The 115,343-nt window shown below is 43.5% G+C and carries 127 protein-coding genes and 1 other annotated feature (1 of these 128 running past the window's edge); of the genes, 14 read left to right on the top strand and 113 right to left on the bottom strand.

Annotated features, from left to right (window positions below):
- Window positions 1-1,148 carry the 3' portion of an FAD-dependent oxidoreductase gene (locus AB4111_RS04230; RefSeq protein ID WP_442030601.1) on the top strand. The gene continues 1,129 nt to the left of window position 1, outside the view, so the window shows 1,148 of its 2,277 coding nt (coding positions 1,130-2,277); its start codon lies beyond the left edge, outside the window; it ends in the stop codon at window positions 1,146-1,148.
- Between the two features lie 173 nt (window positions 1,149-1,321).
- Here AB4111_RS04230 and bglB read toward each other — a convergent pair whose 3' ends face one another.
- From bglB to AB4111_RS04390, 32 genes are all read right to left on the bottom strand, one after another.
- Window positions 1,322-2,392 (bottom strand): beta-galactosidase BglB, encoded by a 1,071-nt coding sequence (bglB, locus tag AB4111_RS04235; RefSeq protein ID WP_442030602.1) that lies wholly within the window; start codon window positions 2,390-2,392, stop codon window positions 1,322-1,324.
- Between the two features lie 34 nt (window positions 2,393-2,426).
- Window positions 2,427-4,982, bottom strand: a complete 2,556-nt coding sequence (locus tag AB4111_RS04240; RefSeq protein ID WP_442030603.1) for a hypothetical protein — start codon at window positions 4,980-4,982, stop codon at window positions 2,427-2,429.
- Window positions 4,983-4,987: 5 nt separating this feature from the next.
- Window positions 4,988-5,806, bottom strand: coding sequence for a carbohydrate ABC transporter permease (locus tag AB4111_RS04245; RefSeq protein WP_442031573.1), 819 nt, complete (start codon window positions 5,804-5,806; stop codon window positions 4,988-4,990).
- A 5-nt stretch (window positions 5,807-5,811) separates the two neighbouring features.
- Window positions 5,812-6,717 carry a carbohydrate ABC transporter permease gene (locus AB4111_RS04250; RefSeq protein ID WP_253434207.1) on the bottom strand — a complete coding sequence of 302 codons (906 nt, stop codon included), beginning with the start codon at window positions 6,715-6,717 and terminating at the stop codon, window positions 5,812-5,814.
- Window positions 6,718-6,806: 89 nt separating this feature from the next.
- Window positions 6,807-8,078, bottom strand: a complete 1,272-nt coding sequence (locus AB4111_RS04255) for an ABC transporter substrate-binding protein (RefSeq protein WP_442030604.1) — start codon at window positions 8,076-8,078, stop codon at window positions 6,807-6,809.
- A gap of 22 nt (window positions 8,079-8,100) precedes the next feature.
- Complete coding sequence (locus AB4111_RS04260; protein WP_339241878.1) at window positions 8,101-8,982, bottom strand: AraC family transcriptional regulator; 882 nt, start codon at window positions 8,980-8,982, stop codon at window positions 8,101-8,103.
- A 304-nt stretch (window positions 8,983-9,286) separates the two neighbouring features.
- Entirely contained in the window at window positions 9,287-10,087 is an 801-nt protein-coding gene (locus AB4111_RS04265) for a phosphotransferase (protein WP_442030605.1), read from the bottom strand.
- A 17-nt stretch (window positions 10,088-10,104) separates the two neighbouring features.
- Window positions 10,105-10,380 carry a hypothetical protein gene (locus AB4111_RS04270; protein WP_442030606.1) on the bottom strand — a complete coding sequence of 92 codons (276 nt, stop codon included), beginning with the start codon at window positions 10,378-10,380 and terminating at the stop codon, window positions 10,105-10,107.
- A 177-nt stretch (window positions 10,381-10,557) separates the two neighbouring features.
- Window positions 10,558-11,097 (bottom strand): GNAT family N-acetyltransferase, encoded by a 540-nt coding sequence (locus AB4111_RS04275; protein WP_442030607.1) that lies wholly within the window; start codon window positions 11,095-11,097, stop codon window positions 10,558-10,560.
- A gap of 214 nt (window positions 11,098-11,311) precedes the next feature.
- Window positions 11,312-12,499, bottom strand: a complete 1,188-nt coding sequence (locus AB4111_RS04280; protein WP_442030608.1) for a glycoside hydrolase family 5 protein — start codon at window positions 12,497-12,499, stop codon at window positions 11,312-11,314.
- A gap of 207 nt (window positions 12,500-12,706) precedes the next feature.
- Entirely contained in the window at window positions 12,707-13,123 is a 417-nt protein-coding gene (locus AB4111_RS04285; RefSeq protein WP_442030609.1) for a hypothetical protein, read from the bottom strand.
- 26 nt (window positions 13,124-13,149) lie between these two features.
- Window positions 13,150-14,178, bottom strand: coding sequence for an alpha/beta fold hydrolase (locus AB4111_RS04290; protein WP_442030610.1), 1,029 nt, complete (start codon window positions 14,176-14,178; stop codon window positions 13,150-13,152).
- Between the two features lie 49 nt (window positions 14,179-14,227).
- A complete protein-coding gene (locus AB4111_RS04295; protein ID WP_442030611.1) occupies window positions 14,228-14,866 on the bottom strand; it encodes a hypothetical protein in 639 nt (212 codons plus the stop codon).
- Entirely contained in the window at window positions 14,863-15,408 is a 546-nt protein-coding gene (locus AB4111_RS04300; protein ID WP_442030612.1) for a GNAT family N-acetyltransferase, read from the bottom strand. The genes AB4111_RS04295 and AB4111_RS04300 overlap by 4 nt, the downstream gene beginning before the upstream one ends.
- A 32-nt stretch (window positions 15,409-15,440) precedes the next feature.
- Window positions 15,441-15,908 carry an NUDIX domain-containing protein gene (locus tag AB4111_RS04305; RefSeq protein WP_442030613.1) on the bottom strand — a complete coding sequence of 156 codons (468 nt, stop codon included), beginning with the start codon at window positions 15,906-15,908 and terminating at the stop codon, window positions 15,441-15,443.
- A 381-nt stretch (window positions 15,909-16,289) separates the two neighbouring features.
- On the bottom strand, window positions 16,290-16,733 hold the full coding sequence (locus AB4111_RS04310; RefSeq protein ID WP_442030614.1) for a GNAT family N-acetyltransferase: 444 nt from the start codon (window positions 16,731-16,733) through the stop codon (window positions 16,290-16,292).
- A 59-nt stretch (window positions 16,734-16,792) separates the two neighbouring features.
- The gene (locus tag AB4111_RS04315; protein ID WP_442030615.1) at window positions 16,793-17,251 is read right to left on the bottom strand and encodes a GNAT family N-acetyltransferase; all 459 of its coding nucleotides are present in this window, start codon (window positions 17,249-17,251) and stop codon (window positions 16,793-16,795) included.
- Window positions 17,248-17,829, bottom strand: coding sequence for a hypothetical protein (locus AB4111_RS04320; protein WP_442030616.1), 582 nt, complete (start codon window positions 17,827-17,829; stop codon window positions 17,248-17,250). Before AB4111_RS04320 ends, AB4111_RS04315 begins: the two co-directional genes overlap by 4 nt.
- The gene (locus tag AB4111_RS04325; RefSeq protein WP_442030617.1) at window positions 17,826-18,368 is read right to left on the bottom strand and encodes a GNAT family N-acetyltransferase; all 543 of its coding nucleotides are present in this window, start codon (window positions 18,366-18,368) and stop codon (window positions 17,826-17,828) included. Before AB4111_RS04325 ends, AB4111_RS04320 begins: the two co-directional genes overlap by 4 nt.
- Window positions 18,369-18,370: 2 nt before the next feature.
- Window positions 18,371-18,871 carry a GNAT family N-acetyltransferase gene (locus AB4111_RS04330; protein ID WP_442030618.1) on the bottom strand — a complete coding sequence of 167 codons (501 nt, stop codon included), beginning with the start codon at window positions 18,869-18,871 and terminating at the stop codon, window positions 18,371-18,373.
- Between the two features lie 25 nt (window positions 18,872-18,896).
- On the bottom strand, window positions 18,897-19,253 hold the full coding sequence (locus AB4111_RS04335; RefSeq protein ID WP_442031574.1) for an NIPSNAP family protein: 357 nt from the start codon (window positions 19,251-19,253) through the stop codon (window positions 18,897-18,899).
- A 495-nt stretch (window positions 19,254-19,748) separates the two neighbouring features.
- On the bottom strand, window positions 19,749-20,216 hold the full coding sequence (locus tag AB4111_RS04340) for a DUF2691 family protein (protein ID WP_442030619.1): 468 nt from the start codon (window positions 20,214-20,216) through the stop codon (window positions 19,749-19,751).
- A 50-nt stretch (window positions 20,217-20,266) separates the two neighbouring features.
- Window positions 20,267-20,797, bottom strand: a complete 531-nt coding sequence (locus tag AB4111_RS04345; RefSeq protein WP_442030620.1) for an AAA family ATPase — start codon at window positions 20,795-20,797, stop codon at window positions 20,267-20,269.
- Window positions 20,798-20,809: 12 nt separating this feature from the next.
- The gene (locus AB4111_RS04350; RefSeq protein ID WP_442031575.1) at window positions 20,810-21,295 is read right to left on the bottom strand and encodes a GNAT family N-acetyltransferase; all 486 of its coding nucleotides are present in this window, start codon (window positions 21,293-21,295) and stop codon (window positions 20,810-20,812) included.
- Between the two features lie 74 nt (window positions 21,296-21,369).
- Window positions 21,370-21,606, bottom strand: coding sequence for a DUF952 domain-containing protein (locus AB4111_RS04355; protein ID WP_442031576.1), 237 nt, complete (start codon window positions 21,604-21,606; stop codon window positions 21,370-21,372).
- Window positions 21,528-21,824, bottom strand: a complete 297-nt coding sequence (locus AB4111_RS04360; protein ID WP_442030621.1) for a hypothetical protein — start codon at window positions 21,822-21,824, stop codon at window positions 21,528-21,530. Before AB4111_RS04360 ends, AB4111_RS04355 begins: the two co-directional genes overlap by 79 nt.
- Before the next feature lie 188 nt (window positions 21,825-22,012).
- Window positions 22,013-23,077, bottom strand: a complete 1,065-nt coding sequence (locus tag AB4111_RS04365) for a polysaccharide deacetylase family protein (protein WP_442030622.1) — start codon at window positions 23,075-23,077, stop codon at window positions 22,013-22,015.
- A 219-nt stretch (window positions 23,078-23,296) separates the two neighbouring features.
- On the bottom strand, window positions 23,297-24,352 hold the full coding sequence (locus AB4111_RS04370) for an ABC transporter substrate-binding protein (protein WP_442030623.1): 1,056 nt from the start codon (window positions 24,350-24,352) through the stop codon (window positions 23,297-23,299).
- Window positions 24,353-24,458: 106 nt separating this feature from the next.
- A complete protein-coding gene (yjfF, locus tag AB4111_RS04375; protein WP_253434138.1) occupies window positions 24,459-25,433 on the bottom strand; it encodes a galactofuranose ABC transporter, permease protein YjfF in 975 nt (324 codons plus the stop codon).
- Complete coding sequence (locus tag AB4111_RS04380; RefSeq protein ID WP_442030624.1) at window positions 25,423-26,466, bottom strand: ABC transporter permease; 1,044 nt, start codon at window positions 26,464-26,466, stop codon at window positions 25,423-25,425. The genes yjfF and AB4111_RS04380 overlap by 11 nt, the downstream gene beginning before the upstream one ends.
- Before the next feature lie 4 nt (window positions 26,467-26,470).
- On the bottom strand, window positions 26,471-27,982 hold the full coding sequence (locus AB4111_RS04385; RefSeq protein WP_442030625.1) for a sugar ABC transporter ATP-binding protein: 1,512 nt from the start codon (window positions 27,980-27,982) through the stop codon (window positions 26,471-26,473).
- Between the two features lie 85 nt (window positions 27,983-28,067).
- Window positions 28,068-29,090 (bottom strand): substrate-binding domain-containing protein, encoded by a 1,023-nt coding sequence (locus tag AB4111_RS04390; RefSeq protein WP_442030626.1) that lies wholly within the window; start codon window positions 29,088-29,090, stop codon window positions 28,068-28,070.
- Between the two features lie 242 nt (window positions 29,091-29,332).
- On the opposite strand from AB4111_RS04390, the gene AB4111_RS04395 reads away from it, so the two are divergent.
- Genes AB4111_RS04395 through AB4111_RS04405 form a run of 3 tightly spaced genes read left to right on the top strand, consistent with a single transcriptional unit; the run spans window position 29,333 to window position 33,697 of the window.
- Complete coding sequence (locus AB4111_RS04395) at window positions 29,333-31,144, top strand: cache domain-containing sensor histidine kinase (protein ID WP_442030627.1); 1,812 nt, start codon at window positions 29,333-29,335, stop codon at window positions 31,142-31,144.
- A complete protein-coding gene (locus tag AB4111_RS04400) occupies window positions 31,141-32,739 on the top strand; it encodes a response regulator (RefSeq protein WP_442030628.1) in 1,599 nt (532 codons plus the stop codon). Before AB4111_RS04395 ends, AB4111_RS04400 begins: the two co-directional genes overlap by 4 nt.
- Window positions 32,732-33,697 (top strand): sugar ABC transporter substrate-binding protein, encoded by a 966-nt coding sequence (locus AB4111_RS04405; RefSeq protein WP_442030629.1) that lies wholly within the window; start codon window positions 32,732-32,734, stop codon window positions 33,695-33,697. Before AB4111_RS04400 ends, AB4111_RS04405 begins: the two co-directional genes overlap by 8 nt.
- Window positions 33,698-34,154: 457 nt before the next feature.
- Here the strand turns inward: AB4111_RS04405 and AB4111_RS04410 are convergent, their stop codons facing one another.
- From AB4111_RS04410 to AB4111_RS04590, 37 genes are all read right to left on the bottom strand, one after another.
- Complete coding sequence (locus tag AB4111_RS04410) at window positions 34,155-34,679, bottom strand: GNAT family N-acetyltransferase (protein WP_124114168.1); 525 nt, start codon at window positions 34,677-34,679, stop codon at window positions 34,155-34,157.
- 37 nt (window positions 34,680-34,716) lie between these two features.
- Window positions 34,717-35,040, bottom strand: a complete 324-nt coding sequence (locus tag AB4111_RS04415; RefSeq protein WP_442030630.1) for a hypothetical protein — start codon at window positions 35,038-35,040, stop codon at window positions 34,717-34,719.
- Window positions 35,041-35,084: 44 nt separating this feature from the next.
- Entirely contained in the window at window positions 35,085-35,531 is a 447-nt protein-coding gene (locus tag AB4111_RS04420; RefSeq protein ID WP_442030631.1) for a GNAT family N-acetyltransferase, read from the bottom strand.
- A 181-nt stretch (window positions 35,532-35,712) separates the two neighbouring features.
- On the bottom strand, window positions 35,713-36,651 hold the full coding sequence (locus AB4111_RS04425; RefSeq protein ID WP_442030632.1) for a hypothetical protein: 939 nt from the start codon (window positions 36,649-36,651) through the stop codon (window positions 35,713-35,715).
- A gap of 90 nt (window positions 36,652-36,741) precedes the next feature.
- Entirely contained in the window at window positions 36,742-37,566 is an 825-nt protein-coding gene (locus AB4111_RS04430) for a methyltransferase domain-containing protein (protein WP_442030633.1), read from the bottom strand.
- Window positions 37,567-37,612: 46 nt separating this feature from the next.
- Window positions 37,613-38,389 carry a class I SAM-dependent methyltransferase gene (locus AB4111_RS04435; protein WP_442030634.1) on the bottom strand — a complete coding sequence of 259 codons (777 nt, stop codon included), beginning with the start codon at window positions 38,387-38,389 and terminating at the stop codon, window positions 37,613-37,615.
- Between the two features lie 129 nt (window positions 38,390-38,518).
- Window positions 38,519-39,100, bottom strand: coding sequence for an HAD-IA family hydrolase (locus tag AB4111_RS04440; RefSeq protein ID WP_442030635.1), 582 nt, complete (start codon window positions 39,098-39,100; stop codon window positions 38,519-38,521).
- Between the two features lie 48 nt (window positions 39,101-39,148).
- Entirely contained in the window at window positions 39,149-40,084 is a 936-nt protein-coding gene (locus AB4111_RS04445) for an acetamidase/formamidase family protein (protein ID WP_442030636.1), read from the bottom strand.
- Window positions 40,085-40,169: 85 nt separating this feature from the next.
- Window positions 40,170-40,649 carry a DinB family protein gene (locus AB4111_RS04450; RefSeq protein WP_442030637.1) on the bottom strand — a complete coding sequence of 160 codons (480 nt, stop codon included), beginning with the start codon at window positions 40,647-40,649 and terminating at the stop codon, window positions 40,170-40,172.
- Between the two features lie 35 nt (window positions 40,650-40,684).
- On the bottom strand, window positions 40,685-41,482 hold the full coding sequence (locus AB4111_RS04455) for an aminoglycoside N(3)-acetyltransferase (protein WP_442030638.1): 798 nt from the start codon (window positions 41,480-41,482) through the stop codon (window positions 40,685-40,687).
- Window positions 41,483-41,537: 55 nt separating this feature from the next.
- A complete protein-coding gene (locus tag AB4111_RS04460; protein WP_442030639.1) occupies window positions 41,538-42,077 on the bottom strand; it encodes a phosphotransferase-like protein in 540 nt (179 codons plus the stop codon).
- Between the two features lie 207 nt (window positions 42,078-42,284).
- Complete coding sequence (locus AB4111_RS04465) at window positions 42,285-42,614, bottom strand: hypothetical protein (RefSeq protein ID WP_442030640.1); 330 nt, start codon at window positions 42,612-42,614, stop codon at window positions 42,285-42,287.
- Between the two features lie 30 nt (window positions 42,615-42,644).
- Window positions 42,645-43,301, bottom strand: coding sequence for a DUF4367 domain-containing protein (locus AB4111_RS04470; RefSeq protein ID WP_442030641.1), 657 nt, complete (start codon window positions 43,299-43,301; stop codon window positions 42,645-42,647).
- A 54-nt stretch (window positions 43,302-43,355) separates the two neighbouring features.
- On the bottom strand, window positions 43,356-43,895 hold the full coding sequence (locus AB4111_RS04475) for a helicase (protein WP_442030642.1): 540 nt from the start codon (window positions 43,893-43,895) through the stop codon (window positions 43,356-43,358).
- A gap of 52 nt (window positions 43,896-43,947) precedes the next feature.
- On the bottom strand, window positions 43,948-44,343 hold the full coding sequence (locus AB4111_RS04480; protein WP_442030643.1) for a VOC family protein: 396 nt from the start codon (window positions 44,341-44,343) through the stop codon (window positions 43,948-43,950).
- A gap of 34 nt (window positions 44,344-44,377) precedes the next feature.
- The gene (locus tag AB4111_RS04485; protein ID WP_442030644.1) at window positions 44,378-44,905 is read right to left on the bottom strand and encodes a YfiT family bacillithiol transferase; all 528 of its coding nucleotides are present in this window, start codon (window positions 44,903-44,905) and stop codon (window positions 44,378-44,380) included.
- A 294-nt stretch (window positions 44,906-45,199) separates the two neighbouring features.
- Window positions 45,200-45,601, bottom strand: a complete 402-nt coding sequence (locus AB4111_RS04490; protein ID WP_442030645.1) for an NUDIX hydrolase — start codon at window positions 45,599-45,601, stop codon at window positions 45,200-45,202.
- A 121-nt stretch (window positions 45,602-45,722) separates the two neighbouring features.
- Window positions 45,723-46,124 carry a GNAT family N-acetyltransferase gene (locus AB4111_RS04495; RefSeq protein WP_442030646.1) on the bottom strand — a complete coding sequence of 134 codons (402 nt, stop codon included), beginning with the start codon at window positions 46,122-46,124 and terminating at the stop codon, window positions 45,723-45,725.
- A gap of 165 nt (window positions 46,125-46,289) precedes the next feature.
- Complete coding sequence (locus AB4111_RS04500) at window positions 46,290-46,787, bottom strand: hypothetical protein (RefSeq protein ID WP_442030647.1); 498 nt, start codon at window positions 46,785-46,787, stop codon at window positions 46,290-46,292.
- 141 nt (window positions 46,788-46,928) lie between these two features.
- Window positions 46,929-47,504 (bottom strand): dihydrofolate reductase family protein, encoded by a 576-nt coding sequence (locus AB4111_RS04505; RefSeq protein WP_442030648.1) that lies wholly within the window; start codon window positions 47,502-47,504, stop codon window positions 46,929-46,931.
- Window positions 47,505-47,734: 230 nt separating this feature from the next.
- Window positions 47,735-48,526 carry an HAD family hydrolase gene (locus AB4111_RS04510; RefSeq protein WP_442030649.1) on the bottom strand — a complete coding sequence of 264 codons (792 nt, stop codon included), beginning with the start codon at window positions 48,524-48,526 and terminating at the stop codon, window positions 47,735-47,737.
- A 189-nt stretch (window positions 48,527-48,715) separates the two neighbouring features.
- Window positions 48,716-49,423, bottom strand: coding sequence for an HAD family hydrolase (locus AB4111_RS04515; RefSeq protein WP_442030650.1), 708 nt, complete (start codon window positions 49,421-49,423; stop codon window positions 48,716-48,718).
- A gap of 181 nt (window positions 49,424-49,604) precedes the next feature.
- Window positions 49,605-50,147, bottom strand: coding sequence for a GrpB family protein (locus tag AB4111_RS04520; protein WP_442030651.1), 543 nt, complete (start codon window positions 50,145-50,147; stop codon window positions 49,605-49,607).
- 295 nt (window positions 50,148-50,442) lie between these two features.
- Complete coding sequence (locus AB4111_RS04525) at window positions 50,443-51,000, bottom strand: AAA family ATPase (RefSeq protein ID WP_442031577.1); 558 nt, start codon at window positions 50,998-51,000, stop codon at window positions 50,443-50,445.
- A gap of 77 nt (window positions 51,001-51,077) precedes the next feature.
- Entirely contained in the window at window positions 51,078-51,710 is a 633-nt protein-coding gene (locus AB4111_RS04530) for a hypothetical protein (RefSeq protein WP_442030652.1), read from the bottom strand.
- A gap of 194 nt (window positions 51,711-51,904) precedes the next feature.
- Entirely contained in the window at window positions 51,905-52,672 is a 768-nt protein-coding gene (locus tag AB4111_RS04535; protein ID WP_442030653.1) for a nucleotidyltransferase domain-containing protein, read from the bottom strand.
- A 57-nt stretch (window positions 52,673-52,729) separates the two neighbouring features.
- Entirely contained in the window at window positions 52,730-53,356 is a 627-nt protein-coding gene (locus tag AB4111_RS04540) for a Type 1 glutamine amidotransferase-like domain-containing protein (RefSeq protein ID WP_442030654.1), read from the bottom strand.
- A gap of 166 nt (window positions 53,357-53,522) precedes the next feature.
- On the bottom strand, window positions 53,523-53,882 hold the full coding sequence (locus tag AB4111_RS04545; protein ID WP_442030655.1) for a hypothetical protein: 360 nt from the start codon (window positions 53,880-53,882) through the stop codon (window positions 53,523-53,525).
- A 491-nt stretch (window positions 53,883-54,373) separates the two neighbouring features.
- Window positions 54,374-54,751: a hypothetical protein gene (locus AB4111_RS04550; protein WP_442030656.1), complete on the bottom strand. Its 378-nt coding sequence runs from the start codon at window positions 54,749-54,751 to the stop codon at window positions 54,374-54,376.
- Window positions 54,752-54,920: 169 nt separating this feature from the next.
- Window positions 54,921-55,418 (bottom strand): DUF6933 domain-containing protein, encoded by a 498-nt coding sequence (locus tag AB4111_RS04555; RefSeq protein ID WP_315936244.1) that lies wholly within the window; start codon window positions 55,416-55,418, stop codon window positions 54,921-54,923.
- A 141-nt stretch (window positions 55,419-55,559) separates the two neighbouring features.
- Window positions 55,560-56,009 (bottom strand): hypothetical protein, encoded by a 450-nt coding sequence (locus tag AB4111_RS04560; RefSeq protein WP_442030657.1) that lies wholly within the window; start codon window positions 56,007-56,009, stop codon window positions 55,560-55,562.
- A 352-nt stretch (window positions 56,010-56,361) separates the two neighbouring features.
- Entirely contained in the window at window positions 56,362-57,405 is a 1,044-nt protein-coding gene (locus tag AB4111_RS04565) for a serine hydrolase domain-containing protein (protein ID WP_442030658.1), read from the bottom strand.
- A 156-nt stretch (window positions 57,406-57,561) separates the two neighbouring features.
- Window positions 57,562-58,119: a shikimate kinase gene (locus AB4111_RS04570; RefSeq protein ID WP_442031578.1), complete on the bottom strand. Its 558-nt coding sequence runs from the start codon at window positions 58,117-58,119 to the stop codon at window positions 57,562-57,564.
- Between the two features lie 262 nt (window positions 58,120-58,381).
- A complete protein-coding gene (locus tag AB4111_RS04575; RefSeq protein WP_442030659.1) occupies window positions 58,382-58,789 on the bottom strand; it encodes a hypothetical protein in 408 nt (135 codons plus the stop codon).
- Between the two features lie 263 nt (window positions 58,790-59,052).
- On the bottom strand, window positions 59,053-59,475 hold the full coding sequence (locus AB4111_RS04580) for a GNAT family N-acetyltransferase (protein ID WP_442030660.1): 423 nt from the start codon (window positions 59,473-59,475) through the stop codon (window positions 59,053-59,055).
- Window positions 59,476-60,024: 549 nt separating this feature from the next.
- Window positions 60,025-60,465, bottom strand: coding sequence for a hypothetical protein (locus tag AB4111_RS04585; protein ID WP_442030661.1), 441 nt, complete (start codon window positions 60,463-60,465; stop codon window positions 60,025-60,027).
- A 391-nt stretch (window positions 60,466-60,856) separates the two neighbouring features.
- On the bottom strand, window positions 60,857-61,081 hold the full coding sequence (locus AB4111_RS04590) for a helix-turn-helix domain-containing protein (RefSeq protein ID WP_442030662.1): 225 nt from the start codon (window positions 61,079-61,081) through the stop codon (window positions 60,857-60,859).
- Between the two features lie 153 nt (window positions 61,082-61,234).
- Here AB4111_RS04590 and AB4111_RS04595 point away from each other — a divergent pair, with 153 nt between their 5' ends.
- Window positions 61,235-61,528: a hypothetical protein gene (locus tag AB4111_RS04595; protein ID WP_442030663.1), complete on the top strand. Its 294-nt coding sequence runs from the start codon at window positions 61,235-61,237 to the stop codon at window positions 61,526-61,528.
- A 258-nt stretch (window positions 61,529-61,786) separates the two neighbouring features.
- Here the strand turns inward: AB4111_RS04595 and AB4111_RS04600 are convergent, their stop codons facing one another.
- The 6 genes from AB4111_RS04600 to AB4111_RS04625 form a co-directional block, all read right to left on the bottom strand.
- The gene (locus AB4111_RS04600) at window positions 61,787-62,395 is read right to left on the bottom strand and encodes a hypothetical protein (protein WP_442030664.1); all 609 of its coding nucleotides are present in this window, start codon (window positions 62,393-62,395) and stop codon (window positions 61,787-61,789) included.
- Window positions 62,396-63,094: 699 nt separating this feature from the next.
- On the bottom strand, window positions 63,095-63,685 hold the full coding sequence (locus AB4111_RS04605; protein ID WP_442030665.1) for a histidine phosphatase family protein: 591 nt from the start codon (window positions 63,683-63,685) through the stop codon (window positions 63,095-63,097).
- Between the two features lie 253 nt (window positions 63,686-63,938).
- Window positions 63,939-64,439: a DUF2716 domain-containing protein gene (locus AB4111_RS04610; protein ID WP_442030666.1), complete on the bottom strand. Its 501-nt coding sequence runs from the start codon at window positions 64,437-64,439 to the stop codon at window positions 63,939-63,941.
- A gap of 162 nt (window positions 64,440-64,601) precedes the next feature.
- Window positions 64,602-65,150: a hypothetical protein gene (locus AB4111_RS04615; RefSeq protein ID WP_442030667.1), complete on the bottom strand. Its 549-nt coding sequence runs from the start codon at window positions 65,148-65,150 to the stop codon at window positions 64,602-64,604.
- A gap of 432 nt (window positions 65,151-65,582) precedes the next feature.
- On the bottom strand, window positions 65,583-66,812 hold the full coding sequence (locus AB4111_RS04620; protein ID WP_442030668.1) for a DUF5677 domain-containing protein: 1,230 nt from the start codon (window positions 66,810-66,812) through the stop codon (window positions 65,583-65,585).
- Window positions 66,813-66,994: 182 nt separating this feature from the next.
- Entirely contained in the window at window positions 66,995-67,198 is a 204-nt protein-coding gene (locus AB4111_RS04625) for a helix-turn-helix domain-containing protein (RefSeq protein WP_211085345.1), read from the bottom strand.
- 171 nt (window positions 67,199-67,369) lie between these two features.
- Between AB4111_RS04625 and AB4111_RS04630 the strand changes: the two genes are divergently transcribed.
- Window positions 67,370-67,657 (top strand): hypothetical protein, encoded by a 288-nt coding sequence (locus AB4111_RS04630; RefSeq protein WP_244988569.1) that lies wholly within the window; start codon window positions 67,370-67,372, stop codon window positions 67,655-67,657.
- Window positions 67,658-67,908: 251 nt separating this feature from the next.
- On the opposite strand, the gene AB4111_RS04635 is transcribed toward AB4111_RS04630, so the two are convergent.
- From AB4111_RS04635 to AB4111_RS04665, 7 genes are all read right to left on the bottom strand, one after another.
- Window positions 67,909-68,058: a hypothetical protein gene (locus tag AB4111_RS04635; RefSeq protein ID WP_442030669.1), complete on the bottom strand. Its 150-nt coding sequence runs from the start codon at window positions 68,056-68,058 to the stop codon at window positions 67,909-67,911.
- A 377-nt stretch (window positions 68,059-68,435) separates the two neighbouring features.
- Window positions 68,436-69,533, bottom strand: coding sequence for a Gfo/Idh/MocA family protein (locus tag AB4111_RS04640; RefSeq protein WP_442030670.1), 1,098 nt, complete (start codon window positions 69,531-69,533; stop codon window positions 68,436-68,438).
- A 65-nt stretch (window positions 69,534-69,598) separates the two neighbouring features.
- Window positions 69,599-70,771, bottom strand: coding sequence for a Gfo/Idh/MocA family protein (locus AB4111_RS04645; protein WP_076330735.1), 1,173 nt, complete (start codon window positions 70,769-70,771; stop codon window positions 69,599-69,601).
- On the bottom strand, window positions 70,768-71,682 hold the full coding sequence (locus tag AB4111_RS04650; RefSeq protein ID WP_442031579.1) for a sugar phosphate isomerase/epimerase family protein: 915 nt from the start codon (window positions 71,680-71,682) through the stop codon (window positions 70,768-70,770). Before AB4111_RS04650 ends, AB4111_RS04645 begins: the two co-directional genes overlap by 4 nt.
- Window positions 71,683-72,029: 347 nt before the next feature.
- Window positions 72,030-72,527 (bottom strand): metallophosphoesterase family protein, encoded by a 498-nt coding sequence (locus AB4111_RS04655; RefSeq protein WP_442030671.1) that lies wholly within the window; start codon window positions 72,525-72,527, stop codon window positions 72,030-72,032.
- Window positions 72,528-72,563: 36 nt separating this feature from the next.
- Window positions 72,564-72,998 (bottom strand): Rrf2 family transcriptional regulator, encoded by a 435-nt coding sequence (locus AB4111_RS04660; RefSeq protein ID WP_149846528.1) that lies wholly within the window; start codon window positions 72,996-72,998, stop codon window positions 72,564-72,566.
- Window positions 72,999-73,040: 42 nt separating this feature from the next.
- Window positions 73,041-73,418 (bottom strand): DivIVA domain-containing protein, encoded by a 378-nt coding sequence (locus AB4111_RS04665; RefSeq protein ID WP_253434023.1) that lies wholly within the window; start codon window positions 73,416-73,418, stop codon window positions 73,041-73,043.
- 202 nt (window positions 73,419-73,620) lie between these two features.
- Between AB4111_RS04665 and AB4111_RS04670 the strand changes: the two genes are divergently transcribed.
- A complete protein-coding gene (locus AB4111_RS04670) occupies window positions 73,621-74,187 on the top strand; it encodes a TraR/DksA C4-type zinc finger protein (RefSeq protein WP_253434019.1) in 567 nt (188 codons plus the stop codon).
- Between the two features lie 215 nt (window positions 74,188-74,402).
- On the opposite strand, the gene AB4111_RS04675 is transcribed toward AB4111_RS04670, so the two are convergent.
- From AB4111_RS04675 to AB4111_RS04705, 7 genes are all read right to left on the bottom strand, one after another.
- Window positions 74,403-75,101 carry an ArsR/SmtB family transcription factor gene (locus tag AB4111_RS04675; RefSeq protein ID WP_442030672.1) on the bottom strand — a complete coding sequence of 233 codons (699 nt, stop codon included), beginning with the start codon at window positions 75,099-75,101 and terminating at the stop codon, window positions 74,403-74,405.
- 134 nt (window positions 75,102-75,235) lie between these two features.
- Complete coding sequence (locus AB4111_RS04680; protein WP_442030673.1) at window positions 75,236-76,519, bottom strand: MFS transporter; 1,284 nt, start codon at window positions 76,517-76,519, stop codon at window positions 75,236-75,238.
- A 249-nt stretch (window positions 76,520-76,768) separates the two neighbouring features.
- Window positions 76,769-77,044, bottom strand: a complete 276-nt coding sequence (locus tag AB4111_RS04685; protein ID WP_253434011.1) for a barstar family protein — start codon at window positions 77,042-77,044, stop codon at window positions 76,769-76,771.
- A gap of 14 nt (window positions 77,045-77,058) precedes the next feature.
- The gene (locus AB4111_RS04690) at window positions 77,059-77,499 is read right to left on the bottom strand and encodes a ribonuclease (RefSeq protein ID WP_253434009.1); all 441 of its coding nucleotides are present in this window, start codon (window positions 77,497-77,499) and stop codon (window positions 77,059-77,061) included.
- Window positions 77,500-77,763: 264 nt separating this feature from the next.
- Window positions 77,764-78,771, bottom strand: coding sequence for a Gfo/Idh/MocA family protein (locus AB4111_RS04695; RefSeq protein ID WP_442030674.1), 1,008 nt, complete (start codon window positions 78,769-78,771; stop codon window positions 77,764-77,766).
- A gap of 2 nt (window positions 78,772-78,773) precedes the next feature.
- Window positions 78,774-79,148, bottom strand: a complete 375-nt coding sequence (locus AB4111_RS04700) for a helix-turn-helix transcriptional regulator (RefSeq protein WP_036609188.1) — start codon at window positions 79,146-79,148, stop codon at window positions 78,774-78,776.
- Between the two features lie 499 nt (window positions 79,149-79,647).
- Window positions 79,648-80,796: an acyltransferase gene (locus tag AB4111_RS04705; protein WP_442030675.1), complete on the bottom strand. Its 1,149-nt coding sequence runs from the start codon at window positions 80,794-80,796 to the stop codon at window positions 79,648-79,650.
- Window positions 80,797-80,859: 63 nt separating this feature from the next.
- Here AB4111_RS04705 and AB4111_RS04710 point away from each other — a divergent pair, with 63 nt between their 5' ends.
- Complete coding sequence (locus AB4111_RS04710; protein WP_442030676.1) at window positions 80,860-81,261, top strand: YidH family protein; 402 nt, start codon at window positions 80,860-80,862, stop codon at window positions 81,259-81,261.
- 172 nt (window positions 81,262-81,433) lie between these two features.
- Here AB4111_RS04710 and AB4111_RS04715 read toward each other — a convergent pair whose 3' ends face one another.
- The 11 genes from AB4111_RS04715 to AB4111_RS04765 form a co-directional block, all read right to left on the bottom strand.
- A complete protein-coding gene (locus AB4111_RS04715; RefSeq protein ID WP_421888676.1) occupies window positions 81,434-82,036 on the bottom strand; it encodes a general stress protein in 603 nt (200 codons plus the stop codon).
- Between the two features lie 592 nt (window positions 82,037-82,628).
- The gene (gene hrpB / locus AB4111_RS04720; protein WP_442030677.1) at window positions 82,629-85,148 is read right to left on the bottom strand and encodes an ATP-dependent helicase HrpB; all 2,520 of its coding nucleotides are present in this window, start codon (window positions 85,146-85,148) and stop codon (window positions 82,629-82,631) included.
- 139 nt (window positions 85,149-85,287) lie between these two features.
- On the bottom strand, window positions 85,288-86,094 hold the full coding sequence (locus AB4111_RS04725; protein WP_253433993.1) for an SDR family oxidoreductase: 807 nt from the start codon (window positions 86,092-86,094) through the stop codon (window positions 85,288-85,290).
- Between the two features lie 186 nt (window positions 86,095-86,280).
- Complete coding sequence (locus AB4111_RS04730) at window positions 86,281-87,123, bottom strand: hypothetical protein (RefSeq protein WP_442030678.1); 843 nt, start codon at window positions 87,121-87,123, stop codon at window positions 86,281-86,283.
- 10 nt (window positions 87,124-87,133) lie between these two features.
- Window positions 87,134-87,886 carry a vWA domain-containing protein gene (locus AB4111_RS04735; protein ID WP_442030679.1) on the bottom strand — a complete coding sequence of 251 codons (753 nt, stop codon included), beginning with the start codon at window positions 87,884-87,886 and terminating at the stop codon, window positions 87,134-87,136.
- Window positions 87,887-87,914: 28 nt separating this feature from the next.
- Window positions 87,915-89,990: a hypothetical protein gene (locus AB4111_RS04740; protein WP_442030680.1), complete on the bottom strand. Its 2,076-nt coding sequence runs from the start codon at window positions 89,988-89,990 to the stop codon at window positions 87,915-87,917.
- A gap of 158 nt (window positions 89,991-90,148) precedes the next feature.
- The gene (locus AB4111_RS04745; protein WP_017689071.1) at window positions 90,149-90,424 is read right to left on the bottom strand and encodes a WXG100 family type VII secretion target; all 276 of its coding nucleotides are present in this window, start codon (window positions 90,422-90,424) and stop codon (window positions 90,149-90,151) included.
- A 186-nt stretch (window positions 90,425-90,610) separates the two neighbouring features.
- On the bottom strand, window positions 90,611-91,159 hold the full coding sequence (locus AB4111_RS04750; RefSeq protein ID WP_017689072.1) for a WXG100 family type VII secretion target: 549 nt from the start codon (window positions 91,157-91,159) through the stop codon (window positions 90,611-90,613).
- Between the two features lie 6 nt (window positions 91,160-91,165).
- The gene (locus tag AB4111_RS04755; RefSeq protein WP_442030681.1) at window positions 91,166-91,996 is read right to left on the bottom strand and encodes a hypothetical protein; all 831 of its coding nucleotides are present in this window, start codon (window positions 91,994-91,996) and stop codon (window positions 91,166-91,168) included.
- 16 nt (window positions 91,997-92,012) lie between these two features.
- Complete coding sequence (gene essC / locus AB4111_RS04760; RefSeq protein ID WP_442030682.1) at window positions 92,013-96,011, bottom strand: type VII secretion protein EssC; 3,999 nt, start codon at window positions 96,009-96,011, stop codon at window positions 92,013-92,015.
- A gap of 52 nt (window positions 96,012-96,063) precedes the next feature.
- Complete coding sequence (locus tag AB4111_RS04765) at window positions 96,064-96,384, bottom strand: hypothetical protein (protein ID WP_442030683.1); 321 nt, start codon at window positions 96,382-96,384, stop codon at window positions 96,064-96,066.
- Window positions 96,385-96,806: 422 nt separating this feature from the next.
- On the opposite strand from AB4111_RS04765, the gene AB4111_RS04770 reads away from it, so the two are divergent.
- Window positions 96,807-97,046, top strand: coding sequence for a hypothetical protein (locus tag AB4111_RS04770; protein WP_074094612.1), 240 nt, complete (start codon window positions 96,807-96,809; stop codon window positions 97,044-97,046).
- 123 nt (window positions 97,047-97,169) lie between these two features.
- Here the strand turns inward: AB4111_RS04770 and AB4111_RS04775 are convergent, their stop codons facing one another.
- The 6 genes from AB4111_RS04775 to AB4111_RS04800 form a co-directional block, all read right to left on the bottom strand.
- On the bottom strand, window positions 97,170-97,322 hold the full coding sequence (locus AB4111_RS04775; RefSeq protein WP_164783094.1) for a hypothetical protein: 153 nt from the start codon (window positions 97,320-97,322) through the stop codon (window positions 97,170-97,172).
- Between the two features lie 245 nt (window positions 97,323-97,567).
- Window positions 97,568-99,043, bottom strand: coding sequence for an aldehyde dehydrogenase family protein (locus tag AB4111_RS04780; protein WP_442030684.1), 1,476 nt, complete (start codon window positions 99,041-99,043; stop codon window positions 97,568-97,570).
- Between the two features lie 169 nt (window positions 99,044-99,212).
- On the bottom strand, window positions 99,213-99,752 hold the full coding sequence (locus tag AB4111_RS04785) for a GNAT family N-acetyltransferase (RefSeq protein WP_442030685.1): 540 nt from the start codon (window positions 99,750-99,752) through the stop codon (window positions 99,213-99,215).
- A 113-nt stretch (window positions 99,753-99,865) separates the two neighbouring features.
- Window positions 99,866-100,204, bottom strand: coding sequence for a L,D-transpeptidase (locus tag AB4111_RS04790; protein ID WP_442030686.1), 339 nt, complete (start codon window positions 100,202-100,204; stop codon window positions 99,866-99,868).
- 56 nt (window positions 100,205-100,260) lie between these two features.
- Window positions 100,261-101,286 (bottom strand): ribosome small subunit-dependent GTPase A, encoded by a 1,026-nt coding sequence (gene rsgA, locus AB4111_RS04795; protein ID WP_442030687.1) that lies wholly within the window; start codon window positions 101,284-101,286, stop codon window positions 100,261-100,263.
- Between the two features lie 529 nt (window positions 101,287-101,815).
- Window positions 101,816-102,409, bottom strand: a complete 594-nt coding sequence (locus AB4111_RS04800; RefSeq protein ID WP_442031580.1) for a metalloregulator ArsR/SmtB family transcription factor — start codon at window positions 102,407-102,409, stop codon at window positions 101,816-101,818.
- A 178-nt stretch (window positions 102,410-102,587) separates the two neighbouring features.
- On the opposite strand from AB4111_RS04800, the gene AB4111_RS04805 reads away from it, so the two are divergent.
- From AB4111_RS04805 to AB4111_RS04815, 3 genes are all read left to right on the top strand, one after another.
- Window positions 102,588-103,586: a YpdA family putative bacillithiol disulfide reductase gene (locus AB4111_RS04805; RefSeq protein WP_442030688.1), complete on the top strand. Its 999-nt coding sequence runs from the start codon at window positions 102,588-102,590 to the stop codon at window positions 103,584-103,586.
- Between the two features lie 5 nt (window positions 103,587-103,591).
- Window positions 103,592-104,035 carry a DUF441 domain-containing protein gene (locus AB4111_RS04810; RefSeq protein ID WP_017689083.1) on the top strand — a complete coding sequence of 148 codons (444 nt, stop codon included), beginning with the start codon at window positions 103,592-103,594 and terminating at the stop codon, window positions 104,033-104,035.
- A 194-nt stretch (window positions 104,036-104,229) separates the two neighbouring features.
- Window positions 104,230-104,742: a hypothetical protein gene (locus AB4111_RS04815; RefSeq protein WP_036609214.1), complete on the top strand. Its 513-nt coding sequence runs from the start codon at window positions 104,230-104,232 to the stop codon at window positions 104,740-104,742.
- 96 nt (window positions 104,743-104,838) lie between these two features.
- Here AB4111_RS04815 and AB4111_RS04820 read toward each other — a convergent pair whose 3' ends face one another.
- The gene (locus AB4111_RS04820; RefSeq protein WP_253433969.1) at window positions 104,839-105,288 is read right to left on the bottom strand and encodes an NUDIX domain-containing protein; all 450 of its coding nucleotides are present in this window, start codon (window positions 105,286-105,288) and stop codon (window positions 104,839-104,841) included.
- 69 nt (window positions 105,289-105,357) lie between these two features.
- Window positions 105,358-105,663 carry a HesB/YadR/YfhF family protein gene (locus AB4111_RS04825; RefSeq protein ID WP_253433966.1) on the bottom strand — a complete coding sequence of 102 codons (306 nt, stop codon included), beginning with the start codon at window positions 105,661-105,663 and terminating at the stop codon, window positions 105,358-105,360.
- Window positions 105,664-106,148: 485 nt separating this feature from the next.
- Between AB4111_RS04825 and AB4111_RS04830 the strand changes: the two genes are divergently transcribed.
- Window positions 106,149-107,894 (top strand): ABC transporter ATP-binding protein, encoded by a 1,746-nt coding sequence (locus AB4111_RS04830; protein ID WP_442030689.1) that lies wholly within the window; start codon window positions 106,149-106,151, stop codon window positions 107,892-107,894.
- Window positions 107,895-107,906: 12 nt separating this feature from the next.
- Window positions 107,907-109,997 (top strand): ABC transporter ATP-binding protein, encoded by a 2,091-nt coding sequence (locus AB4111_RS04835; RefSeq protein ID WP_442030690.1) that lies wholly within the window; start codon window positions 107,907-107,909, stop codon window positions 109,995-109,997.
- 187 nt (window positions 109,998-110,184) lie between these two features.
- Here AB4111_RS04835 and AB4111_RS04840 read toward each other — a convergent pair whose 3' ends face one another.
- The 5 genes from AB4111_RS04840 to argS all read right to left on the bottom strand — a co-directional run bounded on the left by AB4111_RS04840 (window position 110,185) and on the right by argS (window position 114,947).
- Entirely contained in the window at window positions 110,185-110,811 is a 627-nt protein-coding gene (locus AB4111_RS04840) for a YdcF family protein (protein WP_442030691.1), read from the bottom strand.
- Complete coding sequence (locus AB4111_RS04845; protein ID WP_442030692.1) at window positions 110,808-111,353, bottom strand: hypothetical protein; 546 nt, start codon at window positions 111,351-111,353, stop codon at window positions 110,808-110,810. Before AB4111_RS04845 ends, AB4111_RS04840 begins: the two co-directional genes overlap by 4 nt.
- A 98-nt stretch (window positions 111,354-111,451) precedes the next feature.
- The gene (locus tag AB4111_RS04850; protein WP_442030693.1) at window positions 111,452-112,162 is read right to left on the bottom strand and encodes a hypothetical protein; all 711 of its coding nucleotides are present in this window, start codon (window positions 112,160-112,162) and stop codon (window positions 111,452-111,454) included.
- On the bottom strand, window positions 112,159-113,211 hold the full coding sequence (locus tag AB4111_RS04855; protein ID WP_442030694.1) for an ATP-binding cassette domain-containing protein: 1,053 nt from the start codon (window positions 113,209-113,211) through the stop codon (window positions 112,159-112,161). The genes AB4111_RS04850 and AB4111_RS04855 overlap by 4 nt, the downstream gene beginning before the upstream one ends.
- 5 nt (window positions 113,212-113,216) lie before the next feature.
- A complete protein-coding gene (argS, locus tag AB4111_RS04860; protein WP_442030695.1) occupies window positions 113,217-114,947 on the bottom strand; it encodes an arginine--tRNA ligase in 1,731 nt (576 codons plus the stop codon).
- A gap of 64 nt (window positions 114,948-115,011) precedes the next feature.
- Window positions 115,012-115,303: a binding site (T-box leader), on the bottom strand.
- Window positions 115,304-115,343: the final 40 nt, after the last annotated feature.

A 115,343-nucleotide genomic window follows, 5' to 3' on the forward strand; every position in this document is an offset into this window, starting at 1 on the left:
TCGGCACAACGCGCGTCATGGCAACATGCGCGGTCATCGGCGAAGCCGCGGGTACGGGCGCAGCGCTCTGCGCGGCCATGGGGGTGTCGCCGCGCGAGTTGTACGCGAGGCATCTGGCGACGCTGCAGCAGACGTTGCTGCGGCAGGACGCTTCCATCATCGGGGTGCGTAGCCACGATGAGCTGGATCTGGCCCGGCGTGCCAAGGCTTCAGCCTCCAGCACGCTGAAGGGCATCGCTCTTGAGCAGCCTGGCGAGACGTACCCGCTGGGTACGGATGTTGCCCTGCTGCTGCCTGTGCATCCATTGCTCAGCGGCCTGGAGCTGCTGCTGGATGCTTCCAGCGATACCGCGCTGACGGTAGAGCTGTGGGATACGGGGCGTAAGGAGAATTACGTCCCCCATACGTTACAAGTTACGGCGACCGCTAAAGTTACAACGGGAACCAGGCAGTGGGTGAAGCTTCCGCTTGAATGGCGACCGGAAGAACCGCAGAATGCTTTTATCATTATCCGGGCGAATGAAGACGTCACCCTCTACCATTCCACGGAAGCACACAGCGGGGTACTGCTCTTCTTCAGAACAGAAGAGAACCATGTGTCCAAAAATCTGGAGGATCATGCCACGGATCAACCCGTTGTATTGTGGTCCATGCAGGGGTTGGCGCGTCAGCCATTCTGCTGTCGTACCCTTTCTGAGACGACGGCCTATTCACCAGAAAATACAGTCAACGGTTATCATCGCCCTTACGGCGGGCCACAGCAGTGGATGTCCCAACCGATGCAGTCTGGCAAGCCGGAATGGGTGCAATTGACATGGGAAGAGCCACAAACTTTGGCTGAACTGCACCTGACGTTTAATGATGATGTGAACGAGGATCTGGTTAATCTGCATCACCATCAGACAACATTCCGTGTCATTCCTGAACTGGTGCGTGATTATCGGGTCGAGGTATTGAGTCGGTCTGGGGAATGGCTTGAGATTGTAAGTGCAGCAGAAAACCGTAAAAGGAAAGTCATTCATCGTCTGCATACTCCTGTGCATACACAGGCGCTTAGAGTAAACATTGATGCCACCAATGGCAGCAAGTACGCGGAGTTGATCGAGATTCGCGCCTATGGGGAGTCAACGTTGACAGGTAAGAGTTAATCGCAAAACACATTAAAATAACCCCCTGGGATTCTCATGAATTCCAGGGGGTTATTTTAATGTGTTTAAAGTATAGAATATTCGAAGGATTATAGAACAAAATAGGTGCTCTTTCAAACAAAGGAGGATACAGGAAACGGTATCCCCTATCCTCTGCACATGCCCGCCTTATTTTATTCGGTGGCTGGGACCCGCAATCCCTCAATCAGGATAAACAATGTCAGTGCTTGTCCATAACCCATTGGACTTATAGATATATCTTTATAGAACTGAGCGTCCTGCCCCACAGGAGTTCCGTAGGACACCTGCTGTACAACTCCGTTATCATCAATTTGCTGCAGCACTGCTTCAAGTGCCCTCTTACCGGTATCGCGATAGGACTCATCCAGATATCCGTACCGGATTCCCTTGAGAATACCGTATCCAATCGCTGCCGTTGCGGAGGTTTCTTGGTAAGAGTCCGGATCATCCAGTACAGTGTGCCACATCCCATCCTCACTCTGAAGCTTGCTCAGCGATCTGACTTGAGCGGTAGCTGTATCCAAAAGATAGGCCTTCAGCCCATCTTCAATGGGGATGATATTCAGAAAATCCATAACCCCCGCCGTATACCATGCATTGCCTCTTCCCCAATGAACAGCACCATAGTTATGATTTTCGTTGAAATCCCAGCCGTGATAGAACAGCCCGGTTTGTTTATTATATAGGTATTTAATATGCACAAGGAATTGCCGCTTGGCTTCTTCCACATAGGCTGTTTTCTTAAAATATACCCCAGCCTTGGCCAGAAATAATACCGTCATAAAAAGGGTGTCAATCAGAATCTGGCCATTGTTGGCGTCTCCTGTGATCATATGCTGGAACGCACCATCTCCGGTTCGTAGCAGTTCGTCCATAATCCAGCTGCTCCATTCTTCACAGACACGTTCATATTCCTTGTTTCCGGTTAATTCGCATAGTGATATCAACGTAAGCAGCGGAGCACAGGTATTCACATTTTTTTCTGGTAACCCTTCCATCAGCCTTGCATTGTACCATGATTCGAGAAATTCCAGCGCCTCGGCATCCTTCGTTGCTTCATAGAACTGAAGTAGGCCATAAAGGCCGACACCTTGCGGCCATTCCCATAGGTGGATGTCGATTAGTCCAATGGGAAACTGTTCGTTGATGCTTGTATTTTTCATCGATTTCATGGCATCGGATACCCTGCTTATTTTCTCCAGAAGCACTTCTTGATTCGGCATTATGGCTCTCACTCCCTAGATTTATTGCTCTTCATCAACGATTGATGTCCTGTAACTGCAGCTGTCCCCTTACGCCATATCCGTCATGTACAATTTCCTCTCCTTGAACAAGAAAAGGCTTGTTCATTCCCCACTGAATGGAACCGTATACCGAATCGGTCAGGCTGAGCGTCAGAGCAGTACTGTCGAATTGCGGGCTGGAGGAACGAACTTGGTTTATAAAATGGCTAAATGATCCGAATTGCAGTTCGTTTCCTGCTCTGATGATCCAGGCGTTACGCAATCCAGGAGAAATAAGTTCACGCTCTTTTGTCACCCCATTGGTCTCCATACTCGTCCCGTTGGCAGCATATAGCGCCACATATCCTTTATTCAGACGGGCAAAATACCAGTTCTCATGCTGCGCCCACTCTGTGAAAAAGCTCGCAGGAAAATAAGCATGTGTCCAATCCGAAGTCTGATCTGCCGGAATATCAAACATCATTAGAGCGATCCCCTCATGCTGAACAACGTCAGGCAATATCCCGTTTCCAGCCCAAAAGCAAGGTCGGCCATCTCCATGCTTGTAGATTTCTGCTGGATGATTCACCCATATCTGCGCTTCAGGGGACAGAGACAGATGGTTGACATGCTCCTGATAACCTGGCTTGCCTGGACGAAAGCGAATGATTGAGGAAAGAGCGTACTCCTCTGACCGATGATGATAGAGCTTGGCGTAACCTCCCTTGCCCTGCTCATTGGCGAACACCAATTGCTGATTTTCCCCAAGCAACAGATGCTCCTGATATGCTGCTGGAGGAATGTAATCTGATAAACTCAAAGCAACATTGCTGATTGAATAATTGTTAACATTGCCGATGCCATAACCGATCCAGCACATGGAAGTCGTTCCAGCTGCATAACTACCCAGCAGTTCCTTCTCATAACTGCGGCCAAACGTTGTGGACATGACGCCTTGATGCATCTGAACGGTAATATAATAGAATAGCAGGTCCATTGCCTTTTTCGCTTGCTGCCTGAGCTGCTCATTATGGGCAAATTCATAGATATGCAACAGCCCCACTGCATCAATAGGAATGTATGCACTTGAATTCCATTCTGCCAATCCTTCATCCAAAAAGCGCTCAAACCATAAGCTAAGCCGCTGCTCCGCTTTTTGACGGTGAACTTCACCGGACTCACCACTGTTGCTGAATGTTTCAGTCCCGAACAGTTGTCCGGCTAACAGCTCATTGGTATGGAATAACAGAGCATGGTTCTCACTGAAGAACCACATCACATCATCACCAGGTTCATCAATCCAATATCGATAGCCCAGGATACTTGCTTTTACCCGATCCCAGAACAATTCACTGAACAGACCGCTATTTCGTTCATCTCTCCACAGACGAAACAGCCCCACCAGATAGAAGTCACTGCAATCCTTTCGTTGCTCGATCCCTTCCACACCTTCAAGCAGCATGTTCTCCGCTTCTTGCAGATTGCCATTTGTTTTTAACATGGCGATAGCCGTATGAATGTTACGACTGCCCTTCTCAGCAATACATTGCAGAGCCAGAGATTTGCGTGCTTCAATATCCGCAGCTTGCTGAGCAGCTTCATCATAATCGGTATCGTAGGATTGACAGCCGAACTTCTTCGTCAATGCTACGTTTGAAACTGAAATCGTCAGCGTGAAGTATACGTAATGATGGCCAATTTCATTGGTGTGTGCCAAAACCATATCCGTTTCCTTTTCGGCTATGTGTATTGTCTTGTTTTCGGTGCCATCAAAGAAATTGCCATACTGGATATCAACTTCTCTAACGATGTCCGGTAAGGGAAGCGGCAGCTTGAGCTTAATCTGCTCCCCTCTAAAGAGATCCGAAGGAAAATAAGCCTGTTCAAGGGCTTGTTCTGCGGATTTCACGTTTTCCGCCAAATGAGGAGCAATAGGCAAGGAAATTTCCAATTCCTCGTCTCCCAGGTATTCCACCGCAAAAGCATACATGGTATCCCGCTCAGCGAGATCCTCCCAGCAGGCATAGATCTCATTGATTCCGGCTACAAGTTCAGCTTTGATAACGATTTCCTGCTCCTTGTTACGCATGAGTGGCGCAAAATCCGTTACTACTTCCCCATTCACCCACAATGTCAGACTGCCATAGGTCTTAATCCGCAAAGAGGCGGTATGTGTAGTCGCAGAAATCAGCCTTGTCGCGGCGTAACTGCGCAGATGTGTCGGTACAAACCAAAATCCGGATTGCTCCACCCGTGGATTATTCCAGGGAGAATACAGTGTCCACGGCATCCCGTTTTCTTCTCCAACGAAGCTGTCTCCCGGGCTAGGAAACTCGCTCCATTGGTCAAAAAATCGGTTCACTGGCTGCGTTCTCCTATGTTCTACAAATTCTTTTCTGCATGGATTCTCATGAATGGCAAAACCATCGATAAGCCAATCATTAATATCTCCCTCCATCGTTGTTGGAACAAAGGCAACAGGCTTCGTATATATGCCGCTGATTATCCAATGATTAATGACCTGATGGTGGCCTAATTTCATAGGTTTATAATTCAAGGTATCCGTCCCGTCACGGGTAATATCTGACATTCAACTCATCCTTTCATTCCTGAAGTAATCATACCGCTGACAAAATAACGCTGGAAAACCATAAAAACAATAAGTACCGGAAGCATCGTGATTACGGACATGGCCAGGAGACTGCCCCAATCTACGTTGTATTCACCAATAAAATTAGAGAGCGCAAGCTGAATCGTATATTTTGATGGATCACTAATAGCAATTAACGGCCATACAAAATCATCCCATCTCCACATGAAGGAGAAGATCGCAAGCACGGCCAGAATCGGCTTCGCTATGGGAAGAATAATGCTCCAGTAAATTTTCCATTCACCGGCTCCGTCCATCCGGGCAGCTTCCAGGAGTTCGTCCGGTACGCTTAGCAAGTACTGCCGCATAAGGAACACACCTGTCGGAGTTGCTGCTGGCGGTATAATAATCGCGAGCAGGCTATTATACATCCCAAGTGCACTCAGTACCTTGAATATGGGGATCATAATGACCTCAATCGGAATCATGAGGGTTGAGATAAAAGCGATTAATATGATCGAGCTTCCGCGGAAGCGGTACTTCGCGAGTGCAAAGCCTGCCATGGAGTTGATCAGCAACAGCAGCAGCGTTGAGCTCAAAGTTACGATTGTACTATTCATAAAATACAATCCAAAATTACCTTTTTTGAATGCCTCCTTGAAATGCTCGAAGGTGACTGGCTCCGGCCACAACTTCGGAGGAAAGCTGTACAGATCGCTATTCGTTTTCAGGGCAGAAATTACGACCCACAGAACAGGCAGGAGCCACACCACTGCGGCAACACTTAACATACTGTAAATGACGATTTTGACCATAGGTTTCATTACCATCACGTAGCCCCTCCTTTCGATAGACGGAATTGCAGAGCTGAGAATCCGCCAATGAGGATAAACAGTATCACCGACATGGCGCTGGCTAGCCCAAGCTCCTGCCTGTTAAAGCCAATCTCATAGATATATTGAACAATATACGTGGTTTCCTTGCCCGGCCCACCGCCTGTAAGCGCAAACATAAGTGGGAAGGCCTTGAACGCGTCAATCAGACATAGCATAACAACGAGTAAGCTTGTAGGCTTCAAAAGTGGGAGGGTAATATAGCGAAATACCTTTGTTCCCGTTGCGCCGTCCAAGCGGGCAGCTTCATAATAATCCGTAGGTATGGCCTGCAAGCCTGCGATAAAAATGACCATGAAAAAGCCTGCACGAGACCAAACTGTTGCGATAATCACAGCCGTATTTGCCCAAAAGGGAGAGGTCAGAAAGCCTACAGGTTCCACACCAACCACCGTTAACAGATGATTCAAGATGCCGAATGAATCTCCAAAAATCCACTTCCAGGTCAACCCTACGATAATGTAAGAAATCATGGTCGGCCAGTAAAATACGGCCCTGAAGAACCCCCGCATTCTAATCTCGCGCGCAAGCAGCAACGCAATGCCTAATGCTGCTGCATAGATTAGCGGGACAACAATTGCTGCATAAATCCCCGTTCGTCCGATGGTCGACCAAAATTCCCGATCCCCTATGATTTTGATATAATTCTCCAGCCCGTTGTACTTCATTGGGTTCAATCCATCATAGACATGGAAAGAATAATAGAGACCCAATAAAGAGGGAAATACGATAAACGTTCCAAAGATCAGGAGGTTGGGAAGTATAAACAGATAAGGAGCAATAACGAGCTTCCTGTTCTGTTTTGCCAGCGTATTACGATTTGATCGTTGTCCTTCACTCATCTGCTTGCCCCTTTCTTATGCGTTACTCGAAAGGGAGCTTAACAGGAATCGATAAGCCCCCGTATAAGAATCAAGAAATGGTTTTACGCTTATTGACTGCCAATAGCCTCGTTAATCAGTTTGGCTGTTCGATCCAGTGCTTCCTGCGGAGTTGCCTTGTCTGACAGAACGTCCATAATGTTATTTTTCAAATCCGTTGAGATTTTAGATATAAGCGTTTGCTTAGACCAGTCATTCGCTGCAAGAGGTGAACTGTTCTTCAGTTCATCCGAGAAAATTTCAAACATCTCCTTGCCAAATTCATAATCCAATACGGAGCTGTCCTTCCGTGGACTCATAAACAATGATTCTTGATTATATTTGGAATTCACTTCTTTGGAGGTTAAATATTCAATGAATTCTGCTGCCTCCTGCTCATAACCACTGCCTTTGAAAGCCATGAGAAACTTCCCGCCAGGCACAGATGAACGTTGTGTTCCTTTCGGCATATAGGTGACGCCCCATTCGAAATCGGTGATATCCTTGTAATTGCTAATCATCCAGTTGCCAGCCCAGTGGGTAGCTACCGTCCCGGAACGGAACAGGTTGTTGGGGTTCTCCCCTCCGAGCCATACCGATTCAGGCATAATTCCATCTTGATGAAGTTGCTTGAACATCTCCATCGAACGGATTCCGGCTTCACTGTTAATGGCCGCCGCACTGCCATCCTCTGTTAAGATACTTCCACCATTCTGGTACAAAAGAGTGGACCATCGATGCGGAGTGACATCCCATACCATGCCATATCGTGCTCCACCTTTGTCCATAACCTCTTTTAATGCAGCGATATATTCCTCCCACGTCCATACCTGATCGGGTGAAGTAGGTACCTTGACGCCCGCTTTATCAAATAAGGTTTTGTTATAAATAAGTCCATTCGCTGTGACGTCCATAGGCGCAGCCACCAGCTTGTCATTCATAACATAGTAAGGTTTAAGAGAGTCGATAAATTGATCCTCAAATTGACTGGCATTGTCCACGTAGGGTGTAAGATCAACCGCCTGATTAGCAAATGATCCGGTATCCGTGACCCGGCTCAGAGCAGGTGGCTTTCCACCAGATAACATTGTTTTTAATTTGGTTTGCATGTCCTTGAAACCAACTTCAATCAGATTGATCTTAACTTTGGTATTCGTTTGCTCATAATCTTTAATGATTTCCTTAATGACTTCTCCTTCTTTTCCATCCGAGAACCACAGGAAATCCAGCGTCGCTTGTTTCGAATTAGCATTGTTACCTGTATCTCCGCAAGCAGTCAGTACGATGAGTAACATGACCATTACCAGGCTAGTGATGAGCTTAAACGTTGTTCTTCTTGTCATATCAACATCTCCTTGGAAGGGTTTAATGAATTTTGGCTTCGTTAAGCAATTCATTTTTGCGGAACAACTGTGGTGATACACCCACATATTGTTTAAAAGCCCTGCTAAAATATACAGGTGTGTTAAAACCTAACGTCTCAGATATGGACAAAATCGGTGCATCCGTAGACAGTAATAATTTTTTGGCCTCTGCAACCCTCTTCCGTATTACATAATTGCTTATGGTATATCCCGTTGTCTCTTTGAAAGAATGACAAATATAGTATTTATTCAAATGGAGTGTTTTGGACAGATCATCCAAAGAAACATTCTCCGTGTAGTTCTGGTTTAAATAATGAAGAACCCGGCTTACGCTGGTCTGCTTCTGGGAAGAAAATAAAATAGGATCCGCGGATTGCTCACTGGTCGTTTTCCGGTAAATCCGCAGCAGCAATTGGGTAAGACTTAATTTAATCATTGTTTTGTGTCCTGTATTTCCTGCATCCATCTCCTCCTTGATCCCCTTAAATATACCTGTGATGTGTTCACGCTCCTCCAGGGACCAATGCACCAGCAATCCATTGGGATGTCGGAATATGGACATCAGATTCTCCAATTGACTCACAGCAAGCATGTCCAGTAACAATAATTCCGTAAAATTGACGAAACTTCGCTTGTATACGATTTCTCTTGAAGGATTGATCCGATGGGGCACACCCCCTCTGAATATAAACATATCTCCAGGCAGCGGCTTATATATTCGGTCACCGATTAAAAAGGTCGCGTCTCCTTGGATAAAATAATGAATCTCATACCCATTATGCGTATGAACAGGCCATTCATCCTGAAAATTATCTGCTTCTGATCGCACGTAAACTTCATTTTCCTGCAAAGCAATATTCGTCGGGGTGTGTATGGTTAGCATCAATAAAGATCTCCCTTCCCAGAATATAAATAGCAATATAGTTTAATAATTTACAATGATAGCGCTTTACAATGAATTGTATCACAGTTATTTCAATCTAATCCGAACAATATTGCTGTATTGTTGATCACAATTGTTGAAAATGATTAGAAAGGAATTCATAGGGAACAGACGTAGACAACAAAAAAACCGCTGACAGCCCATAGGCTATCACGCGGTCAATTAGCTAACACATTGAAACATCTTCTAATCTTTTAATAAAACTCATCACCCTCGAAATAACGTCTCTATGATTCGTTACTTTTCAAGCCCAATCATCCCAATGTTTTTTAAGAAAAATAACTTCTTTCTCGTAATGGGACAGATGGCCTTCTTCTACCATTTTGATAAAAGCGACTTCCCCGGCAGCCGCACGATCAGCCAATGTCTTACACATGAAACGGATGCGAGACAACACCCATTGCTTCAAATCCGGCGGTACAGCCACTCCGTATGTGCTCAGGAATAATTCAATGCGTTTCTTCCGAACGGCTGCGTGCACTTCACTGCAATAAGGGATAACCTCCTTACCACTCATCTGAGTTGGCGGTGAGAAATTCGCCAGCGGAACGCAAGTATATAATGTATAGGCAATATCCCACAGGCGCGGACCCGGGCCGACCATATCGAAATCGATAATCCCCTGTGGCACGCCTTCCTTAAATACCACGTTGTATAGTGCAAAATCGTTATGACACACGACCTCATGTTGCTCCGTATCAGAATAGGCATTGCTGGATTGAGCGGCAGGCAAGTACGAAACAGTCGCATCATGATAGGTTCTCAAAAGTCTTGCAACTCCCATTAGTGATTCATCTGACCACATGTACGCTTCAATCTCGGGATAATCATTGCCTGGAACGTGTCCATCAAGATAGGAGAGCATTTCTCTTCCTTCCGCATCAACACCGAGATATCGTGGAGCCTGGTAAAAGCCCTCCTTTTCAAGATGCACCAGCAGCTCCTGAACATAAGGATCAGGTCTGGAACTCCGGCGAACCGTCTCTCCGATTCTGACAACCTGATTCACATTACCTCCTGTTAATATTTCCTCCTGTTCGGCCACTTTCATCCCTCCTAATACTATCTTTCTTGGGTATGGTTGTGATTACGACTCTTCTTATAACTCCCTGGAAATCCCGCGACTAATAGTATAAAACCAACCAAAAACATAAAGTATACGAGTAATCCTGTTGTATTTTCATTCGTCTGAGCGAATGGAGGCACAGTAGTCCCCCCTGAAGCATATCCTGCTTCTACTATAGCGACAGATACTCGTATTGAAATTCTCTCCATCGTCGAAATAAACACACTGCCAAGCATGAGAATTACACCCAAGATTTTGTTGATATTGTTCATTTTATGCCTCCTAATATGATCCGTCCACCATGTTACATCAGCACGATCTACTTCATGTCTTTCGATTCTCCATTCCATATTCCTGCATTTTATATTCAAATGTTTTCCAAATACACTCTCATCATAGCAAATAGCGCCGCCATCACTGACGCCGCTGTTGTAAACTCACTGAATATGTTACGTAGCCACCACATGATGCAGATCCATACGATGTTCGAAAAAAGCCGTTCGTTCCACATGATACAGATCATAGATCTGTTCCTTGGCATTAATGAATTGATATACATCGGGATACACATCATTGGCTAACTTCACATAAGGCAGTTTTTCTACCGCTTTTCTGGATCTTATATTTTGCTTTCGAATTTTCATAAATACCGTTTCAATCGCATGTTCCAGAAACAGTTCAACAAAAAAGGCTGATTTCGCTCTTTGGCTGTATCCATTACCAAAATACGGGGATCCAATCCATGTAGCCAAGAAACCCGTTTGCTGCTCGATATGATACAGATCAATGGTACCAATCGGCTGCCCTGCTCCATTCAAAATCGTTCGGGTGATTACCTTCTTTTGTTCTTCTTCGACCATTAATTGTCTAGTCAGGAATAGGTACTCTTCATACGATTGACATAGATAACGAACGTAAGGAGAAACTGCGGGGTCCACCATCAAACTGTACAATGAATGGCATTCCTGCAAATCACGTTTTTTTAACATTCTGTCTACCACCTAGTCCTTTGAGTTCGCTATATCGAGCAAATTAAGTATATAAAAGGTATTGTGGGATTTGATGAATTCTGTATATGGCTTATGTAAAATGCATTGGGAAATATTGTGGATATCACCTCCCGCAACAAAAAAAAAAAAAAAACGGCATGTCCCTTTTTCAGGAACACGCCGTTTGCTTGCATGGATTAAGCTAGTTCGTCTATTATTGCATACCTTGCATGATCGCATTAATGATGTTTTGTTGAGTCACGGTATTGTTCGAACGGTTAAACAATGCGAATCCATGTTGACCGTTATGCCCGTTATCCCAATAAACAGGAACCATTTTATATTTTTTAGCTTTTGCTGTAACTGCTTTGGCATATGCTGCACGATATACATTGTTGGTTGAATCATACGATGTTTTATCAATTGAACCGAATTCACCAATCACTACAGGATAGCCCTGAGTGACAAATTTATCGTACATGGACTTGAACTGTGATTCCAAGTAATCCTCTTGTCCCCAAGTAGATTTCTTTGCAGGATTCGTAGCCGTTGCACCCCACTGCGTGATATTACCGTTTTCCTCACCTGCGAAATCCCATGGAGAGTAGTAGTGTGCCGAGATCATAATTCTTTTCTGCGAACTAGGAATGGCCGAGGATCTGAAATTATCTGTCGGGAGCACAAAGCCATAATTACCAACGGTGAAGTCAATATTAGTATTCCAACCTGGAATCAGCAACCATCTCGCATTATTGTTACCTCCGGTCTGCCGTACCGTGTCCACAAAAATTTGATTGTATGCGTTCAGATTAGCGTAATACGCCGAATTCGGATTACCATAGTTGCCATCGAACACCTCGTTCATGGATTCGAAAATAAGACGATCATTGTAGTTGCTAAACTTGGTCGCAATCTGCTGCCATACCTTTTTATACTTTTCCTTAATGGCAGTCTGATTGCCACCATTTACGAGCAGCCATCCACCCTGGACGGAATTGTACCCATCGCCATGAATATTGATGATGACATACATACCTTCATTGTACGCATAGTCCACAACTTGCTGAATTCGATTCAACCATGCCGCATTAATTGTATAATTGGGAGCGCTTCCAATGTTATTCAAATAGGAGATGGGAATACGAATAGACTTGAAGCCCGCAGCTTTCACTTTTTGGATCAGCGCCGGAGTCACCGTAGGATTGCCCCAAGCCGTCTCACTCGGTGTGCCATTTACCGCTGCTTCCAGCTGATTGCCCAGATTCCAACCTGCACCCATCTCAGCCACCACTTGCGAAGCGTCTGCTGCTGATGCTTTAGGGCTCCATCCGGTAAAAGCCACGGCAGCCACTAACACAAGCGCCAAGCTGCTGATGCTGAATTTCTTCCATTTTTTGAACATAACCATACCTCCGCTTATTCTATTATTTTTAACAAGCAGTGCAGTTAATCTATTGATTCAGATTGAATGATTCGAGAATTCGCGCCTCCTTTCCTATCGATCAAACAAATGAAAATTTCGTCTGGCACCAACATAATAACACATATATGGAAAATAAATATATATCTTTATTGCTCTTTTTTGACGATTTACTACAAAATAATCCATCTAACCGTTTAATTTAATTGCTTGAATGTGTTCTTGATCAAAATCAATCATCATGATGTGATCGTGCAGGATATTATCTCCGCAAGATATTGTTGCGCCGTAGTCGGCTATACTGTTAAATGTGATATCCACGCGATAGACTTCAATCTCATTAAACCAATTCTTATGTACCTTTTCATGAAGTTCATTTTCATAATATTCTCGAAAGACAGTCTCACAAGTTGAAAACCACTTGATGTAGTCTTCTATTTTAATGACAATTGAATTTAAAGATGTATTTGTGGACACATATATTCGGACGTCATTTAAATCCTCATCCTGTATGTAATGTTTAAAGATTTGCACAGTATTTAAAAGAGTGTAACACCGGTAACTCTCATCACTCTCTTCTTCAAGCTCAATGAATTCACTTAACAATATGATCTTGCTCCTTTCCATGCATCTTAAAATAGCTCAATTAACCAATTTAAGAATTTATCTTTCTCTTCAAACTGTGGGTAATGCGCCGATTCGTTAAATACAACGAAATCTTTGATCGGTGCATCGAGTACTTTGAAATAATCACGTGCTGCATTCGCAGTGGTCATATAATCATATTTACCCATCACAAAATAACTAGGAATCTCCAGATGATCCACAATATCGGGTAAATTTTGATCAAATGCTTCCCTTAGTAAGATGTCTTGCGAACTGAACATCCCTGAATAAAAGCGAATCATATCTAATCCATTGTATTCGGGATTCAAAAGGAATCCTGAGATATAATCTCTATTCTCATTGATAAGTCTGGCAGCGCCGCCGTACTTTTGCAAAAGAATTCTAGGTGTAAGATCATTTCCTTGCTCAATCGACCCACGAACTAGCTCCAGTTTTTCAACATCCGCTTCATTACCTGCTTGTTTCGCTTGTTCTAACGTGTACTCCAAACTCTCCAGTTCGCTCTGAAGCGTATCTCCCATCTGCCCAATGCCAATATACGCGTGAAACTGAGCTGGCGCCTTAGCCGCAGCTTTCATCCCGATGTATGTACCAAATGAATGACCGATTAATATAACCTTTTCTTGATTTAACTCCTTAGATACATAATCCCTTAACGCTAACAAATCATCTACTAATACATCTGTTGTCAGATTCGAATAATCCTCAAAAAAGTGATAGGACTTTCCGCTCCCACGTTGATCATAATGCACTACAGTGAAGTGTTGCTCAAGCTCCTGCTGATACTTCCTAACGTAAGGAATCTCCGAGCATCCCGGCCCCCCATGCACAAAAATCAGGATAGGATTACTCCGGTCAACTCCCCTGATCATGACCTCGTGACCTGCGCCGTTGATTTCGATCTGCTCTAACATGCTGATGCTATTTTCCCCTTTAATTTGGGGTGTCCATGTGGGAAACATCAAAGCAACTATGGTCATTAACATAATACTTAATAAACTGTACTTGAGTGTTTTACGGATTTTTTTGCGCATATAATGCTCCTTAATTACGGGCTTAAACCTATTTGTACTGACACTTTCTCTAGCGTAGCGGATACAACAATTCAACGGGTTCTTTCATTAGTTCTTCTTGGAAGATGTAATTATGATCGGCTCCTATGATACAGAGGATTCGTTTCCCTGGATGAGCTTCAATTGTATTTTTGACTCTTTGAACCATAATCTGATTACGGACCACCCAGCGGAAGTTCTGTGCCTTCGCATTCACCTGATATAACCATTCATATTTTTGTCTGGTTACGCGATCGAACACTTCTGAATTAAAAGGAATCTCGCCAAACCGATACGTCTCCATTTGCTCCGCAAACCAATGATCATCCTGTTGTTCAAGTTCCTGGCGTTCCTCGCTCGAATAACCGTTAAATGGATCAAACGCATTCCACACATCCAGTTCAAACCAATCAATAGGCACAAATGGGATGTCCTGCTCTTCGCACAAAGGAAATACCATATCCCAAAACTCACTGGCCGGTTCTCCCCAGTATCCTCTATCATGTTTGTCCTTCTGATATCTCAACCAACTCTGTGGATGAACTTCACCACAAATGAGATCTGGCTTAAACTCAGTTATCACATTCTTGTAAAGAGAAAGAGAACAATGATATCGCTCCCTGAGTTCTGGATTATGAATGGTGCCAAGTATGCCTACTGTTGTTGTCATGTGCCCAGCTCCTTTATCATGTGTATATCTTTCGGCTCTCTGTCATAAAGTTCCTGATCAAATTCACTAGTAATCTGGCTGCCCTGGCTTCTGTAAAAGGATACTGCTGATCTCGTTTCTGTGGAGGAGATATACAGATACTGTGCGCCACGTTTCTTAGCCTCTTCACCTAATTGGTTTAGAATACGTTTTCCAACGCCTTGTCTTCTGTACCCGCGTGAGACATACATCAAGTCAACTTGTAATTGATTTTGCTCTCTTCCTCTAAGTTGATGTGCAAGCACTCCGAATCCAATTAATCGCTCCTCAGCAAATGCGCCATATGCCATACCCCCTTGTTCAAGTTCGTACACATATCGATTTTGGATCTCCTCCAAAAGCTTCTTATCCCAGTTGGAGCACTCATGATTTTGTTTTAGCTCTACTAATTCGTTCTCTCTCATTTCATAGATGAGATCAATATGTTCCGAACGGTCTATTTCCCCCAACTGGTTGACATCTTCAAGGGTCAAAGTCCTATATGTTATCATGGTCGTTGCCATCTCTCCTTTAGTTTCAGTTCCTACAGCTTAAATCAGCTTATTTTAATTACAGGCAACTCATTCAAATGATTTATTTCGATGGTGTACTTTTCTAACCCATCGTTGTCAAGTCCATCCCATCTATCCGAGAAATGATAAAACATATCTCCGAAGTTCATCCCTTCAGGCAATACGTCCACAAGTTTTACTTCATCAATCTCCGATTCGGGTAAGCTATCAAGCCATTTAACATCAGCATAAGAGACCATACCAAAGCTCCCATTCCATTCATATACTCCATAAGGTGTTAATTCAAAATGCACTGCACCTGTCTCTTCATAGAGTTCTCTACTTGCCGTATGTAAAATGGTTTCCCCAATTTCTTTGTTGCCTCCTGGGATCTCCCAAACTCCTCTTTTCCTATTTTTGATAATGATGAATTTATGGTTATATTTAGCGATTATCACTGCAAATTTGATTAACTCTGGATCAAGTTCATCTAGATCAAACCATTGACTCATGCTTTCCCTCCAATTACATGACTACTCTTTCAAAATATAATGGTTAAACCACTGAAGTGGTAACAAACTATCATCGGATATAATTGTTGTGAATACCGCAACCAATCCTCGCTTTTGGTTAACAAAGATATACTGCGCTCGTCCACCGCCCATACCCATAGCATAAAACGTTTTATTTTCAGCTTCCTCTTCCTTGATGCTTTTCATTATGCGCCAGTGGTAGCTATATAAGGTGTTGGAAGTAAGAGAAGGACTTACACTTCTAGCAATCCAGTCAGCAGAGATGAGTTGTTTCGAATTCCACTCCCCATTCTGAGCTCCATCCTTTTGTTTCTACAAAATCACCCTGCGTTACGTCCAATGCCACGTTAAGTATTCGTCTTATAATCTTTTCTTCAAGAAATATTGAACAATTCCATCAGGATACTCATCAATTAATCCAAAGACTTTATATCCCATCTTCTTGTAGAATTCAGGAGATTGATAGGAGAATGTGCTTGTGTGTGCAAGCTTACATCCTAAATCAGAAGCCATGCTTTCTGCTTGCATGATTAAAGATTTTCCATATCCTTTCTTTCTGTGTTCCACATCTATCCAAAAATTATCAATATATAATGTTTCACAATATGTAGCACAGAAGATCCCACCAACTGCCTTACCTGTCTTGTCCCGTAAAAAAAGATTTATAGTTTGTCCAGGCTTGTTTAATAAACCATTTGTTTCAGAGACATTATAGTTATATAAGTTATTACAAACGGTTTTATAATCTTCTTCATGATCACCAAATACGATTTGTAATTCACCCTCATGATTGAGATTATTCAATGTTTAAGTCACCTCATTTAGAAAATCATCACATGTAATCTTTACAAGATTAGAATTTTTCACCTTATTGCCAACCTGTAGATCACTTCATCATCTGAATTGGTTCTATTCTCACTAATGAAGGACATGCTCCTATACAAGTTCTGTGCTAATTCGTTATCACGTGCAACCGTTAATGAAATAACCTTGCATAACGGATGCTGTTTCGTGATGTAGTCTAGAATGGCTCTTATAGCGCGCTTTCCCATTCCTTTGCCTTGATAGGATTTATCGATTTGAAAACCACCAATCCAATAATTATCCGTACTATCTGGAGTATAACTCAGATAAAAGAAACCCAATACCTTCCCATTGATCTCAAGTACGTAAGGATCAAATGCTTCATCCCACGGTTTTATATAGGCGTAAGCGATCCCCTCAATAACAGATGGAACTAATGAGATTTGGTGTTCATACAAAGATATCTTCAGCGCCTCTTCCCAATTCTCTCGTGTGACTGATTGAATTTTTATATTCACCTCTGTATCTCCTCTTTCGACAAGCTTTGTTTAAAGCTTTGATTAATTCTAAATTTCTTTTCACTCTCACCTAAAATCACTTCCAAATGATGTTCAATCAACTGTATAACTTGTTTTTTATTCTTAATGATCATTGCTGTCTTGTTATTTTCGTTAATCACATCTATCGCTGCACCTATATTATATTGATGGTTCCACTTCACAATCATCTTGCCTAAGTTATTAAATGACTGCTTGTAATTCCACGGCTGCAAGCCCAGTCTGGACAATACAAACCTCTTTATAATTCGATAATCTCTAATGAAAACATTTGGGGCTAATATAAAAATCAAATCCGCTTCCTGGATGGACTTTAATGTCCAATCTTTGCATTGTGCTCCTTCTATGATCCAAGCCCCTGAACTGACAATAGATTGGACGGATTCATCCCTAACATGTTCAGGGTATCTCAGATTTTCGGCGCTTCTGTCCCAGATGAGATTGTCTAATTCATAGGAAGGAATACCGTATTTATCCGATAATTCTTTGGCTAATGTTGATTTCCCACTACCGCAAGATCCAATAATTCGAATTCTCATACATAATCTTTCTTCAACAATGCATAGATGACATTATCAACAAATCGATTTTTCCAAATAAAATTCTCTTTCAATATGCCTTCTGCCCTGAAGCCAATTTTCTCAAGCAAAGTTCTTGATCCCTTGTTCTCTGGCTCTATAAACGCTTCAATTCTGTTTAATTCAAGGTTCTTGAATCCATATTCAACGATTCTCTGAGTGACCTCACTCATATAACCCTGCCGCCAGAACTCCGGTGCTAATTCATACCCCATCACAGCTTTATGATGTTGTTTCATCCAACCATGAAATCCACATGTTCCAATAATTCTATCGTCCGACTTCAAAGCAATTCCCCAGCGGATAACCTGACCGTTTTGGAATCGTTCATTCCATCTTTGTACGAGGTCTTCTGCTTGTTTCATATTCGTAAAAGTTTCTACATCGTAGAATCTTGTAACTTCATCTGAAGAAAAAATATGAAATATGTCTTGGGCATCACTCTCTTTAATCTCTCTTAACAGCAATCTTTTGGTTTCTAGTTCAGGAAAAGGAGTCATATTCAATTCACCTCAATCGAGTACACCGCTACTTTTTTCCCTATGATGTCTACGTCCTTCTCGTGTTTCATGCCATTCTTTTGCGCGACTTTCATAGAACCCACATTGCCATGTTGAATTAACGATATTAATCGTCTCTGTTTCAAGTGATCCATGCCATATTCTTTCCATGCTTGTGCTTGTTCATATCCGTAACCCATACCCCAGTATTGCTCCATAACCCAGTAACCAACTTCAAGCTCATTCGCGCCTTCAATAAGTTGAGGAATCAGTCCAGAGGTTCCAATCAACTTTTGATCCTCTTTATTGAATGCAAGGAACAGCCCCTTATCGTCTTTATTCCAGTTGATGAACTTTTCCAGGCTTTGCATCGTTTCTTCCTTCGTCCAGGGTCCTCCATGTCTTATAAATCTCATCATATTTGGCTCACGTGTCATCTCGAAAAGCAAATCGAAATCATTTTTGGTATATTTCCGAAATATAAGTCGCTCTGTCTCTATCATACTCTCATCTCCTTTTTCTTATATTTCACTTCAAAATTGTTTGTTCGCGATCCACTGTCGAAGTGAAAAATGCTTGCCTAATTTCTTCTCGAAATACTTCTTGATACCGATGTCTTCCGATTTGATCAAAACGCGCTTGAACTCGCTTTACGTGTTCTGTATCTGATTTTATCTTTGTCTCAATCTCTTCGTATTGTTCAGGGGTATCGTATTCCCACATCGCAAAAATCTCGCTGGTTTCATCATCGATGGGTGTGTGCCATCTCCCAATAAGTCTTGATCCATATTTCAATTGGGACGGCAGTAAAATATCATTAAATAGAGCATTAAACTCTTCTACAAAAGAAGTCGCAATAACATAGGTTTTTCTCCTATAAATCATCATCTGTACCTCCTTATGAGTAATAGAAGCAATAGACCTATCTCGTCATAATTCCCGATGTAATTTTCATGTTCAGAACACGTATTTCTCAGATATTCCATTTGGTCATCCCAATAGTAATCGGACAAGGTGAAGTCCCTCCTTCATTAAGATGTAATCGTATTCATAAACATTCAAATATCATTCAGGAAAATGATTAGAGTGTGTCTTCAAGCTCAAGCAATTTTCTAAGGAACATAGGACATCTTATTCGGCCTCCACGTCCTCTTTAAAATTGTAAGGAACCTGAGACATTTTATTCCCCAATATCATCTGACAAAAACGCTACAAAAGGCTATTTATTCAAATATAGCGTGTCTCAGATTCCTTAGTTTTCGGAGAGCGTCTCAAACCCCCGAATAAGACGTGTCAGGTTCGTTAGACAAATTACTTAAGTGTTACTTGCGGCAGCAGGGCGGTCTATCGAACCTTAGCACTTAATTCCAAGCGCCTTTATCACCAGACCGATAGTGTTGTCCTCCTATCATTCTCATCCGTTACATAATTGAGAGATTTAAACCCCTGTCTATTTATATGATTATATAATTCCTCGATTTTTTCCGGGTCTTTGCAATAAACTGTGACGTAGATACTATCAATTACAAGAAGAACCAGCCGACAGTCACTCAACATATAATCTTCATAGGTGATTACATCAGTTATTTTTGCACCTTTTGGAAATGCTTTTAAATTGGAAAATATTAAATAATACTCGTTGTTATCAATAATTTTTTGTAGTTCTTCTCCATTCATGCCCATAACCATATCCGGAAAAAGATCATCTCCTAACGTATCGTCCTCAATGAAATAGGATTCTTCTCCACCAATAAACCAATCGAAATTAGATACTCCTATTGGTTTTAAAATATCCCCAAGAAAGCTACCATAAGTATTTGGAATCTCAAACTGTATGCCTCTGTTCAATTGTTCACCCTCTTATCATTTTTACAGTTCGTAGCATAATAACAAAGCAGTTATCTCACCCGATATTTCTCATTGTTTATAATTTCACTGACGATTTCAGGTAGTTGATCTTCTGTAAAATGATTTGTATACAGCTTGTTATCTACTCTCAACTCCAGATGATTTTCAAACTCATCCAGCAGAATCACACTTCTTTCTTTCATTTGATGTTCTTCTGCTCTTAGACAATCTCTATGAATAATGGTTTGACGATCCACCATCAATACAACATAGATTACGCGAACATGATAGTCTGCCAATTCTGTCATTAATCCATCAACGTCTTCCGGAAAGGAAACATAGTCCAAAACTACATCGTATTTATAATCCAATAAATTTTTCACTAGACTAGATATATTTTTCCACGTTAAGTCGTTTGTATCCTTATCAAGCCAAGGTTTACCTCGTCCTTTAACCGGCAAGTGGCTAACCGCATCTCCAGAGATGTATGCACTTTTATCTAAAGTCTGCACCAGCAACTTGGAAGTTGTAGATTTCCCTACTCCTGGGGGTCCAGATACAATATATAGGTTATTATTCATTTCGTATTCCCCTTACAATATCTTTTGGAAACTTCCAATATCCAGTTTTCTATCAAATTTATATCCGATCTCTTTGAACAGAGCACATTGTTCATAACCATTTCTCTCGAATAATGATTTACTTCTCGTATTCTCCATGCAAATCGTCGCAATTAAGGTATGGAATCCTTGTTCTTTTGCAACTTTCTCAATATAACGAAGTGCTTGTTTGCCCAAGTCTTTTCCCAAAATATCGGGCTTCAAATATATAGTGACTTCTCCACAAATGTCATATGCCTGTTTACTCTTATATTGGGTGATCAGAACATAGCCCATCATTTGATTGTTTTCAAGAATGACGTACGTTTTATACCGCGTATCCTTGTTCATCACAGAGGATTTAATCTGATCCAGGTCTAATTCCTCTGTATGAAACGAAATCGTTGTATTCATTACGTAGTAGTTATAAATACTTCTTATTTCAGGGAGGTGCTGTTCGTTTACTTCTTCAAAGGTCACTGTCGTCAATTAAGATCCATCCTCTTCTGTTCATTTTCTTCAACAAAATCAGCGTCTATTTAAGAAATCTCACATCACCGAATTCCCTCTAAATCAGTAGGTAACAAAAATCTGCCTTCTGTATCAGGCTCAAAATCATATGTATGCAATACGGCATCTAGATTTAACTCACCGTAAATATGAGGATATTCCCTGCCTTCATTATACAGATATTCCCATATAACTTCTGCTCTTATTTTAGGACCTTCTTCAATATGAGTTCTATGATTTCCCTGGTTTCCAGATGGTCGGTAACAATGTGGGTTTGAAATTGTTCATTCTTGAAAGCTTCAACACACTTGGCTGCTTGTTGATACTGCCAGCCTCCATGTTCATCTCCGCGTTTAGCCAAACGATGATATATCGTCTCTTCTGTAGCCGTTAGGCAAAAATGATGAATATCCTGATCGATCCCTCTCATCCCGTTATAGATGTAATGAGAGTTTTCCTCTTTTCCCGAACCAAACGCGCCGTTAATCATAATGATCATTGGATCAATCCACTCCTAATAAACAAATGGTTTCAATACACACCAAATTTTCCCTGTCCACATTTTCATCCATTATAAATGTTTCCCTTCCACTTTTGTATTACAAAATGTCCAAAAACACGATGAAATCCCATTGGGCTTCCAATGGGATTTCATATCTGTACATTTTTCAATTAACCCTGCGATAATTAATTTATTTCCAAGTAATCAATATACACGTCCCATGTCCCGTCATCTGCGGTTACAACCAGCTGAATCTCCTGGTTTCCTGTGCCATGAGTAACATTATTAAGCGTATACACCGCAGGGTTGTTTCCTCCGAAGTAAAAGGTCCCCTTGGTCTGTCCGCCAATCTTCAAATCCACTCTAGCCATATTGGCATTGTTTGAAGCCCCACGAAGTGAAAAATTGTGAGTGCCCGTTGCAAAATACTGCGTGTATTTAACCAAATCATTGTTAGCATAGAGCACTACTCCATTGAAAGGAGAGCTTATATTCCCTGTGTACTGGCCACCTTTGGTCATATTCTCAGCTTCCACTTTTGTTGAAGTACCTGGAGGATTGGTCGTGCCTCCATCAGGCGCGACTGCCCGACCTGTCGCCGGTGAGATCATGCCGGAGCAAAGGCCACGATTCTTCAGATTTTGTGCAATCTGCGGAATCGCCTGAAGTGTCGTCTGGTACTGATCATGCATTAGAATGACATCACCACTTTTCATGGTGTTCACAGCCGCTACAATCTGGGTTGCACTGGCGCCATTCCAGTCTTGGGAATCTACGTTCCACAGCACTTCAGTCAAGCCATTTTGGCTCACAACGGATTTCAAGGTTGCATTAGTCGCACCGTAAGGAGGTCTGAACAATTTAGGTGAACTTCCAGTAATGGACTGAATCGTTTGCTGTGTCCGTGTAATCTCTGACGACATCTGAGAACTGTTTAACGTAGTCATATTCGGATGTGTATAGGAATGATTGCCGATCCACATGCCAGCTGCCACCTGTGCAGTAACCAGAGATTGATTGTTTTGCGCATTTTGTCCAACATTGAACATCGTTGCCCGTAAACCAGCCTGCTTCAATGCGTTAAGCATGTTTGTTGTATTTCCAGATGGGCCATCATCAAACGTCAAGCCTACATAACCATTTGGACAGGCTGCGTCCGCAGCACGAGCATCAGGCACTGCAGGAATGGAGAACAATGTACTGAAGAGTGCGAGAGATATTACCGCTTTTGCCAGCTTTCCTTTGAACATAATATTACCTCCTCATATTTATTCACAGCATAATACCTTACTACACTCCCTCTCTTTATCAACGTTCAACCCTCGAAAAAAAGCGCTTTCAATTAAAGGTAAACCACAGCCTCCTTTTCTCATAGATAAGACTTTAGTTCAAGGTGAGTTTAGTATAAACGATAAGGTTATTTAAAGTAAATTCTATTTTATCCAAAATGTTCTATTTTTTCACGTACTCTAAAATCGTCTATTGTACATCTCCCGTTTAGCACTCTCCTGTGTAAAAATGTCCTCCGGGGGTACCATGCGCTTCGGAAGTGTACGTCCTGCAATAATTTCCTTGGTAGCCTGCATAAGCTGAGGACCAAGCAGCGGGTTACATTCCACGACAGCGTTGATTTTCCCACTCGCCAGAATTTCAAGTGCTTTGCGGGAGCCGTCCACCGAGACAATGATGATGTCCTCACCCGGCTTCAGCCCAGCTTCTTCTATCGCTTGAATGGCGCCAAAAGCCATTTCATCATTATGGGCAAAAAGAACCTGCGGCCTTTCTTCTTCCGGAACCTGAAGGAAACCTTTCATAACTTGTTTCCCGTTGGCCTCCGTAAAATCGGCAGGAGCACTTTGTGAGAAAATGATATCTGTCCTGGTGTCGAAAATGCTTCTAAATCCCTCGCCACGCTGGATGGAAGGCGTAGAACCACTTGTGCCTTGCAGTTCGGCAATTCGTATCGTACCCGGATGATTTCGCATCCGATCCTGAATGTACTTCCCCGCCTTCACACCTTCCTCATAAAAGTCTGATCCAATCGTTGTCACAAAAAGTGAAGTGTCTTGGACATCGACTGACCGGTCTACAATGATTACGGGTATGCCTGCATCCTTGGCCTCCTGAAGTATACTGTCCCAGCCCGATTCCACGACCGGTGCAATGGCAATGACATCCACCTTTTGTCTGATGAACGACCGAACAGCCTCGAACTGTTTCGTCTGAGACTGTTCTGCATTTTTTATCACAAGGGAGATTCCCGATTCAGCCGCAGCAGTGCGAATAGACGTGGAGTTGGCCAGACGCCAGGCACTCTCTCTGCCCAGTTGTGAAAAACCCAGGACAATTGGTTTCGTAGAGGTATCCCTTGCTACCGCTGATTCCATCCATTCCTCAACAGATGGGAGAGTTTCCAAGTTGTTAGACGAGATGGGAGGAGACACAGATTCAGACTCAGGTGTTGTACAACCGACAAGCAGCAGTAGCAGTATGAACAAGCACAACCCGTTCACATGTCTTCTCACTCACGCATCCCCCATCTCCATGTTAGTCTCTGCTGCCACCATGCAGAGCACATCTAGTTATATAATTGTTCGGTATTTGTGTGCAATATCATTTCATTCGATCCACTTAATGCAGTGATTTCGAGGATACTCGCCGCCCGCTAAGAAGTCGTTGGAACAAAATAAAAACAAACAGCATTAGCCCAATCACAATCTTGGTCCACCATGAACTGAGCGTGCCTTCGAAGCTAATTATAGTTTGGATAGCCCCCTGGATCAATACGCCAATAAAGGTTCCCGCCACGTACCCCACACCACCTGTTAACAAGGTACCTCCGATCACAACAGCCGCAATGGTATCGAGTTCAAGACCCATGGCGTGTAATCCATAACCCGATAACATATAGAAGGTGAAGACGACACCGGCAAGCGCGGAGCACAAACCGCTGAACGTGTACACCAGGATTTTGGTACGTGCAACCGGCAATCCCATGAGCAGCGCGGATTGCTCGCTTCCGCCAAGGGCGTAAACGTTGCGCCCGAACCGGGTGTAATGTGCCAGGTAGATCGCGAGCAGTAGAATCACCAGAGCAATAATCACATTAATAGAGACAAAGCTGCCCCCTGGCAGGGAAATTTTCGCCTGTGCTACCTGTGTGTAAAATGGATTCGTAATGGTAATGGTGTCGAGACTGATGACATAACACAGCCCACGCGCCAAAAACATGCCGGCCAGCGTCACGATGAAGGGCTGAATTTTAAAATAGTGGATGATCGCCCCCATAACTGTGCCAAATAACGCACCCATCACAAGCACCATCGGTATAACGATGGCAGGTGACCAGCCCTGCTTCTCCACCAGACTTGCGCTAATAATGGTTGTCAGCGCTATGACTGAACCAACCGACAGGTCGATTCCTCCTGATACAATGACAAAGGTCATGCCAATTGCCGTGATAATCAGAAATGCGTTATCAATGAGAAGATTAAGCAGCACCTGTGTGGAGAAGAATCCCGTGTACCTGAAAGACCCTATGGCAAACATCACGGCCAGCAAGCCGAAAGTGACAAAGACCGGGAGATACTTACGATTAAGAAACATGGCGGTTAACCCCCTGTTCGGCTGGATATTTCCGTTTTTTCCAACGGATCACCATGGAATTGCGGAAGGAATCAGATTGAATCAAACATACGGCTAATACAACGAAGGCTTTGACAACCAACGTAACTTCTGGTGGAACGCCAATCATATAGATCGTCGTTGTTAAGGTTTGAATAATCAGCGCTCCAACGACGGTACCCATGAGATAGAAACGTCCACCATTGAGCGAAGTACCCCCGATCACTACAGCAAGAATGGCATCGAGTTCATACCACAGACCCGCGTTATTTCCATCCGCACTGGATACATTCGAGCTGAGAATAAGCCCAGCAATGCCGGCACACAGACCACAGAAGACATAAACTGTGAGAATAACCGTTTTGGAACGAATACCTGCTAGTCGGCTCGCGCTCGCGTTACTTCCGACCGATTCAATAAACAGTCCCAGTGCCGTTTTTCTCGTCAACAGAGAGGCCACAATCAGGACTGTTAATACGATGAAGATGGAAAAAGGCAATGTTGCTAACGAACCAGCCCCGATATAGGCGTAGTTTGCATTGGATACCGTAATAATCTGTCCACTCGTAATCAATTGTGCAATCCCACGTCCGGCTACCATCAGAATAAGCGTCGCAATAATGGGCTGAATTCGAGCAATCGAAACAAGCGCCCCGTTCCATACGCCCAAGATCAGGGAGAGACCCATCGATAATCCGAGTGCACCCAACACAAGCCCCAAGGAATTCTGGTCTACTCCTCTGCTGATACTCATACAAGCTACGGCACCAGAGATCGCGACAATGGAGCCCACGGACAAATCGATGCCTCCGGTCGCAATGACAAGTGTCATGCCGATCGATACCAGAATCAAAGGCGCTCCAAAATTGAGAATATCAATCAAGCTGCCATACAGATTTCCTTCACGCATAACGAGGGAGAAGAAATCCGGAGAGTACAGCAAATTAAAGATTAAAAGTAAACCAAGCATACATAACGGCCAAAACAAATGATGTTTACGCATCTTGCCCGCCATCTCTTTAACCTCCTGCCATTGCTTTCATAATTTGCTGCTGATGGATCTGTTCCCCGCTGAGTTCTTTCACTTTTTTGCGGTCCCGGAGTACAGCAATCCGTTGGCTGACACGAATCACTTCTTCCAACTCGGACGAAATGAATAGCACGGCCATGCCCTGCTTCGACAGAGAGAGCACCAGCTTCTGTATTTCAGTCTTTGCACCAATATCAATGCCACGCGTAGGTTCATCGAGAATCAACAGATCCGGGTTCATCAGTAGCCACCTGGCAAGCAGCACCTTTTGCTGATTACCGCCGCTCAGATTTTTAATTAAATGCTCCGGGTTTTTCGGATGGATATTTAACAGGTTGATGTACTTTTCGGCGATCTCATCCTGCTTCTTGCGTGAGATCGGTTTGGACCAGCCGCGTGTCGCCTGTAAAGCCAGAATAATGTTCTCCCGGATGGTCAGATCATCGATGATGCCTTCGGTTTTACGGTTCTCGGAGCAAAAGGCAATATTCTGATCAATCGCATGACGCGGCGACTTGACCGTACTTCCTGTACCCACAACGAGCAGCTTGCCTTCGTCCGAACGATCTGCACCAAAGAAGAGGCGAGCGATCTCGGTACGACCAGATCCCAATAGCCCAGCCAAGCCCACGACTTCTCCCTTGCGAATGTCCAGATCGAACGGCTCAATGGCGCCTTTTCGTCCAAGTGCCTTGGCGGTAATTAATAGTTCTCCCGACTCCGCCTGGGCAGCATCCGTTTCCTTCGGAAGCTCCTCTAACACCTCAAGCTCCTTGCCGATCATCTTGAGCACCAGTTCCATGCGTGGAAGTTCTGCGGCTATGTACTCTCCTTCCAATTCCCCATTACGGAGCACCGTTAGACGATCCGACATTTCGTATACCTGATCAAGAAAATGAGTAACAAAAAGAATGGCGAGACCTTCACTCTTTAATTTGTGCATAATTCGAAACAGTTGCTGAACCTCGTTTTTGTCCAGACTGGATGTAGGCTCATCCAGTATGAGCACTTTGGCCGAGATGCTGAGTGCTCTTGCAATCGCAATCAGTTGTTGAATCGCGACCGAGTAATTCTGTAAAGGAGCCTTAACATCAATGGACAGATGTAATCTGTCTCGCAGCAGGTTCTCCGCATCTTGGTTCATTTGCTTCCAATTGATTTTGCCAAATCGCATCGGCTCCCGCCCGATAAAAATATTCTCAGCAACCGTTAAGTTCGGGCAAAGATTAACCTCCTGGTAAACGGTACTGATTCCCGCCTTTTGCGCTTCAAGCGGACCGGAGATCGAAAGATCCCGGTTATCCATGCTTACCGTTCCTTCATCAATGGAATAAACGCCGGTCAGAACTTTAATAAGTGTCGACTTTCCCGCTCCGTTCTCACCCATCAAGGCATGAATCTCGCCCGGAAACAAGCGAAAGCTGACGCTGGACAGCGCTTTAACGCCGGGAAATTGTTTGGTGATGCCTGTCATTTGCAAAATGGGTGCTTGCTCGGCCATATAACCCTCTCCTTTGTTATGGAAAAAAGTCATTTAGCGACAGCCTGGTCGAAAAATGACTTTTCGGTGTTATACGAATCTGCTTTTAATATTCGCGTGTTGGCAATGCTTCTTTGGCTTGCTCCGATGTGAACGTTGTCTCATCCGTTACGATTCGGGGTTCGATCTCTTTCCCGTCCACTACCGCTTGAACCGCTTCCATTAATTGAGGTCCTAACAACGGATTACATTCCACGATAAAGTTGATTTTGCCATCAGCAGCAGCCTGCATCCCATCCTTCACGGCATCAACCGAGATAATGGTGATATCTACGCCTGGTTTCAGTCCTGCCGCTTCAATGGCCTGAATTGCACCAAGTGCCATATCGTCATTATGTGCGTAGAGAACATCGATTTTTTTATGTGCTTTGAGGAAAGCCTGCATGACTTCTTTGCCTTTGGCACGTGTAAAGTCACCCGATTGTGAAGCAATCACTTTAAGCTTTGAATTGGAAGCAATCAATTCCATAAAGCCCTCTTGACGGTCATTCGCCGGTGCGGAGCCTGTAGTGCCCTGCAGCTCAACGATATTGATCTCGTCTTGTGTGTCCTTGTATTGGTCACTAAGCCACTGACCTGCTTTGCGTCCTTCTTCTACGAAGTCGGAGCCAATAAAGGTTTTGTAGAGGGTTTTATCCGGGGAATCCACAGCACGGTCCGTCAAAATTACGGGAATGCCTGCATCCTTCGCTTCCTTCAATACGGTATCCCAACCGGATTCCACAACAGGAGAAAAAGCAATCACCGTCACCTTCTGCTGGATGAAGGATCGCAAAGCTTTAATCTGATTTTCCTGCTTTTGCTGCGCATCCGAAAATTTCAAATCATAGCCTGCTTCTTTGGCTGAATCCTGAATCGACTTGGTATTCGCCGAACGCCAGCCACTCTCTGCACCAACCTGTGAAAAACCAAGTGTAATTGTTTTGGCGCTGGCAGGTGTACCCCCATTGCCATTTGTTGAAGTTTCATTATCGGAGCCTGCTCCTCCATTAGTACTGCTGCATGCCGTGCTAACCAGCATCACCATAGCCAATGTTATGGCAAGTCCCCACTTTTTTTTGGTTCGCATGTTGTGATCCTCCCTTTTTCATTTCACCTTGTGGTGTGATCACATTATAGAACGCTTTCATTTCAAGCTTATATGGAGTATCTTGTTTTTTTAATGTAATAATTTAGCAATTTCAAAAACGGAGATCTAGAACGTGTAATTTCTTTGTTTAATTGTGTAGTATTTAGTGATTCTCTTAAATATCTAAAAATCATGTTATACTAATGGTACATTTTCGATCCCTTCAGATGGAGTGGAATACGTTGAAACTCATTCAGTGGATTGCTTCAAGCCTCAGGCTTAAATTACTCAGCATGTTTATCATCCTCAGTTCAGTACCACTGATCGTGGTTGGATTGATTTCTTACCACAAATCCTATACGGTTGTATCCAATCATAACAAGGCCTCAACACAACTGGTCGCCGACCAGCTTGCCAGGAACATTGATATCTTGTTTGAGGATACGGAACGGCTACTCGAACTGGGCAAGAATCCACAAGTGCTTCAATACCTTTATTCTCAATCAGAGTCCTACCCGGAAGCCAAAGCCATCCTTCAGACCTACAATCTATATCGGGAAACTTACAAGTATGACAAGGTACTTAATATCTCATTCGTGAATTTCTATGGTAAAGGCATAAGTGAACGAAAAGGTGTGTTCAAGCTGGAACGGAATCCGCTGCGTAACCCTTACTTCAAGTATTTGATACAGTATCCGGATGCCATTCTGCGTATCCCTCATTCTGCAGCCTATGCTGAATATAACAGGCTGGATGGATTTGCTTACCCTAAACAGAATGCGCTTTCAATTATAACCACAGTCAAAGAACGAATCACGCACGAGGTCATCGGATTTATAGTAATTGATTTGAATGATTCGTTTATTGATGATTTTTTGACGAGCACCCCCATTAAGGATTCAGGTTTTTTCTACATCAGTGATCAACACGGAAATACTCTTTTCAGGCCGGATGCCACCCCGGCATCCATAACAATGATGGATCAGATCCGATCAATACCCTTACATCTGCAGCATGACAGCTTTATCCTGTCCGCAGGATCCAAGCCGCAATTCGTTGTATACAGCACCTCCAAACAGACCGGATGGAAAATGATCGGGGTAGCTCCTTATCAGGAAATCATTGCAGAGGCCAATAGCATTCGCCAATTGATCATCATCACGGTTTTGTTAAGTGCCTTCTTTGCAATATCATTATATTTTTTCCTGAATAATCGACTGATTCTTCCCATCCGGATTCTGATGAACAAGATGCGTAAAGCTGCAAACGGTTACTTGGAGGCCAAAGTCACACCACACGGCTCGGACGAAATTGCTGATCTGGGCAAAAGCTTCAATGTGATGCTGGATAAGCTCAAAACATTAATCGAAAAGAGTATTCGAGAGAATGAACAGGTGAAAATAGCTGAACTACGTACGCTGCAAGCTCAGATCAACCCTCACTTCCTCTATAACACGTTGGAATCCATTCTATGGATGGCGGAAGCAGAGAAAAAAGAAAATGTAATCAAACTTGTGCAGGCCCTCTCGAAGTTCTTTCGTTTAAGTCTGAACAAAGGATTTGACTGGGTATCCATTCAAACCGAGCTTGAGCATGCGCGAAGTTACTTGGTTATTCAACAGATGAGGTACCACGATATTCTCACCTACGAGATCAGCGTTGACCGTGAGCTTCAGGATTATCCCATTCTGAAAATGACGCTGCAGCCCTTGATTGAAAACGCACTATATCATGGGATCAAGAACAAACGCGGTCAAGGGCGTATATCCATCCACGGATATATTGAGGAAAATAGCATCATTCTCACCGTACAAGACAACGGAATCGGCATGTCTGCGGATCGATTGGCTCAATTACGTGAAGAGCTGGAGAAACCGGCAGGTTCCCGTTCCCCCCAAGATGACGAGCAGGAAGGCGGATTCGGTCTGCTCAATGTACATCACCGGATTCGGCTTTATTTCGGACCAGCTTATGGCGTTGAAATGGAAAGTACGTATATGGAAGGAAGCACATTTATGATTCGTATCCCCAGAAGCAAGGAGGTTAACCGTTGAAAAAAGTCATGATTGTGGATGACGAAATTGGAATTCGGGAGAATATACGCAACTGCATTGATTGGGAAAAGGAAGGTTTTCGCTATTGCGGGGATGCACCCGACGGCGAGCTTGCGTTACCTTTAATTCATGAATGGGCACCGGATATTCTGATTACGGATATTAAAATGCCATTTATGAACGGACTGGAACTGACCTCCATCGTTCGCAATCAGCAACCTGATATCAAAATCATTATCATGAGCGGTCATGATGAATTCAGCTATGCCCAGGAGGCCATCCGACTCGGTGTGACCGAGTACTGTCTAAAGCCCATTAGCGCAGCAGAGCTAATCCAGATGCTTCATAAGGTCAGCAAACAAATGGATGAAGAACAACAACGCATGACAAGCCGAACGATCACCAAGGAAAAACTGCTGGCCGATTTGTGCGGGGGACTCATCGGTACAACCGATGCGATTGAATCAGCCAAACAACTCGCACTTCCTCTCTCAGCCAGGTATTACACCATTGTCATTATCGACGTTCGATTAACAGAGGATTCCCCGGATTCGGAATCCATGATGAAGAAGCTGATTCCCGTACTGGAGGAAACTCGTGATCCCCACGTAGAACTTCTTCCTTATATTCGAAGCCGGACGGAGATCGTGCTTCTGCTCAAGTATAATGACGATGAGAACATATCCGTATATCTGGAGCAGCTTCGCGGGCGGGTTCGTATGGAGCTGGAGCATATGTTCAAATGTAATATTATTCTGGGTATTGGCAGTCAACAAGAGCGGTTGCAAGGCATTCATGTCTCGTATCTGGAAGCGGAGGAGGATAAATATATTACCCGGCTTACCCTTCAGAACAGAGCTTCTCTACGTGAAATTAACCTGGATGAGCAAACGACTCTTTTTCTCGACAGGAATTCGTTTCTTGAATTTCTCAAAATCGGCAGCCCCAATCTGCGTGACCATTTTGTGCAGGAGTTTGCCGCTCCATTACAGTCCTTCGACTGGAAGTCCTCATCGTATGGTTTCTATCTGTTGAATGATCTTACGTTGGAGTCGTTTCGGCTTGCAAATCAGCTGTTCCGCATGAGTGACCATTCGGATGAGAACATTACTTCCCTGCAGCAGACGATCCGGAAGATTACGTGCTGGGAGGATTGCACCCAATATCTGTGTTCCCTGCTTAACCTGTTATGGCAAAGAAGAGCAGCATGCTCCGGAAAATACAGTGATGTCATTGATCAGGTAAAAGCCTATGTATCCCGTGAATACAATAACGAACAGGTCTCGCTGAAAATGATCTCTGCACACGTAAGAATCAGTCCAAGTCATCTAAGCAAGATTTTTAGTCAGGAAACTGGTCAAACGATAACGGAGTATCTAACCCAGATTCGAATCGGTAAAGCCAAAGAGCTGCTGAAAACGACCAGCAACAAAACCTTTGAAATTGCTTACAAAGTCGGTTACAACGATTCTCATTATTTTTCCAATATATTCAAGAAAATAACAGGTTTTACGCCAAGAGAATACCGAACGCAAGGAACCGAGGAATCGCAGGCCAGACCATCAGATATGAGAAAAGAGCCGATGTATGAGTAAAGTCAGATTTGCACTTTTACTTACACTAATACTGTTGTTCCCGATGATCATTTCATCCGGTTCCGCACACATTCATCCACAGCAAATGGTTGCATCACTTCCTGCAACTTCACCTGTAGAGAAATCTGCAGCGAGCAAAGCTTTCGGTATTATTTATCCAATGACGTATCCAACCTATGAGATGATCACGAAGGATGCAACGGAGTATGCAGGGAAACACAATATCACATTAATTGTAAACGCACCTGATGAAGCCAATACCGAACAACAGATCCGTATCATGGAGAATATGATCAAACAGCATGTGGACGGGATAGCTATATCTCCTGTGGATGCTGCTGCACTTACACCCGTTATTGATGCAGCCCAAGCTGCGGGTATTCCTGTCATTACATTTGAATCAGATGTCCCATCCAGTCATCGAATCGCTTATGTGGGCGCTGATAACTATCGCACTGGCCAGCAGTTCGCGATGACGACTACAGGACTTCTGAATAATCAAGGCATGATTCTTGTCGAGAATGGTTTGGAGGAGATGCAAGGTTTGCAGCAGCGGCTTAATGGATTCATTGACTACATCCGCAGTGAAACAGACATCGAAATCTTGGAGGTTCGTTATCATCAAGGGAATGAAGATCGCGCCATGTCCGATATGGAGAACATGATTCAAGCTCACCCTCACTTCAATGCGATTATCGGACTCGATTTTGTTTCCGTCTCTGCTTCTACCCTGATCTGGAAAGCGAAAGGCCTTAACCGGCATTTGATCGCGTTCGGTGACAGCCCGACCAGTGAAAACGGGTTGCTCAACGGTCAATTGTCTGCCGTTATTTCGCAGAATGAGGGAGTCTGGGGTGCCAAAATGATGGAGACCTTGTTACTCGCAAGCGACGGTTTGCCCGTGCAGGAATTTATTGATACGGGGATCATTGTAATCAATCAGGAAGGAAGTAAATAATTAAGGGGATGTCTGCCTGTCATTCAGATGACAAGCGAACATCCCCCCTTTAAATTTTCGTACACGTAGTTATTACATCCGTTCATCAAGTGTTTCTAAAGAAAGATGACCTTTTTCTGAGAGTTGTTCATATCTACCTATTACGCTTAAGCTTCATAATGAGCCGATCCAGAATGAACCCCACTCCGCCCCAAAAAATCAAATGGAACAGGTATATTAACGGCCTGAAAAATGAAGTCGTCTCTGGATTTGTATTTATTTTGGTCAACCAGTCATTCAGCAACGGATTTAAAGGATTCGTTAGATAAATCAGAATATTCTTATCATCGTTCCCTGATAGATTAATGAAACATACGGTTAGCGAGAAAATGACAAACCAAAAAGTCAGCTTTTTCAGTATGTTCAGCATAGCGAGTGGGTAAACCTCCTCTCAAGTATGATGAGCCCTTTTGAGAAGCTATTTCTTCCATTCGTTTTCTAATATGCTCATCTCGATAAGATTCCAGAATGTATCTTCATGTCTTCTCGCATCACGAATAAGTCCTTCTTGTACGAAGCCCGCTTTTTCATAACATCGGATGGCTGAGACATTAAAATCAAATACACCCAGACTAATCCGGTGTAGCTTCTCCTCTTCAAATCCAATTCGAAGTGCCTCATCGATCATTTGCTTTCCATAGCCTTTACCCTGATATGGCTTACCAAGAAGCACCTTACCGATACGTCCTGAACGATTATATCGATCGATACCGCCAAGAGCAATATGGCCCACAATCTCTTGAGTTGATTCATCCATCACTTTATAAATGAACTTATTCGAAGTGTTCTTATCATTCGCACCTTGCAAATAATCCGCTAGCTGTTCCTTGGAAAGTGGATAATGGAACTGCGGGCCAGCCCACTGGAGCAGAAACGCTTCATCTCCACTCCATTCGATTAGTTGATCAAAATCTTCCGGTTCAAAGTATTGGAATGTAATCATGTTGATCTGCCCTTTCTTTTTTATGTCATATCATATCCTATTTCAGTTCTCTTGTATCGTCATAATTATCAGTTTCATCAAAAGCTCTGTTTCTTTTATTCATTTCACGTATGGAGTGCTGAACCCAATTCATTCTAGTCAATAAACAGATCATTCCACCCAAAATACATATCGCGCCTATCCAATAATTCAGTGCAAAATTCACTTGATAATCACTCGGAGTATAACTGCCAGCTGCTGCTGACTGGAATGCTGCATACCCTAACTTGGGAATTACCTCTTCAATCATTTTCGAGATTGTAATAATCACAATGCCTAACATGATAAAGAGTAATGAGAAAATACTCTGTAAATGCTTCAAATCAACCAACCTCCTCTACGATCCGAATCGCGTGTGTTTTGACACTACTTGCATCTTAGAAGACGAACAACTTCGCCATCAATCAGCCCTTCACTTACTCGGTGAAAACCAAACGATTCATACAGCTTCCCGGCAATATCATTTTCCAGCCTGTGTCCAATCATGATGCGTTTGCATTTCAGCGATTCTTGCATCAGATCAATCAACTTCTTAAGGGCTTCTCTTCCATAACCTCTGCCCTGATATTTGGAATCTATCATTAGAGCAAGAAGCCAATAGTTATCCTCATGATCCGCCTTCTCTGAGTACACAGTAAATCCAACCAGATCAGAATCAAAATAGATGGCCATGGGTTGAAAGTCTTCCACTACCTTGGATTCAGCAATCCAATATACAACCGGCGCGGGAAAACTCTTTTTCTGCTCTTCAGATACTTCCAGTTGAGTACATGCATACCAATTATCTACCGAGACACGTTTTAAATGAATCATAGTTTGAATTCCTCCTCTTGATATTTACACAGAGGAATCCCTCGGAACGCTTCCTTGATTCCTCTGTGCTAGACTAAAACACCTCCGGCAATTCCATTTCTTCTACTCAGATTCGTATTGTTTCTCATATCACATCACTCCTTTCACATTGTTGTGCAAACCTCTTACCACTTCAATCACCTCATGCTAAACCTTTGATCTCTGATAGTTCAGGAGTATGTTTGACAAGATCAGCCATTTCACAAGCTGCATTATCTGCTAAAGCCGCTTTAACTGCATCAGTCCCTCTTGTCTTCCAGATCGAATATATCCATTTGGAAAAACCATATGCATTCATGCGGTGACCACGTTCCTGTATCTGCATGAACAATTTCATACTTTCCTCATACCTTTCAATATCCGTTAAAGTACAGGCCAGATTGTTCAACGCAATGTTGATATCTCTCTGTGAATTTCTGGAGACATTAATATCCTCCCAGCTACCGACCACTTCGTCTTTTCTTGAAATGGGCAGTGCTCCAACATTGATGTTATCAATCGAGTCCATCGTTTCGTTCACAAGACCTTGAACTCTGACAACGTCCCCGGCATGATAAAGCCTAGCCAGACGTTGTTTGTTGTATGTAATCCGGGCAAAAAGAATATTGGACCATGTCTCATCTTCTTGTATGAGTTGGTTCATATTTTCAAGCACACTGTCCATTTCGCTGTACCTCTCCAAAACCCAAAGCGAACCACCCAAAGCCCGATGGCTCTCGAATCGAGCACCTCGGTTGGTATCCAGCTTAGGTGCATGATCACAAGCATATTGGTACCAATCAATCCAATGATCAAAATAGTTTCCCAAGGACAATGATAACGCTTGTGTCGAATCCGAAACGATCCAGTGTAAGTGCTCAGGGGCAAGGTTTTCTTTCCCCCATTCGAAGAATGCCCGGTGATTGGCATAAAGCGGTTCCGGCTCTCTTAACAAGGCATAACCATCAGAAACATTCCAGTAGACCCAGCCTCGTTCATGGACAGACAATCTTCTGGATTGTTCGTAGTTTTTCAGTAACTCAATCATACCCCGATGATCCCCTAGAACTACAGTTTCCTGGAAAGCTTGAACGATATTCATTCCCATCCTCCGTCTCTTAGGAAGCTTATTCTGTCATAGACAGTGCCAAAGCACCGAGCAAGTAAACCTTATTTCAAACGTACACAGCTCTTACAGAGGCTTCGTGCCGCAAGCTGTAATGAAATTCATCATGGCATAGGCTTCCGGGGAATGATTTATCGATTCAGAAGCGTGTTGCAGCTGAGCAAATTCCTCTGAACTGATCACACCTTTTTCAGCAAAATGTACAAAGCGATTAAGATTAAACTGCTGCTTAAACCCTTCTTTGCCTAAAAGATCACTATGTTGAAGGACAGAATCAATGTCAACATCGATGTATCCGCTCTCAGAAAGGAGACGCGGCAAACTTCTGCCAATTAAGCGATTACCGCCGTGTTGTGCTACATAGTCCGAAATCTTCATTAATACCGTATGCAAAGCAGGAACATCAGGATTCACTGCTCCAAAAACGCCGTCATCCACATCAATAATAGCAAGACGACCGCCAGGCTTCAGTACACGATATATCTCTTTTGCAGCTTCGTCAGGATTGTTCAAATGAAGAAAGATAAGTCTTGCCACGACAAAATCAAAAGAATCATCAGGCAGATCCATCTGGTAGATGGACGACTCTACAAATTGTAATCGCTTGGAAGGAATATCTTTCAGCCGTTCTTTGGCTTGTGCTTGCAGTGAACGATCAATCTCAAGCGAGGTAAGCTCGCTGTCCGGCAGACTATTCAATAGCTGCTCTGTAATGTACCCTGGTCCGCTTCCGACCTCCAATACACGCATTCCATTTTTCAAACCATACCACTCTAGATTTCGAAATTCTTTGGGCCACCCCATTAATGCCTGCATCTTTAACCGCGCCAACTCCTCTTGAAAACTTAACACCGTCGTTTCAATATTATATGTTGAACGTAGATCACTCATATTTTATTCCTCCTGTTCTGCAATGGAATGATAAAAACGTATATCCTTAGACCTTTTTCTTCCCTAGAAAAAGAGCAACCTTATGTTGTTTCTCTATCGTTCCACCTGCAGCATCAATGGAACCTTTGACTCGCTCCAGAAGTGAATGCCGAACATCATCAGAAAGCTGCTGATGTTTGGAATTGGTATTTATCAGCGCGACATACTCTTCGCTGGAACAGGACTGTATCCAGTTATACTCCTTAACCATAATATCCGCGAACAAGCCGGATCGTTCAGTCATTTCTTTGCGTTCCTGAATGACTTCATCCGGCGAAGGATAGTGCGAATCATCCAGATGAGGGGCTAAAGCTATGTAGTGGGAACGAATTTCATTGTGCAGCTGGTCATAGACTGGTACATGAATTGTCCAGAAAAGTCCAATGCCGCCTCTATTCTCTAGCAATTCCCAAGCCCGGTGGTAACCAACTTCCGGATCAATGAAGTGAAAGGCCGTTCCTGACACAATCAATTGAAGTCGCTTTCCTTCGTTATTCCAGTCCTCAAAGGAAGTATTGATTACTTGAATCGATGGATATGACTTGAATTTGTCTGCGGTGAACTGTGCCAAGTTACTGCCTAATTCAATACAGGTGATGTTTGTATAATCCTTGCTCACCAATCCGCCTGTGGCCTGCCCCGTTCCGCAGCCAACCTCAAGAATGGAATCCTCTTTATTAAGATTCAGATATGTAATAATATCATCAAACATTTCACTCGGATATACGGGTCTATATCGTTCATATTCATGTGTTACGAGATTAAACGTTTCCTTATTTTCCATTTCAGTAGCCCCCATTTCAACCGCGATTATATTCTCCCATTTACATGGACTAAATTTCCCATATTGAATAAACTTCTGCCTGAATCCACTGTAATCCCATTACTCATACATTGCGCTGTATCGCCCGGATTACTGTAGTCGGTGCTCAACTTCATTAACCCAATCTCCTGCTTCGTCAGCCAGTAAAGTCTTCCAACCAAGTAGCTTAGCCGAATGTAAATTTTTCTCTTGATCATCTATAAATAGAACCTCTTCTCCAGCTACCAGGAAGGTTTCGACCCGTTGGTATATCTCAATCTCAGGTTTACATAAACCCACTTGGTTAGAGATGGTTACACTTTTGGTAAATGAGCTTAAACGGCCCAGATTCGGCTCAATCCATTCCTTGCAATGATTGCTGAGTAGATGGATATCGGCGGACTCACTCCATCGCTCAAGGTATTGAGCGGCTGGTAAGGGAACAATTGAATTGGTTAAGATGTCCTTCGCTCGGCTTATTGATAATTCGGGATACATTTCCTTCAACGATTGCCAGAACTCTTCTTCCCTCATCATTCCTGTCCAGAGCTTTCGTTTGATTCCTGCAAAATGTACTTTCAAAGATTCTGCCGATAGGTTGGTTTCCACACTCATATCTTTCCAGCACGTCAACGACATATTACTTAACAAAACCCCTGCGATATCTAAAACGATCTGTGGTCTGCCTTTCATTTTATCGACCCCCAAGTTCATCTAATACAATGTATAACAGGGCTCAAGTTACTTAAAAGCATCATGTGGAAGGACAGCATGCACACCCTTAACGCCATTCACAATTTGGGTGATACGCAGATCAATTACCGCGCTTCCAAGTGCAATCGCTTCCACTCGATCTAGTCCGTACAACTCACCCATCAGATTAAGCATCCCGTCTAATGCTTGAACCGTAGCCTCATTCAGATCTTCATGAAAACCGAAGGTAATCCATCCGGATGGCGTATGTGCACGAGGATTTGTCAGAATCATATCATCAATTACGTTGATGGTGATATCCACAAGTTCCATTGGACATTCAATCGCCTGACAGCTGACTTCACCATCTCCCTGGCGTGCATGACCATCACCAATCGCGAGATAACCTCCGTCTACAGGGATAGGTAAGTATAATTTACTTACCTGCACCAGTTCCTTGCAGTCGATGTTGCCTCCACAATAGCGAGGCGGCCAAGTCGTATGAATTCCTTTTGACTCTGGTGGCATGCCCACGACTCCCATGAACGGAGAGAGAGATACAGTGAAAGTTATTCCGTGTATTTCACAGGTTCCACTCATCGTTTGGCGATCAAGTGTCCAGTTCAGCGACAGTTCTTCAACCTCTGTTAGATGTAACTTCTGGTTCTGCCAGTTCGGATATCCACCAGCGGAAGTAAACCCGTAACTCCCGGGTACGATCTCATTGAAAACAATCTCCAACGTCTGTCCTTGCTTCGCCTCTTCGATATAGATCGGACCGATTAATGCATGACCTCCATCTTTTTCACCTTGTCGATCAAAAGGTTTCATGCGTTCCGAATAACTCACACCCGTTCCCCAACCCGCATCCAGCGTCTGAAAACGAATGGAGTCACCAGATTTCACGCTCAATATGGGAGTTACCTCATTGGTAAATGAACCGATCAGATTTGCCTGAGTTAATTCAATTGTATGAGTACTCACTACAATCCCTCCCTAGTTTGGGATACATATTATATTCAAAGCAAGCAACATGCTGTATTACGTTCCGCCCCCTGCCTGCAATCCTTTACGCTTCAAGGTTGGAAAGATATTTCTTCAACGGTTGCATATGATGCTGGTCATGCCATATAAAATCTTTAAGGTATTGGGGAATATAGAATACGTTCCCCTTGGCGTTCAAATACGTCTGATGAAGCTGTTCTTCCGATAACCCTCGAATTTCATTCATAATTTTATGGCGGTACGTGATAGCCTTATTTACGATTTCGGACGTCTCTGTTCGGTTCCCGTACTCAATAGCTTTTCGATTAAACTCTTCAAAATTGATATGTTTCAACGTAACTTCCTGCTTCAGCGCAATCTTCTCAATCGCTTCCTTGTAAAAATATCGGTCCCATAACATGATATGACTTACTAGTGATTTTATCGTCCATTTCCCTTCTTCCAAGCTGGAATTCCAGCTCTTCTCTTCAAGATGATTCATCGTCTTGGCAAACAACGCCCATTCTTCAAAAGTTTGAAGCAAATCTTCAATCTCTTTGGTCATGATTACATTTCCCCCTTCTTTCTTTTTGAGATGATTCACTGCCCTATATGTTCTCTTCGGTTCCGATTCATCCATCCCAAAGCATAATCAACCATCTCTCTTTGGGGTATCAAATAACTTACAGCTTTCCCTACCATTCCTTCGGTAACGGCGTTAGTCTGGATCTTAAACTCATTAAAAATCAATTCAAAATCATCCGATTCATTGTTAATATCATCGTATGTAGTCCATTGTTCAATTCCATCCAACAGCATTTTTACTCCCCAGACTTTTGGCTTAACAAATGTATTCTGCTGTTTATACTCGGCCAGGTGCAAAGAAGTGTTACTATTTGTAGGTGCACCAAGGAACAGAATATGTCCACTCAAATTATAGATTTTTCCTAACGGTGATTCCTCATTTAATGCATAATGCAAGCTATGATTTTCCGTTATCTGTTTTGCCTCATTCCCCCGGGCAGCAAAAGACATGTGCGGATGTGAGCTTCGTAACACACCATCTTGCTTCCGAAACACCTCAGGAATAATACCCATATACGAGGTTGGTGTTAGATCAGGATAATAAGTGGGCATATTATCTTTGATGAACTCAATCTCCTCTGAAGACAGGTTCGCGTCATGCTCCGAAGGTTCACAAAGATGTTCTGTTTGAGTGGGCATGACAATGGTTCCATTGATTCCAACGGCTTCTTCCAGAGCTAAAATAACACTCACTGGTCCGCCTATAACCTTACCTATTGCTTTGAAAGAAGAATGAACAATTATCGTCATGCCCTCCCTTATCCCCATTGACTTTAAATCATTAACTATACTTTTTCTTGTTTGTAATTCCATTTGTGATTCCTCATTTCACCCGTATCGATGCCACTACAGCTTTGTTGTATCATCTTTACATATTTTTCAATGGTTCTTGATGGGGCTTGAACAGCGCCGCAATAATCCTCTCTGCACATTCTTCCGGTGTGTTCATACTTGTATCAATGGAGTACCTGTAGTTAATGTTTTTGGCCATGATCTGATGCTGCTCATCCGATTGCTCTTCTCTGCGATCCCCACGCTCAATGTTACGCTGACGGCAGATGTCGAGGGGGCAATATAACTCCACAATATCCAGTGGATAGTCTTCAAAAATCTGTTTGACTTGTTCATAATGCGGCGCGAGCTCCGGTCTTTCCACAAGTATTCCATCGATCAGAACATGCTTTCCATGGTCTGAAAATACTTTTGCCGTATGATACATCATTACAATCGCTTCACTCAGATACTTCCAGTAATCCGTCTGAAGATGTTTATCACCGATCGTATTTTCAAAAAGATCATTAGCGACAACATAGAAAAACGGATCATCGTATGATTGCATCGCCTCTACAATTGAAGTTTTACCAGAGCTGGTTACCCCGTTCAAAAATATAATTTTGCCTTTTTCCATGATAGTCATCTTCCTTTGCTTAAGTATAATTTTATAAATGTAATACAGCGTGTACTACGTGTGTTTCATTGATTTTTTAAGCAACATGATCTGGCCAATATGATAGGCATTATGTATACATAGATTGGATACAACTCCCCACCATGGCGCGTTGAAATAGGAGGGGATTGCACGAGTCAATTTATGTTCTTCGCTATCTTCGAGTGCCTAGTTCCAATCACTAAAAACGGTTTTCAGTCTATGTAATGTCTTGTGCCACTCCACATCGTTCAGCTTAGACGGATCTATGTCAAATGTATCCTCATTATTCACTGAATGCTGCCCGTCTACCTGTTCGGCAATATATCTCTCAAGCCACCTCTCATTCCAGAAAATAAGATGATTGACGATCGCCCAAATGGAGTGCTGCTCCTCATTCTTTACATAAGCGGCCTCGGCCGCATTGAGGTCTGTCAAAATATCATGAAGCGGAATAAACCAGCTCTTGTCATGATAACAGGCGTTCAATTGGTCTATGAGAATAGCTTTGTAACTCATCGTTGCACCTCACTCAGATTAAGATAAAATTTATCCGTCCATTGATTTCGCAATCTTCATCACAAGATCTTCTGACATATTTCTGCCATTGATCTCGTATTGAAGTGCCTTCCCATGCACATCCTCTTCGATCCATATCAATTGGGAAGTTTCGTTATTGACAATAAAAAATGCTTGGACGCCACGTATGGCTACTTGCTTAACCGTAGTACCATCATGATCAGGCAACGTGATTCGGCTCTTTGTTGTTCCAAAAATATTAAGTTTATAACCACCGTATTCTTGATACGTGATGCTGATGCCCACAACCCTCTTATTTGGCTTCAAATCTCGTATCACTACATTTCTGCCTGTCCTGTTACTTTCTTCAACCATTTCTTCGATTTCTTGCGGAGTTAGATTATCAAATCCATAAAATACATGAATGGCATCGATATCAGAATTAATCGGAAATTTCGGCTGCCATGGAGAATAAAGTTTCTCCAATTGTTCCAAACCCTCCTCCCATGGAATGGCTGCATAATTGGTCTGTTGCGTGAATTGGTTCTCCGTAGCATCTGCGGTATAAATCGCCTTCCCCTCACCAGGCTTTAAGTCAATGACGATCCGGTCAATCGCACTATCGTTGCGTAAGGATTCAATTTGAATTTTTCCAAGCACATCTCCGCTTTTGTTTTTGATATCCATTGGTCTTTCACTCCTTTTCTTTCAAAATACCTTTCGATCTTCATACAATAGAAGCTAAGCCCTGCAGAAGATAAAGCGATCATGAGGACTCCAAATATGTAGATGGTCCGCAAGATATCCTCGTAACCATAACTTGTCGTTTATTCGTCTGAGATAAAAACCTTTTGGAAAATCAATATCCTCCGTAAGGGCTTCAGATGCTATGGTGATGGAGCCGGACGGAGCTTTCCTCTCCTCTGAAATGTTGGTAGAAACTATCTCGGGCTGATCCAAATATTGCAGTCTTAGATAAGGTCCTAACTCAACCGGACAACATTCCAACCCTAGATCATTTGCCCTTCGAAACAGTTGAAAAGTCGTAGCCCCATCCGAAAACCCAAGTTGTCTGACGGTCAACTCAACCGTTTGCAAGCTTTGCTTTGTATTGGAGACTATAAATCTTTCATCATGTAACAACTGTTCTCCATATTTATTCAATAAAATAGAGTTTTGGTCCAGTTTCTGAATAAGCTGTGGCTTTGTTAAGCCGCCAACGTCTACTATTCTTATTTCAACTGAACAGTCAGGAAATATTTTCTCGTCTTCAATCAACATTCGTATCCCCCTAAACCCTCGGTGATTGATAGCAGCTGACCAAAGTTCCTCATTAGAAATTCAATTCACAATCATGGTGTTCCCACACATCAAATATGTTGCCGTCCAGATCTTCTAACACAAAAAACTTCCCATAGTGTCCCTCATCACTAATATCCCCTACTTTCACATTCTCTGATGTTAAATAGTTATGTAAAGAACCAATGTCATCGGTGAAAAATGTAATGACCCATCTCTTTTTCTGATGTACTTCAAATGTCGCTCGTGTTTCATTATCGCTTTGGATCAAGTCCAAAATTGGACGTTCACCCCTAAATAAACTCAAATATCCTTCGCGTTGGTGGCGAATGTTAAATCCAAAATGTTGTACAAACCAAGCAGCTGACACATCAAGATCTCTGACTGGTATCACGTTGTAGACAATACCCAAAATCCTTCCATTTCCCATATGTTACCTCCATACTTGAGACAAGTATAAGACCCTACCACCTCTGTGATAATATACAAGATTTTATTTGAGCAATATGATGCTGCCCGTGCCAAACAAATCTTTGAATCGCGATATCCAATGAAATTGTACCTAACACTTCTGTTCGGAGTTTTCGTCTAAACTGATCTGGATGTAAACCATACAATAGAACGAGAAATCGCTTGTGCAGTATTTCCATCAGCAAAATTGAATTTTCGATGGGCGTATCCCTATAATCATGTAATGATGCCCATAAATCCTCTCGATACGAGCTTGCCATCGGTTCCTCTTCAGTTAATGCTCTCTTGAACCTGATATAAGCGTTCATGTCATTGTCCGCAAGGTGGTGCACAATCTGTGTGATTGTCCAACCGCCTTCACGATAAGGAGTACAGAGTTGATCATCATTAAGATGTTGTGTAATCTCTTTTAAGGTCTTCGTAATTCCGGGAATTTGACCTATGATGTCAATTCGGTCCTCATTAGAGAAGTTAAGACTTGGCTCAAAGTGTCCTATTGGAAAGCGTATATTTTCATCCAAGGTTGAATACCTCCATTTTCCTACCATAGAACCAAATCATATCCAATATAACCCACAATGTTCCATTTGCGAAGTGTAAAAGCAAAAAAAGGAGCAACCTCGTTTTCGGGCTGCTCCTTATATTAAACTACTCTTATATCTGTATCCTAATAAGAAAGCTAGCGCACTTAAACCTTAGCCACGAAGGTACAACAAATAAAAATCGCCCTAATATTGGGTAGAATGGTGTTGTCCGGAGTATCACCAACCAAGAGAGGAGCGTCTATAAGATAGAGTCTACTATAATGAGTGACCTTATTCTGAAAATTCAATCAAAAATGGATGGCTTTGCTCATCTAATGCATTCTGAATTCTTTCATAGAAATTCCCCCATGTGATCATTTGCCCAGCTTCTTCTAAAGTAAAGTAGCCCACCTCTTCACTTTCATCACTTGTAGTTAAAGCTCCACCAATCGGTTTTCCAGTAAATATATTGTTGCATACGCCGCGCGTTATGTTCTGATACAAACCACAAAATTTAATTAATTCAATGTCAATCCCTGTTTCCTCTTTCACTTCTCGAACTGCTGCCTGCCTAATAGTCTCTCCTTCTTCAACACAACCCTGAGGCATTTCCCAGCCTCTTCGACCTTTCATGAGTAAAATCTCATTATGTTCATTGAGAACGATTACACTTGCAGAAACGATAAATTTCATTTTAGTTCCTCCTATGTTGGTTTATATATCCACTCTTTTTCTAATTGCTATAGCTAAATCCCTAGAAGTGAAAAGTGTTGTTATCTGATGATCCCAACTTCTTTGATAAACTCACAAAATGCTATACCATATCTGAAATAAACATGGCTTTAGTTCCTTTTTCTGGCTTAAATCCAAATAATCCATAGAACTTTTCTGCACTATCATAGGATATAAGCACTTTTGTTTTGATATTAGAATATCGACTAAGCATTTGTTCCATCATTCTCTTTCCAATTCCCAATGATTGGTAATCTTTGTGTACTAACATGTAATGAAAATATACTGTCATCACGCCGTCAGACAATGCATTAATTAAACCAACTAATTTGGTATCATCCCATGCAGTAATAACCGTATGCGAGTTGTTTATTGCTTGTCTAAGATCTTCTGGGAAATCTCCTGATTTCCAGTCCACCGAGTGAAACAGTTCTTGTATTGCTTGTGTATCAATGTCTTTTATTTCTTTGAAAATGATTGTCATTATATTGCTCCTATGCTTGTTGTTTTGATTGGGAGTATTGGACAACGTTTCTATATTCAAGAACCCCGAAGGGGATGTTTGCTGAAACTCTTCTCAAAATCCATCCGCAGCCCCAGGCTCCCAAAAAGCAATGTTTGAATATTATGTTATACGAAGCACTTCGCATCATCGAACTGCATTCAAAATCTCAATGATTAAAATAGCTTCATCTTTATACCCTTCAAGATCATTTAGTTTAATCCATTCAAGTTCATGATCTCTAAATTGATAGAATCTAATGACGACATCTTCTCCTTCAATTGTAGAACTTAAAATCAAAATAAATTCATTTTTAGGGTAGTTTAACTTTAAACTCTCTTTCCAATTCGAAATAAGTTTTATTCCAGTCCTTAAATCCTTTATATGGTAATGATTAATTGAAGCTTCTAAATGCGTTCGATCTTGATAAAGGGTTTCTTCAATAGAATCTATCTCTTTTAAACTTGAAGCATCAATGATGATGCAATTGTCCCATTCACGAAAAGTAGGGTTAAATAAATTCGAATTAATAGATTCAATTGATTCAATTGATTGAGCAAGCTCATTCAATAAATTTCTCATCGCCTTGTTTGTTTTCATATTTCCCTGCTTTCGAACTGTTTCGTATAATGTTCCTGTATTCATGAATATTCATGAACCCCGAGGGAATTGTTTGCCTGATACGACTTCCCCGAAATACCAGTATCATCATTCATTTTTTAACTATCGTTCCGTTAGTTAACCCCTTTGACTGATTGGGTAGTGCAAACCACTCTCCAAGGCGAGTCATCTAACCGTCTGGTAATAGAGACCAATGGCTCCCGACTTGAAAGTTTTATTTTCAATAAGTTTAAGATTGATCTTCTCTTGGAGTCCTTGAAACAATGGCAACCCGCTACCGATCAGGACAGGAGAAACTGTGAGTTTGTACTCATCGATTAGATCAAGACCCATCACGTGGTGCGCAAACCTGGGACTGCCGAGGATAACTATATCCTTGCCTGGCTGCTGTTTGAGGTTCTTAATCTCTTCCTCCACATCTTCTTTCACCAGTCTGGAATTGTCCCATTCGACTTTCTCCAACTTTGTGGAAAATACGATTTTGGCTGTCTTTTCGATCCATTCAGCATGATTCCGTTCATACGGTGAAGCTGATGGGTCTGAAGACACAGATGGCCAGTAACTATGCATCATCTGATAAGTTCCACGTCCCCATAGGACAGTGTCGGCAGTACTCAAAACTTCTTGCGCGTGTTTCTCCAAATCAGCATCGTAGGAAACCCAGCCAATATCCATTTCACCGTTCGGCCCTTCTACAAACCCATCAAGTGAAGCGTGCAGAAATAAAACGAGTTTTCTCATTTTCAGATCTCCTTTGTTAATATGATGTAATGTATTGACTACAAGATACCATGTTTTTTTATTCTTGTACTGATTTCATCTAACATTCCTGCATTCACGAACCAAGCCGACTTAGATAGCTCTTATCTTAGGGGAATAGATGTATATATATATCATTCATCTTCAATATATTTCTGCCAGATCAAGTGCCCAATGGCTTGTAGTGTGAATGTTGTGTTAGATGATGAAACCTAGAGTTTCTTTTTCCCGCACAATCCTTCTAAGATTATTGCTACTCCATCGTTATCATTAGTTTCTGTTATTTCATCTGCAATATCTTTCAATTCAACTACTGCATTCCCCATTGCTATTGAATATGCAGCTGACTTGAACAATCCTACATCATTGTGATCATCACCAAATATAATCAATGAATCCAGTTCTTCATTGTATATATTGCAAAGTCTAGTAATTGCTAACTCTTTCGATGCTTGAAGTGGCATTATTTGAATCAGTTGATTTTTATCCGTAATCAGTATATTTACTTGCTGTCCAAACTTAGAAATAAGTCCTGGAATCTGATGTTTGCCTGAGAGCAATATCTTTGTAGCTTCATATTGTTTTAATTCTCTCAATGATTTAACTATTGGGTTAGACCTTGCATTCATTGTGGTAGTATAGTCATATTGGCGTAAGCCAAACCATTCATCTTTTACTTCCATTGTCATATCGAGTTGCGAATAATGATGTAAGCAATAATCGATGATTTCGGAAGTTAAATCAGATGGAATTGATTCATAAAATTCGGTCATGGATTTATTACATATTGTTTGTGCTCCGTTATAATACACAAACGCTCCAATATCCAACAACTCTTTAGGAAGAAAAAACTTTACAGCTCTAGGAGGGCGTGCTGTTGCAAAGATTATTCTCATCCCGCTCTGATAACAGGAAAGTACGGCTTCAAAGTTTCTTTTAGAGACTTGATTTTTAGAATTTAAAAATGTACCATCCAAATCTAAGACAACTGTAGAATACTTCAATGAAACGCCTCCTCTACATAATTCATCAGGTTTTCATCTAATGTTTGTGCATTCCTGACGTTCAAGCGGCTTAAAAAACTCAAGGGAACGGGTAGATAGACTTAGCCCATTGAATGTATCGCATTATACCGATTTCTTTGAACTTCTTATAAACGATCCAGGGCATATGCAAGCAGTAGAAATGCTGTGTTATACAACGATACTTCCTTCTTCAATTCCACTAATTATATCTCTTACTTCTTTTAGATCTCTGCATATAAAGTCGGGTTCTGCAAAATCTGTTTTAATCTTATTTAACCGATTTAACCAGACTGTCGCTATTCCTAAAATGCCTGCTCCACCAACATCGCTCATTAAGGAATCCCCGATATGTAACACCTCTTTAGGAGACAGATTGTGTCTTTCTAGGGCTTCAATAAATAATTCTGGTCTTGGTTTATATGATTTAACGTCTTCACTTGTAATTATTTCATTTACCTTTATTCCATGATAAGCTATGGCGGCTTTTACATCGGATGTGTCAATATTCGATAATATGTAGACTTCATATCCTTGAAGAGTTTCAAGAAATGGAATTGTATCACTAAATATTTTAGGCTTAATCCAGTGATCGAATTGCTTCTGGATGATCTCATTTACATCACAGGTTGATCTATATTTAGAAATCGTCTCGGATAATGATAGAATCCCGAGTTCGCGCTGGGATTTAAATGTCGCACCATAGCTGTTTTTAAACATATTTGAAAACATCTCCCACCAGTATCTCCCTATATCACTTACTTCGCATTCTTCCATACTATTTTCTTGTATTTCCTTACAGATTAATGGGATGATATCGTCATCCTCATGAACCAGCGTTCCATAAAAGTCCAGAAATATTGCTTTGATACTCATCATCCCGTCTCCTTTAATTAAACTCTCTAAACCTGTTCTGCAATATTGTCGTATAGCGTTCCTGTATTCAACCCCCGAAGGTCTGCCTGATAAGACTTCCTTGAAATACACCTGGAATACCAAGGTTTATTAGCCAATAATAGTCAATAAGTTATTATCCAGTGTTTTTATACCCATGAACTACCTACAAATTCTTTCCACATTCATTAAGTACTTTATTTACAAATTCGGTCTTCCCATCCGTATAAGACTGGCGATTTTCTCTATATTTAATAGCAAGTTCTTTCTTTAGATTGGCATATTCGACTACAAATTCGGGATTGCTTAGTAATGCATCTCTGAAGGAAATATGTCTTAATAACTCTTTGCTCTCTTTATTACAAACATATAGATGATGTTCAGGTTTCTGTATTTCCACTATACTATAGGGAACATTTGCATCTTTCCTTGCAAAAGCTTCTTTGTTCTCAACGCCCAAATTTCCTTCATGATCGTAACCTAAACTTTCTAATCCTTGAATTACATCTGGGAGCAAAGCCATAGAATCAATTACCACATCAATATCTAAAATAGGTTTTGCCGCTAGTCCAGGTACTGCAGTACTACCAACGTGCTCGATTCTAAGTACTAGATCCCCGAGTTTATGTTCTAAGATAGATTTCAGATCAAAAAACATTTCAGGCCATTCATTGTTGTATTCTTCAATAATTATTGACTTTATACGCATCCTTGAGATCCCCCCGCAAAAAACGAATGTTTACGATAATGTTCCTTTGGACCCGAGAGGTTTAAGATAATGCCTTCCTCCAATTTACCAACAATGATTATTTAAATACTACTCATCACTTCACCATCTTTTCGATTTTTTTGCGTTGGTTTCAGATAACGTTGTTGTATTCATGAACTAGAGAGGCTTGAATAATCTTACGATCCATTACGCACCTCATATTGATTTTGATTTTTCTCTTTGAATTCACCCATAACTTCTGCCCGACCGAGGGCAGCCCCATGAATGAGCATGTTTATGTAAATTCAGTCATTTGTTGAATTACTTCCAAATTGATTTTTGGAATCTTTCTTAAAATTATGCTTATAACTTCTTCTGTTTCTTTATTATCTGTGTCAATATGTTCTTGAAAATTAGTATCTTTAAATGCAATTAGAGCCGCGTTTGTTTGCTCCTGATACCAAAAATCAAATTTGTCTCCACGTTTTTCAATTCGTTTTTTGATCGTCTCTTCAGATGCTAAGAGGCAAAAATGAAAAGTATCTCGATCAATACTTCTAAATCCATTTAATATGTAGTTGAAATTTTCGGACTTATAAATGGTCATTGGAACAATAAGATGTTTCTTATACCTATTCATCAATTCTTGAGCGGTCTGTACTACAAGTATTCTCCATAGTGCTATGTCCTGAAAATCATCAGTTCGTTCTTCTTCATAGTAAATCTCTTCTGTTATGATTTTCCTCAACATATATCCAATTTCTTCAGGATCATAAATCATACTATTAGGTATTAGAGGCTGCAGCTTTTGAGAAGTCGATGTCTTGCCGGATCCAAATGACCCATTAATCATAATAATCAAATGATCACTCCTTCTGGTTTAGTTTTACGTTTTGTGGGGAGCACTAGCGACGATGTTTGAACATTTGGTTAGGCAATGTCGTTGCCCTCCATAATTATCTTTACATACTCATCCCAATCCTTACCGTCTGTATTGATTTCTAGTGTTGGCACTCTTGAGATTTGAGCTTGATGTCTTAATACATTTTGGACTTTTAATAATTCATTTACCGACGATCTTACTTCTTCTTCTGTTTTATAGATCCATTCTTCGGGTTGTCTGCTTTTAATTCTTTCTTCTACGACTTCGGGCGAGATTGTGAGCAAAATACACTTGGCGTTTAAAGACTCAAGCTGTTCTTCTATTTTATTTATCTCATCCACATCCGAATCTGCAAATGCAGCTCTATGATTTAAGTGAAATCTCTCCAACACATAAAATAGTCCCCTAGATCCTCTAGATGCAGGACCAAGTTGAATTGCCCAATCGTTTAGTTTCTTTAGCATTTCAACCCGCTCTTTAAGTAACTCAATGTGTTCTTTTAGCGTTAGACTCACATATTCTCCATGTTTATTATTCAAAATTTGAGAATAATGTTCTCCAAGAATAACTACACTTTGTTCTAAGGATTCTTCTTGTGATTGATAACGTTTAATTGCTTTTAACACTGAAGTCTTCCCGGCATTTGAGTATCCCTCAAGTATTACTCCTCTAATATGCATTCGGTTCTCCTTCCACTAGCAATTATTTCGCCTACCGTTCCTGTAATCATAACGTTCAACATTAGTTGAATGGGTTTGATAAAGCGCTCTCAATATATATATAGCAGACCAAGGCTCCGTGAGGAGCCGCTGCTTGAATATTATGTTATACGACGAAATCGCCTCTCAGAGTGACCAATATCGTCAAAATGTTGTTAACCCGAGGAAGCCCTGGAAGCAGCCATTGTATTTAAGGCGTTCTCAAAGTAGCTATATACTTCATCTGCAATTTCCAGAAACTCTTCAACAGATACATCGCTATCCAAGTAACAAGCATACAGATACTCAACTAAAGCGCCGTCAATCGAGCAATAGTTTATTATGGCATCCTTCATCTTAATGATTTCATCTTCCCATATCCCTGTATCTTCTAAAATCAAAGAGTATAATGCACGAATTAATCTCTTAGAGTAACCTTTAATATATCTAGTTTTCAATGAGTGATCACTAACATTAGAAAGTGAACGATGTACACGATCTACTTCCTCCTTGGTATCTGTATTCAAGTCTACAATGAATTCTGGAGAAATTATGATCGGGGGTACTTTTTCACCAATGTCCTCCCCATGTATGCAAACACAAATGATCTTAATCCAAAACCCCCAATCATTCGGTCTACTTAATACATCATCCATCGAGCAAATAATCGTATCCACCTTAGTAACGAATGGATATTCTTCCAAAAGCCTGTCTTTGATATTTGACAATCTTTCGTAATCAATATCTTCGGGATTTGCACATACAATAGTAAAGTCTGCATCTGACTTAAAAGGTTGAGCTGTTCCTTTGGGAATCGAGCCACACATATAAATGCTATGAATCTTACCTTTGAATTCGTAAAGTATACGATCCACATACTTATCAACCAAATCCTTATATTCACTTTGTATTGCAATTCTATTGATAACTTTTTCTAATATCATATAGACTCCTCCTAAAATAAGAACTTCTTCAAGCTACTTTTAATGAATTTACGACTTTCAATGTGCTTGGTTTATTAAGATTGAGATATATTCTTCATCTTTAAGCCTTGTCACCTTACAGTTCTCATTGCATTCAAATTCTACTATTCTCTCTTCAATGGTTTTATTAGTACGATCTTTAAATATGTCCTCTCGATCATAGTGAGGAAAAATAAGCTTATCGGTTACACCTAATGCCTTAAAATCCGTTAAATTCATTGTGTTCATCTGTGGAGTAAAGAAATCGACAATGTTAATATTCGGGCCCAGTAATAACGTTCCTGCACTTACTCCAACGATAATTACATTCTGTGCAGCCAGTGTTCTAATAACTTCATCAGCACCACTTTTCTTCGCGTAATACAATAGTGTAAATGGATTTCCACCATTGATATATATAATATCTCTATGTAACAGAGTTCGCGGATCATCAAATTCTATATCTACAAAATTGATATGCTGAAATCCAATGTCCTTAAACTCTTGTAATGCTCTTTGTGCATATCTATTGGTTTCTTTTCTAGGGGATGCTGTTGTAATAATTGAGACCTTTAATTGAGAAATTTCTCCATCAATAAGCTCCAGAAATTGATTTTTAATATCTTCAGTATAAAAACCACAAGAGGTTAGTAACAATCTACTCATTTTAATCCCCGTCCTTTAATAATAGTGTATCTAAACTGTATATTGGATTAAGCATTCTCCTAATTTCTGCTAACGTCCCTGTATTCAGGACGCGTCGTATGCTGAGTGTCCGGCGCACCTTCTTGAAGTAAATCCAGTTGATAAATATTTTAGGTTTTATATTCAGTCATTTGAGCTTGAGAGTAAGTTTTCCTTTATAGGTATCAAAGCTAACTGTCCCGCTCGTCCATTTTGGAGCAGAGTAATCAAAAATATCTTCTTGGGAAAGATATAAGTCGTGTGGTTCTTCTATCACAACTTCCTTAGTCGTTAACTCAGTTAAGAATAAACCCCAAAGCTTCGTTTGGTAGACACGATACTGTGTAATGCCTTGATCCAGCAGATTAGCTCGGTGTTCAACTATAACTTCTCTATAATGCCCAGGGCCAGGGATATGCAGATGTTCGTAGCTGTATGGATCAAATACTGGAGCAAATGAATGCTTAATCAAAAGAAGAAAAGAAAAAACAATCAAAATAACAAACAAAATTAGCTTTCTTCCTTTGCTTCTATACCCTAACCAAAAAAATAAAATGATGTGTAGCACGATAGGAATTACAAAGTTACTTTTTTTGAATATAGTAATATCATAATTGATGACACATGAAAATAACCAAATTATATCTATAATCACGATTATCAAGATAAATATCTTTCGAAGTTTCAGAAGGGAATTGTTCATGTTTATATATATTCCTTTCGCTTCAGTGCTTTAATGGAGCCTTTTCTGATTTGTTACAAAGTAACCTGGAGGAAATGGGTCGGCATCATACAAAGCTAACTAAATTGATATCGTCGCTGTAAGAACCTCACTGGCTTAAGGGGCAAATGCCCCGAGTCAGAGGACCTTAGAGCTAGTGCAGGATTATCCGGCTGTCCCCACTTCCCCGAATTGCCCCTTCTGCACCGAGAGCCGGATGGAACGATGCGTGAATATGTTGTTATACACAGCACCCTCTTCTACGAACAAGCTATTCGCTATCTGTTTTTTAGCTTTTCCAATAATTCTAACTCCTCTTCCTCTGAAAGTTGTTCTTCCGCTCTTGCTCTCGTCTCATCTATCTTTCGTACTATTAATCCTCTTTTTATAAGCCATTCTTCACCAGGTTTCATGGTAGTTGCTGGATGTGGATATACATCCTCACTTATAATTTTCTCATCAATTATGTAAATGTATCCACATAACTTACCGTTATGAAATCTTGTGCCATTCTCATCAAAAGCAACAATAGATGGTTTGTGCGAAAAGATTCTTGCTATCTCTCGATCTTGGGTTATTGTGCTTCCGACTAGTAATTCATTTAGAAATAATGGCGAGCCATGAAACCAAGGCTTACTGTAGTCCCATTCTTTCATAATTATCACCTTCAATTAAGTTATATGTTTCTTCTTTGTATTGTTCTTTAGTTTCTTCTTGACTTTAGAGTATTGAGTATAGCGTTCCTGTATTCACGACCCGACGTATGTCGAGTGTCCGGCGTATGCCCGCAGCGTGAATATTATGTTATACGGAGTATACTGAGGCTCAGATACTAAGAGCCTCCCTCATAAATTGGTTTGGGAATTTCTTTAGCTTTACTAAAGGAGTGTTATTGTTTATTTTATTTAATTCGATGATATTCATTTCTTGTATTGGTAAATAATCTTCAATCATGAATTCAGTCATTTTAACCATATCTGTCATTGATCCAAGGACGCTTCTATCATACGTTTTGATGAACTTAATACTGTTCGCATTACTAATGTAGTTGTTAATTAAGGATTCAGAGATTCCTTCCGCTTTTAAATTCTCTATAAGTACATTGAGAAATATCTCTTTAAAGTTCTTATAATGCTCCTTCCTTATTCCAAACAAAATAAAGCAATACCTTGTCTTATTATTCATAATAATTAAGTTATTCTTTTTAGCCATTCGAAATACATTGGCATGCCATTTGTAGAGTTCATCCTCTAATTCATTGTTCTGTTCTTCGATAAAAGAGCTAGAATCAAATAGCTTCTTAGTACATGAGATTGTTATCATATATATATCCTTTCACAGTCTATTTCGTCTAACGTTCTTGTATTCATGAACCCGAGAGCCTTAAACGACGGTAGGGATTGGGTCGAAGACCACACTACGTGAATATGTTGTTATATGATGATTCGGGCCACCACGATTGCACTACAAAATTTTCTTGAATCCTAATTCCTTACATATGACAAATGACTTTCCTAATATTGCTACTTTTAATTCTTCATGATCTGATTCGAGTTGTATTATGTTTGGATTAAGATGATTCCTTTCTAGCACTTCCTTGTATGTTTTAATAATTGTCTCTGGTCCTTTGGCCAGCAGTCCCTGTTGTTGGTTTAGGAGCCAATCAAGTGATCCATTCATAAAATGTTGAAATTCAATCCATTTGTCTGTCACTTTTTGATGTTCAATTAATAGTTCTCCAATGACTTTAAAAACTTCATTTGATACCCCTTTGAAATATAATTCATTCGTCGGTTCAAGATATTCGAGTAATAATGGATGATTAGTCTCGAGTTCTATATCTTCAATAAAATCTAAAGTAATTTTATAATCTCTAACTTGTTTAAATTCAACTTCCCATTTTTGAATGATCAAATCGGTAAAATATAGAAAAACATGGAACTCAACAATTAAGTCTTCACCCGTCTCTTTTGTGATGACTGGACGAAGATAAACGTCATCTTCAAATATCGCATTTTGAAACTCCTTTTGAAATATCTGATAAATGGTTCTTCACCAACTTTCCCAAATTGTCGTATAACGTCTTTGTATTCACGAAGCCTTACTGGCTTAAGGGCGTCAGCCCGGATCGTCAGACTTAGCCAGTGCAGGGTTGTCCGGCTGATCCCACTTTCCTGAAATCCCCCTGCCGAACCGAGGGCGTATGACCGATGCGTGAAAATATTGTTAGGCGATTCCGATTTGAGATACCCACACGTTCTTAAATTTACTGAAATATTAAATTAGCGATGTTATTAGTAACTTCGTCTACATTTGTGGTCGAGAGGTTATTCAAAACAATAATACATACTTGTTCATCCAGATACCTGGTTATTCTATTTTTAAAGCCTACAATTCCACCTCCGTGGTAAACACTCTTACTAGCTTTATTATTAAATAGTTCTTCTTTAACAAACCAACCGTACCCATAACCAAATCCATAATCAGTAAACAGACGCTGCATTCCTTTATTTGAAACTAATTGGTTTAAAGATAGTGCAAGTTCCCATTTGTACAAATCTTCTGTGGTCGATAAGAGATCTCCCCCACCTGATGCAATGGACATATCAATAAAATCAGAATTAACAATGCCATTTTTATGATCGAACTCATACCCGGACGCTCTTTGTAATATAATCTCCTTATATTTATCCGGTCCTGAACAATTCATAGATAAAGGGCGGAATATATTCTCTTTCAAAAATTCTTCATAGGACTGCCCTGTTACCATTTCAATTAAGTAAGCCAACAGTAAATAACCAGAATTCGAATATTTAAATTGAGTGCCAGGCTGAAAATCTAACGGGAGTTTCATTATTAACTCTGTACTTATAAGTAACGGAGTATATTCCTTCATTATTTTTTTGAAATCTTGGAGTTGAGTAATATTAGGGATTCCTGATGTATGAGTTAAAAGATGATGGATAGTTACACTTTCACTGTAGGGACAATGAGGAAAGAACTTGGCTAGTCTATCACTCTCGCTAAGTAAACCTCTCTCAAAAAGAATCATAATGGCCATTGAAGTAAATTGTTTGGTTATCGAACCAATACGAAATCTAGTTTCGGTTGTACACTTAATTTGATGTTCTCTATTTGCTATCCCAACTCCAGCATTAAATAATATTCTGTTGTTCTTGGAAACCAGAACAGCACCGCTAAATTCTTCTCTCTGGTATTTATTCTCTAAATAATCATTTATCTCGATTGTTAATTCATTCACCAAATCACCACTTTCGGGAATAATAACGTTTCTTAAGGAAACGATCATCGAGCTTTCACCTAACGTTTTGTGTTCAAGAACTTGCGTAGCAAGTTCTCATATGAATCACTACTCTACCAATCCCCATCATTGGACCAAGACGTAGCCGATGCTTGAATATATTGTCATATAGATGTTGGCGCCTTCTTGACTTACTCACACGTACTATAAATTAAATCCATCTTTAATTAATCTTGCAACTTCATCTGCACTTAAATTTGTATTATTGATTCTCAGATAGTTCTCTCTAGTAATTTCTCCCTCTTTTGAATAGAGTCTATGTTTTTCAATCGTTTTGATTAAGTCCATTTCAGAATGTTCAATATTTCTTTTTGTTGGTTTTTGATCAAGTCTAAACGCCGTTTTATTTCGTTTTAATCTTTCTTCTATATTTGACTCTAATTCAACAAAATAAATTTCTGCTCCTTTCGATTCAAACATGTTACATGTTTGCTTGACGAATTCCCAGTCCTCCTGAAGATCAAACCCCCAAACGTAAGTGAAAATAAGTCCATACTGGTTGCTGCTTGCGAAAGATTCAAAAAGCTCTCTTCTTACGATACTTGATAACCTCCAGGTTTCAGTACCAAAACCAAAAAAGGGATGAAACAGCTCGATCGACATGTGATTGTGAAACAATTTCAATTCCGTTATTTTCGTTAATTCATGACCAACCGTCATCTTCCCGACAGCCTGTGGGCCAAATATCAGTATGAACTTAATAGTAATCACCCCTGTTCTTAATATCTTGCGCCAATTTCTTATAACGTTCTGTATTCACGAGCCCGAGAACCTTAAGGTAACTTCAGCTGCCGACCGCGATGCGGTTAGGTCCGCAGTGTTGTTCGCCTGAACCCCAATTCTCTGAAATCCCTCGGGCGAACAGAGGACCGTCAGGTCCGATGCTTGGATATGATGTTATATGCTGTACCGACTTCTTCAATCCACATCTACATTCTCATTTTCATTGCACTCTACAAAACTGTTATTTTTCTTTATAGTCATTTGCTGCCTCTTTAATTTCTTTATTTTTAGAATTAATCCCCAATTCAATTCCCCAATCTAGCAATTTTGGAATTGCCTCTGAAAGTAGCTCTAACAATCTACGATACTCCCATTCATCGTCAAGACAAATTGCTGTTTTAGCTACATTAGGGAGATGTTCTATTAGCCAATCAGAAGGAATTGTTTTAATCTTTTTCCTCGCTATTTCAATTGGGTGGGTATTTTGTGGCTGGCAAGCCCATTCAATAAGGATCGTGAGTATTTTTATTCCAAGCCCCGTAGGGATACGTTCAATATCTTCTAGTCTAGTTGATATATTGGGAGATATTTGATTAATCTCATAATCTATTTTCAGTTCTTGCCACGATGCCATATCACTATTCATCATCCTTCCCTCCTAATACATTCATCCTCAATTGGAACTTAATTCTCTGGGATTGCATATAACGTTCTCCCATTTACGAACCCTAAAAAGCTAATGCGCGAATGCGCCGGGTCGCTTCGCTATTTAGCCTTGCAGGGTTCGCCTGATTTCATCCATTTCCCAGCTGCATCCGGCGAACCAAGGGACGAATGTCCCACTGCGAAAATGTAATGTTATAAGATGTCCATGGCCTTTGAGTTATCTACACCTTGGTTTTAATATCTATATTAATTTCTTAGAAAGTCAGGCGTTCGCCCCATAAATTTGCCGTTGTCCTTTTCAAATTCATAACCTTCATACAACCCTTGTGCATCCCTTGTTCCAAGAATACCAAATAGATTCCTATATTCTTCGGCTGTTGTAATGCTTTCAATTAATCTCTTGCCTATCCCCTTCCCTCTGTATTCCTCATCAATGAAAACATCGCATAACCAGTAAACGGTCGTGTAATCTGTAACCAATCTAGCTATCCCTATCTGTTTTTCACCCTTATAAACACCAATACATTCTGAGTTTTCAAATGATTTTCTAATTTTCTCTTTTGATCTTCTATTCGCCCAGTAGCTTCTTGACAAGAAGCTACTGATGGTTTCAATATCCAATAATTTTTTGTCATCCGTGATAAGATATTCATCAAATTCTATATGCATGTCCAATTCCCTCTTTCATATGTAATATGGTTTTCCAGGTCTTCCGTCGATTTCTTATAACATTGCGCATTTCTGACGTCCAAACGGCTTAAGGACCGGAGGTTCGTGTGGCCTTGCCACTTAGCCGGTTGACGAAGCAAAAAAGCATTGTTATACGCTGCCCCTTTTACTTCGATCCCACATCCTTATATGTCTTGTGTGTTTTATGTATTTAATATGTCTTTACGTGTTTTATCTTTTGGTTCTATCTTTTGCTCCTATCAAATCCGTTTCCGCATAGGAAAGATCCCCTCATTTACTCTCGTACGCCTTCAGCAGTATTAAATTTGGATTGTGTAGTAACTTCATCCAATTAACGCTAGCTTTATAAGAGGCTCGTGTTCCTCGGACCGGAGATTTGCCGATGGCTTCATTCAGATTCCTGCTCATGTTGGACACCCCTGCCTTAAGCTATGGCTGACTTCTAACCTCAACATTCGGGACTTAATCCTTGATGTAGAATACATGCTGAACGCACAATCAAAATTTAAGAGGATTGTTGTCCTCCCTTTAATTCGCAATAGACAAATATGTATTAATGACATGCACAATACCAAAAAGTACTGTTGGTATAATAGCCAAATAATTTTGAAGCCAAATCTCAGCTAATATAAAATATATTACCGGGAGAACGGCCATCCCCAAAAAAATAATCGAGTTTGCGTTGCCTGTAAAATACAATATCCATAGCCCATAATAAATAATCAACATTATTGCCATACCAATTATATACGGACATCGCATTTCAGATGCTTGTTTTTTTACAACAAATATCAGAAGAAAGAAAAATATCGCCTGACTTCCGTGCTCCAAAACATCTAAAATCAAATGGCTATTTGCATTGTTTCCTGATATATCTGACGCAGGAATTAAAAAATAAAATATATTTGGCATCATTGGCAATAAAAAGATGATCAGACCCTTCCATGAAAAACCAAAATGATAATTCATTTGATCCTCTCTTTCGCATAATCAAAATATTCTTTGGTTTGCACTTTATTATGAATCCGCTTCTCTGGAATTCCAATTGATGACCGGGGAGCATAACTAACGATGTGGTAATTTATTGTTATATGTTACACCTTCTAATATTCCGTTCATCCTGGTTTTCAACTGCTACGTTGTAAATGTATTCTTTCACCTATATTTATGATTTGTTATTAATTCGTTGTATGGTCTAACATTCTTAAGGGGTTGCGTATAACGTTATTGTATTCACGAACCCCAGAGGGATTGTCTGCTGAAATGCCTCTCCGAAATCCATCAGCAGATCAAGGCTCCAAAGGAGCCGTTGCTTGAATATTATGTTATACGACGGAATCACTTCACGAATATACTTTCACTATTTTTCTTCTTCAGGTACATATTCAATTAAATCAGATAATTTGCAGTTAAATGTATCGCATAGTTTGAATAAGGTTTCCAGCTTTGTTGTTTCTATATTCGTTTCCCTATATAACTTGTTGATTGAGTTCCGACTTAAGCCCGATCTCACCATCAATTCGGTTATATCATCTATTCGATGTTTTGCCATGAGTTCTCGTATATTGCACTTGATTATGTTCATCTTTTCCCCTCCATAGTTCTATCTTATCTTCCATATTAGGAATCATCAATGAAAAGCGAATTTTTAACTCTATAAAGTCAAATTACCACCTCGCAATTAACTTTATGAGGTTATATAATAACTCTATAGAGTTAATCGAAGGAGGAATAAGATATGGTTAGTACATTAGAATCGCTAGCAGCACCACTTATAAGAATACGTCTGGAATTACTCTATACTGAGCTTTTGGAGTGTCATGCGGAATACACTCAATTTTCTTCTGAGTCAGAACAATACTTTAAAACACTTCGTGATGCTTTACCCGATCAACTTCAACATACGGTTTTCCTTTACGAAGACGCTCAAATTTCTCTTCAATCCATCTTAGAAAGGAGTATCTACATACAAGGTTTCAAAGATGCTCTACACCTCTTTAGTGAAAGTGAATTGCAAAACTCTAGTATTTAGAGGATCATATGATCCTCTTTTCTATTATATTTAATCCTGTCGTATAACGTTTCCGTGTTCACGAGGTCCTAGCACCCTAAACTGCTCGTCGAACGACTAGTTCGATCAACTGGCCACGACCGCGGTTGGGTGGTAGGATGTGTAGCCTGAATCCACTTCCCTAACTTATCTCCTGGCGATCGAGGCGGCTTGTCCGCCAATGCGGCTTGTCCGCCAATGCGTAAACACCTTGTTATATGATAAGGACGCCTTCCTCGACTACGCTAACTTAGAAAATCGATCTTTTATTAAATCAATAATTAATTTGTGTTTGACTTTACTTGTATATAGTATTGTAAGATTCTGACCATCATTAAAATGAATAAAGTAATTTTCCTTGTCATTTCTGATAGCTAGTTCCCCTATCTTCATCAGCAAATTAAAGTCAATCCAATCATCTTCAAAATGTATTTCCCATTCATATTTCTGATCATCTAAAATAAACGATACTTTAGCATCTTCATTATCAAAATCTACATGGCTGTTTACCTGTTGTATTTGCAATTTACCACCAGTTAAACTTACGAGTTCATTAATGATTTTCGAATAAATCTCTTCGTTCTCAACGCATTCGGTATCAAAGCTCCAAACATCCTTCGACAATCTAACTTCATTGTCATTTTCATCAATAAGATCTGAACCCATCATCGAAAGTAAGAGAGAATAGGGATCGTCTTCGTAAGTTTCTCGATCAAAATGATACAACAACTCTTTAACAACACCATCATCATCAGTTGTGAAAGATATACCAATATCTTTGAGAACCTCTATTTGGTTTTCTAGTGAGATCTTTGTTTCTTTCGATTTCTTACCAAAAAAGTTAAACATCCTTGATCCCCCTTAATATTAGCTAGCGCCCCTTTCATACAACGTTCCTATATTAACGAATCGACGCATGTCGAGTGTCCGGCGTATGCCGGGCCAAGGACGAATGTCCGCATCGTGAATATAATGTTATACGAAGCCATTGAATAGCATTCAAAACCTCAATGACTAAGATAGCTTCTTCTTTGTAGTCTTCAAGATCCTCCAAATTAATCCATTCAGGCTCGTCATTTCTAAGTTGGTAGAATCGAATTACCACATCTTCGCCTGTGATTGTAGAACTTAAAATCAAAATGAATTCTCGTTCAGGGTATTTCAATTTTAAATGCTTTTCCCAATGTGCAATAAGTTTTAGTCCTGTCTTTAGGTTTTCAATATGATAATGATTAATTGACGCTATGAAGAAACCATTTATCCAAATCGAACAGGTCTAGAATAGCTTTAAGCTTATTGGTGGGTTTAAATCTGTTAAGTCAATCAATAAATTTCTCATGGCACTATTGGTTTTCATATTTTTCCTGCTTTCGAAGTGTTTCGTATAACGTTCTGGTATTCACTAAACGCCCAAGCCTTAGATAACTCTTATCTTAGGCTTGGGCGTTTGTTGATTGAGCTTCCTCCATAATTATACATCTGTCAACCAAGGGGCGATAGCCCCGCTGCGTGAATACAATGTTAGATGATTGATTGGCCTTCTTCGGATTAGCTATTCAAATTTTCAACGTTTAAGTGATTAATACAATTATATAGTTCACAATCCCATCTGAATTGGTCTTTATTTAAAATTGTTACCGATGTATTATGGAGATGTTCTTCTGTATCAATGTGCGGAATTAGTTTCTTTAAAGTCAGTCCAATTAGTGCTCCATGACTTATTATCAATATTTTTTTGTCGGGGTGCCTTTCAGAAATGTCCATTAGGCACTTCATTCCTCTTGTGATTATCTCAGCATTTGGTTCTATACCAAGATCTAGTTTGGACCATCCGTATCCCCACTTACTTACTCTATCTTGTTCAGTTGTTCCCTCAATAAGACCGCAGTTCATTTCTCTTAATCGTGGGTCAGTTTTCACTTCAACATTCTTAATCCTTCCTATAATTTCTGCTGTTTCGAATGCTCTAGATAAGTCACTTGAATAAATATAATCCCACTCCTCGTTCTCCATTCTCTTAGATAGTAATTCAGCTTGTCTTCGTCCCTCATCATTTAAAGGTATATCGACTTGTCCCTGTGCCCTGTATTCATAATTCCAATCTGTTACTCCATGCCTTATAAGTCCTATCAATGTCATACTTGTTCCTCTTTCATTTCATTTTATGTTTTTAGGATACTGCCGATCTTTCATCTAACGTTCCTGTATCCACGACGTCCCACCGACTTAAGGCTCCGCCAGGAGCCGGCCGCGATGCGGTTAGTCGGTATGGATGTGTCCGCCTGATTCCACTCCCCTGCCATTCCCCTTCGAGCGGACCGAGGAGCCGGCAAGCTCCGAAGCGTGGATATGATGTTATATGTAGTAGGCCGCTTCGAAGCAACACTCACAATCAAAAGTTTTTATCAACAATTTTTTTTAATAATTTCGGTTTCTTTTGTTCAATACTTTGAATTAGTTCTTCTCCAAATATACTTATCGATTTCTCCCAGGGATGACCCAAAAATCCCCATTTGAATTCTTTCTGTATAAAGAAATAATAATCACCATTCGGAAAAATAGGCACTGGCCATTCTCCAAATTCATCTCTTATGCTCTCTATTCTTGGATTAAAATAGTAACACCGATGCTGCCAATCAAGCGCTAAAACGTACTCATTCTCTTTAGTACATTCAACAAAGATATTTTCCATTTTTTCTTCTAAGTCCTTATATAATTCTTCGTACTTATTATCCTTATATATATCACTAACATCATATTTTATATATGGAGCACTTATCTGTAAGCTAGGCCACTCATTAGGATGAACACTGGGCTTAAATTTCAAATCATTATATATCTTATCCCATATTTCATTTTCTTCTTTTTCATTTATTTCTATCCAATTCTTCATTGGATCTCCCCTTGCTTGTTATTTAATGCTCTAGGCCTATTACATATAACATTCCTGTATTCACGACCCGACATATGTCGAGTGTCCGGCGAATGCCGGACCAAGGGCGTATGCCCGCAGCGTGAATATTATGTTATCAGAAGTTCATGACCTCGTAGCTTATCACTCAAATTCTTTTTTTGTTATTTTTGTTTTAATTGATTCTATTATGAGCTTCTTCCCTTTACGATCCTGTTCGGTTTTAACTTCTCTTTCAAAAATGATATCTAGTTCTTCCATTCCCAATTCACTTAATAAGGTTTTACTCTCCTTCCTTATCTTCTCCCACATTAAGTTATTACTCAATTCATTAGAATCACAGAAAAAATCGGACTTCTGATCTTTGATAGATACTTGTAAAAACTCACTATAACGATTCAGACAATCCAGTTCTTTTTCGTCAAATAAATTGGAGGCCTGCAGCGCAGCCTTTTGATCTCTATAATGCCATTCGAATTCCATTAGCATTTCGTCTCCAACACATCCGTATCCCATAATCTCAATTTGTTTATAGGAAGGTGACGATAAGGTAATCAATGTTTTTATGAGTTCTTCATAGTGATATTGCATGACTTCACTATCATTCATAATGTCCTCCTGCTCTTCATGAATTTCTGATAACGTTCCTGTATTCACGATCCCCGAAGGGGTTGTCTGCTGAAATGCTTCCACAGAATTCATCCAGCAGACCAAGGCTCCAGAGGAGCCGCAGCTTGAATATTATGTTATACGACGGAATCACATCTTCGAGTTAACCAACATCCTCTTATACTCTGTTCTTTCATTGGTCTGTTAGATGTTCCAAAAGATCTCCAGGTTAGCATTCGTGAAATCTACTTGCAAGGGTTTTAAAGAAATTCTTCAATTACATAACGAATTAAATATAAATTCTAATTAGAGCCAAACGGCTCTCTTTTCATTTGATTCTGTCATATAACGTTCTTGTGTTCACGACACCTTTCCCCTTAGATAGCTCTTATCTTAGGGATAAGATGTGTCCGACTAAAATCATCCATATCTTTTCTTCATCAGGCCGGACCGAGAGCAGAATGGGCAAAAGCGTAAAAATGTTGTTGGACGAAGTTTATTGGATCCTCATCGAGTTCACCCAATATTATTGACTCTTTCATAAATTGATTTTTCAAGAATATACTTCTCATCTTCTTCAGTAACAAAATCACTAAATATTTCTGTAATAATATTTTTCATTTTTACTAGACGGTTTCTTATATCTTGTTGCATTTGTTCGTCTGCGTTGATAGCCAGCAGTTGCTCTAACAGAAGTATGCTAATAAATATAGAAAGTATAATTGCATCGTCAGATTTGCCCCGATGGTGAGGATTAAATTTTTCGTTACTTATATAGTGCTTAGAAACTAATATGTTTGGATGAGTGAATCTCGATAGTTTTTCATACAATTTATCAAAGATAAAAATATCCTCTTTATAGGGACTTGCAGTGGCCATTGAATAATTAGAGATATGACCTATATATTGTTGCCCAGTTACTTTATCAACGATAGTCCTCTTATCAAACTTACCATTACTATGAATTAAATACTGGTGGGTTCCTTCTTCCATACCGATTCTTGCTGCCACCAAATCATCTAATCTTTCGGGATAATTTAAAACATATATTATGTTAACATAGTTTTCATAAACCGATCTTAATAGATTGAGTGAATCTTCAATCAGTCCGGCTTTTAATTGAACTTGAATAGATTTAAAGGTCTTAAACGATTTAGTGACACAAAACATAATAAAATCATTATGAGTGAGGTCTATCCCCTTAACTTGGTCATACTTTGCAATGATCATTCCAAACAAGTAGAGTGCAGATTCAAATTCTACCAGTAAACTATTTTGCTCACTATCTGATACAACTTCTTCAAATTGAAGTTCCTCATTCAAATCATAGTACTCTGCCAAGGCACTACGCCATTCACTTAACTCTGCATCAGTTAAATTCCCTTCGTACTCTTTGACTACTAATCTACCAGTCTTTTTATAGGCATAGATAAATGCTGGGTCTGCGTTTATTTCTTCTAATAATTTCACCGTCATGTTTTCAACTTCATATTCATCCATTGGTGATACATATTGATCATAGAAGAAAAGGTCGTCGTCCTTTGGTTCTCTACCATATATCTCAATGAATCTTTTCTCATGTTCCTCCATAGCTGCAATCATATCTGGATCTTTGATAGGTATTGAACGTTTATAAATGCCGTCATCATCTAAAATCCAACTGAAATTTTTATTAATACAACATTTTTTGAATTTCTTTTCACTTCCACATGGACATTCAGCATTTCGTGAGGGTCTTCTTTTCATATTTTCTCTCCTCAATAAATTTCGTCTTACGTTGTTGTATTCAAGACGTCCGACGAAGTCGGATGTGTCTGCTGAAACGCTTCCACAAGACCAAAGCTCTAAAGAAGCTGCAGCTTGAATATTATGTTTTACAGCGGAATCGAATCTTCGAGTTAACCAACATCCTCTTACATTCTATTCTTTCATTGGTCTGTTAGATGTTCCAAAAGATCTCCAGGTTGGCATTCCAATGCCGTACATAATTTATCAATGACTTCTAAAGATACATACTCATTTGTGTTGAGCTTTGCCATCGTTGCCGATGAAATTCCCGTCATTCTTAATAAATCTTGTTTCTTAATCTCCCTGTCAATCAATAATTTTTGGAATGGTTTATAACTTATCATCTGGTACTCCTTTGTATCCAAATTAAATTTTTCTTTAATTATATGAAAATATATTTTTTTAATCAAAAATATCTTTGATATGTCTTGACTATAATTTTCATTATGATAAAATAATATTCAACAAGTTAAACTTTTGTTCGCAAAATAAAATATAATGGATGGTGATCATTTTTGTACAATTCTTTAGAAGTCTTACTTGATTCGTTGATACGTAACCGAATTGAAGCCTTATATAGTGACCTTCTCAAGAACAACACTATTTACAATCAATTCTCTTCTGAGCGAAATCTTTACTTCAAACAGTTACATGAACTTCTACCTCAGGATATGCATAAAACTCTATTTCTTTACGATGATGCAGACCTCTCAGTTCAAACAATTCTAGAACGTGAAATCTACTTACAAGGTTTTAAAGATGCCCTTCAATTACATAATGAATTAAATATAAATTCTAATTGAAAGCCAAACGGCTCTCTTTTCATTTGATTCTATTCTATAACGTTCCTGTATTAATAACTCCAACGGGATTCTCTGCCGATGTACCTCTTGGAAATCCATCCAGCAGACCAAGGCCACAAGGATTCGGTGCTTGGATATTATGTTATACGACTAGAAATCTCTTCTCGAATATACCTTTATTATTCATCTTCTTCAGTTTAAAACAATGACTGCCCTAACACTCATCGTAGGCAGTCATTGTTTTATCGTTTTTAGTTCTTACAACCATTTTTATTGCAAGTAACAATTGCACCAGTACTCATCCAATGATCCGAATGTTCATTGGTATTCGTGCCACATCCAGTAGTTCCACCTTTACTTCCACTGTGCACAATATTTGTTGGAATATGTTTAACCGCCATGAAAATTCACCTCCATTATCATAATTTGATTTCAAATATATTCTAGCACCTACTAAAAAAGAGAACAAGAGTTCCTTTTCAAGATTTTTCTATTTATTAATTCTGTCGTATAACATCATATCTACGAACTTCGTAAATACCTCTCTTTCTAACGAATATCCGAACTACATATAATATAACCCATAATAATCCATCTGCGAAGTCACCAACGTACTCAAAAAAGCAGTCCGAGTAAACTGTCCTATATGTTAGCCATAACTAACACGTAGGATGCAGTTTACACCCGGGCTGCTCTTTCCTCACTCACCAATAGAAGAATTAACGATATTCTTCAGTGATCTGAGTTTGCTCCTTTTGCTCCCCTTAACCTAAAGCCTTTACTTCGTTCCGCTACTCCACACCACGCGCTCGCTCATCGCTTTATGTTGTGCAATCAGGCAGAGTTCTGCCGCTTTGAAGGCATGTTCCTGCGTCATGGCTGTCTCGGTGCGGTCCAGACAATCACGAATGAGTTGGCCAAAGAACGGGTAACCGACCTTGCCTTTTACATTGTAGCGGTACTCCCCTTCATGATTGACCAGATACACCTGATCACCTTCTGGCTCTCTTGCGATGTCGATATACTTGCGCAGCTCGATATAACCGTCCGTTCCCAGAATAACTGTACGTCCATCGCCCCATGTGCCCAGACCATTCGGTGTGAACCAGTCCACTCGGAAGTAACCGGACGCTCCGTTGTCACCAATCAGCGAAGCTTCGCCGAAGTCTTCCAATTCCGGGAACTGTGGGTGATTGAAGTTATGCACACGACTGAACCCTACCTCAGCGTCCGTACATGATGCAAACGTCAGAAATTGTTCGATCTGGTGACTCCCGATATCACAGAGAATGCCGCCATACTGCTCATGCTTGAAGAACCAGTCGGGTCTTCCTCCGGCATTTAAGCGATGCGGACCAGTACCCATAACTTGCACGACTTTGCCGATTGCCCCTTGTTCAATGAGCTGTCCTGCGTAGATCGCACTTTCTACATGCAGTCTTTCACTGTAATACACCATGTACTTTTTACCTGTTCGCTTCACTTCTTCTCGTGCAAGCTTTAATTGCTCCAGCGTGGTAAACGGGGCTTTGTCTGTAAAATAATCCTTGCCTGCGGCCAGAACTCTCATGCCAAGCGGTGCACGATCTGAAGTGATCGCTGCACTCGCCACCAATAACACCTCATCATCTGCAAGCACTTCAGCTTCAGATCCGGCAACTTGAGCCTGTGGGAACTGCTTCTGAAATGCCGCTACCTTCGCCGGGTCTGGATCATATACCCATTTGAGGGTAGCCCCTGCCTCCAACAATCCCCCAACCATGCCGTAGATGTGCCCATGATCCAGCGCAACAGCAGCAATGGTGAACTCACCCGGACCACATACGACCTCTTTTGTGACACTTTTCGGTGCATAGAACATCCCGTCTTTAGCCATGTCATCCCATCCTTATTATAAAATGTTCATTACAATGAATTCGTTTTTCGTCTAATACACTGTCTTCATTTAAACGTCTGACTCAGATCAGCAGGTTGACTGCCACTGAATGCCTTGTCTTTCTTCGTCGTTGATCCAGCAATGCGTTCCTGCAGATGCTCATAGAACAGATCCTCATCGATCGGCAGATCCACCCAATTATCCGTCCATGTAGACAGCAACATCGCATTCGACAATGTTAATCCGTGAATACCATCCTCACCGGGAGCAATAAGTGGTGCGCCTGTACGAATCGCATCCACCCAGTTACGAATCAGACCCGGATGCCCCGTTTCCACACCTGTAATTGGAATCTCGCATTTCCAGCATTCCGGCTGTCCAAAACCTCCGGTAAACCGCTGATTGAATTCCGGCTCAGATTCCCGAAGTCGCCAGAACGTAAGTTTTCCATCTTCGATGACAATTTTACCCCGGTCTCCGTTGACCTCAAATCGGTTCGTACCTGGTGCTTCGCCAGTAGTCGTTACAAAAACACCTGTTGCTCCATTTTCATACTCCACATAAGCGGTTACATCATCTTCCACTTCAATGTTCCGATACTTGCCAAACGAACAGAAAGCACGCATTCGTACCGGCATCATGCCGATGGTCCACTGCCACAGATCCAGTTGGTGCGGGTCTTGGTTAATCAGTACACCGCCACCTTCCCCTGCCCAAGTTGCCCGCCAGCCGCCGGAATCATAGTAACTCTGGGATCGGTACCAGTTCGTAATAATCCAGTTGGTACGCCGTACCTCGCCCAGTTCCCCCGAAGCGATCAAATCTCTTAGTTTAATGTAGAGTGGGTTGGTCCGCTGGTTATACATCATGGAAAAGACTTTACCGCTGGCTGCGGCTGCTTCATTCATCTTGCGTACCTGTTTCGTATATACACCGGCAGGCTTCTCAATCATGACATGCAAGCCATGCTGGAAAGCCTGAATGGCCTGTTCCGGATGATCATAGTGCGGCGTTGCAATAATGACCGCATCAATCGTACCCGAAGCCATCATCTGCTCTGCATCCTGCCAATAGGTGACCGTAGCCGGAAGATGACTCGATACCCAGCTCTCCATTTCTCTTCTTACATCACATACGGCGACCAGCTCTGCACCGGGTACTTCTCCGGCAACCAATGTTCTGGCATGAGCTGCTCCCATGTTTCCAATACCAATCACCGCTACTCGTACGATACTCATGACTGCTCCTCCTCGTCCACACGACACTCAATTTCGGCGAAAACGTCTGCAAAATGCTGTAACATCGCCTTGGATTCCAACGCACCACTAAAGTCCTCTATTCCGTAATATCCGTCATACCCGACGGCACGAAGATCCCGCACCATCTGTACCCAATCGACCATGCCTTCAGTCAGGGGGGTCCATTGACATTTCCAGGCTGTATTCAGAGCCAATCCGCTACTCTTCTCAGTCATATTAGCCGTTTGCGAATCTTTCCCTTTTGCTTCAAACCATCCAGCATTTTTTACATGTACATGAGCCAGATAAGGCCCCAGCAACTCAAGTCCCATCCGATGATTCTCATATCCTTCATGCACCATATTGCCTGGATCGTACAATACACCCACATGCTGCGGGTCGAGCGATTGCACAAGCCGATAGGCCAGCGATGCCGTCGGTGCAATCGTCTGGTGATGTGTCTCTACAATCGCCTTGATGTTGTACTGTTTGGCCAAATCCTGTACTTCACTCAGGTAATCAACGGCTTTACGATACAACTCAGGATAACGGGTCTTGCGATCATATCCAGGAACACCCACACGCATCATAGATGCTTCCAACCCAGCCGCAGCCTGAAACGCCTGCTCGGTGGCAGCTAGATCTCCACAGTTCAGATACGGCACAAGTGCAATGGATTTCCGACCTTGCCCTAACGCTGCTTCACGAAAAACAGGAACCTGTTCCTGCCAACGGTCCGGATCTACCGAGCATCGATTATTTCTCCAATAAGACGGCTCTTCGGACATTGCCTCTTCAGGAATTCCACGAAATCTCCACTCAATACCATCAATCCCCGCTGCTGCCGCAGCCGATGCCAATTCCTCTGCATTCAGATCAGGGGTAGCCACAGTGAATACAGACAGTTTCATCATGCTCCATCTCCTTATGTAAACGTATTCATTTTATGTCGTAAAGGCATTGTATCACTCCACTGAACGTCACCATAGGGGAAAACGCCAACAGATGAATGACAGATAACGAACAGAGCATATTCCCCATTCAGAGATAACTTCTCCAGAGAATGATAAGATTCATATCAAAAAGACATCCCTGGAACAGAATTCAATTCTGTTCAAAGATGCCTTGTACAATAACTATATCAGGTGAAATTCTAAGAAAAGGTTCCTATCCATTATCCAATCGCAACTTCAATAGCAGATTCCGGTTCTGTTTCTGACTTTCGTACTCGTCCAATTTACAATCCGAACAAATTTGACTAATCCCGATCAAAGAACACGTGTTCAGCCTGTATCTTACCTTGCTCTATTGTCATGATACCAAATGAGTATTGCTTCTGAAAACGTTTATCCGTAGGCGACCCCGGATTAAATACCAGCGTGTTGTCAACAGTGTGCATCACCGGGATGTGTGAGTGTCCGTAGATCACAGCATCCACATGCTGGCCTGCAAAGGTATGAATTGCATTCTGCTCCGTACCCTTTGACCCGAGATGACCGTGCACAAGACCCAGACGAAGTCCTTCCACTTCAACAATGCGGGAATACCCCAGTTTTTCAGCGATTTCGGACGGGTCCGTATTACCAGCTACCCCTTCAACAGGCGCATACTCGCTAAGCAATGGATATACGCTCCAATCCGACCAGTCACCCGCATGAAGAATAAGATCGGCACTCGCAAGTACATCAACGAGCCTAGCCGGTAACTTCCGTGATTTACGTGAACAATGCGTGTCGGAGATGACTACAATTTTCATATAACAACCCACCTTTCCTTTACCTCTGACTACAATCTACTCTGACTGCGATGGGACAGCTAACATCTGGGAACTGGAACGTTCCATATCTTCAAGGGTAATGGATGCGAAGAACTGCTCCACCTTGGACTCCGCAACCTGATACAGGTTGGTCAAGAGGCTGTCTATATGCAAGCCCACTTCACAATCCGGGTTACAATTGCCGTGAATCGGAAACAATGGACCTTCGTCCTTCGCAGCCTGATAGATCATGTCTAATGTGATTTCACTTGATGGCTTCGCTAAGTAGAAGCCTCTTGTTCCAGGAGAAGAGTTCACTAATCCTGCCTTTTTCAGCCCGCCCAGTATACGTCTGACGACGACAGGGTTGGTATTCACGCTACCTGCAATATGTGCAGACGTGATTCGTTCAGGCGCGCTGAGTGACAATAACAACAAACAATGCACACTGACCGAAAAATGAGTACTCATGATTAACCACCTTTATTTAATATAATCCTAGTCATGCTGGTTTTATTCAGAGAACAGATCCTTCTCGGGACGTGCCCTGATCTTGAGTTGTCGCACACTATATTCCAGTTGTTTCACAATATCATCCAGCTGTTTGCGATCAATCTTGGTTGGATCTTCCACCGGTTTCGCGGACGACTTGAGATCTCGAATCGTTAACTGCTGTTCTTGCCATTTGTCCATCAGATCTGCAATATTGGCATAAAAACGTTCGTAATCTTTGATGACCAAGTCAAGATAAGCATCTACCTCATCCGGATCATAACCACGAAGTTTATAATTGAATTGTTTTTCATGAATCGATAACGCATCTAGCTGCACTCCCAATTGTTTGAACAATTGTTTCTGTTTATCCAATCTTCGTTTCATATGTTCATCCATATTGACAACCTCCATTATAAGCCAAGCCGTGGTCCCTTTACCCAGTGAAGAACATGCGGCATTTTCTCTCTCTATTTTTTATAACACATAATTCGTCAGATATAAAACGCTACGGCCCTATTCCTCACAAAAATGATTGCTTTTCATGCAATTCGGGTAAAGACTCACTACACCCCACAACGGGAAAAGGAGCGTGTTTTATATGAGTACATTAACCAAAGATCAACACCAAGAACTGAAAAAGGCCCTTTTGGAGCAGCGTGAAAACTTGCAGCGTCATTTTGAATCCAGCATGGAAGACGGTGCTCCGGCTCAGTCGCTGAAAGATTCAACCGGTGAGCTGTCCTCCTATGATAATCATCCGGCAGATGCTGGTACGGAAACATTTGAACGTAGCCGTGATCTGGCGATCGACGATACATTAACAGACGAATTCAATCAAGTGAACGACGCATTGGAACGTATGGAGCAAGGTACATACGGAACCTGTGTAACGTGCGGAAAAGATATTCCCTTCGAACGACTTGAAGCTATCCCATATACCGCCTACTGTATTGATGACACGCCTAATCGGGAGATCAGCAATGATCGGCCCGTAGAAGAAGAAGTGATGACCATGCCCCCGAGTGGTGCTGGCGAAGGAAGACAGCAGAACGCCGGCAAGTTCGACAACGCAGATGCTTGGGAAGCGGTCGAAGAATACGGTACTTCCAATTCACCCGCAACCGCTGCCAAACGTGATGTAAAAGACTATGATGAGAACATGTAATGTGATATTGAACTGAAACGGTTATGCGTCTTCATTGAAATTCATGTTGGAATTAATGCAATACAATGCACAACACACGACCGTTATTCCCTCTTATCACGCATTAAAAAGCCGCCTATGGCGGCTTTTTCTTGTTATCTCCAACATGTCTAGCACATAAGCCTTTTACTTGTATTCAAGTTATAGTTAACACTGAACACATGTATGCCGTCCGTTTATTCTTCTGATTCAAGATCAGATGATGCAGATTCCTGCCGCTTAGAAACAGATCGAGATCGAGACTTTTTCGGAGTTGATTCGCCCGTACCAGACGTAGCTTTCTTTTTCTCTTTTGCATCTGTCTTAGAAGCAGGTATTTTCACTATAGGTTTAGAGAGGGCAGAGAATAACTGAAAGACCTCATCTTCCCCTCGGTGATTCTCTTTCGTTGTATAGGGTTCACAGAGTTTTATAATGTTCTTATATAATTCCTCTACCTCGTCTCGAGTAGCATACAACGTGATGTCCGAGAGAAACATCCGATCTTCGTTTTCCGCCTGATGCATGAACCGCTGACGACTCTGTTCGAACATCTCATTTAATAATTTGAGTGTTTCAGACCGAAACACCTGTTTCAGTGGTGAGTTTTCATTGTCTTCATCTTCATGACGAAGATGGATTTCTCCGGAGTATGGTTCGTAGTATTTTGCGATAATGCCATTAATCTCACGCGTGGAAACGATCGTCAGCAGACCAATTTTCTCCAGCTTTTTTACATGATAGTGCACTTTGGCTGGCACCTCACCCATCTGGTCGGCGATTTCTTTGACAGTGGATGGTCTGCCCTGCCTGTTAAACATATTCATAATCTGTATCCGATACGGATCGGAGTAGATTTTAATTTCTTCAATGGTTGAAAGAACCTTGTGCTCCATTCCTGTATCCTCATTTCCGGGGTACCTGTTGTCCATCAATAACTCTATTATACCGCTGCGTCAGGGCTTCGGTCAAAACGAGTCGGAAATGACTTGATACAGAAAATCGGCCAATGGTCGCTTCTGAATGTACCTCATAGAGCACTCCGAAAACTTTTGCTAAATAACAGCATACCTGCTGACATGGCAAGCATAATACCGAAAACGATAAACAGAACAGGCATGCTCATCCAATCTGCAAGTGCTCCCGAAACCAGGCTTCCAAGTGGTGCGACACTCACGACGAGCATACTCTGAAGAGCATACACTCTGCCTAGCATCTCGGAAGGGGTAACCTCCATCAGATACGTAGCCAGAGGGGTCGTAGCCAGTGGTATACCCATTCCCATCAGAAGACAAAAGACTGCTGCAACAGGCAGTTGAAAGGACGTCATATAAGCCGGGAGTGCCGTCATGGCATAACTGAGACCCAACATAACAACACCGCTGATGACCAGAACACTTTTACGATAATTGGCACCCCTTTGCGCCATCCACACCCCACCAAGCACCATGCCTCCTACCATCAGCCCACTGAGCAGACTTAATCCCCCGGCACCAGCATGCAACGTTTCAATGACATAGGGCGTACGAAGAACATTGAACGGCATCAGGCAGAAATTAACGAAGGCAAACAACATGGAGACGATCAACAATAAGGCATGTTTACGGAGAAAATAAAAAGCTTCCGCCATTTCGGAGAATATACTACGTTTATCGGATGGAACAGAATTCAATTCAGATAATGTTTTATTTTCATTGTTAGCAGAATATTCAGGATATCCAACTCGGCTCATCATTAAAGCACTTAGCGCAAACAAACCCGCATCAATCAGGATCGTCCAGGCAATGCCTATTGAAGCAATGAGTGCACCAGCTACTGCAAGTCCTGCGAGTTCGGCCACTCGGGTTGCGGAAGAAGACATGGCATTACCCGAAAGCAGCATCGATGGGGGAAGCAGTCTCGGCACACTGGACACTTCGGCAGGAATAGTGAAGCACTCCAGCAAAGAATTCAGAATGGTAATGACAAACAGATGCCAGACTTCAAGTTGACCCAATCCAAACAGCAGCGCTGTAATACCTACGAACAACCCCCGGCCGGTATTCGTAATCACGATTACTCTTTTGAGAGACATGCGATCTACTAAAGCCCCGGCGAACAGACCCAGAAAGATACTCGGCAAAAAATTCACTGCCAGCAAAGTACCCATCAGCACTTTTGAACCGGTCAGAATGTACACCATCCAGCTGTATGCAATCGAATCAATGGAATCACCAAATCGGGATACAACTTTACTGAGCATAAACTGCATATAAGGCCTGATTCGTATTAATTCCCCTATACCTTGCTTACCAACGGCTGTGCTATCATTCATGACTTTCCACTCCCTAACGTTAAAATATTTTTCATGTTAATTTTATTTTAACGTAACTTATGCAGAAATCAATACCTTCGTGAAAATAATTTTAACGTTAAGTAAGACTCGTTACTTTTTCTTAATCTCCTTCTAATGTTTTCGCAATCAACACAAGAAATTTATGACACCTCCTAAACCACAAAAAAAGCAGACCACATGTGGTCTGCTCGGCTGGATTGAATGTATTTAAACTGCCTTTATTTGCTGCTACTTCTCAACACGCAATATAAATCCAGGCTGTTCCGCCTGTACCTCCAACATCAAATCGCGTACCCGTCCTGCTTCATTCCCCAGTCGGTCTTCGCTGATTCCGTAGTTGGTCCATTTTAGCTCTAGTGGAAGTTCAATCGTGCCCGTCAAGCAGTCCCACAGAGCGTCGAGATTACCGCCATAAAAATCCGGCAGCTTCAGCTTATCCTTTAATTGCTGATGAAGTTCAGCGCTACTGGCAAAGTCTTCTCCATCCAGAATCACGGTGTTCATGACTGCTCCTTCCTCTATTTCATGCGTGTAAATGATGCATAGTGATCTGTCGTTTTGTAAATGAGTCCATCATTGGAGTACACAATCCGATCCGAATTACGGAAGCCAGAAGTATAGTTAATATCTGCTTCGCGCCATGTACGTCCGCTGGCCGAAGGCAGAAGCCCCTCCCGATTGCCAAATATGTCTCCTCCGATGCTTTTCCCAGGAGCCACTACAGCCAAGTTTCCTTGTGACGCTACCCAGCCGAGTCCTGTGGCCTGTGATTTGGTAATAAAGTTACATGGCAACGTTCCGTTTGCACTCAAATAGTTAGCCACACCGGTAAATGTATTGATGATAGTACATGTTGCAGCAGATGCTTTCTGCTGTGGGGCTGGGGTGAACTGTGAACCTGTGAAGAAAACGAACGTTAACAAGAATGCCAGTAAAGCGGTCGATATCAACTTTTTCATCAATCCGGCCTCCCAATCCTTCAAAGTAGATGAACGTTGTCACGATATACGTACTGTAAGCTGTAACTGTCTAGTTGTACGTTCTGCTAGATTATAGTAAACAAGTCATCTCATGACTATTTATATCACATCAATTTGGTAGAAATATCAAATTAGAATGTTTAAATTGTAAAATATTATAATTATAACATTTTGAGACAGAAAACAGACTCTCATCCCTGAAGATGGAGTCTGTAGTTTCTAGTATGTTTAAAAGGACCTGACCTAATCAATCAACTGTACACGTTGACGCGTTCTAGCTGATTCCAGGCACGCATCAATAACGCGCATGTTTTGAATGGTATTTTCCGGACTGAAAGGTAGGGCTGCTCCATCAAGCACAGCCGTTGCAAACGTCTCCACCTGAAGCACATAGGAATTCGACACCGATACACGCTCCTCACGGCTAACCGAATCTGTGTGTACAATAATCTGAGGTGGAATATCGCTGTTCTCCCAGCCAAACACTTTTGGCAGTTCAATCCGCCCCTCTGTCCCGAGAATCTCCATCTCCGCTCGTCCTGAAGCCCACATGCCACAGTCAAAAGTCAAAGCGACCGAATTCGGAAATTCTACCAGACCCGAAGCCATCATATCCACGCCATCATGCTCCTCCGAGAATAGAGCGTGTACGGTCACCGCTTCCGGTTCCTGACCCAGATACATCCGGGCAGCCGAGATCGGATATACGCCAAGATCAAATAATGATCCGCCACCCATCTCTCGTTTGAACCTCACATTTTCCTTATCATCAGCGGTATTACAGGTAAAGTTGCCATGGATCGCTCTGACGGTGCCAATCTCCCCGCTGGCTATAATCTCTTGCACACGTCTGTGTTTGGGATGATATCGATACATTATCGCTTCTGCAAAAAGAACGCCATGCTGCTCACACGCCTCAATCATTTCTGCCGATTCATCTGCATTCAGGGCAGCTGGTTTCTCACACAACACGTGTTTGCCAGCCTGTGCCGCTTTGATGGTCCATTCTTTGTGCATATGGTTAGGCAAAGGAATATAGACGGCTTCAATGTCCGGATCGGCGATGAGCTCTTCATAACTGCCATACGATCTGGCAATGCCGAGTTCTTCGGCAAGGGATTCCGCCTTTTCTTTGCTGCGGCTGGCAATCGCCAAAACCTCACCGCGTTCGGACTGCTGGATCGCCGGAATGACTGCATTTTTGGCAATGGTTGACGTACCGAGTACCCCCCACTGTAACTGTCTGTTCATGCTCATCTTCCTTTCGTACCGTAATTGTCCTCTTCTGCCTTGTGTAACATGCCGAGACAACGATCCAGATCCGTTTTGACCTGTTTCTTGTATAGCTCAGCCTTCTCCGCACCATCATCCGTGAAATGATATAGAACGATTTCCTGAAAATCGACCTTGGGATCATTGCCCTTCAGCTTCTTCGTGCGATAAAATACCCCCTGCTGTACCAATTCATGCAGTGCCCGATATACCTCGCTCTGGGGTGGAACATAACCGTAGTCTTTGAATTCCTGCTTCATCGCCTCCAGCATTTCGTAACCATATCCCCTGTGCTGTTCAACCATCGTAATTAGATACAGCTTGATAAATGCCCGCTGTGCAATCATAAAAGCCACGTTCATTCCCCTCCTGTCAGGACCTATATATCTAGTATTATAAAACTTATGTTCGGGTTCTGCCATCTTTCTCCGTATTACCTTCCTTTTATCCACCTTCAAAGGAGGCGAGCAAAAAATCGTGTGGATACGCGTTAACCTGATGGAAGCACGGGAAAAGGTTTTCTATTGTGAATTTTTCATGTATTGAAATTTTAATTTATACTCAAAAGTTTGTTTTATTTCAGAAACTCAACGATTCGTTCAATCGAATTTAATCATAAGACTGAGCAAAGGCTGTTACATCTGTACTCCTGAATCCTGTATCCTGCATACACGAATCCTGAGAGACCTGTATTAATGATTTCTGTGTTGCCTTTATTATTGAATCCTGTGTAGCCTGTATTACTGAGTTCTCTGTTGCCTTTATTACTGAATCCTGTATTTCTGTACCGGCATATACCCTGTACAATCGTGTGCAGCTACGAATCTGTTGTGAATTTTTCATATGTTGATGGATTCATTTGTTGTGGACAGTTTTTGGCACGGTTCCCACAATCCATTTCCCCCAGCTTACACGAGAGATGAGCCATGTCAGTACACAGGATAATGCAAGAGCGAGCAACCAGGTAATGATCATGCGAACGACAGGGTTCCAGCCCATCGCAACATAGAACAATTCATCCGGAATATAGCTGTACCGCAGCATCAACATATGCATCAGATAACCGCCATACGATACACCACCAATCCATCCGAGCAATCGTGTAGCCCTGAGATTATGCAGTTTCCCGGCCAACTGGTACATGACCATAATGGAAGCGATCAGAAAGAGTGCCATATCAGGGCGAATCAGACTGACTGTGTAAAATGTAATTTTGATTCCCTCCGGCTTCTGAAACTCCAGCATTAATAAATATGTAAACCGAAGTCCCAGAACGATAAACACCATCCAGTATACCCAGCGTAACCGATGAATCCATTCATTCCAGTGATGCACGGATAACCCCGCTGCTGCACCAAGCACAAAATAAATAAAGAAATAGAGGAAATTGCGGTCGGCATACGTTGTAAAAGCATCTGTCAGTACCGGGATATTCAGCCGTTCCATGAACTTGGCGATGTTTCTTAATTGATCCGCAAGCACAAGATACACCACGCCCGAAATGAGCAGAGCAATCAGACGCCCCTTGGCCTCATATCGGTTATATACATAACGAATTGCACGCAAGAAGAGCGGAAATAACAGATAAAACTGGATCAGCATAATAATGTACCAAAAGTGTGAAGTCGTTTTACCAGTAATCAACTTCAACCCTAGATCGGGGATATCATTCCATCCAAATCCGCTCCAGCCACGCGGTGCAAGTGTAAAATAAATGAGTGACCAAATCAGATAAGGCACGATGACGTCATTTACTCTTTTTCTCATGAACTGACCATAGTGCAGCTTGTCTCCCGTGTTATAAAACAGCACCATACCTGTTATGAATATGAATAAAGGAACTGCAAATTTGGAGAGCATCAGCAGTATAGCCAGTAACACGCCATCCTCCAGTCTCGTTTCCGGGACTATAGAGTAATGTGCGATGGAATGCTGGAGAACCACTGCGGCAAAGGCGATTCCCCTTAAACTCTCTATTTCTGTAATTCGTTCTTTGCGAGGCATACATTCAGCCGTCCTTTCTTGGTTTTGCAATAAAAACAAAGTACAATGAAGCCGTATAACTTAATGAGCGGGGTGATTCACATTTCTAGAACAGACCAAGACGTAACCACTACCGATTCAAAATATGTCCAACAGCACCTGGCTAACGAGCGAACTTTTCTGGCCTGGGTACGCACCGGTATTGCCATGGCAGGCATCGGCTTTCTTGCAGCCGGATTCGGCTTCAATTCCTCGGCGTACGATCGTCTTGCACATATTGCCGCCATTATTAGCGGGATCACATCTCTGTTTGGCGGTATATCCATCATTGTGTATTCGGCAGCAGCCTATCATCGAAAGCGTACACAAATCAATGAACAAACCTTTCAGGCGTCGACCGGATTAATTCGTTTTCTCACGATAATGCTACTGGTGATTGGACTCGCTTTGGCTGTACTGCTCTATGTATTGTTATTCCCTGTCTGACTGCGTAAAAACACCACCCGCCATTATTGACTCAAACATGCAACACAGGGACAAAAGCCGGCATCCCATAAGGAAACCGGCTAATGACCATCTTGGTGGATCATATATGTCATTCCATTTTACAGATATAAAGTCATTAGATTCTATTTCATATCAACCGAATGTGGCAAGATTACAAGAATGTATTGTTACCCAATCGCGCTGCCTTGGTTTGGGCTTCCAATCTGCGTTCTTCCATATCCAGATCCGGTCGTTCAGCAGGTACATCTGTACCATGAACTTGAGCTCTATCCCGATTAAGTTGGCTATTACTGCTAAACACATCGTACACATCAGTGTCTCGGTCGGTAGAGTCTACAAGCAGCAAAATTTTTCCATTCTGTACATACTCCTCATACTGTTTAGCATCCTCTTCCGGAATACCTAGACCTACCAGGCCACCCACCAATCCGCCAGCTCCTGCACCCACAGCTGCACCGGTAAATGCTGCTGCAATGGGGCCTGCGGCCAAAATAGGACCTATGCCGGGTATAGCCAATGCACCGATACCTGCGAGCAGTCCGGCTACGCCACCAAGTACACCACCTGTTGCTGCACCCGCAGCCACACCTTCAGGGGCTTTTGTACCTGTCTCTTCCCGAATCGCCTTCAATTCATCCCGATCTTGCGTAACAACGGAGATCTCGTCTGAAGTGAATCCTTGTGCTTTCAGACCCTCGATAGCCTGCGATGCTTCACGTTCTGTATTAAACACACCTACGATTTTCTTCTGCATAGTGAATTCCTCCTCATCTTATTGAGTGGTTCGCTATGTTATTACCCGCCTAAGTTTCTTTCAAACGCTTGCACGTCAATATAGTATGTGTTGATAGCAATGAATTGCTGGTTATTCAACTATAGCGTGTTTTCAGATTCCTTAGATTGCTGCGGGCGTTTCAAATCACTGAATAAGACGTCACAGATTCATTAGCGCTCCGCTCCATGTTGTTTGGCTCCACGCACGTCCATTTATGCTCCGGCTTTCGGCAGGGTTGAAGTTACGCTCTGAGGCGTGCCTTCAAACCTCTAAAGAAGCAGATTTCACTGAATTTTCATTCCATGCCGGAAGTTTGCCGTAAGCGAACCGAGGCACGCCAAGCGAAAATGACGCAGCAGTCGAAAATGCAAAGTGACGTAGCAAGGGCGTAAAGGCAGTAAAATATGCACTTCAGCGAGTTTGGAGACACGTCCTGGTTAGAGGATAATTCTTGGAAGTAGAGAATGATTCGATCTGTTACAAAACAGACCGTTGTAAAGCGGATTCTAACCCTGATAACGCGCCCTTTGTGAACCTAATCATTGATTTTGAAAAAAACGAAATCATTCATCTATTTCCCCCGTGGTTTGGCCCGATTGGTGGCCACTGCTTCAAGTGGATTATCCGGCCAGTAATGCTTCGGATAACGTCCTTTCAGATCTTTTTTGACGTCAAAGTAGGTCTCACGCCAGAAATTGGCCAAATCTCGTGTGACCTGTACAGGTCGCTGAGCCGGCGATAACAGGTGGATGGTCACTGGGACTCGCCCACCAGCTATACGCGGTGTCTCCTGTTGTCCAAACATCTCCTGTAATCTCACCGCTAGAGCAGGAGCCTCGGGACGGCTGTAGTCCACGGGAATACGCGATCCACTGGGTACCTGTATATGCGTCGGAGCTTCATCGTCCAGTTCTTGTCGTTGCGCCCAGCTCAGACCTCCAAGCAGTACATCTTGCATCGACAATCTCTTGAGGTCGGCTGCCGATCGCATGCCTGTCAGATAAGGGGTAAGATGTTCTGCCAACTCTTCGGTCAGATCATCTTCGATCAGGTCAGGCCACTCAGATAGATGGATATGCAGGAACCGCAGCCTGTCCGCAAGTTGTCTGGACGTTTTGGTCCATGGCAGACAATCCAGCCCCTCCATCCGTATTCCGGCTAACAGTGCTTCAAGCACCTGATCTTCAGGTGGTTGTGTAATACTGCTCTCTTTCATCACAAGGGCTCCAATACGAAGTCTCTTATGTGCTCGCACGCTGCGGGTATTGGAATCCCAGGCCACTTGCACTTCATGGTGCAGCAGGTGCTGACCTGCCTGTAACAATGTCTGCTCCTGCAACGGCGCAGCCAGCAGGATGCGCGCATCTGCGCCCTGGTCGTCTGCCTCGGCTGCGACCAGATACGCTGAACGGCTCAGCGATTCTGTCGCTGCGAGCCGTACGCCGCGGCCGCTGCTCAGCAGATAGCGGCCGTCCTCCCGGCGTTGCCCGATCCGGTCCGGATAGGCGAAGGACAGCAGCAATCCGCAGCTGTCTTCATCCGGCTGCACCGGATCGGCCGCCGGGTCGAGCGCCGAGCGCAGCTGGCGGCTCTCCTGGAGCATGCGCCGCACGGCCGCGCCGTCTGCGACAGCCGCTGCCGCTTGCGGCATACCGCTGCTGTCCGCGGTCAGCAGCGCCTCTACGCGCGGGCGCATGTCCGTGCCCGCGCCTGCACTGCCACTGCTGCGGAGGCCAGCAGGCTCCTGCAGCAGTGCCGCCAGCATGCTGGCGTAGCTGGCCAGCCCAAGCTCCGCCGCGCGGAGCAACATGCTGGCCAGTCGCGGATGCACGCCGAGCGTGTTCATCCACCGCCCGAAGGGCGTGATGCGGCCTGCGTCATCCAGGCCGCCCAGCTGGCGCAGCAGCGCCTGTGCCTGGCCGTAGGCGGCGTCAGGCGGGGTGTCCAGCCATTGCAGCTCTGCTGGGGACTGGACACCCCAGACGGCAAGCTCCAGCGCCAGCGGCGCAAGGTCCGCGGAGGTGATCTCCGGGCGAGCTGCCTCAGGCAGTCCCCCATGAACCTCCTCGCTCCACAGCCGGTAACACACCCCCGGGGCAATTCGCCCCGCACGACCCCGCCGTTGATCGGCTGACGCCTTGGACACCGGCAGGGTGACAAGCCGGCTCATGCCCGTACGCGGCGAGAATGCCGATGCTCGGCTCAGCCCTGCATCCACCACAATCTTCACTCCAGTGAGGGTGAGGCTGGATTCCGCAATCGAGGTGGACAACACCACTTTCCGCCAGCCCTCAGCCGCCGGACGTATAACCTCATCCTGTTGTTCCACGGGCATGCTGCCATAAAGGGAATGCACGTTCACATGTGCAGGCAGCGAAGCATTCCATAACTCCCGTTCTGTACGATGTATCTCTTTTGCGCCAGGAAGAAAAACAAGCACGTCCCCCTCCTGTTCGGCTAACGCCCTCTTCACCATCTGAGCCGTGAACTGTTCCAGTGGCATGGCTGCTGGTCTTGGCACATATCGTGTTTCCACCGGAAACGTACGTCCCGGACAATGAATGGATCTTGTACCTTCGCCAAGCAATGAACAGACAGGATCTGGATCAAGGGTCGCCGACATCACCAGCAATTTCAGATCTGGACGTAACATCGCTCGGGATTCCAATGCCAGAGCCAAACCCAAATCCCCATGTAGGTGACGCTCATGGAATTCATCGAATATAATCATCGCTGTATCCTCAAGACCCTGGTCCTGCTGCAACATCCGGGTCAATACCCCTTCCGTCACAACTTCAATACGCGTCGCCTGACTCACCCGGGTATCCATGCGTACACGATATCCTACAGTCTGACCCGCCTTTTCCCCTAGCGTAGCCGCCAGTCTCGATGCAGCCGAACGCGCAGCCAGCCTTCGAGGTTCCAACATCATGATCTTCCGTCCCGCAACCCATGGCTCGTCCAGCAAAGCCAGCGGTACAACAGTTGTTTTTCCCGCCCCCGGCTCTGCAATTAACACACCTGTATCTTGATCCCGAAATAACTGTCTTAACTCAGGAATAACCTCTTGTATCGGTAACTCTATATGCATATAATCGCTCCTAATGAATGTACCCTATCGCTCTTCAGTATCTCTATTCGAATGTTAGCATTATAACAAAAAAAGCCGTTCCGGAGGAACGACTATCCCAGACACACTTACTTATCTAAAATTAATCCAGAATGCTCACTTAACTGAGCAATGACTCGGCACCATCAATGACGATCTCTGCTCCGGTAATATGTCTGGATTCGGACGATGCTAGGAAACTTACCAGATCGGCAACATGTTCCGGCTGACCCGGCCCGTCCGCAAGCGGCTGTTGTCCTTCCGGGAACTCCATCGGAATAATGATCTGTTGCAGATCATCCGTTTTGACCGTACTTTGATCGATATTCGTCGCAATCGCTCCTGGGCAGATCACGTTCACACGTATCTTGAACTTCGCCAGCTCAAGCGCAGCCATCTTGGCAAAAGCAACCTGCCCTGCCTTGGACGTGCTATAAGCTGACATACCAAAGCTTGAGAAGCGTTGATTACCGTTAATCGAACTCGTAATGATAATACTGCCGCCACCCCGTTTTTTCACGTGAGGCAATGCATATTTAATGGTGAAAAATGTACCGTTCAGGTTGGTTGTAATAATCTGCTGCCAATCTTCAACCTGAATCTCCTCAATGGGTGCCGATACACCGTTAATACCCGCATTGGCAAAAACGATATCCAAACCACCGAATAACTCAACGGTTTCCAGTACAGCCTTTTCCACACGTGCCGGGTCGGAAATGTCTACATCAAACGCTCTTGCCGCACCCGGGTGCTGCGCATTAATCTCTGCTTCCGTTTCCGAGATTCGATCATTCACCAGATCAAACAATGCAACATGTGCACCCTCTTTAGCCAGCTTAACCGCAGTAGCCTTCCCAATACCGGAGCCTGCTCCGGTAATAATCGCAACCTTGCCTTGAAACCGTGACTTGCCGTTATGTTGTGTCATTATCCATTCCACTCCTTCATTTTAGCAATTATGTAAGAATGTACGTTCAAGCTTTCATTAGCCAATTCTTCACAAGATTACCCAAAAAGAGTGTCTTTTAAATCAACACCAACAAGTTTTTTCACGTTTGGACTACAACAAAGTCACCGCATCGTCCGGTTCGATCCACAACTTGCTATCCGGCGTTCACCATTCCAGCTCAATGAAAGCGGCATCATCTTCAAGACCGCCGGTATGTGTAGCATCCAGCAGTACCTGAATGTGTTCATCGGGGACATAGGCCTGAATCGCATCCAAGTCGTTTAATCCATCCGTATATAACTGAAGACGCAGTGAATCGTTTGCGGACCCTTTTGTCTCGTAGATGTGTGGCTTACCACCAACAGAGCCTTCAAGTGTAGACCAACGCTCATTTGTCTTACAGTGAGTCTGAAAGAATTCAGAATCTTCCTGGCCATTACGCCACAAGCGAATACGGGAATCTCCTTGCCACGCAAGCCACACCCGACTTTTGCGACCGCCTCCCGTAAGTTCAATCCGTCCACACACATACATGGCCTGACTGCCCCGACTTCGCTTTTCCATCAACACTTCACGCAGCAGCAAAGGCGAACTTTCCAGTGGCTGTAATTTCTCCAATTGCTGAGATGCAGGAAGGGTTAGATCATGGAGAAGACGCTCCACTCCCTCTTCTGTCGGGTGTTGCGTCGTTTCCAACCAATCCAACAAAGCATTCCCCAGAAAACGCGCTGCAAAATCTCCCAGGTAACTCATGCCTACCCCATCACACAATACAAAATTGCAGATATTTCCTTTCATACGTACCGCAGCAAAGTCCTGTCCGGTATCTCCCTGATGTACCGTCTCAGCCGCTCTGCCATAACCATATCTGCACTTAAATGTGCCCTGATAGCGGGTTAGTGGCTGTTCTCCCGTCTGTACACTCACATAGCGAAAGTTGCCATGCCGCTGCTCGGCATGGCCCCCCTTATCTCCAGCAGACAATGTTGCCAAACGCATTGCTCTCATGATTCCCCTCCTATCTCACAGGCGTAGCAGCGGACATCTGAAACCCGATCGATACCAATTCTGCACAGGTACCTGGCAGCATCATGAGTGCACCGGGTGCAAGCAAATAATCAGCTTCAACAAGCATTTCCCGATAACTTTCGGGCAGAACGGATGACATATTCCGCAGCTTTTCTCCATGCTCATCCTGTAGATTTGTTTCCGAAGAGATTCCCTTCCATCTTCTAGGTTCAGCAATCGGCCCTTCCAGCAGATGATCCGATATAAAAATATTCTCTACCAGCACATTGCCATCAGGCACACTCATGCCCATGATTCTTTTCGCAATGGGCTCGGGATCATCACCTGTGGCTACCCCATCGGTCATGTGGCACACAAGTGGTGCAGGACAATCCTGCATATTCGGAATTTCGGCCTGGAGAATCTTTTCCGCCTGCAGGAAAGCCTTCGCAGAATCCGAGAACCGTTTCGGGGTCAGGTCAGGCAAAGATCCAACTGCAGCGATCTCGTCGATTCCTTTGATACCGTTCAACAAGTCATATACATCATCGCTGTAAGCCAATATGGCTATGCGATAGCGAGGTGTCAGACGATTTCCCTTGGTGGACCGAAATACCATTTGGCGTATCGCGAGAGATAAGGCATCATAGACGACGTCAATCCGCCGCCGATTTTCCAGAACCATATTCATGGAGGCGCTAATATCAATTAAATATATAATGAGTGCAGGTGTACGCTGTGATGCTTGAATTGTGTAGTTCATCTAGGATGAGTCACCTCCGTCGTTCACTTTATAAGTTAGGCAATGTATAACTGGTGTTGCTCAGGAATTTGTTAATGGCACTCATTCTAGCGGCCACTTTGCCGACTCCTTTGAAATAAGCAGCATCGGTATTGTATAGAGTTTTGAAATCACGAGCATACGCTTCCGCATTTTCAATTTTTCTGCCTTTTTGTGCGTTATACGTTTTATTGTAATGAGCAATCAACGTAACCACATTCTGAGCACGCTTTTTCTTGAGCGCGGCTTTCTGAGCAATCTCCTGTTGACGTTTAACTTCAGCTGCCGCTTTACGCTCCGCTTCCTGTCTTGCAAGTTTGGCATCATTCTCTTTTTTCCAGACCAGATAGGCTTCATATTTTGCCTGTTTATCGTACTTCTCCTGCTGTGCTCTCTTGGCAGCTTCTTTCTTCTGCTGTTCCTGCTTCACCAGATAGGCCTCATATTTCGCCTGTTTGTCATACTTGGCCTGTAATGCCTTGCGTTCTTCTTCTTTTTTCTTCGCTTCAGCTTCCTCCTGTTTGGCTTCAGCGAGCTTTTTCTTTTCCTCAGCATCCAGTTTTGCAGCTTCTGCGGCCTTTTGCTTCTCTTGCTCTTCCTGCTGTTTGATCGCAGCTGCCTTTGCAGCTTCAGCCTCTTCCGCAGCCTTGACCTCTGCCAGTCGTGTAGCTTCCTGCTGTTCTTTCTGCTTCACTTCTGCCTGATCGGCAAGTATTTTGACCGTTGGAACACTACCTGCCAGCAATACAATAAGCACAGCGGAAGAAATCATGAACTTCTTGGATCTGTAGAATGGTACAGGTACAGGCTTGTCTGTGTCTTCTTTTGGATTAAGCTTGGCATCCAGTTCCTTGATTGCAGCCTCCACTTCCATCTGCATCGCGCTGTTATGAGGAATGAAATGATACAGCGAACGATACACTTCCAATGCAGCAGCTGGTTTATCTTCGTCCTCCAAGGATCTTGCTTGTAAGAACAGACGGTTCACAACCGCCTCCTGATCGGGAGAGTGCGGCGTTTGGGGAATGTTCCCCGCTTGCGTATTCACTGGTTCACTTACTGGTTCTGAGCTCTTTTTCAGATTCCCATCCGCTTCGGACGGATTGCCAGCTTCTTCTTCCGATGTCGCAGCCGCCGCCGCATTCGCCTGATCCACGTCTACCGCAGCCAATGCAACATACCACTCACCAAATGTCGGACAGCTGCTCAGATCGTGACTTTCCCAAGCTCGAATAAACAGATCGGACAGTCTGGAACCCCAACGCTTCTCTAGGGACTCCCGCATCGCATAATACCGTTCACTCACCGTTTGCATTTCATGCTGGTCAAAATAACTTTCGCCCCACGCTTTCTCTACAATCACAGGGTCCGACCAGCTTAACATTTCAGCAATGATAACAGCTCCGGCAAATCGGTCAGCATATGAACTCCACAAACCGCTGTGCACTGTTCGATGGGCTGCATAACCGGGTGACCCGGCAAGCAGGGCATCCGGACGATCCATCTTGGAACCGTACATCTGCTCGACATCCACAAGTTCTACCGCAGACGTCTTCCCCAAGTTCTCCACTTCGGAAAAAAACGGAATCATTACATTGGGAGCGGACATATCGCAATGAGCCAGTCCACGTTGTTCCATGGCCGAACCCGTCCCAGCAAGCGCTCTGGCCAGCTTCAGGCTCTCCTCAGCCGTCAACTGTCTCTGATCACTGATCACATCGAACCAGGTCTGACCTTGCACCCATGGCATCAACACCGCATATAACAGATCGGGATGTTTTCCAATGAGCGCTCCGTTTCTTTCCGGAGTGAGCACATCACGCTTGCATACCTGCAAACCTGGCAGTTCACTATAAGACTCCATATGCTCAGACTGATATACCATAGCTGGAATACGGAATTTAGGAAAAAATACTTTTAGTGCTTTGGCCCCATGAAGGGAACCATTTCGGGGTAATAACTGATAAACAATCCCCTGCCTTCCGGCTTGGGCATAAGCTAGACCCGGCGCAGCCGGATGCTGCCCAATCGTATAGGCAATGTCGTTAATCACCACTTCATCCCCGGGATTCGGTTGAAAAGACATGCTTATCCCTCTCTCTGTCCTAGTGTCATAGTTGCAGCAAAAACCGGGTGTTGTGACAACGCCCGGTTTTTGCTGTAGTTGTACATCTTCAGCTTGCTACCCGCCAATGATTCAGAGCGAATTCAGACTTCAAATCGGCCTGATCTATGTAAAGCAGATTAACGAGCTTGGTCAGCTGTACGGAATTTGTTAGCAATAGCTGTAAGTTCTGCGCTGATGCTGTTCAGCGTTTGAACGAACGATTGCATTTGTTTGCTAGCTTCTTGGAACTCCTGGAAGAAGCGTTGCTTTGTCATACCTTCCCATTGTCCTTCCATGCTTGTGATGGATTGAGTCAATGTAGATACGATTTGCTGACTTTGCTCACCGCTTTGTTTAAATTGGTTGGAAACCTGATCAAGCTGCTCTGGGGTAACTAAAATACGTCCTGCCATTGGTAAATTCCTCCTTGGTTTGTGCAATTAAATTTTGACTTGTTCAAATTGTACTATACCAGGATCGATCGGACAAAAGCCGAAGGACCTAATCCTATTTACCCCATTTTCAGCCCTTGAAACTTCTCCTAACAGCCTATTTACAAAAAAAGATTCATTTTCTGCTGTTGCTTTTATTCACCTGTTTCAGGAAACCACAGGCTCGGTCCCTCTTCTTCCCCGAAAGGAAGGATCTGTGAATCTCCATGCTACTGGCTCAGGCTGCATGGCCTGAACTAATGTAGCCGGGGAGCCATCAGGCGGAGCGGCATCCTGTACACGATATACGGCCGCCATTGCGGAAAGGGGATCGGATACTACAGCTACAGTTGCAGAATGTGCAGGCATGATTTCTCCTGTACGATTGTTCTGAAGAACATTCAGCATATTGACCGCATTACCATAGGCTGTGTTCACATGACTCAGCACGGAACGATACTCCATGTCTGCCTGCTGGAATAACAATGCTTTGCGTCCCAGCTGTACGCTTAAGTCCATTAATCGACGAAGCGCATCCTCGCCCAGTCGTTTACTGTGATTCCATTCATTCATCACCGCTGCGCGGGATTCAACCTCCCACTCCAGCGAATGAATCGCCTGATCCAACACTGTCATCTTTTGCTGTATTTGCTCCGCTGCATACTGAATCTGCTTGCTCAGTGCCCGAAGCACATCCGGTTCCACACGAATGCGCATTTACCATCACCTTTCCTCTTCCCCTGCAGGCTGTTTAAGCCAGTCCAGCAGCATCTCGTGAAACTGTTCTCTAGTCGTCAGTGCTGCAACTAGCCAATCATCTGAAGCCGCAGTGCTCATACGGAACAACCAGTTGGATACCGCACTTGCTGCAAATGCTGCAGACTGTGACTTCCAGCCGTCTTCATTCCATACGAGCAAACGAAGCTCCCCGTCTGACTCCTTACCCACCAGACAGCGTGCCAGCGCAAGTGAGCCCTCAGGATCACTTGTCTCCTGTGCGAGTTCATCTGCTACAGTCTGTACCTCGCTGTTTTCGAGCTCATTCATGACATCATAAAATTTTTTCTTGGAGCACATTAGTGCCGGTTTCTCCGCAGGAGAATGGCCGCTCCATTTCATCCGCTCTATCAGAACATCAATGGCTTCACGAACACTTCCCAGATCGCTGAGCCGGAATGCGTCCGGTACGTCGTCAACACGGGAAACTTCAACGACCCGCTCATCCGTGCAATGAATATAACTCTCATACGACTTGCCGTTGATCGTGTAGCGAATCCAGCAAGCTCTGTCGGACAATCCGGCAATGGCTACCCTGGAGAAAACGGTCGGTGTCATGATCAGCTCATCGGTTTCCTGATCCCGAATCAGATATCCTTTGTCAAGCAGGGAGGTTTTCACACGCTCCCACTCCATCGCGATATCCTCCGCCATATAGCCGCGAAACGGATCTTCCACACCAAGCAGTCGGTCTGAACCGAGAATACCCGCCAGGAAAAAAAGTTCTTTTGTTTGCAACGTGACTACCTTTTGCTTAGAATCATGAACCGTCAACATTATGAGCCACCTCCCCTCAAACTACAACATGCCATCGGTCACGAATTTCAGAAATCCAATCGGTCATTTTCCAGCTCTCATCACATGGAACTGCACCTTTAACCCTGGAATATTTACGTTTTACATAATAACCTTGACCCGGAGGCAGTACCTTCAGCCCACCTGAGCTACCTCCGGATTCCGAATAAGGTATACGGAAGAACGAGAGATCGTTAGGGTCTAAAGTCCCGAACAGCATTCCGCTCTGGGAGGCCTTCACATCCGTTACCCAGTCAGAACCGAAGGTCGGGAAGTCTGCCGGAACCCCGGATAGAATCACGTGTACACCACGATCCCTTCCTTGACGAACAATCGCTCCCAATTGATCTTTTACATTAAAATCGTTTAGCTGCTTGGACAAGGTGTCCGCATCATCGATAACGAGCACAAGTTCCGGTCCACCGGAAATCTCGCCTCTTTTCAGAACTTCATCGTACAACTGTTGAATCACAGGTGCAAGCTGTTCTTCTCGCGATACATGTCCACGGACATGGGGCAAACTGCTGATTTCCCCCAGTCCACCTGAGCCATAACGCATATCTACTGTGTATATTTGTACATCTTCCGGAGAAGCATGATAAGCCAGTGATAACATCCATGTCAACAAAAATGTCGTTTTGCCGCCTTCCATCGGACTCGTTACCATGAAATGTGGACCTTCACGCAGATTAAGCTGGAATGGTTCCAGATCATCCGTAAGCAGTCCCACAGGGACAGTTATAGATGATGTATCCCAAGCCTGACCATATGATCCTGTCCGAATGAGCAGATCCTTGAGTTTGATCTCTTCCGGAAGCGGAGCAATCTGCGGCGCTTCTTCCCCTGTCCAGCCTTGGCGAATCTCAGCGATCGTACGGCGCAATGCCGATGAACGTTTGCCCTCATCTGCCCCGGAAGAAGGTAATGCCGCCTGGAACATCAACGGAGGTACTTGCCCTTTGACCAGACCTCGTCCTGGCGGAAGTTGGCTTGGTGCCTTGGAAGGTCTTCCCACGGCATAATAATAATCACTTGGATCGGATAATTCAAATGAAACCGCATTGGGAATATTGCTTCTGAATTTTTCAAATACATCGGTTACCCGATTCGCAGTAAGCACAAAAGTGATACCCAGACTTCCGCCTTCACGCAGAATCGTCTCCAGAAGTTCATTTTCTTCCGGATAGGCATTGCGGAATGAAAGATAACCATCGATAACCACCACAACCTGCGGGACAGCCGCGTGAGCTGTCCGGCGGTAGGCCGAAATCGTTTTAACACCCACCTCTGAGATGATATCTTTGCGTTGTGCTGACAGCTTGAGGATATAGCGGAATAACCGTTTGATACGGTCTTCCTCTTCCGCCATCATCACGCCACCAATCTGAGGTAGTGCTGCAAAGTCCTTCATCATGCGGCCCATGTCGATAATGTAACCATGCCAAGGCTCAGTTCTATTGGAACGGGCCAGCGACATAAGCAAGGTCTGAACAAATGTTGTTTTTCCCAGTCCAGGCATGCCGTAAACGACCAGATGGCCTTGATCCACAGGCAATGCGAGCGGTTGTTGGCGCTGATTAGGGAGATCATCCAGCAAACCAACCAGTGGTTTCAGACCCCCGCCATCAAGCAGCAGATCCCGATTCTCTTCTTCCTGCCAGTCCTGAAGACCTTCCCATTCCAGTGTCTCTGGTAAAGGTGGCAACCATGGTCCTGGCAAACGACGGATACCTGCATCCGCTGCAGACTTCGCAACATAATCAATAAATACCTGAAGCTGTTTCGGAACATCTTCACCTTTGAGAACGGCTCTGCGCTCTCCGGTTAACAGAGGCTCCCGCTTACCATTCAGGCGTACTTCCATGACAGGCAGTACCGTCGTTGAATCCTCCTGTTGGTTATACGGTGCACCACTCCAGGCGAATTGCATTTCTTCAAATACTTCGTCACTACCAACCTGGAAATATCCACGACCAGGCTTCGTAATCCAGGCAGCATTTGGAATCTTGATCATGTCCCTACTATCTCCCTCACTCTGTACGCGAAGGCATATCCGGAAGCGCGAATTACTCCATATTTTATCGTCCACAACTCCGGCTGGCTTCTGGGTTGCCAGAATTAGATGAACCCCAAGTGTCCGGCCAATGGCCGCGATACTGATCAATTCATCCATGAACTCCGGCTGATCTCGCTTCAATTGAGCAAACTCGTCAATGATAATAACCAAATGCGGGAGTGGCTGTTCATGTCTGGAACGCAGAATTTTGTAATATTCATCAATATGCTGAAGGTTTCCCGCATCATTTAATATTTTTTGCCTTCTGACCAGTTCGGCGCGAAGTGAGATATTCGCCCGTTCGATCAGATTCCCATCCAGATTGGTGATCGTCCCTACCACATGAGGCAGATCAACAAATGTATTGGACATACCGCCACCTTTATAGTCGATCAGCATGAAGGCCAGATCATGCGGATGGAATTCAGCAGCCAGTGAAGCTACGATGGACTGGATGACTTCACTTTTACCTGAACCGGTTGTACCTGCAATCAGACCATGGGGACCATGACCCTGACGTTCAATTTTGTCATGCAGGTTTATCGCTATTTTTTTGCCGCCAGCTCTTACACCCATTGGTACGGGCAGCGTGTCCGGATATCTCGTCTGCCCCCATCTGGATACCACATCCAGATCTTCCACGCGTGATGTGCTCAGCATATCGAATAACGGAAGCACTTGCGGGATATCTGAAGCAGATGACCGCTTTAACCGGATCGGTGACATATAACGGGAAAGCGCCTCTGCCATCTCCTTCGAGATTACATCAGGCTTGTACGATTGTTGAATAACATCCGCATCTTCCGTTTTTTTGATATACACCCCTTTGCCTTGGGAGGCATCCATAATCAACTGACAATGCATCGGTAGAGATTCCTTACGATTAGCCAGTATGATGGTGCATACATCGATGTCCTGAGCAGATTCCAGCAGCAGTGGAAGTAACGGTTCTTCTTCAATCAATTGCGTATCGGAGAGAATCACAACGTAACACGGCGTTTGTATGCTTTTCTTGTAGCGATCTTCCTTATTGTTACGGCGCCGGTTCAACACGGAAAACAAGCTGTCCGCCAATTGATGCGCACCGCTGTGCCTGTCGGCCATATAGCGTTGTCCTTGGTCTTCATCCCAGATATGGGGCATCCAGCGAAGCCAGTCCCATTCCTTGCTGTCCTTTTCTTCATAGAAAGCAGCAAGCTTCAGTTCATCAGGCGAATGACGTACGGTCAGTTGTGAGATGATGACTCGCAGGGAAGCAAGCACTTCCTCCCGATCACCGACCAGTCCCATAACCTTCGATTGGAACAAAGGCAATGTAATGGAAGCATCCGGTACCGTCTGGAATTCAGCCGCAAGTTCATGGGCCGCTTCAATCAGCTCGTCCTTCTCGTAACCATCAATCCGCGGAACCTGAAGTTTGATACGGAATGGAATCTCTCCCGTACCAATGCGCACCTGAAGGAAATCATCATCCTCTGGTGAACGCTCCCACAAGGAACTGTTCCGGTTCTTCACCACTTGAAGACACACACCCGGATCACCATGAATTTCGTACAGGCTCTTCACTTGCTCCGCCTGAGCTTCTTTCAGTTCTTCCCGGTGTTTGTCCAGTTGGGCAAGATACATTGTTTTTCGTTCTTCCAATTTTATGCGATATGATTTCTTGTTGCTCAGATACACGAAGAATGGAATGGTGTAAGAAGTAAGCATCATCATGACCGTCATCATCTGAAACATCATATAATTGCTGTTGTTCATTTTGCCGGTCATATTGATATATACGTAGAAACCAATGCTGACCATGGTCATCATGATCGGCACAATAATGGATATCATGGAAAACGTAGGTTTGCTCGGTTCTGTTGGAGGCCTGAGTATTTCGAGTCCTTCTTCCTTGAGAACCGGTGTCATTCTTGGAGAACGCTGATATAACACATTCACGAAGAGAAGACCTCCTTTAGTTCGCTCAATAGAATGTATACGTTCAAAAGCCCTATTCGTTGCTGTCCTTTTGAAACAATGAACGTCTTCCATACACAGGCGCTTCTTCCGTAGTCGTTGAAAAAGCCCGTTGGACACGTACGCAACTGCCTTGCCGCAGCCCTGTTTCCATTAACTGCTGTGCGTTCTGCGGAGAGAACCACAGCCCTTCCGGAAACTTGGCTTCAAGGATGTACTGAATGCCGTCTCCCGGTGCCTGTCCGAAAATGCGAACGCCGAGTAATGTCTTCAAATGTTCAATGGTACATTCATCCGGAACATCGATGTCGAACCATTCTCCTTCCTCGCGGCCGGAATACACGGTTAGAATCATCCGAATCCCTCCCATGGTCTCATATGTAAATTGTCCTAATGTCAGATTAAATCAAAAAAAAGAGAATGAATCGTTATATCAACCCTATTTTCTTACATAAACACCCTGTTTGCAATGTACCACCTGTAATTTTGTTACATATGACCCACGTATATATTAAAATATCGTACATTCGACTCAGAACTTTCGTGGCAGTTATGCATTTAAATATTGCGAGGATACGAAACTTTTTATTTCTTGTTCCATTTAAATGGAAATTAAGTTTCGTTTTTCAGGACTTTTATTCCTTCGCTCACAATTGAATTGTGAACACTTTTCAAACATTACCCACCTTTATGTTTTCATAAGCTGATTTTAAGGTAATTTTAAGCATTGGAATTTAATATTACCTGTATGAAATAACAACCGTGAGGTGATTTCAAGTGAGAACCCTAATAACCTTTCAAAACAAATCAATCCCTGTATATTTTAATCAAGAAAACAAACAACCTATGCAGAAGACATTAAGATTGCTTAGCAGTGCTCTTGAGCATAAAATTAGCAACGGTAAACGCGCCATTCAAAAATGTCTGCATTCTTTAATTAGTATTGAGATTGTTAATGGAGAAGCCATTCTCCACAGTCGAAGTGAAAACGACTCCCTTGCTTTATCATTATATTAAATGGAGTCTACCAATTCACATTTATTACAAGACATGAAAAAGGAAGCTGTCGTTACAGACAAGCTTCCTTTTTGAGGTGTATACACGTTAACAGCGGATTGCAATTATGATCAGCCATCACACTCAGTGCAGTTTGCTCAGGACATAGGCGGCATCATGCTCTTCCGCAATCTCGGCTTTACGAATACGAATGACAAACAGCCGAACCAAATTGGCACGTGTATGTTCTTCCTGACAGGTATTCAGTTTCCTCAGAATAAAGCGGTCAATGGACATGAATTTAAAGCCCCTTTGCCATTGGATTTACGGATCGATTCTTCCGTGTATCCATAAATAACCAGATAGCGTCGGCCCCAAACAACTTTTCCGCTCTTATATTAAGCCGTATTTTGCTGTGGTGTATAATTGTGCAAAAGGCCCGTCCCACCAAGCTGGAGACGGACTTTCGCATGATTTGTCGATCTTTTTGCAACCCACTCTAATCATTCAAAAATACCTCTGCTAGTTCACCCTTTTTCGACTTATTTCACTCCCGGATATTCCCGATATTGGTGCTGAATGCTGATCCAGCGAGTACGTGTAAACTTCTCAATTGCCCAATCACCACCGAAACGTCCAATCCCCGAAGCTTTTTCACCGCCAAACATCACATGCGCTTCATCGTTCACAGACTGATCATTTACATGCACCATACCAGATTCAATGCGCTGGGCAACCTGATAGCCTCGATTCAGATCTGTGGTGAATACGGAACCACTAAGTCCATAAGGAGTATCATTCGCCAAACGTACAGCTTCATGCTCATCATGAGCCTTCATGATCACTGCCACTGGGCCAAACAATTCCTGCTGCACGATATCTTGTTCAGGTTTAACATCGGTAAGTACCGTAGGAGACAACACACTGCCTTTACTGTCTCCACCGAGTAATAACCGTGCGCCTTCGGCCTTGGCTTTGTTCACAAGCTCCAGCAATCGTGTTACTTCTTTTTCCCGAATGAGAGGACCCACGAGTGTTTTGGCATCTGCCGGATCACCTGCCTGCACATTCTTCGTTTTGGCAACAAATGAATCGACGAATCTGTCGTAAATATCAGCATGCACAATGATACGATTCAGAGCCATGCAGATCTGCCCCTGATGCAGAAACTTGCCAAAGACCGCGGCTTCGGCAGCACGTTCAATATCCGCATCGTCCAGCACAACCATGGCGTTGTTGCCGCCTAGTTCCAGTGCCGTTTCTTTTAAATGTTCACCCGCCAATTTACCGATCCCCTGTCCAACTTCTGTGGAACCCGTGAATGAAATTACTTTGGGAACCGGATGAGCGACAAAGTAATCCCCAATCTCACTGCCACTTCCAGCAACGACATTTAGCACGCCTTCAGGCAGACCGGCTTGTTCGAACAAATCGGCGATGAGCCAACCTGCCGTAATCGGAGTATCCGATGCCGGTTTAATCACCACACCATTGCCAAGGGCAATCGCTGGAGCTACGGATCGAAGGCATAGATGCAAAGGGAAATTCCATGGCCCGATGACACCGATCACTCCCTTCGGCTCTCGAACCACACGGTTCTCTTTGCCAGGGGTATTGGACGGGATAATCTCACCCTTCATGCGATAAGGAAAAGATGCTGCTTCATCCACAATGCGTTTAGCTGCTGCAAACTCCGCCTCCGATTTGATTCGGGTACTCCCGGATTCTGTGATCAACAGTTGAATGATCTCCTCTTTTCGCTCTGCCATCAGAGATGAAACTTTCCGCAGTACCTCTTCTTTGACAGCAGGTAATGACTTCGCCCACTCAATCGAATTTTTCTGAGCAGACTCATAAGCCTTATCTATGTCTTGCTTATTGGAAGAGCGCCATGTGGCAATAACTTCTCCCGTATAAGGGTTGATATACTCCATTGTTTTCTCACCGGAGCCATCTACCCATTTGCCATTAATATATTGTTTCGTCCATGTTATATGTTCGGTGTCCATTAAAGTCATTTGAATACGCCTCCTGAACAAGATTGAATGTCACACCTGCATAACGGTGTAATACATCATTAACCTTGTTCAGAATTACGCAAACGCGCAGCCTTGAATTAGCTATTCCATTCTTTATGCTTAAGGGAACAATACAACCTACAGTGTCCTATCCCTATCTGCACGTCTTTCATCGATCGGGCAGGCTCTTCTCTCCAAAGAGGCTTAAGTCTTCCCATCCGTAGCCAACTTCGATCAGATCTTGGCCACCAATGCGGATGGACTGTGTCTGGACTGGAGTCCCTCCCATCTTTTCATAGAAGCGACAAGCTGAATTACGCTCCAAAGCCCATATGATCAAACGTTTCATATTGTGGGTCTGCAGATCATTAACGACATGGGTCGCCAGTTGCTGACCTATCCCCATTTGTTGCACTTCCTTCAGCAAATATATAGCGTACAACTCTCCATCATAAGGTAATTTGCCTTCACGCTCCTTACCCCCACAAGCAAATCCGACAATGTTCCCATGATCCTGTTCAGCTACCACCAAGATCTGATCCTTTTCGCCAGAACGAATGGTCTTCTCCCACTGGGACAATCTTGATTCTATAGTCAAATGATCCAAAAAATCGTCGGGCACAATTCCCCGATACGTTGTTTTCCAACTCTCTGTATGTACATGCGCTATTCCTTGCGCATCCCCTTCGCGCGCCGGCCGGATTAACATCGCTATCACTCGCTTTCTCTCGTAACTGCCATAGCTTTACCATATTATATGTTCATCTTTCTGTAATTCCAAATTCATCCACTGAGCTACCTCTTATAAAGTAAAATCCGGCCCTACGGCCGGATCGTTACTCTTGTGCCTACAGATACCTTGGAAGACAGATCCAATACATCCGAGTTATACATGCGTATACAACCATGGGAGACAGACTTGCCAATGGACCAAGGCTCATTGGTTCCATGTATGCCATAATGGGGAGCTGACAGTCCCATCCACAACACGCCAAACGGCCCACCTGGATTGGATTGTTTGTTAATAATCGTGAAATCCCCGTTTGGACTCTGCGTGAGCATCTTGCCGGTGGCCACAGGATAGCCCTTAATCACCTGATTGCCATCCAGAAGATATAACATGTGGTCAGACAGATCTACAATAATCCTGTAATCTGGCATAATGACATCCCTCCTGACCTATCTTATGCAAGGTACCGGATGATGCCCGCCTGATTTCAGGCTTCCTCCCACTCTTTCACACTACGGGAGTGCTTGGGTTTGCGACTACTAGCCGGTTTGCTGGAGGCAGTACGCTTTCTGGATGCCACTTCTTCCTTGCGTTGCTGATATTGCAATTCCTTCTGCATTTTCAGATAATTATTCAGTCTTTTTTCATCTAATGAACCATCCTGTATGGCCTCTTTCACTGCACATCCAGCTTCCCGTGTATGACTGCAATCCAGGAATCTGCACGTGGCTGCAAGTTCTTCAATTTCTCCAAACGCATGTGACAGCCCATCATTCCCCTCATCCCAGAGATTAAGTTCACGCATTCCTGGAGTATCGATCAATACCGCTCCCTGTGGAAGTACAAACATCTCCCGGTGTGTTGTGGTATGTCTCCCACGGCTGTCTCCCTCACGGACGGACTGTGTAAGTTGCACATCCTCTCCCATCATCCAGTTCACCAGCGTAGACTTGCCACTGCCAGAAGATCCTGTGAGCGCAACAGTCAACCCTGGCTGCAAATATCTTTCCAGTAAGGATTTCCCTTGACCCTCCACTGCAGATATCGCAAGCACTTCAACACCTGGAGCGATTCCTTCTACACTTCGGATCTGTTCTTCCACATTGTTACACAGATCACTTTTGCTCAATACAATGACTGGCCTTACGCCACCATTCCAAGCCATCATCACGTATCTTTCGAGTCGTCTAAGGTTGAAATCATGATTAAGTGCAGCCACGATTAACAGTGTATCCACGTTTGCGGCGATTAATTGTTCTTTGGTCACTGGACCTGCCGCCTGTCTAGATACCCTGCTCTGACGAGGCACCAGATGGTGAATAATAGCTTCTTCACCTGCCTGACCTGTAATCGCCACCCAATCTCCAACCGCTGGTACCAAACTGGTCTCCAGACTATCATGACGCATTCGGCCCGAAATTCTCCCCCAGCATTCGCCCTCTTCTGTAATCAAACGTTGCAGATGTCCATGGTCTGCGATAATTCTGGCTGGCTTTCTCTCCTGCTCTTCCATTCCTGTCTCTTGCCACAGTTTCTGCCAATTTGCAGACCAGCCGTACTTTTCAATATGATTATCTAAAATAAAAATTCCTCCCAAAATAGGTTTGTTTACTTCGTTCAAGACCAGTGAACAATCATCTCCGGTTCAGATCAAAACAAAAAAGCCACGAGTAGAAATACACCCGCGGCAATAAGTAGTTAGCCGAATCAAAGATCATCCCTTCTCGTTGATATACCGGATAGCATACTTAACCATCCGCTATAAACAATTCAGGAACACCCTTTTATCGGCAAACAAAAAAGCCACGGGTGCGTCACCCGTGGCTTCATCTGAGCATGACATACTTCACGTTAAAATGGATACTGCTATCCAGCTAACGCAAAATTACATGCTTTGATCCGTCCCGGAGACGCTGTTCATATTCAAATTAACGTATACTGCATTTAAGTTTGTCATAAACAATCGCCTCCCTTGTAGAATTATCCATTATGTTACACAACGCCCTCTGCAGTTGTCAAGCCTGATTTTTATCACATCTAATCTATTTGACCTGATCCCAGCGCGTCCACATTTCCTTCGGATTCAGTTCATAGATCTCCTCTTCCCGATACATGAACTGATGCATGATAAATTCCCGCCGAATGGTGGCGAAATCTTCATGATACTTCTGTATAAATGTATTGATTTCTTTCTCGGTATACTTGCGACCGAATTCAAGCTGCTCAACCAGATGACCAAGTACAATCAGCTTTTTCTTGTATTGAGCCGGAATCTGACGCAGTCGTCCATCTTTGGAGAAAAAATTTCTCATGACCGAGGCTTTCAATGTTTCGTTCACATCACTCATATCCGTAACCTCCTCTCTCTTAAAGATAAAATCAACCGAAGCCTGTGCATTCTCGCGGATAAACGAAGGATTGAGTGTAAAATACACTGTATTTTTCTCCCGTCGTTCCTTAATCAGCGCCGCCTCTCTCAGCCTGGATGCATGATGTGTCACGGTTGGCTGTGACAGATTCAGCCGCTCGGCAAGTGCCTGTCCATGCAGTTCACCCTGTGCCAATAACAGCAGCATGCGAAGCCGGGTCGGGTCAGCCAACGCTTTATGATAAGCCACAATTTTCTCCAGCTGCATCATCGTTCATCTCGCTTTCATTTAGATAAATATCTAATTTGATATTAGTCTTTTCTTCTCTCCGCGTCAACTCCTTTGGAATCATGTATGCTTGTCTGAGTTAAACTCACGCTTGAACTGGCATTGGCTCGTTATTTACGGTAGGATTATATTGCTTGAAATAAGGAGGATTAAGAACATGGAAGATGTCATTATTATCGGCGGAGGCCCATGCGGTCTATCTGCTGCCATTGAATGTGAGCGGCTGGGACTGTCCGCTGTGATCGTTGAGAAATACAATATCGTTCAATCTATTTATCTGTATCCAACCCATATGCAGTTTTTCAGCACAGCCGAGCTGCTTGAGATCGGGAATGTTCCGTTCAGCACACCTAATGATAAACCGTTTCGTTATGAAGCACTTGCCTATTATCGCAGGGTAGCCGAACATTTTGGTCTGCGTGTTCATAACTATGAGGAAGCCCGTGAAATTAAACGCAAGGATGATGGCACGTTTGAGGTACATACGCTCAATCGCCGCGGGGAGGCCATCGTACATGTTGGACGCAATGTAGTTGTAGCTACCGGTTATTTTGACCATCCTAACTATCTGGGCATCCCTGGAGAAGATAAAGATAAAGTAACCCACTACTTCCGGGAAGCCCACCCCTATACCCGTACACGTGTCGCCATTATTGGCGGAAGCAACTCAGCCGTGGACGCGGCCATGGAACTGGTTCGAGTCGGAGCACATATTGATATGGTTTATCGCGGCAGTGGTCTGTCCCAGCATATTAAACCATGGGTACGTCCGTTATTCGAGAGCATGGTGACAAAAGGCCGCATCACGCTGCACCTGGAGTCACGCGTAAATGAGATATTGGATGATTCGATTCGTCTAATACACACGGATGGTTCCACTCGTGAACTGGATAATGACTTTGTTCTGGCAATGACCGGTTTCCGTCCGGATCGACAACTACTCACGTCGGTAGGTGTGGAGATGTCTGATGATATGGATAAACCTCTATATGACGCACAAACGATGGAAAGCAGCGTACCTGGTGTATATGTGGGCGGAGTTATCGCTTCGGGGCGTAATGCCAATGAAGTCTTTATTGAATCCGGACGCTGGCATGGACGGTACATCGCGGAACATATCGTTAGCAGACAACGCGGACAGACTGAAGGGAAATGAAAACCATGGATATGACTTCCCTGCTGTTGCTCGTATTTGCGGCTCTCGGGATTATCAGCAGCAACACACCCGTGACCGTAGCGATGGTATTTCTGTTATTGCTACGCGTCTTGAACCTGAATCAGGCATTTCCATGGCTCGAAAAATACGGACTTACACTGGGCATCATCATTCTGACTATTGGCGTGATGGCACCTCTTGCCAGTGGCAAGATGAGTCTGCAGACCATTGGCGAGTCTTTCCTGCACTGGAAATCACTACTCGCCATTGGTGTAGGATTACTGGTGGCATATCTCGGAGGACGCGGCGCTACGCTGATGGGGACACAGCCAACTATCGTCGCAGGACTGCTGATCGGAACGGTACTTGGGGTTGCCCTGTTCAAGGGTGTGCCTGTAGGGCCATTGATTGCTGCAGGAATATTGTCACTGCTACTGGGCAAATCCTGATGCGGGTTGTGATCGTTGTGACCTGACATGCTCTGCAGATTGGCTGTATTTCCCACCGTTGTGTGATATACTTCTATTCATGCAAATTATGTACACGAGTCTACAGCAGAATAATGCATATTAGAGGTTATGCTGTTGCATGAAGTTATAGATTCACTTTGCAACTATTAATGGCGCAGGAGGATTAAGGAACCATGTCACGTCAGTTTATTACAGAAGCCGTGATGGTGGCCATTTACGGTCAATTGCTAGCGCCGCCCGCGCCTGTTGAATATATTGTTCCTTATACCACCATCCTTGAGCTATATGAATTCCAGACCAGTCCTGATCCCATGATGGATAACCCGGCAGATGATCAGCATGTGAAATCCAAAATCAATGAAATGATTTCTTATTTCGAGGAACCGCTGAATAAGAAAAAAATAGAGCGTGCGTTACTTGTTCCATGGGCCAAAAGCCCCTCCATTTTATTTGGTGACCAAGTATCCATTGCCATTATCAACGCAATAGATACGGCACAGTACGGGGAGTATTTCGATCCGATTGAGACAGAATTACTGCTGACATCTCAGCGCCTGAGTATCCCGATTCTCACCGATCAGGTTGAACTGATCGCACGCATCATTGAGTCCGAATCACCAGTACAGGTATTTGATATTGATGATTTTGATTTTGCGATGGATGATGAACCACTGGATCAGGTATAATTCATGCTCTGAGCACGTGAATCGAATTCTTAAAAAAATGACCTTGTCACCCACTTTACGTGGATGCCAAGGTCATTTTTTGCGTCAACACTTATTTTATTCTGTAATATCCCGCGCTAACAGAATTCGGCTAATCTCATTCAGAGGTGGTAAAGACTCCAGAGCAAAAAACTTAAGACCCGCATCACTATTTACACGCGACTCCACAAGATCATCCTGAATGATCACTGTCCGAAACAGGGCAATGACATAATACTCTTCATCTCCGCTCGAATGCATATGCCGAAGATCAGGCCCCGAATACAGACCTTCCAGAATCATGGTATCAGCAGTCCAACCTGTCTCTTCCCATAACTCCCGATGTGCAGCATCTTCAATGGCTTCCCCAGGGCGCATCTCACCAGCTGGCAACCGCCACTGACCGTGCCCCGCATGCTGAATCAGCAGTAATTCACCTTGTTCGTTCTCAGCCCGCACCGCCGCTTTTACAACAATGTGAGAGCGTTTTGCGATATACTGGGCCAAATCTCGTGCTGGCAGATTCACTGCTTATCCCCTCCTCCTACTCGGAAGCCGGTGGCGACCTGTGATTCATCTATTGCCTAGCAGCATACTTCAAGGATTAGATATTTCAGTATAACGATATTCGATATCCTGACCTTCATCAACGATATCCACATGCAGTTGGTGCCCTTTCAAATACCAATAATCGTGATCTTCCATAAAGAATTGAATTCCCGACACTTCGGTTTGATCCGCAGGATGTCTTGGTTTCTCCACAGCAATACCTAGCGAAAATCCAGGGTGAAGACCTCCGCCAGAGCTATAACGGGCAAAAAATCGAATGCTGTCTCCCTCGTTCAAATTCAGTTCTTCTTTGTACCAGCGAGCAGCTTGATCGGATACATGTATGGTACTCATTTGGTGTCAGCTCCTTCTGTATATATATGTTCCATCATATCTCTACAGGGACTTGAATACAAACCCGAGTGCCCACATAAAGACAAAATTAATTGTGAAAAATGTTTGACAGATTGTAAAAGCCGGTGTTAAGATGCAAACATACGAGGTCTACATTGAATTTATTTCCAAAAAAAGAAAGGGTGATTACGGTGTTTAACAAACATATGATTGTTCAATTCAACACACAATTAAATACCGGAGCACACCCGAAATCATTATTTCGTTCATAAGTCGGCATTACAGGCGGTCTTTCATTAGAACCTCTGTGATGTTTACTCACAATCGAACTTATATATGGTGGCGGCTCTGTTCTCGGAGCCATGCTGCCGTATGATTATATGAAGACATACCGCCTGCGTGCGGTATGTCTTTTTTTGTGGGTACATTTCGGCATACATGAACGGAATCTGCATTTTTCGGACATCGAAAGGAAGGGATAACACTTGTTCTCTGTACTTAAAAACCTGGCCTGGTTCTTCCGGCTGGAACGCAAACGATACCTAACCGGTGTCATCTTGCTTATTCTGGTGGGCATTGCCGAACTGCTGCCTCCTCGTCTTCTTGGCAATGCCATCGACGAGATAGTGCGCGGTTCCATTACCGGCACCTCACTTACGCGTTATATCTTGCTTATTCTAGGAACGGTCATCATTATCTATCTGGTTACATACGTTTGGATGCACAAACTGTTCGGTGGTGCCAATCTGGTGGAGCGGCTACTTCGTTCACGCTTTATGGACCATTTGCTGCGGATGACTCCTCCCTTTTTTGAGAAAAACAGAACGGGAGATCTGATGGCTCGGGCCACCAATGATCTTCGTTCCATTGCCACTACAGCGGGCTTCGGTATGCTGACTTTAACAGACTCTACAGCCTTTCTAGCCACCGTATTGTTCGCTATGGGTTTCCTGGTAAGTTGGAAACTGACCCTGGCGGCAATCCTGCCATTACCTTTTATCGCCATTGCCATGATGATCTATGGTAAAGCTGTACATCAACGTTACACCCTTGCACAGGATGCATTCGGAGATATGAATGACCAGGTGCTGGAATCCATTGCCGGGATCCGTGTCGTGCGTGCTTATGTGCAGGAACGTCTGGACGAGAAACGGTTCGCCGATGTGACCGAAGATGTGTATCGCAAAAACCTGGCTGTTGCCAGAATGGATGCTCTGTTCGAACCCACCATCCGGCTCTTCGTTGGACTCAGTTATGTGATTGCACTTGCCTACGGCATATATCTTGTATTCCACAATGAAATTACCCTGGGTGATCTCGTATCATTCAATATGTACCTGGGGATGATGATCTGGCCTATGTTCGCCATCGGCGAATTGATTAACCTGATGCAGCGCGGTAGCGCTTCACTGGATCGGGTCAACGAGACTTTATCGGTAGAACCTGCTGTACAGGATGTGGAGCAACCTGCTCACGTTACGAATCCGGAAGAAATTGCGATGCATGATGTTACATTCCGTTATCCCAGCTCCACTGTCGACAATCTCAGTCATATCAGCTTTTCGTTGCGACGGGGTCAAACATTGGGTGTTGTGGGTCGGACGGGTAGCGGTAAGTCTACTTTGCTCAAACAACTGCTTCATGAATACCCTGCTGGTTCGGGTACATTAAGCATCTCGGGTCATCCGATTCAGGATATCGCCAAAGATGACTTGCATAGCTGGATCGGTTACGTACCACAAGAACAAGTGCTGTTCTCCAAGTCAGTTCGTCAGAACATTCAATTTGGTAAACCTGGGGCCAGTGATGAAGTCATCATGGAAGCCATTCGTACCGCCGCTTTTGACGGGGATCTGGGAACCTTATCGGATGGACTGGATACACTCGTTGGTGAAAAAGGAATCTCTCTGTCCGGTGGACAGAAACAGCGGGTATCGCTGGCGCGTGCCTTTATTGCTAATCCTGATATTCTAATCCTCGATGATGCTTTATCTGCTGTCGATGCACGTACTGAAGCCAAAATCATTGAAAATATACGCAACAAACGCTCGGGCAAAACCACGCTGATCTCGACTCATCGCCTGTCTGCTATCGAACATGCGGACCGAATCATCGTACTGGAGCACGGGAAAATTACGGAAGAAGGCACTCACCAGGAATTGTTAGCCATGAACGGCTGGTACCGTGAACAGTATGAACGGCAACAGGTCGAGTCCAATCTGTCCACGTAGGAGGTCAATACATTGAAGTCTAATACAGGCAAAAGGCTGCTTGATTACGCCTTGAAAGCCAAAGGAACATTTATCGCCGCATTAATAATGCTTACTATTGGTGTTGCGGCCGAGCTTGCCGGGCCGTTCATCGCCAAATCCATGATCGACAATCACTTGCTCGCGATTGAGCAGCCTTTCTATGAGACGACAGCTTCAGATGAAGCCGCAGTCTACGACGGTAAGAATTACAAACGCGAAGGCTTGTTCGAACCGGATGAAAACAAAGGTTCTGAAGTCCGGGTATTACAAGCCGGCAGAAGTTTTTATTTTGTAAACGAACCGGTCAATGCACCTGACGGGGACCGCACCTATGCGGATGGAACACTCACGGTTACACGTGCAGGTGAAGTGACAGGCCAATATGCGGCAGCCCCCCTGTCCGCTGGTGAACTGTTTGCTTTTTACAAACCGGAGATGCCCAGCATCTATCAATTAATTGTGTACTACATGATCTTCCTCGTGATCTCGGTCATTATGGAGTTTGGTAAAACATTCTGGCTGCAGTCCTCGGCCAACAAGGTTATTCAAAAACTGCGCAACGATGTGTATGCCCACATTCAGCGACTGCCGGTGCACTTTTTTGATAACCTGCCCGCAGGTAAAGTTGTATCCCGGGTCACGAATGATACAGAAGCCGTCAAGGATCTGTTCGTTGCCGTTCTTTCGAACTTTTTCTCAGGAATCATCACGATTACAGGTGTGTATGTCGCACTTTTCCTGCTCGATGTTCGCCTGGGGCTGATCTCATTATTCGTCGTGCCGATGCTCATTACTTGGATTGTGCTCTATCGCAAATTCGCCACTCGCTACAACACGATCATTCGATCACGACTGAGTGAGATCAATGCAATCATTAACGAGTCCATTCAGGGGATGTCCATCATCCGCGTATTCCGCCATCAGAAACAAACCAAACAGGAATTCGAAGATCTGAATGATGACTATATGAAACACCAGAACAAAATGCTTAACCTGAATGCCTTCACCTCACACAACCTGGTTAACGTATTACGGAATATTGCCTTTGCGGTGGTCCTGTGGTACTTCGGTTCCAGTGTGCTGGATGGCACAAGTATTATCTCCCTGGGTGTTCTGTATGCCTTCGTTGATGTTCTGGGCCGTTTGTTCCAGCCAATTACCGGCATGGTGAATCAGCTTGCCAACCTGGACTCCTCCCTCGTATCTGCTGGTCGCGTCTTTGAGCTGATGGATGAAAAAGGAGAACCCGTAACCGATGGCTCCATGCCAAGATACAAAGGGAATGTTGTCTTCGACGATGTATCCTTTGCCTATAAAAAGGATTATGTGCTCAACAATATCTCGTTCAAAGCATCACAAGGTCAGACGGTGGCTCTGGTCGGCCACACCGGTTCGGGTAAAAGCTCAATCATAAACCTGCTGTTCCGGTTCTATGATCCGCAAAAAGGCAAGATCACGATCGATGGTCAGAACGTTAAGGATCTGCCTAAACAGTGGATTCGCGAGCATATGGGGATTGTACTTCAGGACCCGTATCTGTTCACAGGCACCATTGCTTCCAACGTCAGTCTAGGCGATGAGAAGATCTCCCGTGAACGAATTGAACAGGCGCTGCGTGATGTAGGCGCTGAGCGTATACTGGCTCATTTGCCTCAAGGCTTTGACGAACCTGTCATCGAGAAAGGAAGCACATTGTCTGCTGGTCAGCGTCAGTTAATCTCCTTCGCTCGTGCACTCGCATTTGATCCGGCCATCCTCATTCTGGATGAAGCGACTGCCAATATTGATACGGAAACGGAAGCACTCATTCAGAACGCACTTGAAGTCCTCAAAAAAGGACGTACCACCTTCATCATTGCTCACCGTCTCTCCACCATTCGTTCAGCAGATCAGATTCTGGTTCTGCATCGCGGGCGCATCGTTGAGCAGGGTGCACATGATGAACTGATGGAGCTTAAAGGCCGCTATTTTAAGATGTATCAGCTTCAGCAAGGTGCGCAAGCAGCAGCGGTCGCAACGCTTGAGAATCCCTCAGGCGAGACTGTTCGAACATCAGCTTCCTTTGCAGGAGGAAATGCATAATATAGTAAAACAGAAATCTGTTGTGCACATATCATTTTTTGATTTAATTAGTAAAACAGGCAACACAAAAACCGGTCTACACAGCTACCTTAGGGATTGCGGTGTAGATCGGTTTTTTAGTTTTATCAGGAGCCATGTTACTTTGCTGCTTATTTCCTCCAGACAAAAAAACAATCCGCGAGCAACCTCACGGCTGCTGGGGATTGTCAATCCATCCTTTGATCGTATATCCCATGTACATCACAGTCTCCCTTGCGAGAAAAGGAAACTTGCTGCGCCAGGTTCGATAAGCCGTTGTTCGTGTCGGAGAGGGTACGGCATCCATACCCAGCCCGGCAGCCAGCTTCATGGCCCGTTTCATATGCAGCGGATCACTCACAATTGTATAGGTGTGATAACCGGCCTGTTCACCAATTGGAATTGAATTGAACAGATTCTCCTCGGTAATTCTGGATTTGGTCTCTATGCGAATGTCCGCAGGATCTACTCCATGTGCGATAGCATACTTTTGACCAACTTCAGCTTCTGTATGTTCTCCATCACCACTTGATCCACCTGTGAAAAGCAGATTACGAACTGTACCTTGACGGTATAATTCAATCCCGTGTTCGATACGTTCACGAAATACAGGTGAAGGGTTATCCCCCTCCACGGCTGCACCCAAAATGATTGCTGCATCCGATATCCTCGATGAATCCTCATCCGTAAATGCAGATATACGTACTGCGGTAACCACAGTCCATAGGATTCCGACTAATAGTACAGCCAGAGTTATAATTAATATCCAGCGTTTCGTTATCCGTCTGCTTGTCATTCATCCTCTTCCAAAGCCCTTGCTTGCATACTCTCGTTATGCATACGCTCCAGCGTTTGCAGAGCTGCTGCGGATTCGGCATCCAGACCAAGCTCTGCAATCCAGGCACCCGTATATTGCTGAAGACGGATCTCCAACTCCTGTGCACGGTCTTTGAAATCCTCCAATTCCTTAATCATGCGTGATCGTCCTTCCGGACTAAATGTCTCATGAATTCGTTCCTTGAAATAATGATGTACGATACGGTTACGTTGCTGCCATAACTCATTCAATTGGCGAGTCTCTTCCTCAGAGAATGTAAAATGATGGCGTACTTCGTGAATGAGCTGCCCCAGTGAACTGCTCATCTTTCGTTCGTACAGATCTTCCAGGTCTTCTTCAGACACAGCCTTGCCCTGAGACATTTTCATTAATAAAATCAGATTGACCAGCTGCTGTTCAAGCGCCTGCCCGTAGTACACGGCCAATCCGTAATAGGCAAACAATTCCCTGGAGTGTTCGCTGTCCAGCATGTCACCATTCTGGATATCTGTATTTTGCATTGCGAGCGCCTCCTTCAACCGTACGATGTTATCCATTCCATGTCACTCTATCCTAACCAAACCAAGAGCAACATTCAAGTTATCGGAAAGCACGTCTTCTAACCCCGTAGATCTCTTCTCCCAGACAGCCACACATGGATGATTAGTAACGCTAATGCATAGATCACAGTCCACAGCGTAACCGAAACAAAAGAGTTCATCTTGGATTCATCAAATAACATCATCTCACGAACCAGATAAAAGGCTGGTGGAAGAATACGGCCGACCCATTCTAACGATTCAGGCAAACGTTCGCTTAAGGAACCTTGGATAAACGATAGTAATAACACAATAATGAGAGCAGGCATACTGCGACTAAGCAAGGGAATGTACGATTTTTGAAAGAATACACCGATGCCCAATCCCAACAGTGACAGTCCAAGATGTCCTAACCAAGTCATCATCCACTCCTCACTTGTGGGTTGTCTATCGAACATTCCCGCGAACACGGGATATAACACAGTGATTGCAGTGAGCATGAATTGCATGATCCAGGCACAGATGAATTGACTTGTTACAACCTTACGCCTGCTTCCTGCATGAAGGACAAGCAGTTGATACTGCCTCGCAGGTTCGGTATTCATCACCATTACTCCGAGCCAAGCAGCTGCCAGAAATAACAGCATAGCCGTGACACTGTAGCTGTCCGTAATAGGGTTGGGTTTGTAGGAATAGATTAGCAGCATGGAGATGATATAAAAGATAACCGGTGCAAAATATTTCTGTGAGCGAATGTGATGCCTTAACAAATATCGGGTCAGATGGATCATTGCGCTTCTCCCCCCGCATCATCCATGGAAGAGCTTAAGTTCACAGATTCTGTGACACCTCCACGACTCGTATGTACAGCTGGATGTTGACCTTCCAGCAGACTTTCCATATGTAATTGACTTTCCTCCTGTTGCACAGACACCACCGAACCTCCGGATGCCAGAATCATTCTGAGGACATCATCTGTTGATTGTTGAACCACTCTCCAATCCCACACCCAAAATTTTGCGTTCCCTAAGCTCGTATTACGAACTAAAGACAACACTCCCGGTTGTGATTTGAATGGATCGTCAGCCAGATCCACTCCAGTACGGGTCAGACTTCGAATATATACAACTGGTTCGCCAGCTTGCAGTATATCCTCTCGACTCCAGTAGCGGAGCACGCTGCCTTTCTTCAACACAATCACCTGGTCCGCCAAACGTTCAATAAGCAAAGGTTCATGACAAGCTGTAACGATGCATGTTCCTTCACCCTTCCATTCCCCCAATAAGGATACGACTGCCTCTTGAGCTGGAATATCCAAACCTGATAAGGGTTCATCCAGCAACAAAAGACCACCCGGTCCAGGTAAAAGGGCCTGGATCAAATTTACTTTTTGCAATGTGCCCTTGGACAATAGGGGTAACTTCTGATCGATAGCGGTATCCAGATATAGAAGTTCACTAAGTTCTCTAATCCGCCCACGCAGTACTTCGGGGCGAATGCCCCGAATCCGTCCCATCTCCCACAAGTACTCTCCAGATGTAAAGGGTAAACGTGGCAGGCCATCAACTGCATATCTTTCAGAACCCTTTAATATGCGATGAATCGATCCTGTATCGGGTAACAAAATACCTGCCAACATACGTAGCAACGTGCTTTTGCCCGAGCCGTTTCTGCCAACAAGCACAGCACATTCACCCTGTTTCACTTCCAGATTAATTTGATTCAGTACCTGAGCATGACCTAATCGCTTGCTCACTTGTTGAAGCAATATACCTCGGACTGATGAGTCTGGTGTAGCTTGATCCGACTTCTTGAAAATACCACGTGTACTCCATGTCATTGGGATCACATCCGTTCCGGGGCCTGCACACCTAGCAAATGTAAACTGTACGCGAGTCGTTCGGCAGTACGTTCAGCTAATGCAACCCTGAAGGGTCTTACATCAGATGGTGCATCCGCGATCCGTTCGGCGTGATAGAAGCGGTTGAACGCTTGAGCGACGTCTATTGTATATTTGGCAATGACCGAAGGCTCACTCCGATGAATTGCTTTTGCCAGATACTCGGGATATTCACCGAGCAGTTTCAGCAACGCCCAAGCGGTATCTCCGATACTGGATGAAGTGGTCACTGTTTCATTCTCACCATCCGCAAGGCTGGCGTTAGTCAGATGGTTTTCATTTTCTACACGTATCGCTTCTTCTGCCTTGGCAAGCACACTTTGAATCCGGGCATGGGTATATTGCACATAAGGTCCAGTCTCTCCTTCGAAACTCACGGCATCTTCCAATGAGAAGTCCACATCATTTAACCGATTATTGCGCAGATCACCGAAGATAATAGCACCTACACCAACAGCCTCGGCCACCTTCTGAGGGTTCTCCAGATTCGGGTTTTTCTCCTGAATAATCTGCAAAGCACGAGCGACTGCCTCATCCAACACTTCCTGTAAGAAGAGGACTTTACCGCGGCGTGTAGACATTTTCCGTCCCTCAAAACGCATTAATCCAAACGGGATATGTTCACACTTCGCAGACCATTCATGCCCCATCCGGGAGAGAACCGCAAATACCTGCCGGAAATGCAGCTTCTGCTCGCCTCCGACCACGTATAACAACCGATCTGCCTTCATCACCTCATGACGATACACCGCCGTAGCTAAATCCCGTGTAGGATAGATGGTTGTTCCGTCTTTTTTGATAATCAGGCACGGGGGCATGTTCTCGTCCTCCAGACGTACCACGAGTGCTCCATCACTCTCTTCAAGTAAACCTTTCGCCTTAAGTTCTTCAACCACCGCGCCCATCTTGTCATTGTAAAAGCTCTCCCCCAGCGTATGGTCGAACTGTACATTCAGACGTTCATACATCCGGTTGAATTCCTTCATGCTGACTTCCACAAAGAACGCCCATAACCGCTGTGCTTCTTCATCCCCTTGCTCCAGCTTGCGGAACCACTCCCTTGCCTCCATCTCCAGAGAAGGATCGTTCTCTGCCTCATCGTGGAAGCGCACATACAGTTCCAGGGACGTACGGATCGGATCTGCCTGCAATGCTTCATCATTGCCCCACCGTTTGTATGCTGCGATCTGCTTGCCAAACTGGGTTCCCCAGTCTCCCAGATGATTCACACTTACTGAGGTATAACCCGCTTCGTTATACAACCGATACAGTGCTGCACCAATTACAGTAGAACGCAAATGTCCGATACCGAAGGGTTTCGCGATGTTAGGGGAAGACATATCAATCACGACACGCGAACCCTGACCAAGCTGAAGCTTACCGAATGCGGCATCACCCAGTTCTTTTAGCAGATTCGGCGCGAGCTCCTCCCGATTAAAGCGGATATTTACATACGGCCCGGCGGGAGTCGCTTCAATTCCAACTGCCTGCAAGCCAGTTGCGAGCTCGTTCGCAATAACTGCCGGTGCTTTTTTTAATGACTTCGCCAATGCAAAACAAGGGAATGCTGCATCACCCATCTCCGCTTTTGGTGGGACTTCCAGTAATCTCAGAACCTCTTCTTCATTCAATCCTGTTAAAGGCGCAATATCGGCCGCAGCCTGCTTCATCAACATGTCAAACACTCCTTATCCATTCATTATTGGCTGAAAATAAACACAAAAAAGCTCCCGTCTCTACATAAGAGACGAGAGCTGACTTAACAGTTCCCGCGGTACCACTCTAAGTGAACAGCTGCTCTTCATATGCATCAACATGCATACCAGTAGGACCTGTTCCGCTCGATGTGTATAACGGTCGCAAGCCGGGTTACCCTCAGACAGATCTGGCCTATCCCCAATCGGGATACGTACATCTTTTCGGATAACCATCTCACGGGTGCGGTTCACTCAGGTCATGTCATACCGGCTTCCACCTCTCCCGGCTCGCTGTCATGTATGGATCTGGCTACTCTCCCGATCATTGATATTCTTTGTTTCAATTCATTGCCATCATTATACATACCACAGTCA

Origin of the sequence: Paenibacillus sp. 2KB_22, from assembly GCF_052115745.1 — a bacterium.
Taxonomy (GTDB): Bacteria; Bacillota; Bacilli; order Paenibacillales; family Paenibacillaceae; genus Paenibacillus.

Bases quoted from the DNA above. Each gene is read 5' to 3' on its own strand.
- bglB (WP_442030602.1), bottom strand. From the start codon at position 2,392: ATGCCGAATCAAGAAGTGCTTCTGGAGAAAATAAGCAGGGTATCCGAT.
- AB4111_RS04240 (WP_442030603.1), bottom strand. From the start codon at position 4,982: ATGTCAGATATTACCCGTGACGGGACGGATACCTTGAATTATAAACCT.
- AB4111_RS04245 (WP_442031573.1), bottom strand. From the start codon at position 5,806: ATGAAACCTATGGTCAAAATCGTCATTTACAGTATGTTAAGTGTTGCC.
- AB4111_RS04250 (WP_253434207.1), bottom strand. From the start codon at position 6,717: ATGAGTGAAGGACAACGATCAAATCGTAATACGCTGGCAAAACAGAAC.
- AB4111_RS04255 (WP_442030604.1), bottom strand. From the start codon at position 8,078: ATGACAAGAAGAACAACGTTTAAGCTCATCACTAGCCTGGTAATGGTC.
- AB4111_RS04260 (WP_339241878.1), bottom strand. From the start codon at position 8,982: ATGCTAACCATACACACCCCGACGAATATTGCTTTGCAGGAAAATGAA.
- AB4111_RS04270 (WP_442030606.1), bottom strand. From the start codon at position 10,380: ATGAACAATATCAACAAAATCTTGGGTGTAATTCTCATGCTTGGCAGT.
- AB4111_RS04275 (WP_442030607.1), bottom strand. From the start codon at position 11,097: ATGTTAAAAAAACGTGATTTGCAGGAATGCCATTCATTGTACAGTTTG.
- AB4111_RS04280 (WP_442030608.1), bottom strand. From the start codon at position 12,499: ATGTTCAAAAAATGGAAGAAATTCAGCATCAGCAGCTTGGCGCTTGTG.
- AB4111_RS04290 (WP_442030610.1), bottom strand. From the start codon at position 14,178: ATGCGCAAAAAAATCCGTAAAACACTCAAGTACAGTTTATTAAGTATT.
- AB4111_RS04295 (WP_442030611.1), bottom strand. From the start codon at position 14,866: ATGACAACAACAGTAGGCATACTTGGCACCATTCATAATCCAGAACTC.
- AB4111_RS04300 (WP_442030612.1), bottom strand. From the start codon at position 15,408: ATGGCAACGACCATGATAACATATAGGACTTTGACCCTTGAAGATGTC.
- AB4111_RS04305 (WP_442030613.1), bottom strand. From the start codon at position 15,908: ATGAGTCAATGGTTTGATCTAGATGAACTTGATCCAGAGTTAATCAAA.
- AB4111_RS04320 (WP_442030616.1), bottom strand. From the start codon at position 17,829: ATGAGAATTCGAATTATTGGATCTTGCGGTAGTGGGAAATCAACATTA.
- AB4111_RS04325 (WP_442030617.1), bottom strand. From the start codon at position 18,368: ATGACTCCTTTTCCTGAACTAGAAACCAAAAGATTGCTGTTAAGAGAG.
- AB4111_RS04330 (WP_442030618.1), bottom strand. From the start codon at position 18,871: ATGATAGAGACAGAGCGACTTATATTTCGGAAATATACCAAAAATGAT.
- AB4111_RS04335 (WP_442031574.1), bottom strand. From the start codon at position 19,253: ATGATTTATAGGAGAAAAACCTATGTTATTGCGACTTCTTTTGTAGAA.
- AB4111_RS04345 (WP_442030620.1), bottom strand. From the start codon at position 20,797: ATGAATAATAACCTATATATTGTATCTGGACCCCCAGGAGTAGGGAAA.
- AB4111_RS04360 (WP_442030621.1), bottom strand. From the start codon at position 21,824: ATGATCATTATGATTAACGGCGCGTTTGGTTCGGGAAAAGAGGAAAAC.
- AB4111_RS04365 (WP_442030622.1), bottom strand. From the start codon at position 23,077: ATGTTCAAAGGAAAGCTGGCAAAAGCGGTAATATCTCTCGCACTCTTC.
- yjfF (WP_253434138.1), bottom strand. From the start codon at position 25,433: ATGTTTCTTAATCGTAAGTATCTCCCGGTCTTTGTCACTTTCGGCTTG.
- AB4111_RS04380 (WP_442030624.1), bottom strand. From the start codon at position 26,466: ATGGCGGGCAAGATGCGTAAACATCATTTGTTTTGGCCGTTATGTATG.
- AB4111_RS04385 (WP_442030625.1), bottom strand. From the start codon at position 27,982: ATGGCCGAGCAAGCACCCATTTTGCAAATGACAGGCATCACCAAACAA.
- AB4111_RS04390 (WP_442030626.1), bottom strand. From the start codon at position 29,090: ATGCGAACCAAAAAAAAGTGGGGACTTGCCATAACATTGGCTATGGTG.
- AB4111_RS04405 (WP_442030629.1), top strand. From the start codon at position 32,732: ATGAGTAAAGTCAGATTTGCACTTTTACTTACACTAATACTGTTGTTC.
- AB4111_RS04410 (WP_124114168.1), bottom strand. From the start codon at position 34,679: ATGATTACATTCCAATACTTTGAACCGGAAGATTTTGATCAACTAATC.
- AB4111_RS04420 (WP_442030631.1), bottom strand. From the start codon at position 35,531: ATGATTCATTTAAAACGTGTCTCGGTAGATAATTGGTATGCATGTACT.
- AB4111_RS04425 (WP_442030632.1), bottom strand. From the start codon at position 36,651: ATGAATATCGTTCAAGCTTTCCAGGAAACTGTAGTTCTAGGGGATCAT.
- AB4111_RS04430 (WP_442030633.1), bottom strand. From the start codon at position 37,566: ATGAGTGATCTACGTTCAACATATAATATTGAAACGACGGTGTTAAGT.
- AB4111_RS04435 (WP_442030634.1), bottom strand. From the start codon at position 38,389: ATGGAAAATAAGGAAACGTTTAATCTCGTAACACATGAATATGAACGA.
- AB4111_RS04440 (WP_442030635.1), bottom strand. From the start codon at position 39,100: ATGAAAGGCAGACCACAGATCGTTTTAGATATCGCAGGGGTTTTGTTA.
- AB4111_RS04450 (WP_442030637.1), bottom strand. From the start codon at position 40,649: ATGACCAAAGAGATTGAAGATTTGCTTCAAACTTTTGAAGAATGGGCG.
- AB4111_RS04455 (WP_442030638.1), bottom strand. From the start codon at position 41,482: ATGGAATTACAAACAAGAAAAAGTATAGTTAATGATTTAAAGTCAATG.
- AB4111_RS04460 (WP_442030639.1), bottom strand. From the start codon at position 42,077: ATGGAAAAAGGCAAAATTATATTTTTGAACGGGGTAACCAGCTCTGGT.
- AB4111_RS04465 (WP_442030640.1), bottom strand. From the start codon at position 42,614: ATGAGTTACAAAGCTATTCTCATAGACCAATTGAACGCCTGTTATCAT.
- AB4111_RS04470 (WP_442030641.1), bottom strand. From the start codon at position 43,301: ATGGATATCAAAAACAAAAGCGGAGATGTGCTTGGAAAAATTCAAATT.
- AB4111_RS04475 (WP_442030642.1), bottom strand. From the start codon at position 43,895: ATGTTGATTGAAGACGAGAAAATATTTCCTGACTGTTCAGTTGAAATA.
- AB4111_RS04480 (WP_442030643.1), bottom strand. From the start codon at position 44,343: ATGGGAAATGGAAGGATTTTGGGTATTGTCTACAACGTGATACCAGTC.
- AB4111_RS04490 (WP_442030645.1), bottom strand. From the start codon at position 45,601: ATGAAATTTATCGTTTCTGCAAGTGTAATCGTTCTCAATGAACATAAT.
- AB4111_RS04495 (WP_442030646.1), bottom strand. From the start codon at position 46,124: ATGACAATCATTTTCAAAGAAATAAAAGACATTGATACACAAGCAATA.
- AB4111_RS04500 (WP_442030647.1), bottom strand. From the start codon at position 46,787: ATGAATACAGGAACATTATACGAAACAGTTCGAAAGCAGGGAAATATG.
- AB4111_RS04505 (WP_442030648.1), bottom strand. From the start codon at position 47,504: ATGAGAAAACTCGTTTTATTTCTGCACGCTTCACTTGATGGGTTTGTA.
- AB4111_RS04515 (WP_442030650.1), bottom strand. From the start codon at position 49,423: ATGATGAGTATCAAAGCAATATTTCTGGACTTTTATGGAACGCTGGTT.
- AB4111_RS04520 (WP_442030651.1), bottom strand. From the start codon at position 50,147: ATGCGTATAAAGTCAATAATTATTGAAGAATACAACAATGAATGGCCT.
- AB4111_RS04525 (WP_442031577.1), bottom strand. From the start codon at position 51,000: ATGATTAATGGGTCATTTGGATCCGGCAAGACATCGACTTCTCAAAAG.
- AB4111_RS04530 (WP_442030652.1), bottom strand. From the start codon at position 51,710: ATGCATATTAGAGGAGTAATACTTGAGGGATACTCAAATGCCGGGAAG.
- AB4111_RS04535 (WP_442030653.1), bottom strand. From the start codon at position 52,672: ATGATATTAGAAAAAGTTATCAATAGAATTGCAATACAAAGTGAATAT.
- AB4111_RS04540 (WP_442030654.1), bottom strand. From the start codon at position 53,356: ATGAGTAGATTGTTACTAACCTCTTGTGGTTTTTATACTGAAGATATT.
- AB4111_RS04550 (WP_442030656.1), bottom strand. From the start codon at position 54,751: ATGAAAGAATGGGACTACAGTAAGCCTTGGTTTCATGGCTCGCCATTA.
- AB4111_RS04555 (WP_315936244.1), bottom strand. From the start codon at position 55,418: ATGATAACAATCTCATGTACTAAGAAGCTATTTGATTCTAGCTCTTTT.
- AB4111_RS04565 (WP_442030658.1), bottom strand. From the start codon at position 57,405: ATGATCGTTTCCTTAAGAAACGTTATTATTCCCGAAAGTGGTGATTTG.
- AB4111_RS04575 (WP_442030659.1), bottom strand. From the start codon at position 58,789: ATGATGAATAGTGATATGGCATCGTGGCAAGAACTGAAAATAGATTAT.
- AB4111_RS04580 (WP_442030660.1), bottom strand. From the start codon at position 59,475: ATGCATATAGAATTTGATGAATATCTTATCACGGATGACAAAAAATTA.
- AB4111_RS04585 (WP_442030661.1), bottom strand. From the start codon at position 60,465: ATGAATTATCATTTTGGTTTTTCATGGAAGGGTCTGATCATCTTTTTA.
- AB4111_RS04590 (WP_442030662.1), bottom strand. From the start codon at position 61,081: ATGAACATAATCAAGTGCAATATACGAGAACTCATGGCAAAACATCGA.
- AB4111_RS04595 (WP_442030663.1), top strand. From the start codon at position 61,235: ATGGTTAGTACATTAGAATCGCTAGCAGCACCACTTATAAGAATACGT.
- AB4111_RS04600 (WP_442030664.1), bottom strand. From the start codon at position 62,395: ATGTTTAACTTTTTTGGTAAGAAATCGAAAGAAACAAAGATCTCACTA.
- AB4111_RS04605 (WP_442030665.1), bottom strand. From the start codon at position 63,685: ATGACATTGATAGGACTTATAAGGCATGGAGTAACAGATTGGAATTAT.
- AB4111_RS04610 (WP_442030666.1), bottom strand. From the start codon at position 64,439: ATGAAGAATTGGATAGAAATAAATGAAAAAGAAGAAAATGAAATATGG.
- AB4111_RS04620 (WP_442030668.1), bottom strand. From the start codon at position 66,812: ATGAAAAGAAGACCCTCACGAAATGCTGAATGTCCATGTGGAAGTGAA.
- AB4111_RS04625 (WP_211085345.1), bottom strand. From the start codon at position 67,198: ATGATAAGTTATAAACCATTCCAAAAATTATTGATTGACAGGGAGATT.
- AB4111_RS04635 (WP_442030669.1), bottom strand. From the start codon at position 68,058: ATGGCGGTTAAACATATTCCAACAAATATTGTGCACAGTGGAAGTAAA.
- AB4111_RS04640 (WP_442030670.1), bottom strand. From the start codon at position 69,533: ATGGCTAAAGACGGGATGTTCTATGCACCGAAAAGTGTCACAAAAGAG.
- AB4111_RS04645 (WP_076330735.1), bottom strand. From the start codon at position 70,771: ATGAGTATCGTACGAGTAGCGGTGATTGGTATTGGAAACATGGGAGCA.
- AB4111_RS04650 (WP_442031579.1), bottom strand. From the start codon at position 71,682: ATGAAACTGTCTGTATTCACTGTGGCTACCCCTGATCTGAATGCAGAG.
- AB4111_RS04655 (WP_442030671.1), bottom strand. From the start codon at position 72,527: ATGAAAATTGTAGTCATCTCCGACACGCATTGTTCACGTAAATCACGG.
- AB4111_RS04660 (WP_149846528.1), bottom strand. From the start codon at position 72,998: ATGAGTACTCATTTTTCGGTCAGTGTGCATTGTTTGTTGTTATTGTCA.
- AB4111_RS04665 (WP_253434023.1), bottom strand. From the start codon at position 73,418: ATGGATGAACATATGAAACGAAGATTGGATAAACAGAAACAATTGTTC.
- AB4111_RS04670 (WP_253434019.1), top strand. From the start codon at position 73,621: ATGAGTACATTAACCAAAGATCAACACCAAGAACTGAAAAAGGCCCTT.
- AB4111_RS04675 (WP_442030672.1), bottom strand. From the start codon at position 75,101: ATGGAGCACAAGGTTCTTTCAACCATTGAAGAAATTAAAATCTACTCC.
- AB4111_RS04680 (WP_442030673.1), bottom strand. From the start codon at position 76,519: ATGAATGATAGCACAGCCGTTGGTAAGCAAGGTATAGGGGAATTAATA.
- AB4111_RS04685 (WP_253434011.1), bottom strand. From the start codon at position 77,044: ATGAACACCGTGATTCTGGATGGAGAAGACTTTGCCAGTAGCGCTGAA.
- AB4111_RS04690 (WP_253434009.1), bottom strand. From the start codon at position 77,499: ATGAAAAAGTTGATATCGACCGCTTTACTGGCATTCTTGTTAACGTTC.
- AB4111_RS04695 (WP_442030674.1), bottom strand. From the start codon at position 78,771: ATGAACAGACAGTTACAGTGGGGGGTACTCGGTACGTCAACCATTGCC.
- AB4111_RS04705 (WP_442030675.1), bottom strand. From the start codon at position 80,796: ATGCCTCGCAAAGAACGAATTACAGAAATAGAGAGTTTAAGGGGAATC.
- AB4111_RS04710 (WP_442030676.1), top strand. From the start codon at position 80,860: ATGAGCGGGGTGATTCACATTTCTAGAACAGACCAAGACGTAACCACT.
- AB4111_RS04715 (WP_421888676.1), bottom strand. From the start codon at position 82,036: ATGCAGAAGAAAATCGTAGGTGTGTTTAATACAGAACGTGAAGCATCG.
- hrpB (WP_442030677.1), bottom strand. From the start codon at position 85,148: ATGCATATAGAGTTACCGATACAAGAGGTTATTCCTGAGTTAAGACAG.
- AB4111_RS04725 (WP_253433993.1), bottom strand. From the start codon at position 86,094: ATGACACAACATAACGGCAAGTCACGGTTTCAAGGCAAGGTTGCGATT.
- AB4111_RS04730 (WP_442030678.1), bottom strand. From the start codon at position 87,123: ATGAGAGCAATGCGTTTGGCAACATTGTCTGCTGGAGATAAGGGGGGC.
- AB4111_RS04735 (WP_442030679.1), bottom strand. From the start codon at position 87,886: ATGAACTACACAATTCAAGCATCACAGCGTACACCTGCACTCATTATA.
- AB4111_RS04740 (WP_442030680.1), bottom strand. From the start codon at position 89,990: ATGTCTTTTCAACCGAATCCCGGGGATGAAGTGGTGATTAACGACATT.
- AB4111_RS04745 (WP_017689071.1), bottom strand. From the start codon at position 90,424: ATGGCAGGACGTATTTTAGTTACCCCAGAGCAGCTTGATCAGGTTTCC.
- AB4111_RS04750 (WP_017689072.1), bottom strand. From the start codon at position 91,159: ATGCGCATTCGTGTGGAACCGGATGTGCTTCGGGCACTGAGCAAGCAG.
- AB4111_RS04755 (WP_442030681.1), bottom strand. From the start codon at position 91,996: ATGTTGACGGTTCATGATTCTAAGCAAAAGGTAGTCACGTTGCAAACA.
- AB4111_RS04765 (WP_442030683.1), bottom strand. From the start codon at position 96,384: ATGATTCTAACCGTGTATTCCGGCCGCGAGGAAGGAGAATGGTTCGAC.
- AB4111_RS04775 (WP_164783094.1), bottom strand. From the start codon at position 97,322: ATGTCCATTGACCGCTTTATTCTGAGGAAACTGAATACCTGTCAGGAA.
- AB4111_RS04780 (WP_442030684.1), bottom strand. From the start codon at position 99,043: ATGACTTTAATGGACACCGAACATATAACATGGACGAAACAATATATT.
- AB4111_RS04785 (WP_442030685.1), bottom strand. From the start codon at position 99,752: ATGTTAATCCGGCCGGCGCGCGAAGGGGATGCGCAAGGAATAGCGCAT.
- AB4111_RS04790 (WP_442030686.1), bottom strand. From the start codon at position 100,204: ATGCCAGATTACAGGATTATTGTAGATCTGTCTGACCACATGTTATAT.
- rsgA (WP_442030687.1), bottom strand. From the start codon at position 101,286: ATGGAAGAGCAGGAGAGAAAGCCAGCCAGAATTATCGCAGACCATGGA.
- AB4111_RS04800 (WP_442031580.1), bottom strand. From the start codon at position 102,409: ATGCAGCTGGAGAAAATTGTGGCTTATCATAAAGCGTTGGCTGACCCG.
- AB4111_RS04805 (WP_442030688.1), top strand. From the start codon at position 102,588: ATGGAAGATGTCATTATTATCGGCGGAGGCCCATGCGGTCTATCTGCT.
- AB4111_RS04810 (WP_017689083.1), top strand. From the start codon at position 103,592: ATGGATATGACTTCCCTGCTGTTGCTCGTATTTGCGGCTCTCGGGATT.
- AB4111_RS04815 (WP_036609214.1), top strand. From the start codon at position 104,230: ATGTCACGTCAGTTTATTACAGAAGCCGTGATGGTGGCCATTTACGGT.
- AB4111_RS04825 (WP_253433966.1), bottom strand. From the start codon at position 105,663: ATGAGTACCATACATGTATCCGATCAAGCTGCTCGCTGGTACAAAGAA.
- AB4111_RS04840 (WP_442030691.1), bottom strand. From the start codon at position 110,811: ATGACAAGCAGACGGATAACGAAACGCTGGATATTAATTATAACTCTG.
- AB4111_RS04845 (WP_442030692.1), bottom strand. From the start codon at position 111,353: ATGCAAAATACAGATATCCAGAATGGTGACATGCTGGACAGCGAACAC.
- AB4111_RS04850 (WP_442030693.1), bottom strand. From the start codon at position 112,162: ATGATCCATCTGACCCGATATTTGTTAAGGCATCACATTCGCTCACAG.
- AB4111_RS04855 (WP_442030694.1), bottom strand. From the start codon at position 113,211: ATGACATGGAGTACACGTGGTATTTTCAAGAAGTCGGATCAAGCTACA.
- argS (WP_442030695.1), bottom strand. From the start codon at position 114,947: ATGTTGATGAAGCAGGCTGCGGCCGATATTGCGCCTTTAACAGGATTG.